General features: G+C 41.7%; 83 protein-coding genes, 4 tRNA genes, 3 pseudogenes and 1 riboswitch. Of the genes and pseudogenes, 30 read left to right on the plus strand and 60 right to left on the minus strand.

All coding sequences use genetic code 11. The annotated features are described in order from the left end of the window. Window positions 1-126 precede the first annotated feature (126 nt). The 3 genes from JOD17_RS16390 to JOD17_RS16400 form a co-directional block, all read right to left on the minus strand. On the minus strand, window positions 127-912 hold the full coding sequence (locus JOD17_RS16390) for a sulfite exporter TauE/SafE family protein (RefSeq protein ID WP_204699031.1): 786 nt from the start codon (window positions 910-912) through the stop codon (window positions 127-129). A 127-nt stretch (window positions 913-1,039) separates the two neighbouring features. Next, window positions 1,040-1,357 carry a DUF3221 domain-containing protein gene (locus JOD17_RS16395; protein ID WP_204699033.1) on the minus strand — a complete coding sequence of 106 codons (318 nt, stop codon included), beginning with the start codon at window positions 1,355-1,357 and terminating at the stop codon, window positions 1,040-1,042. A gap of 53 nt (window positions 1,358-1,410) precedes the next feature. Continuing rightward, window positions 1,411-1,947: an STM3941 family protein gene (locus JOD17_RS16400; protein WP_204699035.1), complete on the minus strand. Its 537-nt coding sequence runs from the start codon at window positions 1,945-1,947 to the stop codon at window positions 1,411-1,413. Window positions 1,948-2,122: 175 nt separating this feature from the next. On the opposite strand from JOD17_RS16400, the gene JOD17_RS16405 reads away from it, so the two are divergent. The 4 genes from JOD17_RS16405 (at window position 2,123) to JOD17_RS16420 (ending at window position 5,988) form a co-directional block, all read left to right on the plus strand. Continuing rightward, a complete protein-coding gene (locus JOD17_RS16405) occupies window positions 2,123-2,620 on the plus strand; it encodes a biotin transporter BioY (RefSeq protein ID WP_239575646.1) in 498 nt (165 codons plus the stop codon). Window positions 2,621-2,624: 4 nt separating this feature from the next. Beyond that, entirely contained in the window at window positions 2,625-4,109 is a 1,485-nt protein-coding gene (locus JOD17_RS16410; RefSeq protein WP_204699036.1) for an AMP-binding protein, read from the plus strand. 4 nt (window positions 4,110-4,113) lie between these two features. Next, window positions 4,114-5,274 carry an acetyl-CoA C-acyltransferase gene (locus JOD17_RS16415; RefSeq protein WP_204699037.1) on the plus strand — a complete coding sequence of 387 codons (1,161 nt, stop codon included), beginning with the start codon at window positions 4,114-4,116 and terminating at the stop codon, window positions 5,272-5,274. Window positions 5,275-5,763: 489 nt separating this feature from the next. Next, window positions 5,764-5,988, plus strand: a complete 225-nt coding sequence (locus tag JOD17_RS16420) for a hypothetical protein (protein WP_204699038.1) — start codon at window positions 5,764-5,766, stop codon at window positions 5,986-5,988. Between the two features lie 251 nt (window positions 5,989-6,239). Here JOD17_RS16420 and JOD17_RS16425 read toward each other — a convergent pair whose 3' ends face one another. The 3 genes from JOD17_RS16425 to JOD17_RS16435 form a co-directional block, all read right to left on the minus strand. Continuing rightward, window positions 6,240-7,166: a DUF4435 domain-containing protein gene (locus JOD17_RS16425; RefSeq protein ID WP_204699039.1), complete on the minus strand. Its 927-nt coding sequence runs from the start codon at window positions 7,164-7,166 to the stop codon at window positions 6,240-6,242. After that, window positions 7,167-8,501, minus strand: coding sequence for an AAA family ATPase (locus JOD17_RS16430; RefSeq protein WP_204699040.1), 1,335 nt, complete (start codon window positions 8,499-8,501; stop codon window positions 7,167-7,169). Between the two features lie 185 nt (window positions 8,502-8,686). Continuing rightward, window positions 8,687-8,860, minus strand: a complete 174-nt coding sequence (locus JOD17_RS16435) for a hypothetical protein (protein WP_204699041.1) — start codon at window positions 8,858-8,860, stop codon at window positions 8,687-8,689. A gap of 1,514 nt (window positions 8,861-10,374) precedes the next feature. Here JOD17_RS16435 and JOD17_RS16440 point away from each other — a divergent pair. Continuing rightward, the gene (locus JOD17_RS16440) at window positions 10,375-10,890 is read left to right on the plus strand and encodes a hypothetical protein (protein ID WP_204699043.1); all 516 of its coding nucleotides are present in this window, start codon (window positions 10,375-10,377) and stop codon (window positions 10,888-10,890) included. Window positions 10,891-10,925: 35 nt separating this feature from the next. Here the strand turns inward: JOD17_RS16440 and JOD17_RS16445 are convergent, their stop codons facing one another. Both JOD17_RS16445 and JOD17_RS16450 read right to left on the minus strand, forming a co-directional pair. Further along, window positions 10,926-11,645 (minus strand): hypothetical protein, encoded by a 720-nt coding sequence (locus tag JOD17_RS16445; RefSeq protein ID WP_204699044.1) that lies wholly within the window; start codon window positions 11,643-11,645, stop codon window positions 10,926-10,928. Between the two features lie 13 nt (window positions 11,646-11,658). Beyond that, window positions 11,659-12,171, minus strand: coding sequence for a hypothetical protein (locus tag JOD17_RS16450; protein ID WP_204699045.1), 513 nt, complete (start codon window positions 12,169-12,171; stop codon window positions 11,659-11,661). Window positions 12,172-12,443: 272 nt separating this feature from the next. On the opposite strand from JOD17_RS16450, the pseudogene JOD17_RS16455 reads away from it, so the two are divergent. After that, window positions 12,444-12,572 (plus strand): annotated as a pseudogene (locus tag JOD17_RS16455) (transposase); the annotation flags it as partial. A 177-nt stretch (window positions 12,573-12,749) separates the two neighbouring features. Here the strand turns inward: JOD17_RS16455 and JOD17_RS16460 are convergent. Continuing rightward, the gene (locus tag JOD17_RS16460) at window positions 12,750-13,340 is read right to left on the minus strand and encodes a TnsD family Tn7-like transposition protein (protein WP_239575656.1); all 591 of its coding nucleotides are present in this window, start codon (window positions 13,338-13,340) and stop codon (window positions 12,750-12,752) included. Window positions 13,341-13,378: 38 nt separating this feature from the next. Between JOD17_RS16460 and JOD17_RS21375 the strand changes: the two are divergent. Both JOD17_RS21375 and JOD17_RS16465 read left to right on the plus strand, forming a co-directional pair. Beyond that, window positions 13,379-13,552, plus strand: a pseudogene (locus tag JOD17_RS21375) (cysteine hydrolase); the annotation flags it as partial. 56 nt (window positions 13,553-13,608) lie between these two features. Next, entirely contained in the window at window positions 13,609-13,782 is a 174-nt protein-coding gene (locus tag JOD17_RS16465; RefSeq protein ID WP_204699048.1) for a DUF1272 domain-containing protein, read from the plus strand. Window positions 13,783-14,116: 334 nt separating this feature from the next. Here the strand turns inward: JOD17_RS16465 and JOD17_RS16470 are convergent, their stop codons facing one another. The 12 genes from JOD17_RS16470 to JOD17_RS16525 form a co-directional block, all read right to left on the minus strand. Next, window positions 14,117-14,686, minus strand: a complete 570-nt coding sequence (locus JOD17_RS16470) for an SLATT domain-containing protein (protein ID WP_204699049.1) — start codon at window positions 14,684-14,686, stop codon at window positions 14,117-14,119. Further along, on the minus strand, window positions 14,664-15,545 hold the full coding sequence (locus tag JOD17_RS16475; RefSeq protein ID WP_204699051.1) for an SMODS domain-containing nucleotidyltransferase: 882 nt from the start codon (window positions 15,543-15,545) through the stop codon (window positions 14,664-14,666). Before JOD17_RS16475 ends, JOD17_RS16470 begins: the two co-directional genes overlap by 23 nt. A gap of 783 nt (window positions 15,546-16,328) precedes the next feature. Further along, window positions 16,329-18,131, minus strand: coding sequence for a glutamine--fructose-6-phosphate transaminase (isomerizing) (gene glmS / locus JOD17_RS16480; RefSeq protein WP_204699053.1), 1,803 nt, complete (start codon window positions 18,129-18,131; stop codon window positions 16,329-16,331). Window positions 18,132-18,494: 363 nt separating this feature from the next. Continuing rightward, window positions 18,495-19,841, minus strand: coding sequence for a phosphoglucosamine mutase (glmM, locus tag JOD17_RS16485; RefSeq protein ID WP_204699055.1), 1,347 nt, complete (start codon window positions 19,839-19,841; stop codon window positions 18,495-18,497). Between the two features lie 34 nt (window positions 19,842-19,875). Next, entirely contained in the window at window positions 19,876-21,132 is a 1,257-nt protein-coding gene (locus tag JOD17_RS16490; RefSeq protein ID WP_204699057.1) for a CdaR family protein, read from the minus strand. After that, entirely contained in the window at window positions 21,125-21,946 is an 822-nt protein-coding gene (cdaA, locus tag JOD17_RS16495; protein ID WP_042359346.1) for a diadenylate cyclase CdaA, read from the minus strand. Before cdaA ends, JOD17_RS16490 begins: the two co-directional genes overlap by 8 nt. Before the next feature lie 335 nt (window positions 21,947-22,281). Then, a complete protein-coding gene (locus JOD17_RS16500; RefSeq protein ID WP_204699058.1) occupies window positions 22,282-22,911 on the minus strand; it encodes an anti-sigma factor family protein in 630 nt (209 codons plus the stop codon). 19 nt (window positions 22,912-22,930) lie between these two features. Next, window positions 22,931-23,494 carry an RNA polymerase sigma factor SigW gene (sigW, locus tag JOD17_RS16505; protein ID WP_204699059.1) on the minus strand — a complete coding sequence of 188 codons (564 nt, stop codon included), beginning with the start codon at window positions 23,492-23,494 and terminating at the stop codon, window positions 22,931-22,933. A gap of 199 nt (window positions 23,495-23,693) precedes the next feature. After that, window positions 23,694-23,767: transfer RNA gene (locus JOD17_RS16510), tRNA-Gly, on the minus strand. A 45-nt stretch (window positions 23,768-23,812) separates the two neighbouring features. Beyond that, window positions 23,813-23,887, minus strand: a tRNA-Gly gene (locus JOD17_RS16515). A 7-nt stretch (window positions 23,888-23,894) separates the two neighbouring features. Next, a tRNA-Tyr gene (locus tag JOD17_RS16520) sits at window positions 23,895-23,979 on the minus strand. Between the two features lie 90 nt (window positions 23,980-24,069). Then, window positions 24,070-24,144, minus strand: a tRNA-Glu gene (locus tag JOD17_RS16525). A gap of 280 nt (window positions 24,145-24,424) precedes the next feature. Between JOD17_RS16525 and JOD17_RS16530 the strand changes: the two genes are divergently transcribed. Next, window positions 24,425-25,471: a 3-hydroxyisobutyryl-CoA hydrolase gene (locus JOD17_RS16530; protein WP_239575648.1), complete on the plus strand. Its 1,047-nt coding sequence runs from the start codon at window positions 24,425-24,427 to the stop codon at window positions 25,469-25,471. A 53-nt stretch (window positions 25,472-25,524) separates the two neighbouring features. Here the strand turns inward: JOD17_RS16530 and JOD17_RS16535 are convergent, their stop codons facing one another. From JOD17_RS16535 to nagA, 9 genes are all read right to left on the minus strand, one after another. Then, window positions 25,525-26,973, minus strand: a complete 1,449-nt coding sequence (locus JOD17_RS16535; protein ID WP_204699061.1) for a CoA-acylating methylmalonate-semialdehyde dehydrogenase — start codon at window positions 26,971-26,973, stop codon at window positions 25,525-25,527. Then, window positions 26,970-27,878 carry an NAD(P)-dependent oxidoreductase gene (locus JOD17_RS16540; RefSeq protein ID WP_204699062.1) on the minus strand — a complete coding sequence of 303 codons (909 nt, stop codon included), beginning with the start codon at window positions 27,876-27,878 and terminating at the stop codon, window positions 26,970-26,972. The genes JOD17_RS16535 and JOD17_RS16540 overlap by 4 nt, the downstream gene beginning before the upstream one ends. Window positions 27,879-27,892: 14 nt before the next feature. After that, on the minus strand, window positions 27,893-29,509 hold the full coding sequence (locus JOD17_RS16545; protein ID WP_204699064.1) for an acyl-CoA dehydrogenase family protein: 1,617 nt from the start codon (window positions 29,507-29,509) through the stop codon (window positions 27,893-27,895). Window positions 29,510-29,628: 119 nt separating this feature from the next. Next, a complete protein-coding gene (locus JOD17_RS16550; RefSeq protein WP_204699065.1) occupies window positions 29,629-31,386 on the minus strand; it encodes a sigma 54-interacting transcriptional regulator in 1,758 nt (585 codons plus the stop codon). Window positions 31,387-31,493: 107 nt separating this feature from the next. Next, a complete protein-coding gene (locus tag JOD17_RS16555) occupies window positions 31,494-32,501 on the minus strand; it encodes an NADP-dependent oxidoreductase (RefSeq protein ID WP_204699066.1) in 1,008 nt (335 codons plus the stop codon). 108 nt (window positions 32,502-32,609) lie between these two features. Then, entirely contained in the window at window positions 32,610-33,839 is a 1,230-nt protein-coding gene (locus tag JOD17_RS21755) for an ATP-binding protein (protein ID WP_204699067.1), read from the minus strand. A 23-nt stretch (window positions 33,840-33,862) separates the two neighbouring features. Next, on the minus strand, window positions 33,863-35,461 hold the full coding sequence (locus JOD17_RS16565; RefSeq protein WP_204699068.1) for a UDP-N-acetylmuramoyl-tripeptide--D-alanyl-D-alanine ligase: 1,599 nt from the start codon (window positions 35,459-35,461) through the stop codon (window positions 33,863-33,865). A 4-nt stretch (window positions 35,462-35,465) separates the two neighbouring features. Further along, a complete protein-coding gene (locus tag JOD17_RS16570; protein WP_204699069.1) occupies window positions 35,466-36,236 on the minus strand; it encodes an alpha/beta fold hydrolase in 771 nt (256 codons plus the stop codon). 251 nt (window positions 36,237-36,487) lie between these two features. Further along, window positions 36,488-37,657: an N-acetylglucosamine-6-phosphate deacetylase gene (gene nagA, locus JOD17_RS16575; RefSeq protein ID WP_204699070.1), complete on the minus strand. Its 1,170-nt coding sequence runs from the start codon at window positions 37,655-37,657 to the stop codon at window positions 36,488-36,490. A gap of 106 nt (window positions 37,658-37,763) precedes the next feature. On the opposite strand from nagA, the gene JOD17_RS16580 reads away from it, so the two are divergent. Beyond that, window positions 37,764-38,042, plus strand: coding sequence for a hypothetical protein (locus JOD17_RS16580; RefSeq protein ID WP_042359340.1), 279 nt, complete (start codon window positions 37,764-37,766; stop codon window positions 38,040-38,042). A 111-nt stretch (window positions 38,043-38,153) separates the two neighbouring features. After that, a complete protein-coding gene (locus tag JOD17_RS16585) occupies window positions 38,154-39,506 on the plus strand; it encodes an MFS transporter (RefSeq protein WP_204699071.1) in 1,353 nt (450 codons plus the stop codon). A 23-nt stretch (window positions 39,507-39,529) separates the two neighbouring features. On the opposite strand, the gene JOD17_RS16590 is transcribed toward JOD17_RS16585, so the two are convergent. The 3 genes from JOD17_RS16590 to thiD form a co-directional block, all read right to left on the minus strand. Continuing rightward, window positions 39,530-39,667 (minus strand): hypothetical protein, encoded by a 138-nt coding sequence (locus JOD17_RS16590; protein WP_204699073.1) that lies wholly within the window; start codon window positions 39,665-39,667, stop codon window positions 39,530-39,532. Between the two features lie 167 nt (window positions 39,668-39,834). Beyond that, the gene (locus JOD17_RS16595) at window positions 39,835-40,971 is read right to left on the minus strand and encodes a DNA glycosylase AlkZ-like family protein (protein WP_204699075.1); all 1,137 of its coding nucleotides are present in this window, start codon (window positions 40,969-40,971) and stop codon (window positions 39,835-39,837) included. A 22-nt stretch (window positions 40,972-40,993) separates the two neighbouring features. After that, a complete protein-coding gene (thiD, locus tag JOD17_RS16600; RefSeq protein WP_204699132.1) occupies window positions 40,994-41,797 on the minus strand; it encodes a bifunctional hydroxymethylpyrimidine kinase/phosphomethylpyrimidine kinase in 804 nt (267 codons plus the stop codon). Window positions 41,798-41,867: 70 nt separating this feature from the next. Next, window positions 41,868-41,973, minus strand: a riboswitch (TPP riboswitch). Window positions 41,974-42,063: 90 nt separating this feature from the next. Between thiD and cls the strand changes: the two genes are divergently transcribed. Further along, complete coding sequence (cls, locus tag JOD17_RS16605; RefSeq protein WP_204699077.1) at window positions 42,064-43,512, plus strand: cardiolipin synthase; 1,449 nt, start codon at window positions 42,064-42,066, stop codon at window positions 43,510-43,512. A 50-nt stretch (window positions 43,513-43,562) separates the two neighbouring features. On the opposite strand, the gene spoIIP is transcribed toward cls, so the two are convergent. Beyond that, on the minus strand, window positions 43,563-44,702 hold the full coding sequence (gene spoIIP / locus JOD17_RS16610; RefSeq protein ID WP_204699078.1) for a stage II sporulation protein P: 1,140 nt from the start codon (window positions 44,700-44,702) through the stop codon (window positions 43,563-43,565). Window positions 44,703-44,866: 164 nt separating this feature from the next. Here spoIIP and JOD17_RS16615 point away from each other — a divergent pair, with 164 nt between their 5' ends. Next, on the plus strand, window positions 44,867-45,163 hold the full coding sequence (locus tag JOD17_RS16615) for a hypothetical protein (RefSeq protein WP_204699079.1): 297 nt from the start codon (window positions 44,867-44,869) through the stop codon (window positions 45,161-45,163). A gap of 2 nt (window positions 45,164-45,165) precedes the next feature. Here JOD17_RS16615 and JOD17_RS16620 read toward each other — a convergent pair whose 3' ends face one another. From JOD17_RS16620 to JOD17_RS16635, 4 genes are all read right to left on the minus strand, one after another. Beyond that, a complete protein-coding gene (locus JOD17_RS16620) occupies window positions 45,166-45,510 on the minus strand; it encodes a YolD-like family protein (protein WP_204699080.1) in 345 nt (114 codons plus the stop codon). Window positions 45,511-45,533: 23 nt separating this feature from the next. Beyond that, entirely contained in the window at window positions 45,534-46,775 is a 1,242-nt protein-coding gene (locus tag JOD17_RS16625) for a DNA polymerase IV (RefSeq protein WP_204699081.1), read from the minus strand. Between the two features lie 217 nt (window positions 46,776-46,992). After that, window positions 46,993-48,102 (minus strand): ABC transporter permease, encoded by a 1,110-nt coding sequence (locus JOD17_RS16630; protein ID WP_204699082.1) that lies wholly within the window; start codon window positions 48,100-48,102, stop codon window positions 46,993-46,995. Continuing rightward, window positions 48,099-48,848: an ABC transporter ATP-binding protein gene (locus tag JOD17_RS16635; RefSeq protein ID WP_042359335.1), complete on the minus strand. Its 750-nt coding sequence runs from the start codon at window positions 48,846-48,848 to the stop codon at window positions 48,099-48,101. Before JOD17_RS16635 ends, JOD17_RS16630 begins: the two co-directional genes overlap by 4 nt. Before the next feature lie 144 nt (window positions 48,849-48,992). Here JOD17_RS16635 and JOD17_RS16640 point away from each other — a divergent pair, with 144 nt between their 5' ends. Further along, window positions 48,993-49,700 carry a LytR/AlgR family response regulator transcription factor gene (locus JOD17_RS16640; RefSeq protein WP_042359334.1) on the plus strand — a complete coding sequence of 236 codons (708 nt, stop codon included), beginning with the start codon at window positions 48,993-48,995 and terminating at the stop codon, window positions 49,698-49,700. A 10-nt stretch (window positions 49,701-49,710) separates the two neighbouring features. After that, window positions 49,711-50,430 (plus strand): GHKL domain-containing protein, encoded by a 720-nt coding sequence (locus JOD17_RS16645; RefSeq protein WP_204699083.1) that lies wholly within the window; start codon window positions 49,711-49,713, stop codon window positions 50,428-50,430. A gap of 40 nt (window positions 50,431-50,470) precedes the next feature. On the opposite strand, the gene JOD17_RS16650 is transcribed toward JOD17_RS16645, so the two are convergent. From JOD17_RS16650 to helD, 4 genes are all read right to left on the minus strand, one after another. Further along, window positions 50,471-51,367 carry an ABC transporter substrate-binding protein gene (locus tag JOD17_RS16650; RefSeq protein ID WP_204699085.1) on the minus strand — a complete coding sequence of 299 codons (897 nt, stop codon included), beginning with the start codon at window positions 51,365-51,367 and terminating at the stop codon, window positions 50,471-50,473. A gap of 20 nt (window positions 51,368-51,387) precedes the next feature. Next, window positions 51,388-52,035: an ABC transporter permease gene (locus JOD17_RS16655; RefSeq protein WP_169966431.1), complete on the minus strand. Its 648-nt coding sequence runs from the start codon at window positions 52,033-52,035 to the stop codon at window positions 51,388-51,390. Further along, a complete protein-coding gene (locus JOD17_RS16660; protein ID WP_204699087.1) occupies window positions 52,035-53,171 on the minus strand; it encodes a betaine/proline/choline family ABC transporter ATP-binding protein in 1,137 nt (378 codons plus the stop codon). The genes JOD17_RS16655 and JOD17_RS16660 overlap by 1 nt, the downstream gene beginning before the upstream one ends. 368 nt (window positions 53,172-53,539) lie before the next feature. Beyond that, entirely contained in the window at window positions 53,540-55,762 is a 2,223-nt protein-coding gene (gene helD, locus JOD17_RS16665; RefSeq protein WP_204699089.1) for an RNA polymerase recycling motor HelD, read from the minus strand. Between the two features lie 315 nt (window positions 55,763-56,077). Here helD and JOD17_RS16670 point away from each other — a divergent pair, with 315 nt between their 5' ends. Next, a complete protein-coding gene (locus JOD17_RS16670) occupies window positions 56,078-57,508 on the plus strand; it encodes an amidohydrolase family protein (protein WP_204699090.1) in 1,431 nt (476 codons plus the stop codon). Between the two features lie 27 nt (window positions 57,509-57,535). On the opposite strand, the gene JOD17_RS16675 is transcribed toward JOD17_RS16670, so the two are convergent. The 5 genes and pseudogenes from JOD17_RS16675 to JOD17_RS16695 all read right to left on the minus strand — a co-directional run. Continuing rightward, entirely contained in the window at window positions 57,536-59,425 is a 1,890-nt protein-coding gene (locus JOD17_RS16675; RefSeq protein ID WP_204699091.1) for a terpene cyclase/mutase family protein, read from the minus strand. A 53-nt stretch (window positions 59,426-59,478) separates the two neighbouring features. Further along, window positions 59,479-59,958, minus strand: coding sequence for a VanZ family protein (locus JOD17_RS16680; RefSeq protein WP_204699092.1), 480 nt, complete (start codon window positions 59,956-59,958; stop codon window positions 59,479-59,481). Then, window positions 59,951-60,103 carry a hypothetical protein gene (locus JOD17_RS16685; RefSeq protein ID WP_204699093.1) on the minus strand — a complete coding sequence of 51 codons (153 nt, stop codon included), beginning with the start codon at window positions 60,101-60,103 and terminating at the stop codon, window positions 59,951-59,953. Before JOD17_RS16685 ends, JOD17_RS16680 begins: the two co-directional genes overlap by 8 nt. 83 nt (window positions 60,104-60,186) lie before the next feature. Next, a complete protein-coding gene (locus tag JOD17_RS16690; protein ID WP_204699094.1) occupies window positions 60,187-61,266 on the minus strand; it encodes an SDR family oxidoreductase in 1,080 nt (359 codons plus the stop codon). Between the two features lie 11 nt (window positions 61,267-61,277). Then, window positions 61,278-62,678, minus strand: a pseudogene (locus tag JOD17_RS16695) (aldehyde dehydrogenase); the annotation flags it as partial. Window positions 62,679-62,841: 163 nt separating this feature from the next. On the opposite strand from JOD17_RS16695, the gene JOD17_RS16700 reads away from it, so the two are divergent. Beyond that, window positions 62,842-64,317, plus strand: coding sequence for an SLC13 family permease (locus JOD17_RS16700; RefSeq protein WP_204699097.1), 1,476 nt, complete (start codon window positions 62,842-62,844; stop codon window positions 64,315-64,317). Between the two features lie 49 nt (window positions 64,318-64,366). On the opposite strand, the gene JOD17_RS16705 is transcribed toward JOD17_RS16700, so the two are convergent. Next, window positions 64,367-64,891: a hypothetical protein gene (locus JOD17_RS16705; protein ID WP_204699099.1), complete on the minus strand. Its 525-nt coding sequence runs from the start codon at window positions 64,889-64,891 to the stop codon at window positions 64,367-64,369. A 156-nt stretch (window positions 64,892-65,047) separates the two neighbouring features. Between JOD17_RS16705 and JOD17_RS16710 the strand changes: the two genes are divergently transcribed. From JOD17_RS16710 to JOD17_RS16740, 7 genes are all read left to right on the plus strand, one after another. Beyond that, a complete protein-coding gene (locus JOD17_RS16710; RefSeq protein WP_204699100.1) occupies window positions 65,048-65,737 on the plus strand; it encodes a response regulator transcription factor in 690 nt (229 codons plus the stop codon). A gap of 12 nt (window positions 65,738-65,749) precedes the next feature. Next, the gene (locus JOD17_RS16715) at window positions 65,750-66,802 is read left to right on the plus strand and encodes a sensor histidine kinase (protein ID WP_204699102.1); all 1,053 of its coding nucleotides are present in this window, start codon (window positions 65,750-65,752) and stop codon (window positions 66,800-66,802) included. Between the two features lie 91 nt (window positions 66,803-66,893). After that, on the plus strand, window positions 66,894-67,673 hold the full coding sequence (locus JOD17_RS16720; protein ID WP_204699104.1) for an ABC transporter ATP-binding protein: 780 nt from the start codon (window positions 66,894-66,896) through the stop codon (window positions 67,671-67,673). Beyond that, window positions 67,648-69,558, plus strand: coding sequence for an FtsX-like permease family protein (locus tag JOD17_RS16725; protein ID WP_204699105.1), 1,911 nt, complete (start codon window positions 67,648-67,650; stop codon window positions 69,556-69,558). The genes JOD17_RS16720 and JOD17_RS16725 overlap by 26 nt, the downstream gene beginning before the upstream one ends. A 176-nt stretch (window positions 69,559-69,734) precedes the next feature. Continuing rightward, window positions 69,735-70,538 carry a DUF1206 domain-containing protein gene (locus JOD17_RS16730; protein WP_204699106.1) on the plus strand — a complete coding sequence of 268 codons (804 nt, stop codon included), beginning with the start codon at window positions 69,735-69,737 and terminating at the stop codon, window positions 70,536-70,538. Window positions 70,539-70,648: 110 nt separating this feature from the next. Next, window positions 70,649-71,311, plus strand: a complete 663-nt coding sequence (locus JOD17_RS16735; RefSeq protein WP_204699107.1) for an adenine nucleotide alpha hydrolase family protein — start codon at window positions 70,649-70,651, stop codon at window positions 71,309-71,311. A gap of 14 nt (window positions 71,312-71,325) precedes the next feature. Further along, window positions 71,326-71,982: a universal stress protein gene (locus JOD17_RS16740; RefSeq protein WP_239575652.1), complete on the plus strand. Its 657-nt coding sequence runs from the start codon at window positions 71,326-71,328 to the stop codon at window positions 71,980-71,982. Between the two features lie 219 nt (window positions 71,983-72,201). On the opposite strand, the gene JOD17_RS16745 is transcribed toward JOD17_RS16740, so the two are convergent. Both JOD17_RS16745 and JOD17_RS16750 read right to left on the minus strand, forming a co-directional pair. Continuing rightward, window positions 72,202-72,954, minus strand: a complete 753-nt coding sequence (locus JOD17_RS16745) for an ABC transporter permease (RefSeq protein ID WP_204699109.1) — start codon at window positions 72,952-72,954, stop codon at window positions 72,202-72,204. Beyond that, the gene (locus JOD17_RS16750) at window positions 72,951-73,862 is read right to left on the minus strand and encodes an ABC transporter ATP-binding protein (RefSeq protein WP_204699110.1); all 912 of its coding nucleotides are present in this window, start codon (window positions 73,860-73,862) and stop codon (window positions 72,951-72,953) included. The genes JOD17_RS16745 and JOD17_RS16750 overlap by 4 nt, the downstream gene beginning before the upstream one ends. Window positions 73,863-73,949: 87 nt before the next feature. On the opposite strand from JOD17_RS16750, the gene JOD17_RS16755 reads away from it, so the two are divergent. Further along, window positions 73,950-74,642, plus strand: a complete 693-nt coding sequence (locus tag JOD17_RS16755; RefSeq protein WP_204699112.1) for a glycosyltransferase family protein — start codon at window positions 73,950-73,952, stop codon at window positions 74,640-74,642. On the opposite strand, the gene JOD17_RS16760 is transcribed toward JOD17_RS16755, so the two are convergent. Beyond that, window positions 74,606-75,796: an MFS transporter gene (locus tag JOD17_RS16760; protein WP_204699114.1), complete on the minus strand. Its 1,191-nt coding sequence runs from the start codon at window positions 75,794-75,796 to the stop codon at window positions 74,606-74,608. The two genes, JOD17_RS16755 and JOD17_RS16760, sit on opposite strands and share 37 nt — an antisense overlap. Before the next feature lie 114 nt (window positions 75,797-75,910). Here JOD17_RS16760 and JOD17_RS16765 point away from each other — a divergent pair, with 114 nt between their 5' ends. After that, complete coding sequence (locus JOD17_RS16765; protein WP_204699116.1) at window positions 75,911-76,315, plus strand: DoxX family protein; 405 nt, start codon at window positions 75,911-75,913, stop codon at window positions 76,313-76,315. A gap of 245 nt (window positions 76,316-76,560) precedes the next feature. Here JOD17_RS16765 and JOD17_RS16770 read toward each other — a convergent pair whose 3' ends face one another. From JOD17_RS16770 to JOD17_RS16780, 3 genes are all read right to left on the minus strand, one after another. Further along, entirely contained in the window at window positions 76,561-77,490 is a 930-nt protein-coding gene (locus JOD17_RS16770; RefSeq protein ID WP_204699133.1) for an aldo/keto reductase, read from the minus strand. A 46-nt stretch (window positions 77,491-77,536) separates the two neighbouring features. After that, the gene (locus JOD17_RS16775) at window positions 77,537-79,096 is read right to left on the minus strand and encodes a long-chain-fatty-acid--CoA ligase (protein WP_420827948.1); all 1,560 of its coding nucleotides are present in this window, start codon (window positions 79,094-79,096) and stop codon (window positions 77,537-77,539) included. A 113-nt stretch (window positions 79,097-79,209) separates the two neighbouring features. Continuing rightward, the gene (locus JOD17_RS16780; RefSeq protein ID WP_239575666.1) at window positions 79,210-80,106 is read right to left on the minus strand and encodes a LysR family transcriptional regulator; all 897 of its coding nucleotides are present in this window, start codon (window positions 80,104-80,106) and stop codon (window positions 79,210-79,212) included. Window positions 80,107-80,219: 113 nt separating this feature from the next. Here JOD17_RS16780 and JOD17_RS16785 point away from each other — a divergent pair, with 113 nt between their 5' ends. The 3 genes from JOD17_RS16785 to JOD17_RS16795 are packed head-to-tail and all read left to right on the plus strand — an operon-like array spanning window position 80,220 to window position 82,771. Further along, window positions 80,220-80,915: a CoA transferase subunit A gene (locus JOD17_RS16785; protein WP_042359316.1), complete on the plus strand. Its 696-nt coding sequence runs from the start codon at window positions 80,220-80,222 to the stop codon at window positions 80,913-80,915. Window positions 80,916-80,930: 15 nt separating this feature from the next. Continuing rightward, window positions 80,931-81,584, plus strand: a complete 654-nt coding sequence (locus JOD17_RS16790; RefSeq protein ID WP_204699121.1) for a 3-oxoacid CoA-transferase subunit B — start codon at window positions 80,931-80,933, stop codon at window positions 81,582-81,584. Window positions 81,585-81,586: 2 nt separating this feature from the next. Beyond that, complete coding sequence (locus JOD17_RS16795) at window positions 81,587-82,771, plus strand: acetyl-CoA C-acetyltransferase (protein WP_204699123.1); 1,185 nt, start codon at window positions 81,587-81,589, stop codon at window positions 82,769-82,771. 44 nt (window positions 82,772-82,815) lie between these two features. Here the strand turns inward: JOD17_RS16795 and JOD17_RS16800 are convergent, their stop codons facing one another. Beyond that, a complete protein-coding gene (locus tag JOD17_RS16800) occupies window positions 82,816-83,949 on the minus strand; it encodes a zinc-binding dehydrogenase (RefSeq protein WP_204699135.1) in 1,134 nt (377 codons plus the stop codon). Window positions 83,950-84,213: 264 nt separating this feature from the next. Here JOD17_RS16800 and JOD17_RS16805 point away from each other — a divergent pair, with 264 nt between their 5' ends. Further along, window positions 84,214-85,305 (plus strand): response regulator aspartate phosphatase, encoded by a 1,092-nt coding sequence (locus JOD17_RS16805; RefSeq protein WP_204699125.1) that lies wholly within the window; start codon window positions 84,214-84,216, stop codon window positions 85,303-85,305. Window positions 85,306-85,482: 177 nt separating this feature from the next. Here the strand turns inward: JOD17_RS16805 and JOD17_RS21380 are convergent, their stop codons facing one another. The 5 genes from JOD17_RS21380 to JOD17_RS16830 form a co-directional block, all read right to left on the minus strand. After that, window positions 85,483-86,904: a VWA domain-containing protein gene (locus tag JOD17_RS21380; RefSeq protein WP_204699127.1), complete on the minus strand. Its 1,422-nt coding sequence runs from the start codon at window positions 86,902-86,904 to the stop codon at window positions 85,483-85,485. A gap of 43 nt (window positions 86,905-86,947) precedes the next feature. Continuing rightward, complete coding sequence (locus JOD17_RS16815) at window positions 86,948-88,324, minus strand: hypothetical protein (RefSeq protein WP_204699128.1); 1,377 nt, start codon at window positions 88,322-88,324, stop codon at window positions 86,948-86,950. 39 nt (window positions 88,325-88,363) lie between these two features. Continuing rightward, entirely contained in the window at window positions 88,364-88,519 is a 156-nt protein-coding gene (locus tag JOD17_RS16820) for a hypothetical protein (protein ID WP_204699129.1), read from the minus strand. 62 nt (window positions 88,520-88,581) lie between these two features. Next, window positions 88,582-88,749: a Flp family type IVb pilin gene (locus JOD17_RS16825; protein WP_204699130.1), complete on the minus strand. Its 168-nt coding sequence runs from the start codon at window positions 88,747-88,749 to the stop codon at window positions 88,582-88,584. Between the two features lie 21 nt (window positions 88,750-88,770). Then, on the minus strand, window positions 88,771-89,922 hold a 1,152-nt coding region (locus JOD17_RS16830), incomplete at its 5' end, for a hypothetical protein (RefSeq protein ID WP_204699131.1).

Raw genomic sequence — 89,922 nt, forward strand, 5'->3', positions numbered from 1 at the left:
TTCCGTTCTTTTCTCTATTATAACAAAGCGTGGTTATGATTCGGCGTCTATAAATAAGAAAAAGCTGTTGAGAAATGACTTTCTCAACAGCCTGAGGAAGCGAAGTAACGATACTTCGCTTCCTTTTTATATGATAGAAATTAGATCAACAATAACGGTCATAATAATAATAAACAATAGCGTATTTAGACTAAGTTTTAAGATTGCATCCGGAATTTTTGCACTTAATGAAGGTGCAATTAAACCACCAATCAGCCCACCAACTCCTAGTAAAATAGCAAACTCCCAGTCCATTGAGCCCGAAGGTATTCTTGCAATGATTGCAAACAACGAGATGAAAACGCCAGTGAATGTCGTAATAGCAATCGTCGTCTTGAGTGAATAGTGAAGAACATACACCATATATGGAATGATTAAAATCATACCACCAACACCGATCACCCCTGTGACCACACCTAGAAAAAACATCAACCCCATCCCAAATATCATAGACAACCGCTGATTCGGGGCGATGTTCGGCTTTCTAAAGGGAATTAAATTAAACGTTAACGAAATGATAGCAATAAAAAGAAATAGGCTAAGGAACACCAATTGATTCACATGTTCAGCCAGAAACATGCTCGACAAAAAAGAACCAATCGACCCGAACAACACATAAAAAATGACTTTCTTATAAGGAATTCGCTTGGCAAAATGATGACGTACTGTTGCAGCACCCGTTGAAAATAACGTAAGAACAAGCGCCGCCGACGTGATCGTTTGAACCGTTAACGACTCTCCTACCAATGATGGATATACATATTCAAGCAACGGAACGACTAACATGGAGCTTCCCGCTCCTAGTATGCTTGCAATTAGACCACAGATCAATCCGATGATGATTAGAATCATGACGACCACTCGTTTCAGCAAGACTACAACCTAATTCAACCTTGTAATCGTATCATAATTCTCTTAAAGTAACTCGTTAATTTAGCTAAATAGGAAACTTATCAAGAGGAGGAGGCATTTCGGTTTGTACTTTATTTCTCACAACTCGCTACTCATTTATTCTCTCGATTGAGAGTGCATGAACTTGAGGAGGGTCACTTTCCATTATTGAGCCATCGAAACCAATGACCACTGTATCCCCAACTTTCGCCCTTGAAGGAATGTCACTATTTCTAGTGTTTACGACTAATTCATCAAACGATTCATGCTCTGGTGCGATAGAAAAGCTATTTGAAAGAAATCCCATACTAATTATTTTTCCTTCTATCGTATGGGTATCTTCATGATCAATTTGCTCATTCGTGCTTGTGGAACAACCCATAAGTAATAAACATAAAATTGGGATAATCATTAATTTATTCATCATAAGTAAAAATCCCCTTTAATTAATGCACGCAGTGTACTACTAATATTTCCAACCTAAGACACTTCCTTATGCTCACGATTCATCAAACGTCCTTTTTTGTCGTAAACAGGGATGCCTTTATCCATGAGCATTTGAAGCAATACTTTAGGTTCTGTCACTTGTTGATAACCCAAACTGAATACAGGGAATCCAGCCTTCGTTAAGGTATCGTAAATATAACCAGGAATTTGCCCAGAAAAGTGGTGTTCATACTTCGTATCATCATCCGTAATAAAGAAGATGACCGTATGCAAATTAAAATGAAGCAAGCGGACAGATTGTACATCTTCCCAAGTTACTAAACCAACCGTAAACATCATCCCTTCCTCATTCAAGGTGATGATCGGACCTGTCTGATGTAAGTTATAAAATATTTGAAAACCGCAGCCAAACAGGATAAATGCCAAGAATGAGAAAACTAATGTACCCTCACCATCCGGATTCAACCATGCTACAAATGCGAAAAATAACATGATTAATCCCGACACTACACTTAGCCATATCACCAAGTAACTTCTCTTTTTTGATAAGTAAAATGATTTTTCTATCATTGGTATACTCCGTTCCAGGTTGTTGATATGTAAATGGACTAATTTTCTACCTCTTTTTCTGTTTATATGTTAACCTATTTTTAAATGTGGTTAACAATCGAAAGGAGGGCTACACATTAAAACAAAAAATCTCATTTTCATTTCGATGTTCACTGCGTTCACAGCTGTTTTTGGGTTGTTACCACCGATTCCGATCCCTTTTATTCCTGTGCCCATTACGCTCCAAACATTCGGCGTCATGTTAACAGGAGCTTTGCTCGGTTCTAAGAAAGGGTTCCTTAGTATACTGCTACTCGTAGCACTTATTGCGATCGGCATCCCCCTGTTATCTGGTGGTCGAGGCGGTCTTGGTGTCTTGACTGCACCCGGAGGGGGCTACATACTGTCTTGGCCACTCGCTGCGTTTATGATTGGGTGGTTCACCGAACGACTCAACCACTACTCTATGCGTAACTTAATCTTCATCAATGTTGTTGGTGGTATTCTATTCATTTATCTATGTGGGAGTTTATGGTTCTCTTTTACAACCGACCTTCCCTTTCCACAAAGCTTCATCGCGAATCTCGCTTTTTTGCCTGGCGACGCTGTTAAAGTTGTGCTCACCGCTGCCTTAACGATCAAGCTTAAACAAACCGGTACGGTTCCAATTCTAAATGAAACGATGAAAAGGTGATCTTATGAATATTGTTGCACCAATCTTTGATTACGCTGAAAAGAATCCCGATCAACTAGCCATCGTTGATGAACGTTCAACGACCAGCTATCGCACACTCGCTTACACAATGGGGCAAGTCATGATTGGATTAAATAAGTACAATAAACCGCAAATGACGGTTGGTGTTCTCGCTCATACCCATCGTGAAGTCATTGAGACATTATGTGGAGCTGTTGCAGCTGGTCATATTATAGTTGTTCTTGATCCGAAGTGGTCACAGAAGCAATTGAAGGAAAGCCTTAAACACGTTGATATCCTTTTTATTGACGAACAATTTCGAGATCTCGTGCGTAATCACACGACTGTAGACGTTATTCCTTACAGAACTGGCGAAAGTATTAGTACATTCTATTATACAGATTGGCGCGATCTACATACAGGAACATTCCCAACTTTAGCAGTAGGGGATACAGAACCTTTTTACATTGGATTTACTTCTGGCACTACGAGTAATCCAAAATCATTCATCCGTCATCATCAATCTTGGATTGAGAGCTTTACCGCGTGTCATTCCGTTTTCAAGATTGACCAAAACAGCCATGTCGTTGCACCTGGTTCGATCGCTCATTCTTTATTTCTATTTGCTGTTTTTCATGCACTTTTCAATGGGGCAACGTTGTACGTATTGAATCAGTATTCTTCAACAAAGTCACTCAAACTCATTCAAAATCACCCTGTCTCACATATGTACCTTGTGCCTACAATGGCAGAATCACTTTTGGCATCACTTGAACCCTCTGAACAACACACACAACCTGTCTCACTGATCACATCTGGTGATAAATTAACGACTGAAACAAAAGGGCGATTGCAAAACGCTTGGCCAGACGTTCAGCTGTTTGAGTTTTACGGTGCTTCTGAATTAAGCTTCGTATCGGTATCTACGCCAAGTGATCATCTACGTAACCCTGAATCTGTCGGTAAACCATTTCCGAGCGTTCAATTGGAAATTCGAGATGATTCAGGAAACCCACTACCACCTGAGCAAATCGGTACACTACACGTAAAGAGCAACATGCTCTTTAGCGGGTACATAAACGATGACAATGAGACAGCAAACGTTCTCATCGACGACTGGGCGGTAACAGGCGACTTAGCCAAGCTCTCTCACGATGGCGATCTCTACCTCGTAGGCAGGAAAAAGAATCGAATCATCAGCGGTGGGTGGAATATCTTCCCTGAGAAAATCGAAACAATTGTTAAAACGTACTCAAGTTTACACGAAGTTGCTGTTATTGGTCTACAGAGTAGGTTTTGGGGGGAGATTCCAGTTCTTGTAATTACAGAACAATCAAATGATGACCAACAAAGCACTTTACGATCCATTTACAAAGAGCACCTGCCAAGACATGAATGGCCACGAAGAACATACACCATTGACGCTTTTCCTTATACATCTAGTGGCAAGATAGCTCGAGCGCGCTTAAAAGAACTCATTCAGAGGTGATTACGTGCACACTCCCGTTATTGTAAAAACCAAAAGAACAGCCATAGCAAAAGCCGGTGGCGCATTAAGTGACGTACGTCCCGAACATTTAGCCGCTCCTGTCTTGCAATCATTACTCACTGATACAGGGATTGAAGCGAAACAAATTGACGAAGTCGTACTTGGGAATGCTGTCGGACCCGGTGGAAATCTTGCTCGACTCGCTCTACTAACGGCAGGTTTTCCGCTTGAAATACCAGGTGTCACGATTGATCGTCAATGTGGTTCAGGTCTAGAAGCGATTGTTTATGCCGCTCGCTTTATTCAAAGCGGGGCTGGAAGCATCTACATTGCCGGCGGTGTCGAAAGCGAAAGCTTTGCACCTCTAAAAGTTGAAAAACCAACGAGTGATCACGCAGAGCCTCTTGAGTTTACAAGGGCACGTTTTGCTCCAGATGGCATTGGTGATCCAGACATGGGGATCGCGGCTGAAAACGTCGCAAGAACGTTTGGCATTACACGTGAAATGCAAGATGACTTTGCGTGGCGAAGCCATCAGCTCGCTTCTATTGCGCAAGCAAAAGGTCATTTTAGCAATGAAATCGTACCCGTGGAACGTACAAACGGTACGATTTTTCATCAAGACGAATGCATACGAGGAAACGACATGAAGAAGCTTCTCGCTCGCCTCAAGCCGGTGTTCGAGCAACAGGGGACCGTAACCGCGGGGAATTGTTGCCCAAAAAATGACGGTGCTGCCGCTACTTTAATCATGTCGAAAGAAGAAGCGCAATGCTATGGTCTAAAACCCGAAGCAATCTTCTTAGACGCAGTCACTGCAGGAGTTGACCCGAACCTTCTCGGCATCGGACCGGTTCCTGCCATCCGTAAGCTGCTTATAAAGAATAGGTTAACCATGAATGAGATCGACCTTGTTGAGTTCAATGAAGCCTTCGCTTCCCAAGTCATTGCTTCACTACATTTACTAGACATCCCTCTAGAAAAAGTAAATATAAGCGGTGGTGCCATCGCCTTCGGACACCCGTACGGTGCATCTGGCAGCATTGTCGTAACAAGACTTATTGAAAATATGAAACAAACAAATGCACAATACGGAATTGCTACGATGGGAATTGGGGGTGGGTTAGGAACCGCAGTGTTGTTACGAAGGGATCCAGAAGAGTAAGAAAAGCACATATCGTTCTAGGCCAGAACATGTTTATGTAACTTCACCATTTATGTTAGTCTAACAATCATAAAACTTCTTTAGGAGGTTATGATGGGGGAAACAGAAAATAGACTACTTTTAATAGCTGTGAAGATTTTAACTTATGTGACGGTGCCAATGATTATCATAAATACGTTTATTAATGGAGGCATCATATACTTATCGATACTATGGACGTGTACATTCCTAGCAGTTTCATACATTGTGATATTTGCGTTTAGAAACTACACATTCCTTAGAGCATTTGCCGTCTGTGTATTTGCCTCTCTCAGTATTTCGTCTTTATCTTTATTCTTTCTATTATAGGGTTGGGAACATTATTATGAACAAAAAGTCACTCACGTCTGAGTGACTTTTTGTTGTAATTCAGGAAACTAAACCAAGCTAAATGACAGTCTGGTTTAGTTCTTTCATAGAGTGGTAATGATTAAAAAGGAGTGCATAAATATGACTACATCTATTTTTAGTGCGACACTCATTTTAGCGAGCATCATTATTTATATGGGTACTTTCATTACTACCGCTGTAGTCTCAGGAGGAGGGGTAGACATTACCGAGATGATCTATTCATCAATGTGGGACGCCTTTCCTTTCCATGTTATTTTATCCGTTATAATGCTAGTTGGAGGTTTAACTTTATTGAGCTATGAAGTAATCCAAAACAAAAAGTAAGCTTTGGCGTTTCGTCCCCACTAACTAAAAACAGTATCCCTTTTAACCTTATAAGCCTTCGACAACTCATGAAGGCTTACTTCTTTTTATTTCATAAAAGTAAAATACTAGCGTTGCTTCATAACAATTGCACGGGTGTTTAATTCAACTTTTACTAAAAAGATTGATCAAAATGAATAAATTTTAATTAACCCTAATTTATTTTTAGGTGTTGCACTTGATTTTACAATTCGTCTTATAAAAAAGATTGATTAAACCTCAACAACATTCATTTTTTGATAAAGTTCTTTAATATCTTCTTTAAAAAGGTTTGCATCATTTGAACTTGACCATTTATATAGATTTTGGAATAATTCTGTTTCCATAAAATATCTTGCTTCGTATGACATAATAAATGAATCTTCAATAGCATTATAATCAGACAATGATTTCTTAGAACTTCTGAGAGATTTTTTTAATAATAAAAATAAAATATTTGATAAATCATGCCCATTTACTAATTGCAGTAAATCGTATTCTTTTTCTGACAGCTCTTCAATCTTCTGTTTCACTAATTCTTTATCAACCATTTGAATAGACCTATTAATTGAATAGTTAAAAACAGTATTTATTAATTGTTCTTTACCTTTAAACTGTAATGTCTTCTCATCTATAAAATCTTTGTATTTTAAATTTTTCCCATCTATTTTTTTAGGCTTAAATGCCAACCCTAAACTATGTAAATCATTTGCTAGTTTTAATAATCCTATTTCTTTAGCTATATTTAATAAACTTTCCTTTATTTCTCTTCCACTCATAAATTCATCTAATTTTTTCTTTGTAACATAGATATATAATACTGTCTCTAATGCTGGAGATTTGAACATCATAACTTCACTATCATGATAATCTGTAGAAAAAATATCTTGTACTAACTGATCCTCCTCTAAGATTTTTGAAAAATCAGCATCTATTATTCCTATTTTTTTATTAAACTTTCGTTCCTCTAAAATTTTTATAATATCTCTAACTTTTTCTTTGCCCCCGACTTGTTTAATTTCTACTGTATCATCAATATTAAAGAATTTACTATAAAGATTAAAATCTTTCGTCCCTTCCACAATTAAATATGTTCCATTAAATGTTGTATCTTGCATAATTGCATTTGCTGTTCTCTCAGGTGTCATATGCTCAAACACTTATTCCACCCCTTGTAATTCAACTTTTAAATCCCAATTATTTGATATTATATCTGGGGAATGTGTAGCTATCAGAATGTCTAACTTATTTAAATTGTGAATTTCCTTCAAATCTGAAATAAATTTATTTTGCCATGAAATATGTAACGAAATTTCAGGCTCATCTATCAATATTAAAGAATTAGGACTAGTATTGAATATCAAATGGTAAAATAATATCAATTCATTTTTTTCCCCAGAAGAAAGTTGTTCCAAAGGGATCTGTCTATAAATATCTCCCTCTTTAAGCACTGTAGATTTAAACGCAAATCCATCTTCTTTATTTACATATAACTTTTTATGTTTAAACCTTTCATTAATAATCTTTAATAGCAATCTAATCTTTTCTGCTATTTCATCAAATATACTTAACTTATCGAAGCTATCTTTAACATATAGCATAAGAACATTTTTCACTGTATCTTCTGGTTTATCTATTAAAAGAAGATCTGAATTTTTATCAGTTTCTACTAAACCAACTTCATCAAGCAAACTACGCTTATCTTCTAAAGCTTTAAGTTCATCATTCAAATCACTCTCTGATACACTGCGATTCCCTTCTTTTAATTCATTAACCAATCTATTAGGGTATGTTCTATCTAATTTAGAAGATAACTCTGTAGACTCTGTTAATTTTTGTTTTATCGATTCTGTTAGCTCTCTAGAGTATTTTCTTACAGTTTCAATAGGGGCTCTATCCGGATTTCCAAAATTGTAAACTCGCTGTGTTTCTATTAAAGAAACCTGTACTTTTTCGAATCTATCAATAAACCATTGAGGTGAGTCCGAATTTTTAATAGAATCATTATCAAATCTTCTTGGTTGATTTGCACTATATCTTTCAACAATTTCTAATGAATTATAGAGTTCCCCAGTATATCTGTGTTCCCATGTATTAGGGCCACTCCTTCTTAAAGTATTACTCCCCCTCGCTATGTGCATTGCTTCTCTTCTAATTGCTTCTGGATTATATACATCTAATTCTAGTAAAAAAACTTCTTCTTTTTTTCCTTTTCTTTTTTGACTAACAGAGAGTGAAACTTCTTTTTCTTGAGTTTCATTTTTAAAAATTTCCCAAGAAACATTATCTTCAAATTTAAAAATAAGACTTTCATATTCAATATTTGCAAGCTTGTAAAACTCACCTTTAAAAAATGCCTCTACCATTTCTAATATTTTCGTTTTCCCTAGGCCATTCTCACCAATTACAATAGTTATTCCTCTATCGATACTTAATTTAATTTCATGATTAAATATACCAAATAACTTTTTAATAGATATTTCTTTTAATTTCAAAGTACTTCACCCCCACTATTAATATATACAAATAAACCCAAATACTTAATAAATTATACCTTAAATATTAGTATTTTTTTATTTATTATTTTAGCTCTATACTCTTCAACCTTTTTATCATGTTTTAAAGTTGAAAATTGGTTTTGTAAAAATGAAGTTGTTCTTTATTCCACGTTCCACTGCTATCAATTAAACCATTTAAAATCATATGGTCTCTCAACTTCAATTACACTTACTGCTTCGCTTGCAAACAATAAGATTTCAGCAATCACATATTTCCTCTCAGTCACACCATCACTCAAATAAACAATTCGCTTCGTATCAGAAAATTCCTTTAAACCACCTTGAATCACATACATTTATTGACTGTACTTCGGGATAATTTTCTAAGGCTTTCAACATCTTAATAAACTTTTCTAGCTCCCTTTGCAAATTAATATCATAAAGTGATTTATGATATTAATTTGCAAAGGTACCCCCACCAACATCTAAAGACGACCTTCTACCTTGTATCATCAATAAAATGTTTCTTCGTATTTTCAATATAACGGAAACAGCGTCAGGTGAAAATAATTTCGAGCATATTTATGTTGAAAGAGATAAAGGAGATGAAGATACCATTTAATTCCACCCGAGATGGATGAAGACATTAAAGTTGGAGATTATCACCATCTACCATGACCAATATCCGGTAGAAATAAATCTCTGCCCCCAAAACAAGGCGGAGTTGAGAGGTTAGAGTTCAAAGACTATTGATGATCGGACAAAGACTGGATACTGATATATGTTCATCTGCGCTAACGAGACCCGCGGTTCCTGTACTTTATAGACGTAAATCACATGAAAGATCTGTCATTTTCTAACACTAAACTATAGACTAGTTCTTCAGTTACATGATGCAATGTGTAGAACATAGGAGGAGTTTTAAATAGACTTAGATATTGAACACATTCGTAAAGTAATAAAGATAACCGGTGAACGTGCGATGCTCGATGCAAAAATTAATAATACGTATTTCGTCTATCTAAAAGGCATGGTACTTGTTCGGGAATATCCAGATAGGTAATTCGAAAAATATTCAGATATCGATCTATCTATCATAAATTCAAAACCACTACTGTAAAATAACAATAAAGCTGTATACTCAAGGTCTATTGGTTGTAAGTATAAATCTAACGTTATAACCTTCCAGAATTGTATGTCATTAAAACAAGCCCCTTGTGAGTGATAACAACTATGCTCACATGGGGCTAACTTCTTTTCATTCAAGTGTTAGGAACTTTATAATGCTAATAAACCAGTCAACCTTCTAGACATTCTCACATAATCAGTTCCCACTTTAGTTGTCATTCTACAATTTGTAAATTGACAAAAAAGATGTATACTCAATGTCTATTGTTCGTATATCACGTTATCAATGTTAAATTTCTAGTTCATCGCAAAGATCTCCTCTCCTTGAACAATACCTAAAGCCAAAAGTGCCCAACCAGTACACCAAGAGTTAAGCTTGCAAAAACTGGATTCCTCAAATATTGATCTAATTGAATATTTTTTATAGCTTTCCATGTCTAAATTTCCAAACGTTAAGAGAGAAGCTAATAGCACCCTCTGTTTACTTGCAAGCACAGACATTCCGTAATGGTTAATCGCCAAAACATAATACAAATCGCTGGGTATAATGCACATTCACTCCTATGTGTATTTTAAAATTTGTACCGCTACCAGTTAAGAAACCCATTCTTATAGTTAATTAACACTTTTCTCATCTCGTTCTTAATATTTTCATAGAATAGAGCTTTTTTCATTCACACAAGGTATTTTACTATCTTGGATATGTATAAATTCATTTATCTTCAATATATATATTGTTACAATGAGATTAGCATTTAATGGAGGGGATAGCATTAAACAATTCATAATAATTATTGTGATGGGTATTATCTTATCAGCTTGTAGTCAAGAAGAGTTATCAACTAACGAGGAAGCTATCGGATCATACAAAGAAAGTTCTTTTAATGCAAAAATATCTGAAATAAAGAGTGTATCAGATGAAAATAATGAAGAAGCTATTAACCTCAACCCCCAATTTATAATATTGTATATAACTATGGATATTGAGGCAATAGACCCTCTACAAATTGATCAAGAATTTTATAATAGTTTTTCTTTAGAAGAGGAAAATGAACCTATTCCTGTTAAACCATTTATTGATCAGTTAAGCGACGTACCAAAAGATATGAGAATTGTTGAAGTTAAATATGAGAGACTGGAGCAGGGAGATAATGCAAGCATAGAGTTAGCCTACGTTATAGAAAAAGGCACTGAAGATTATTATCTAAACATCCAAGAAGATTCACAAATTTATTTTACTGCCAATGATATAGAATAAATCCCTACATTATAGAAATGTAGGGATTTATTCTACTAGATATTTTCTCTAGCTTCGTCAACCTCTTGTTTGTTTTCATTTATATAATTTTGAACTATTTCATCTTTCGTTGAATTCCATTCTTCATGTCTGTTCTCTAGCTCTTCAATATTTCTATTTACACTTTGTTCTTTGTTCAATTCAGTGTTAACCAATTCATTTTTTACTTTTTCTGATGTGTACGTAATCATGATAGCCTCTGGAACATACTCGTTCCAGTACTGATCTTCTGTCAATCCCATACCTTCAATCACTTCTTTTAATTCTTCATAAGCTTCTTCATGATTATTTACTTCATTTCCATCAGCGTTTACCCCACCTTCCATCATCGCTCGTTTACCTTTAACTAAATCATCAATCTCCTCGTCTGAGGGTAAAACATCTAATTTTTTAGCTTTATCTCTTAAAGCAATTGCTTCAAGTTGCATATTAAAAGCCATATCATTTATTGCTTCTTTGGATTGGTCTTCTTTATTTCTATATGAAACGACATCTACAAGGTAATGATGCATATCCTGATTAAACTCGTCTAGCTCAAATACACTACCTTCATCAGATGATGTAATCCTTGCGTTATTATCACTAAAAAGATTTTCCTGAACAGACTGACCTATCTTTAAATTAAAATTATTTTCTTCGCCTGAAGCAATATATGTCGTTGCACTTCCAAAGACTATAAGACCAATAATAGAAAATGCTACTAAAGTTTTTCTCATATTATACACAACCTTAATAATTAAAAGTGGACTGCTCACTAACGTTATCAGACCATCCCTCAGTACCAAAGAGAGTATGGGTATGCTGTACTTGTAAACCTGAAGAAACAGAAGAAGAATTATAAGTTAAAGAAGGAGTAGCTTCTCTAGCCCTCATCACTTCAAAACTTGGACCTATCCAATCACCCTGAACTGGTCCATAACGATCTTGTATTCTTGCCCTTTGATCTCCACCTGTCAGAACATTTGACCATAAAAGTTCTGATGCGTAAGTCATTGGTCCATCATACCCTAAATCACTAAAAAAGGTCTCTAGAGTAATTCCGCCACCAGAGTTATTAGTATAATATTGGCCAGCGGCGTAATAAATATCGTGGCTCCAAGGGACATTAAATGGATCAGATATTGTTTGATTGTATCGAGCAGTATCGTTTACCATTTCTAAAGCCTCTACTTCTTCACCATTAAAGTTCATTACTCCAAACAGTGCCACTGCACTCGTAACACTCATAATAAATTTCCTCATATTTCCTCCTTTTAAATATAAACAAAATAACTACTAATTTAGACATAAATACACAATAAGATTACCATTTACCCCCATTTATTATAATTTATACCATTCTCTGTATCTATTTACTCATATTTGTTTTAATATTTCAATACATATACCTAAAAAGATTTATTTATATATTTATTATCTAATAACTATTTGGTTTTCTCAGTTAGTATATGTTCCAAATGTATACTTTCAACGAGAACTCAGACTATCTTGTGCCCATGAATAAAAATATGAATATTGCGCTTTATACGCGACCAAATGATACGTTAGAATTATTTGTAATACATATATATCAAACAGGCTTAACCACAAGCAAAATCTCTGATCTCGTTGAGCGTATATATGGCATTGTGAATATGACAAAACAACGATTTTTGTAAGGTTCATTTTAGGATTTGTGATTATTGCAAACGTCTATAAACTAAGACTTCAAATGACTAAATCCTTTATTCTTTCATTACAAAAAGCTCACTTCATTTTTCAATTCCATGAGCTCCTCAATCTTTTATCTATATACTCCTCTAGCTCCGCAGTAAGCTTTTTTACCCCGTCAACTTAAGTACTTCCCATACTTTCAACACTCTGTCTTTAGACATTACGCCTAAAATATAGTCCATTCTTCTTCGCTGAAAACTCTCAGGATCTTCTGTAATTTCTTCAATAAATCCCCTAGTTAAAGACATTTTATTTAAATGCTGAGTAATAAGAGAAACTTGATTTAACTTTTTCCCTATAGCTGTCATAGTAATTCGGTGAAATTTATTAGCTTCATTATCCCAATCAATATAAATCTTAACTACTTTTGGTAATAAATTTTTATCGCGTTCAAGCCAACTAATTCTTTCTTTGGGCTTACGTGACAATATATTTGGTGTACTTCCCATTAACCAATCATAATTATTCCTATATAACCTTTGGTATAAATTTATGTTTCCATGCTTAATCATGGTTTTTGTGAAAGTGGGATTAGTGGCAACAAGCTCTAACCATTGTTCTTGATCTTTCGACAACTCTTTCTTAATAGATTTTTCCGCCTCGATGTTATCTGAGCTACATTTCCTTGTTAACTTAGCATATTTTACAATAGTAGATACATGTACATGCAAAACCTTACTTAAGGCTTGATAAGTCATTTTTTCATTCAATCCACTTTTCTTTTCAATTTTTCGCTTTGGTTGGCGACGCACATTCAACAACAGACAGTAATTTTTTAAGTGCAGAACAAATAATAAAACACCATAATGAAACTCTTCATGGTCATTACAATGTTGAACACTTTTCAATTGTTAGAAATTCAGAGGAAGACTTGTTCCGTCCAACTCATGATTCTTACAGGGATAACTAAAGGTAGCTCTATCTTGATGCTTATCTTGACAATCCGAAGACGAGGAGAATACCTATATGACATTAGAAATGAAAAGTAGATGTGAACGTTGCAATTCTTTTTTAAGCGAGAATTCATTTGCTTACATTTGTGTTCATGAATGTACATTTTGTAAAAAATGTACAGAAGATATGAAAGAAATATGTCCTAACTGCGACGGCGAACTTGTAAGAAGGCCAAGAAAACGATAAACACATGAAATATTGTTTCAACAAGCAGGGATTAACCCTGCTTGTTTTTTTATGTTTTATTTCATATGCAAATGTAATTCTCTTATTGAGCGAACCTCTCCCATGCCTTCTTTAAAAGTTGGACCCATAACAAATATAAGCGCAATCCTTATTACAGGATTGCGCCCGATTGTGGAATAGATGAGATCCTTTTTAATCGCGTTAATGCTTCCGTTAATTTATACGAATAAAGAGTTAGCACCCTTGTTTGGTTAAAAGTCTTTAACATTATCGAATTATAACTCAACATCTTTGAAAAATTAAAAGAAATACATATGAGAAAATATAAACGGTTTTATTTTTTTTGCCTCCGTATTGAATTAGGAAGCATTAAATCTAATTCCTTTTCGGAAAAAGTTTGCTCTTCCTCAGTCCTTAGTGACCGTTGAGCATCCTTATAACTCTTGGCATCAGTCCTGGGCGACTTAGAGTAAATTTCTGCTGTGCGTATTTGTAAATTGTCCCTACGCTTAACAATTTCCTGCTCCTCTAAAGATTCAAAATCAGTTAAAAGAGAAACATATTCTTCTCTTATAACCCATAACTCATCGGCTGCTTTTTGATGAGACTGTGCGATCTCAATTAAATCAAAGTTTTTCACATATGCATTTAATATTAATAAACTTATTGAAAATATAGCTCCTATTAAGCCAATAATAACTTCATTATTTAGTATTGTTGCTAAGAAGCTTCCTGTAGTCAATGCAGATAATACAATTTGCCATATCTTTATATTATTGTTCCTCTTAAGCATTCTATGCACTATTTTATTATGACAAGTAAATGTGTAAACTATTCTTCCATAGGCTTCTCTAATCTGTGATTCTAGTTTATACCCTTGACTATTTTGGGTATCTCGTTCCATATATGTCCCTCCATTTATTATTTGCAGAATGCCAGTATTCTTTAGTCTGATACTCTATTGCTTCTAAGGACAAATTATAGGCTGAAGAAGCCTTGAATTGAAAGTTGCCAGATTTATAAACTCTTCTATTACTACCAGGAGCCAACCAATAATTAATTTCTTTGTCTAATTCTTTAAGGTATTTAAAGAAATCTCTGCTGATAAAGTCATAATATAAAAAAGACTTATCTTTATACTGACATTCGTTAATGAACTTATACGCTAATGTATCAATAAGAATGCCACTAATAGGAACATTACAGTTGCTTTTCCATGCCCTTGCCATTCTGCATAATCTCTTAAGGTTTTTATTGGTTAATGAGTTGCGATTCTTCATTGCTTCCATTTCAGAACGTGGATTTGTGGTTCTCCAAATTCCGCCATTGTTTGTGTCAGGGTAAGTATAGCTTTGCTTGTCCTTATTTATAAATGCAGGAACGACCTCAAAGTTAATGTTATCTTCAAAATTAATTCCTATGACCTGTCCGTCGCCTTTTATGTGAGACGTAGCATAAGTTTTTTGTAGAGCTCTCTTTACATCCTGTAATAAAGCAGACTGACCATTACCTTTATAATTATTGTATTTATCATAAGTTTTGTACGGTAAATGAACAATAAGATCAATATCACTTGTCCATATTTCTGTTCCTCTTCCATATGAGCCCACGTATAAACTATAAGAAGTTTCGGAATCAAGGTTTCTGTACTCATAGTTTATTCTTTTAGTAATTCTTTTATAACGTCTTTGAATTTTATCAATTATGATATCTCTCATCTTTAAATTGTTGCATAAAGTAGAAAAGTTATTACTTACTGACACTTGTAGCACTCCTTTTATTTCCATTTAGGTTCGGTTTAGATGTTATTTTGATGATGATAATAATTCTTTGGATCTTCATTTTTTAAGATCTTGCAAATAGATTGTTCATTCGTCTTCTTAACCATCTGAGTGTTATTAATTAAGGACTATTGCTCACTTCCTAAGGACTATACTCTCATTATCTATGAATATAAGATACAAGACAAATCATCATGAGTTAAAGAACCCTAAACGCTAAATTTTTGCAAAGTTGATATTATCGATTCTTCAACAATCTGGCCCTTTAATTGAACTACAGTATTAATCCACGCAAAGAACATGAATTTAACACTTCATCATGATTATAATAAAATTCCTCCTAAAAGTTGAAACTAGGAATTCACATTAACTTCGACCTTGCAGTAACATAGTTCAATTTTTAACAACATATTTACTTTTACTCTTATGGCAGTAAGCTAATTAAAAGCTTTCAAACAGCAATCCTCTGCTTGTTTGTAGTGACTCCTTATTGTATAGCCAATTATATCAGATGTGCATTTCTGCAAACATTTTCAGACTAAAGCAACAAGCCCCTTGTGAGCATTCGTCACTCACAAGGGGCTTGCTTCATTTTACTTATTTAATCTATAGGAATAAGAACACTAATGGGCATTAACTTTCCATCCTAGCACATTGGTCATTTTTTTGACATTTCCACATATTATCACATAATCAGTTCCCGCTTTAGTTGTCCAGTTCCCACTTTAGTTGTCATTCTACAATTATGAAACCTAATTGCCAAATCTATTCAACCGTTACACTTTTTGCAAGGTTACGAGGCTTATCAACGTCACATCCGCGATGCAATGCTGCGTAGTACGAGATGAGTTGCAATGGAATTACTGACGCTAGTGGTGTCAAGTAGTCATGGACTTTCGGGATAACGACGTTGTCGCCTTTACGGTTCAAGCCGTCCATGCTGACGACACATGGGTTTGCGCCACGAGAAACAACTTCTTGTAAGTTTCCTCGAATGTTCAAGTTAACACTTTGTTGTGTGGCAAGTGCGATGACGGGTGTTCCGTCTTCGATGAGTGCAATCGTTCCGTGCTTTAGTTCTCCTCCTGCGAAGCCTTCCGCTTGAATGTAAGAGATCTCTTTAAGCTTCAATGCACCTTCTTGCACGACGTGGTAATCAAATCCGCGACCGATAAAGAACGCATTGCGTGTTTCGAGCAAGTAGTCTCGAGCGATTTGTTCCATTTCGTCTTTCGCATCTGTAAGAACTTCAATCGCATTGGCAACAATGCTTAATTCATGGATCGCGTCAAAGTCTGTATCGATGCCTTTCGCAATCGCTGCATCCATCGCTAAGATCGACAGAACAGCCATTTGAGCCGTATACGCCTTTGTCGATGCTACCGCAATTTCTGGACCTGCATACGTGTACAATGCAAAGTCGGCTTCACGATCAAGCGTTGAACCTGGTACGTTCGTAATTGTAACAGACGGCAGTCCAGCTTTCTTCACATTGACGAGAACGCCGCGGCTATCCGCTGTTTCTCCACTTTGTGAAATGAAGATGAACAATGGCTTCTCTGACAACAATGGTTGGTTGTAAAGAAACTCGCTTGCAATGTGAACTTCAACTGGAATACCAGCGACTTTCTCCAAAAGTTCTTTTCCAACAAGACCTGCATGGTAGCTCGTTCCTGCTGCAATTATATAGATGCGATCTGCATTTCCGACCGCTTTGCGGATGTCTTTGGAGAGCTTAATTTCGTTTTGTTCATCCTGATATTGCTGAATGATATTGCGGATAACGAACGGCTGCTCATCGATTTCTTTTAACATGTAGTGAGCATACGTGCCCTTTTCCGTATCACTTTCATCAAGCTCAGCTGTGAATGGCTCGCGGTCGACCGTTGTGCCATCAAGCTTCTTAATTTGTACGCCTTCACGACTCACGATGACGGTTTCTTCATCCATAAGTTCAACGAACGTCTTCGTAACGTGTAGCATTGCCATCGAATCCGATGCAACCACATTTGCATCATCAGCAAGACCAACGAGCAACGGGCTCTTGTTCTTACCAACGTAGATCGTATCAGAATCATTCGCATCAAGCATAGCAATCGCATAAGAACCTTCCAATTTAGAAAGAACCTGACGGAACGCTTCTTCCGGTGTTGCACCCGCGTCCGCAAACTTCTCGATCATTTGCACGATGATCTCTGTATCCGTGTCACTCGTTAACGTCACGTCACTTAAGAACTCCGTCTTAAGCTCTTCGTAGTTCTCAATAACACCGTTATGAACGAGTGTGAAACGCTTCTCATTTCCTTGATGAGGGTGAGCATTTGTAATGTTTGGTACACCGTGTGTTGCCCAGCGCGTATGACCAATTCCGATTGTACCATCCGCATCCGTTGCTTCTGCTTTCTCTCGAAGGGTCGCAATTCTTCCCTTTTCTTTAATCACATTCACATTCTCATCAATGACTGCGAGTCCAGCTGAGTCGTAGCCACGGTACTCGAGTTTCTCTAATCCTTTTAATAGGATATCTTTCACTGTTTGTGTTCCTACATAACCGACAATTCCACACATAACTGATTTCCTCCAATAAGGGGACAAGCACATTACGGGACAGTCTCTTGTCCCCACTCTATAGTCGTAGATTCACTGTCATGGTCATTGCTTTTGTACGAAGAGTCACCTCTTCGTTTTCAGTCAATGACTTTCGGTTGTGACAAAACAACCGGGAGGCATCCGCCGACGTTCGATGAACCCCCTCCTCGTCAACTGCATCGACTTGCAGTCCAGGCGCTTTATGAAACTAGTAAATCGTGTGACAAGGCTCCCTTCCATTCTAGAATGAATACCGCAATCGTACTATAATTTGTCAAAAAACGTCAATAAATGAAGATGAGCTGTCGAATAATGTTCATGAACGACAGCTCCTGTTTTATCTTATGCATCCGTTCCGAGTTGTTCTTGGACAACCGCAGAAATTTCATTCACATATTCAAAGCATAACTCATCAGTTTCCGCTTCGACCATCACGCGAACGAGAGATTCTGTTCCACTTGGTCGAACGAGTACACGGCCGTTACCAGCCATCTTCTCTTCAACTTGCTCAATCACAGCTTTTACAGCATCATTTTCTTCAACTGCATGCTTGTCGCTCACACGAATGTTCACAAGTTGTTGTGGGAATGTCTCTAATTCCTCAGCGAGTTCCGAAAGCTTCTTGTTCTTCACTTTCATTATATTCACGAGTTGCACTGCTGTTAACATTCCGTCTCCACTCGTTGTATGGTCAAGGAAAATAATATGACCTGATTGCTCTCCACCAAGGGTAAAGCCACCTTCACGCATTTTTTCCATTACATACTTATCTCCAACCGCCGTTTGTTGCGTTTGAATACCTGCCTTTTGCAACGCTTTATACAACCCGAGGTTACTCATCACTGTCGTAACCACTGTGTTGTGTGCAAGCATCGCTTCTTCCTTAAGAAACTTCCCGCAAATGTAGAGAATTTTATCTCCGTCTACGAGTTGCCCTTTTTCATCGACAGCGATTAGACGATCCGCGTCGCCATCAAAAGCAAGACCGATGTCTGCTTCTTTTTCACGAACGAGTTGTACGAGTTTCTCAGGGTGAGTTGACCCTACCCCGTCATTGATGTTCGTACCATCAGGGTTGTTGCCGATCGTCGAAATGTCTGCATCCAAATCTGCGAACATTCTCGGTGCAACTGAAGACGCAGCACCGTGCGCACAATCAATGGCAATGTGCAGTCCTGTAAATTCTTCGTCAACCGACTGTTTCAAATACTGAACATACTTTTGTACACCTTCATAATAATCACTAACGTTGCCAAGTGAAGCTCCTGTAGGTCTTGGGAGTGTATCTTCTTGGTCGATGATCGTTTCAATTTCTTCTTCTTGTTCCTTGGAAAGTTTAAATCCATCTCCACCAAAGAACTTAATGCCATTATCTTCGACCGGGTTGTGTGATGCAGAAATCATGATTCCTGCATCTGCATTGACAGCTTTTGTAAGAAAGGCGACTCCTGGTGTCGTTATGACGCCAAGTCTCATCACTTCTGCTCCAATAGATAACAACCCTGAAACTAATGCACCTTCTAGCATCGTCCCAGAAATTCGTGTATCACGGCCGATGAGAACTTTTGGCTGTTCGCTCTCTTTGGCTAACACATATCCTCCAGCACGCCCTAATTTAAACGCAAGCTCAGGCGTGAGTTCTGTGTTAGCTACACCCCTTACACCATCAGTGCCAAAATACTTACCCATTCAATATCTCTCCTTCATGCTTACCCTTAATAAGCTATTCACCTGCAACGGTTTCGGTTATTTCTACGGGCACTTCTTCAACTTCCAAGCGGTATTCTAAATCATTCGGACCCTCTACTTGAATTGGAACGACTTGCTCCCCTGTTTCTAGTTCCTCTTCGCTAAAGTCAATATAAAGTCGAATGTCTTCCTCGCTCAACTCGGAAAGTGCCTCTTCATCTCCGTGAACCGTGACACGATAGGCACGATCTCCATCTTGTTCTACAGGGATCGATGCGTTGTATGTCTCAGGCAGATTGTCCATTTCGATCTCTAAATCTAGAGACGTTGATTCTTCAAATTCATCAAGAAGAATATCAAGCTCAATCACTTCTGGCCTTACATAACTCACACCATCTGGAAGAGGGATTTCCACTTCCCGCGTCTCACTCTCTTCAATTGAACTCAAGTCAAGCGTCCCAATATGAATCGAATCAATGTCGTTAATGTCATCATATCGACCGTAGATCGTCACTGCTTCGTCTGACAAAGTCATTTCAAGGACTTCAAGTCCATCTTCCAATTCTCCGGTCGTATCATACTCTAATGGTACTTCTTTTGAAGGTAGTCGGATTGGTACAGTGATCTCTACCGCTTCTGGATCAATGTGAGCATCCAATTGCTCTCCATAAGGTCCGTAAGCGATGACCTCAACGACTTCTGTGAACGTTTCGTCTGCCCCTGCTACATCAACAAACGCTTGCAACGATGTAATGTTATCAAGCACCGAAGCACCTGCATGAACTTCTACTTCTCCTGTGTTCACTTCTGGGTCACCAATTGTATGACCTTCTGCAATTTGTTCTTCATTCATTAATTCAACGTCAACAGGTAGCGTAACCGCTTGACGTTCCTCTAAGACGACTCTGACTGTGCTCGGCTCAACACTAACATTTAGTCCACTTGGGAAATTCGCTGTTTGAACATCAACGGTATGAACCCCTGTCCCGTACTCAGACAAGTCTACATAGACTTCATACGAAGGGTTTGTGACTTGGAATAATGTCAGTGCACTCTGTGTGCCGGATACACGAACGTCAATGTCATCATCGATGCTTGCAATCGCATATTGTTCGTCATCGTAATAAATATCTAGCTCTGCTTCATCTAGTTGAATTTGTTCTGTACTCATAATCGGTGTTGCACCAGGATGATTCCCAAAGTCATCCATATTCACAAACAAAAACAACATTGTCGCGATGACTAATGAAATTAACTTTAAAAACCAATTGTTATTGAAGAGCCTATCCATCTTTACGCCCTCCCCAATTCCAAAACGACGTATTGGATGATTTGGATGCCTGTAGTAATTCTTTCTCAAGCATCTTGCGAATCGTTTCATCGTCTAAGTCTCGATGCAACTCACCATTCTTCGTTGCTGATATGGCGCCTGTTTCTTCTGAAACCGTTACGGTTAATGCATCCGTTACTTCACTCACACCAATTGCAGCTCGGTGCCTCGTACCGAGTTCTTTTGAAATAAACGGATTCTCCGAAAGCGGCAAATAACACGCCGCAGCAACGAGTTGATTGCTACGAAGAATGACTGCGCCATCATGCAAAGGCGCATTCGGCATAAAGATGTTCGTTAAAAGCTCTGAAGAAATCTGAGCGTTCACGGCGACTCCAGTTTCAATATAGTCGCTCATCCCCGTCTCTTTCTCAATTGAAATCAATGCACCAATTCTACGCTTTGCCATGTACTTTAATGAACTCATAATCGCATCAATCGTCTTCACTGAATCTTCTTCTTCTGTCGATTGTCCACGCCCGAATAAACGTCCACGGCCTAATTGTTCTAGTCCTCTACGCATTTCAGGTTGGAAAATAATGATGATCGCAAGCACACCATATGTAATGACAAGATTCATAATAAACGACATCGTATGCAAACCGAAGAAGTTACTCAAAAAGCCTGCTGCTAAGATGACGATAATTCCTTTTAATAACTGAACTGCTCTCGTTCCACGAACGATTGAAATCAATTTATAAACTACAAATGTAACGAGCAATATATCAATAATTCGGCGTAGCCACGTAAGTAATTCGAACTCCTCACCAAACATTCATTTGCCTCCCACTAGGATTTAAAAGCGAGAAACCTCGAGAGGTTAACACCATTAACAGTATAACATAGCTCTCGATTTAACTGGTAGCAACTCAGCGATCCTTAGAAATCATTCAGTATCTACACAGTATAACTCTTCTTCGTTTCTCTTAACCCTTATGCTTTGTGATCGTCTACTTATTACTACGTGTTCTTTACCCGCTTGTTACACCGGTTTCCTCAAAAACCCGTTTAAAAAAACCGCAATCCCCTCTAAATGAAATGTAAAATTCTCAACAACACCCTTTTCCTTCATAATACAGTAAAAACCTTGCTAGTACTTCTAGCAAGGTTTCAATCTTCTTGATCTGGAGAGAGGTTAGAGAACAATTCTTTCGTCTCGTACCATAACCAAGAAAGTACTTGATTTACTTCTTCAATGTTGCCTGCCACCTGACCAGCTGAAGCCATATATTGCTCACCGTTAATGACGGTTAAATCTCCATGAACTTCACCTTGAACGTCCACATCCCCATTGCGAACGGTTAAATCCCCTTCAATCACTTCACCTTCAGGGATGATGACCGTATTGTTTTCTTGGTCAACTTCAAAATTACCGACCCCAGAAATCGCCATCTCTCCACCACTCATCCCTGTCCAGTTAAGCCAAGTCATTGACGACATAAACAGAAGAAACACTGCTGCAGCAACAAGGACGGGATGGTTTTTTGACCATTTCTTCCAAGCGATCGTTCGCTTCTTCTTCTTTTGAGGTAATGCACTCATAACATTTTCCGTGAAATTCTTTGGTGCTTGAATATGTGAAGCGCTTTGAACAAGCGCAATCGATTTCTTAACTTCATCATAATGCTCTTGGCATTCAGAGCAACCCTCTAGATGTCGATAGAGCTGTTCACGCTCAATTTGAGTCATCTCACCATCAAAATAACGGTGAATCGAATCGCTGTGTTTCAAACAGCTCATAACCTTCTACGCCCCTTTGTTACCATTTTTTTAGCTTTTTACGTAGTGCTTCTCTGCCTCGATGAACGTGCGTTTTTACCGTAGCAACTGGAAGATCGAGAATTTCGCTCATCTCTTGTAACGACAAATCCTCCATATACTTCAGAATAATTGCAGCTCGGTACTTCGGTGGCAACGTGTCGATTTCTTTTTGAATGGAAGCTTGCCACTCAAGTGTTACGACTTGCTCATCTGGAAGTGCGTCTGTTGCAGCAAGTTGGGCGTAACCATCAAGCCCTTCTGCGCCATTCACTTCTGCGTCTAAAGAAAAGTCTGGCTTCTTCTTTCTAAGTCGATCGATGCTTAAATTCGTCGCAATGCGGAATAGCCACGTGGAGAATTTCCGATTCACATCGTAGCGCTCAATATTCGTATACGCACGGATGAATGCTTCTTGCGAAACGTCTTGAGCTTCTTGTGCGTTTCCGACCATTCGAAAAGCCACTTGGTACACTTTATCTTTGTACGCATCAACAATTTGGGCAAAAGCTTCCGTCTCCCCTGCCTTAACTTCTCGTATACATTGATTTAGCCAATCATCCATGCAAACCCCGCCTTGTGTCCGTTCTCTATGATTACGCTTTTCCAATCGTTATGGTTTCAACAAATTTGAAAAAAGCGCTAGAATTTTTTTCGTCCAATCGTTTTATTTTAGCATGAATTATTTTGCCCACTTTAATCTTAATAAAAATACAATAAAAAAAGAGCAAAACATTATGTTCTGCCCTTAGTAGTTATGTAATTGGAGCGGGTGATGGGAATCGAACCCACATCATCAGCTTGGAAGGCTGAGGTTTTACCACTAAACTACACCCGCATTTAAGATACTATGTATCCTATCATACTTAGAAGTAAAAATCAATGGAGCGGGAGACGGGATTCGAACCCGCGACCCCCACCTTGGCAAGGTGGTGTTCTACCACTGAACTACTCCCGCATGAAAATGGTGGAGGGGGACGGATTCGAACCGCCGAACCCTGAGGGAGCGGATTTACAGTCCGCCGCGTTTAGCCACTTCGCTACCCCTCCATCTTAAAAATGGAATGATCTTCCAGTATTCACAAATGATAAAACCAGCAAATGGCTTTGCTGGGAAGTCATCGATATAAGTTAAATTGTTGGTGACCCGTGCGGGATTCGAACCCGCGTTACCGCCGTGAAAGGGCGGTGTCTTAACCCCTTGACCAACGGGCCATTTCGTTGGTGTGTCTCTTGCTGACAAATAATATTATATGATCTTCCCAAAGAAAAAGCAATAGGTTTTTAAAAACTTTTTAAAGAAAATTTTTCAACCTCGGAAACCCTTATTAGTATAGGCTTTTTACGACGTTATAAGCAACTGTTTTGTTTTGGAAAACAGGTAAATCGATTGATTCTTTCGTATGATCCCCAATAATGAATGCAGGAATACGAGAAGCTTTTGTCGAAAATGCACAAATGCACATTTTCGAACACAAACTTGAGGAGGATTACTTTGACAACGACAACGACAGAAGTGACGTTCTCTACAACGACAACTGGCGTAGGGATCATTACGCTCAACCGACCTAAAGCATTAAATTCCCTGACACACACGATGGTTACGACCATGGTACAACAACTAAAACAATGGCAAACAGATCAAGCTATTTCTGTAATCGTTTTCAAGGGAAGCGGTGAAAAAGGGTTTTGTGCAGGAGGAGACATTAAAACTCTCGCCTCTGCAAAAGAAGGTGACGAACAATTTAATGATGCGAAGCAGTTTTTCGTCGATGAATACGAACTCGATCTTCTACTTGCTAATTACTCAAAACCAATCGTATCGCTTTTAAACGGTGTTGTGATGGGTGGCGGTGTTGGGCTTACTCAAGGAACGAGCCATCGCATCGTTACGAAGAACACAAAATGGGCGATGCCTGAAATGAACATTGCGTTCTTTCCGGACGTCGGAGGCGTCCATTTCTTAAATCAAGCACCTGGGTATACAGGCATGTATTTGGCGTTAACCGCAAAAACCATTCGATCTGCAGATATTCTCTACATTGGAGCGGCAGACTTTTACGTAGAAGACCTTCATGAGCTTGAACGAAAAATTGTCGATTACGACTGGACGACCGTTGAAGAAGCTGACCACAAACTGGACGAGCTAATCGGTTCACTTGCAGGAGAGCCACCTCAAGGAGAGCTAGAAGCATTGCAAAACGACATTGATGACACGTTCCACTTGTATTCTGTTGAAGATATTGTTGCCAAATTACGAGATCGTGGCGATGCATTCGGTGATGAGCATGCGAACATCCTTCTTTCCAAATCACCGGTTTCTTTAAAGGTTACTCATAAGTACATGCTCGACTATGCACACCGCTCACTTGAAGACACGTTGGTCATGGACGTTGTTGTTGCAATGAATTTCTTACGTAACAAAGATTTCTATGAAGGTGTTGATGCTGTGTTAATAAAAAAACATCAGTCACCGAATTATGACTACCCAACGCTTGAAGATGTAAACGATGAACTCGTTGATTCTTATTTTAAAGCGTAACGTTTAAAAAAGAAGCGTGACCTGGACGATGATGTCAGGTCACGCTTCTTTTTTTAAAACCAACGTTCCGTGACGACTTTTTTCCTTGTATAAAATTGAACCCCATCTTTGCCATTCGTTCCTAAATCACCGAAAAACGATGCTTTGTTTCCTGCAAATGCAAAAAACGCCATTGGTGCTGGAACATTTACATTCACTCCGACCATCCCTGCATCAATTCGATCACGGAATGTCTGAGCAGACTTTCCACTCGACGTATAAATGACCGCACCATTTGCAAATGGTGAAGCATTTGTAACTTCAATCGCTTCATCAAGATCTTTTACGCGAACGATACTTAACACCGGCGCAAAAATCTCATCTTGCCATATCTTCATTTCTTGAGTCACATGATCAAATAGTGTAGCACCGACAAAGTAACCCGCACCCACTTGATCACCTTTTTCTCTTCCATCAACGAGTAGCTTGCCACCTGAACGAACACCATCATCTATATAACCAAGCACCCGCTCTTTATGGGATTCGCGAATGAGAGGACCAACAAAGTTCTGATCATTGTGACCATCACCAACCGTTAAGACTTTTGTCCGTTTCGTTAACTCATCAATAAATTCATCCGCAATGTCCTCAGTGACAACAACAACAGAACAAGCCATACAACGTTCTCCACTACTTCCAAATGCAGAACCAATGACCCCTTCAATAGTTTTGTCTAACTGACAATCGGCAAGTACCGTCGCATGATTTTTTGCACCCGCAAGCGCCTGGACTCGTTTTCCATGCTTAGTACCTGTTTCGTAAACAATTCGAGCTACCGGCTCTGAACCAACAAACGAAATCGCTTCGATATCAGGGTGAGTGAGAATGCGGTTGACGACATCTTTCGCACCGTGCACAAGATTTAATACCCCTTTTGGAAATCCAGCTTCGTAAAACAATTCTACAAGTCGCTCGGCAAGAACCGGTGTTCTTTCAGATGTTTTCAGTACAAACGTATTGCCACACGCAATCGCGAGCGGAAACATCCACAGCGGAACCATCATCGGGAAATTAAATGGCGTGATCCCAGCAACAACGCCAAGGGGATAACGCCAGATTGAACCGTCAATCCCTCCAGCAATGCGCGGCAACGCGTCTCCCATCATTAAGTTCGGGGTCGAAGTCGCGAGTTCAACAACCTCAATCCCTCGTTGCACTTCACCGTGTGCGTCTTTTAACGTCTTACCATTTTCAAGCGTAATAATGTCTCCTAATTCTTGTTTGTTTTCATTTAACAAGTGCAAATACCGAAACATGAGTCTTGCTCGCTCAGGTACTGGTACGAGTGACCACGTTTTATACGCTTCTTTTGAAGCTTCAACCGCTAAGTTTACATCTTCTGCTGTTGAGATTGGCACTTTCGCAATTTCTTCACCTGTTGCAGGATTCGGCACAGATTCAAGGTGTCCACCTACGGATTCTTGCCACTGATCATTAATATAATTACGGATGGTTTTTGTCATGACGTTGACTCCTCTCGTTTTGCTTGAAATGTAATTTTTTGCTTGCCAACATGTTCATACAAGCTCGCCATATCTTTTTCCCCATAGCCTGCGTCTTCGGCTTCCTCGTACACATCTAGAAGCACATTCGTCACCGGCAGGTCGAGTCCCACTTGTTCCATCGTTTCTTTTACAAAACCTAAGTCTTTTCGAAGGAGACTAAGCGTGAAACCCGGGTTGTAATCGTTCGTTGCCATAAACGTTTTATAGTTGCGTTCATAAATTCGACTTTGACCGTAGCTCACATTCATCACATCAAATAATCCATCCAAGTTCATCCCTTGTTTCTTCGCAAGCGCAACAGCCTCGCTCACACCAGCCGTATAAAACCCGATGAGCAAATTGTTAATGAGCTTTGTCATCGTGCCACTACTGATTTTTTCGTCAATATGAAATACGTTTGCACCGAGTGTATCCATAATCGGTTTAGCATCCTGAAAGACTGAGGCTTTACCACCTGCCATAAACGTTAATGTCCGGTTTTCTGCACCGACAACCCCGCCGCTTACGGGCGCTTGCAAAAAGCGCACATTGTAGTCATTGGCTACCTTTTCTACATTTTCGTTGTTCTCTGGAGCAACCGTGCTCGTATCGATGAGAAGTACACCGGGCGCTGCGTGACGGATCAGACCATCTTCTGCTAAATACACATGTTCATACGCAACAACTGAAGGTAAACTTGTCATCACTACGTCACACGTCTTCGCTAACGATTCAACCGACTGTCCGACTTGACCACCGAGTGCTTCGAACCGTCGCTCCATTTCCGGATTTAAGTCTAATCCGTACACGTCGTATCCAGATTCGAGTAGATTCCTGCTCATCGGATAACCCATATTCCCAAGTCCAATAAATCCGATTTTCATTTTCAATTCCCCCTTCACGTTGTGTAGCGTTTACGATCAATAACGAGTTCTGCAATGTGTCGCTTCACCTTCATCACGTTGCTTGGAGTCGGTACATTCAGTTTCAATTCCTGCGCCGGTTGTTCAATGGCTTGATAGACACGTTGCACGATGCTTTGCACTTGTTGGAATCCTTCTTCAAGTACGACTAGCGTAATGTTCCTTTTCTGGTCACTTTCTTTTGTTCTGGATCGTAAATACGAAGACCTCATCATTAAAATTGTCCCGTACCCATCTGCGATCCACCTTAGAACTTCTTGCTCACGTTGCTCAGGCTTGTCAGTAAGCGCTTTCAACATTTGCGTATAAATCGTCTCAGCAGCAACAATCCATTGTCCAAGTTCATCTTGTACATGTGATACATTGACTTGTCGTTTCAATACTGCTTTTGCTGCAGCGAGACGATTGATCTCATTCGTCCCTTCAAAAATACGATTAATCCGCGCATCTCGGTATAAACGCTCAACTTCATATTCTTGCATATACCCATAACCACCATGGATTTGTACCGCTTCATCTGTTGCAAATGCCAACACTTCAGAAGCAATTGTTTTACACATGGCACAATCTGCAATAAACAATGCCAACACACTTGAGTGATCGTGATCCCCATCTGACTGAAGAGCTTCATCTAAACGACTTGCCGTTTGGTACGCATAACTCTCAATTGCATAGATCGCCGAAGTCACTTCTGCAAGTTTCTCTTGGATTAACGTAAACGACGCAATGGGAGTTTTAAATTGAACGCGCTCCGTCGTATACGTGGTTGCCAAATGTAACGCTCGCTTCGCTGCACCGATATTATTAAACGCCAATTTCAAACGAGCTAAGTTTAGCGTATTGAGTGCAATTTTGTGACCTTTTCCTAGCTCTCCTAAAATGTGCTTTTCTGTCACAACAACTTGATCAAGAAGAAGTGTCGCTGTCGATGAACCTTTGATCCCCATCTTCTTCTCTTCTGGTCCGATTGAAACGCCTTCCATCGTGCGTTCCACAATAAAAGCAGTCATCCCTTCTGAAGTCTGGGCAAATACAATGAATACGTCCGCTACATGAGCATTCGTAATCCATTGCTTTTCACCAGTGATCTGATACACATTCTTCTCTTTATCAAAGACCGCTTTTGTTTTCCCATTTAACGCATCTGATCCTGCTTCTGGCTCCGTTAATGCATAGGCGCCAATCCATTCTCCTGAAGCAAGTTTCGGTAAGTACATCGACTTTTGCCACTCTGTACCGTAATACATATATGGAGTCGTCCCTACCCCCACATGAATGTTAAACGATACACTAAACGATCCACCGCCGTTCCCAACTTGTTCTGCAACGACACCCGATAGCCGTTTACCAAGACCTAATCCCCCGTACGCCTCCGGTACCTCTACTGCTTGTAAACCAAGTTCACCAGCAGCCTGAAAGCACGTCTTTATCCAAGATTGGTCTTGTTGTTCCGTCTTCTCTGGGTTTTGTAAGGGATAACCCTCAACAAACTGCTCTGCTGTCTTTATGATCATTTGCTCTTCACTCGTACGTTCTTCCGGACTGAACGAAGAGTCATCAAGAGTTCCTCCAAAAAGCATGCTCGAATTCATCAAATGAATGGCCTCCTTTCCATACTTAATAAGCAAAGTCTGTGCCAACATTTAAATACGGCGAAACAAGGCATCGCACAGTTGAAAATGTCTAAATGTATAGACACTGTCGATCCTTATTAAACAGAAAGACCATACTTAGCCAACTTGTTGTATAACGTAGCTCTAGAAATCCCTAATTGCTTTGCTGCCTCAGATTTGTTGCCCTTCGCTTCCTTAAGCGCCTCATAAATGAGTTCTTGATCAGAGGTGGGTGGCGGCATCGATGACGCCGGAATGAACGTACGCTGCAGCAGCTCTTTCGGCAAATCTTGTTCATTAATAATGGGCCCCTCAGAAAGAACATACATCCGTTCAAGGTAATGAAACAATTCACGTACATTACCTGGCCAGCTATACGAAAACATGCGCTCCAGCACTGCTTTCGTGAGCGTTTTCTTCTGAAACCCTTCTTGTTCCCGGAGTTTCAAATGATGAGCAATCAATGATGGAATGTCTTGCTTCCGTTCTCTTAGCGGTGGAATTTCAATGTGAATTACGTTCAAACGATAATACAAATCTTCTCGAAATGTGCCTTTCAACATTTTCGCTTTAAGGTCTTGATTCGTCGCTGCAACTAAGCGAAAATCTACGTGAACAGGTGTCGAACCACCCACCCTTTCCACTTGCTTCGTCTCTAATACACGTAAGATTTTCGCCTGAGATTCAAAGGGCATGTCACCAATCTCATCGAGAAACAACGTCCCCCCGTTTGCAAGCTCTACTTTCCCCACTTTCCCTTCTGCACGCGTCCCTGTAAATGCCCCTTTTAAATAGCCGAACAACTCCGACTCAAACAAGCTTTCTGGAATGGCAGCACAATTCACTGCAACAAACGGACCTTTCTGATGATGACTCTTATGATGAATCGCATGAGCAAAAGGTTCCTTTCCAACCCCTGTTTCTCCTGTTAGCAATACAGGCACCTCGGTCACTGCCGCTTTTCTGCCTATTTTCTTCGCACTTGCAATTGCCGGACTTTCCCCAATAATATCTTCAAAGCGAACACTCACATTGCTTTCAGTATGTTTGTGCCAACGACTCTCTTCGATGGCTACTGCTTGCGGAATGCGCTCTAACCGTTGCAACGTTTCTTCTAGCTCAGTCTTCCCTTCAAACACGAGCATACCAACTGCTCCGATGATTTCTCCTTCTTGCCACATCGGCAATCGATGGACGACGAGTTCTTGACCTTGCAGACGGTGTGCTTGACTACGTTCAGGCACACCCGTCTTTAAGACAACGGGGATCCTTGTATTCTCAATCACTTCTTCGACTGGCCGACCAATCGCTTCTTCCTTCGTTACACCGACAAAGCGGCTATATGTTTCATTAAACACTTGAATGATGCCTTTGTGATCAACAATCACGACGCCCTCATACGCCGTATCCAGACTAAGCATTAACCATCGATTCATCTGCCTTTGTTTCTCTTCTTGTTCCTCTAGATAATGGGTAAATGCAAGCCGTTCTTCCATCCCAATCACTCCAGAAAGGATGCCGCTCTCGTGATGCACAACGTATAATAATGACTCTTTACACTCTCGTAGTGAGCAGTGTTCATCTACAATCGCATGTGGCCGTTCGATCACGTTCTCCACCGTTTGTTGGTCATCATCACTTCGTAAACAACGCCATATTCGAATGACCCCTAAAAAACGACCATTCTCGACTACGGCCATTTCTAATTGCTCTTGCATCGTCATCATTGACTTGGCTTCTCGTATTGTCATCGTTACGTCAATCGTAGTCGGTTGAATATTCATCCACTGACCACAATGATCTCGAGTATGAAGAAGCATACGCTCCCCTTCTTTCGTTAATAGTTGACGACTCATAAACTGTCAAAGTCATATGTATAGTTGTTTAGACACTGTACGATAAATTCCTTTATTCCACATAAAAAAGCCCAAAGGCAACTACCTTTGGGCGAAACAAATTCACACTATTTCTCGGATACTTTTACGAGCTGTTTGCCAATGTTCTCGCCTTTAAAAAGGCCAATAAACGCTTCCGGAACTCGTTCAATCCCCTCATGAATCGTTTCTTCGTATTGAAGCTCACCTGCTTCAATGTAACTTGCTAATGCTTTGTAGGCTTCTTGGAATTGATCTTCAAAATCACGAACGAGGAACCCTTGCATTTTCACACGGGCTTTTACGAGAAAACCTTGCACACGCACCCCGATGTCTCTCTCTCCTTTTTCGAGATTGTATGAGGAGATCGATCCACAAACCGGCACACGAGCAAATGTGTTTAAGTGGGGCAAAATATGATCGCTAATCTCTCCACCTACATTTTCAAAGTACACATCAATGCCATCGGGGCAGTGCTCTTTTAGAACTTCTTTCAGATTATCGGTTTTATAATTAATCGCTTCGTCAAACCCGAGGGATTTAATGTAATCGGCCTTTTCCTTTGATCCGACGATTCCGATCACACGGGCCCCCTTAATCTTAGCAAGTTGTCCCGCAACTGAACCGACCGCACCTGCAGCACCTGAAATGACGACCGTTTCTCCTTCTTTCGGTTCACCAATTTTATACATACCAAAGTACGCTGTGAGCCCAGGCATTCCAAGCACACCCAGTGCCGCAGAGCTTGAAACACCGTGTAAATCAAGCTTACGAACCGCATCCGCATCAACTGTATTGTATTCTTTCCATTCCAACATCCCCGTTACAACGTCACCTTCTTGAAGGCCATTTGAATGACTCTTTGTTACAACAGCGACGATCCCGCCGTTTAATGGCTCTCCAACTTGAAATGGAGCCGTATATGATTTCGCATCGTTCATTCTTCCTCGCATGTACGGATCGACTGAGAGGTACAACGTTTTGAGTTGGACTTCCCCTTCAGTCGGTTGAACAACATCTGTTTCTTCGTACTGAAACGTGCTGCGTGTTGGCATTCCGTTCGGTCGCTCTTTAAGTAGAATTTGTTGCTGTTTCATGATCTTCCTCCTTTTCTTCTTCTGTTCCTCGTTTTTGACATCATTAAACAACGTGTCACCTTGATCATTCGCCAAAAAGCACAAAAAACCTGTTGAATAATCAACAGGTTATCGTTTGCTTCCACCCTTGCTGCCGCCTTTTCCTCCGCCTTCACCTTGGAGAGAGAAAAGGTTCGAGTCAATTGAGAACGTCAGTCTCTCACGATCTCGTTGACGCTTAAGGGCTAATTGAATCAAGTCATTGGTTAGCGTTTGGAAATCTTTATCCGCCGCTTCCCATAAATAAAAAGACAATGATCCAGGAATTGTATTAATTTCATTCACATAAATGATATCGTTCGCTTCGTCTTTCATAAAATCAATTCGCGAAACGCCACCACATCCGAGTGCTTTAAACGTTGATACCGCAAGTGTTTGAATCTGCTCTGTTTCTTCATCTGGGATTGGGGCAGGAATAATACGATCTGTACTTTCCATTCCGCCACCCATCGATTTAGAACCACTGCCACCTTTACTTCCACCTCTTGAGCTACCTTGGTATTTATCCGCATAGCTCAAAATGTCTTCGGTCTTTAATACTTCTTCAATGACAGATGCTTCTGCTTCGTCAGTATCCCCTAACACGGAACAGTTCATTTCCTTAAGGTCCGTGATTAAAGGTTCAACGATTAGTTTCGATGCGTACTCAAGCGCCTCTTCAATGGCAATTTCCAAACTTTCTTGATTGCGGGCAACTCCAATTCCTACGCTCGACCCTAAATTTGCTGGTTTAACAATCGCAGGCAAACCAATCTCTTCTTCAATTTGCTTTACAATCGAAGCTGAATCCTCTTGCCATTCACGATTATAGAACCAGACATCGTTTAGTACAGGCAACTTTTCGTTACGAAGCACTTGCTTCATCGTCACTTTATCCATTCCAAGAGCGGATGCACCGACATCACAGCCAACATACGGAATGTTCATCAGTTCAAATAGCCCTTGAAGTCCTCCGTCTTCTCCAAACGTTCCGTGTAAGACAGGAAAAGCGACATCGATCTGACTGACTTCACGCTTTCCAAAACGAGGGGCTGGGTTCTTCTGTAAGACGATTCCACCATTGTCAGCCGCTACTGGGATAACTGGTGTTGCTTCACTTAAAAGAGCCTTCAAGTCTTTGTATGCTTCAATATCTGTTAACTTCTCACCTGTATACCACGTGCGATCCTTACTAATGTAAATCGGAATGGCTTCGTAGCGATCAGCATCCATCGCATGAATGGCTTGCAAACCGGAAATAACCGATACTTCATGCTCGACGGAGATGCCGCCAAAAAATACACCTACTCTAGTTCTCACGTTTTCTCATCTCCGTTCTTTATCTACTCTAAAAACGTATCTGGTAGGTCGTTTTCAAGTAAAACAACCGAAGGCTCTGACGCTGTAACTTTTCTCATCACGTCTAGTGCTTCTTGTAAGTTGGAAGCGACGTGATACTGCTCTTCTGGGTATCCAGCTTCTTTGAGACCATCTTGAAGGTGAACCGTTTGTTTCTTACCGACAAGAATAATGTAATCACAGACCTCAGCTGCATGCATACCGAGACGTTTGTTCAATTCGTACTCTTTATCACCAAGTTCAATCATCCCCGGTGTAATGAGCACCTTCTTCTCTGGCATATAACCGAGTACTTCAACTGCCATCTTTGAACCCGTCGGATTGGAGTTAAAGCTATCATCAATAATCGTTAACGTGTCACTTGTTTTCTTAAGCTCTAGGCGGTGTTTCACCGGTGCTACCCCTTTAATTGCACGCGCAATCGTTTCAAGAGAAATATTCTTCTCAGCACCAATGGCAATAGCCGCTAGGATGTTATAAATGTTGTGTCGTCCAAGAAGTTTCGTATGAATCTCGGCACTCGTTCCATCGTATTTGTGAACGGTAAATGTTGTACCTTTTCCAGAATAAGAAATGTCTGTTGCACGGTAATGCAAGTCTTCTGCATCAATACCGTAATACATCGTCCGAACATTGTTCATCTGTTGATACGATTGGATATTCTCATCGTCTTTATTTAAGAAAGCTGTCCCGTCATGAGGAAGCGTCTCAACGATCTCAAACTTCGTCTTCTTAATCGTATCTAGAGTCTTAAACGTCTCTAAATGCTGTTCTCCAATTGCAGTTACGATTCCGTATTTATGGTTTACAAGTGTGCAGATCTCTTCAATGTTATGCTCTTGTTTTGCACCCATCTCTGCAATGAACAACTCATGGTATGGCTTTAAATGTTCCCGAATCGTTCTAGTAACACCCATTTTTGTGTTGTAGCTTTCTGGTGTCATCAGAACATTATATTTACTAGATAGAACGTCTTTTAAAATATGTTTTGTACTCGTTTTCCCAAAACTACCCGTCACACCAATCACTTCAAGGTGCGGCATGCCTCTTACGATGCGCTCCGCATCATGGAAATAGTATTGATTGATCTGACTTTCAATTGGCAATGTAATCACATTCGCAATCATTACAAAGAAATACGCAATAAACGTAGCAATCGTAAGGAGAGCAATAAGTGCTGCCATTGAGAAGCTGTCTCCAGAACTTATCCAAACCGCGCAAATGGCAAACAAGACGTACAATATGGCGATCGCAGCTAAAAGACGCTTCACTCGAGGGGTATACACGAGCTTTTTCTTCTCTTCAAATTGTGGCCTCATGACCGTGAGTAACGCAAACAAAATGACAGCAATCGCAGACATCACATAAAACGACACGGCCTCAGAAAACGGCAGTGCAACGAGCGCGAGTACTGGCACTAAATCTACAAATCGAAAGGCCTTTAAAGGCGTGCCTTTCATCCATCGAAAATATCGTTCATTTCGATAAGAATTTAATTGAAGCATATGGACATTGCGTTTTACCCGAATGGCCGTATACAGCGCCCAAGCAATGAGTAGCAGTACAATGAGCAAAGTTTCCATACGTCTAGTGGGCCTCCTTGTCTTTTTCCAGGAAATTGTTGACGATAATCAAGAATTCTTGGAGGTTATCAAGGTATGCAAAATGCCCAGCGCCTTTCAAAACGACGAGCCCCGAATTAGGTATTAACTTTTCCATCGTTTGACCATGAGAGACTGGTGTATCATCATCCTTTTCTCCCCAAACGAGCAATGTTGGCACCTGAATCTTCGGCATAAGGTGTTGCAAGTCTTCATTGACAACCTTCACGAGTGTTTGTTGCATAATTCCTGATACGTTTTGATAATCTGTCGATCCTACTTTTTTCTTCATCTTTGTGAGGATCTCGTCTTTTTTAGATCGTAAACCTGGTAAGCTTAATATTTTTTTTGCAGTTTTAAATGAATATACTTTAACGTAATAATTGAATTTGCGTTTTGGTTTTACTCCAGCACTATCAACAAGTATAACTTTGTGTACCGGGTATTTTGTCGCGTATTGAATTGAAATTCGTCCACCATTTGAATGTCCGACAAGAATCGGCTCTTCAATATTATGATGTTCGATAAAGTTTCGGAGCCACTCTGAATAGTCGTATGATCCCCACGGCTCTGGCGGTTCATCACTTTCTCCAAATCCCGGTAAATCAATCGACCATACTTTAAAGTGTTTTTCTAAGTTTGAATGAACTGGTGAAAAAGCTTGAATATTAGCTCCCCAACCGTGCAAGAGCAGGACGTCCTTCCCTTCACCTGTACAATGGAAATGAACCTGCATTCCATGAATATCTGTAAACACGCATAAACGCCCCATTCTATAGTAGAAACATAGGTATTCGTTACTGTTGAACGCTCATTTCTTTATCATACCACATTTTTATTTTACACGATGCTCTCGATTTGCAAAAGGTGTGATCTCCTCATTTAAACCTATGTCACGAGATTGCCATCTGTGCTGAACGCCTCTATGACTTTAGCAAAAAATCTTCTCCATCAACAGATGCAGAAGCCTTATTTCTTTTCATCGTTTACGAGTGTTGGACGAATCTCTTAATGCCGTTTGTACACTCGATGACCTCCACACCACGTCTCGGTGAGTTGATCGTTTTGGTAAACCACAAAGTCCGCATCACAGTTTTTAGCAATGCGTCCCTTTTTCTTAGTGATTTGCAAAGACTTCGCTGCGTTATACGAAGTCATTCGTACAATCTCTTGCCACGTCGCCCCTGTAATTGAACGCATTTTATCGACTGCATCATTCATTTTGAGCACACTTCCGGCAAGCGTTCCGTCTTCTAATCGCGCCTGACCATTCGAGACGATTACTTGCTGTCCACCAAGTTCATAATTTCCATCACCCATCCCTTTTGCTCGCATCGCATCAGTAATTAAGATGAGTTGTTTTGCACCAATCGCCCGATACGCGCCGCGAATCGCTCCTTCATGAACATGATGACCATCGACAATTAACTCACTTATCAGACGATCATGGGATAATGCCACCCCAACGACACCAGGTTCACGGTGATGCAAACCACTCATTCCATTAAAAAGGTGGGTAACGTTTACGTCGCATTCTTCTTGTTCCAAAAATGTTAAGACCTCATCGTACGTGGCATTTGAATGACCGACCGACGTTCGTACATTCTCTTTTTGTAGTTGTTTGTGAAGTTCTGTAGCACCTGCAAGTTCAGGGGCGAGGGTGATGATTTTAATTTTCCCTTTAGCGAATCGTTGGAACGTTTCGTATTGAGTAACGCTTGGCAATTGAAGGTGGGCAGATGGCTGGGCGCCACGCTTTGATTCAGAAAGAAACGGACCTTCTAAATGAATTCCAAGCATTGTCGCCGCTCCGTTTTCTTCTTTATACGTCGCCGCCTTATGAAGCGCTCGACTTGTCTGTTCTACAGAACTTGTGATTGTCGTTGCTACGTAGGATGTGGTGCCTTCTTCTGGTAATCGCTTGCCTAATCTCGCATAAACTTTATCCGTACCATCCATCACATCCACCCCGTAACCCCCGTGAATATGAAGGTCAATAAAACCAGGTAAAAGAAACGATGACTCAGAAAGGTGATAACGTTTTACCCCTTTAAATTGCTTAGAGGTTAAGTCTTGGCCCACGTCCGCAATCTTTCCTTGTTTCACATAAATATACCCATTGCTCCAAGCTGAGCGATGATCAATGATTGTTGGTCCGTGTATGATAAACGACTCCATGCGCCACACCTCTTTCTTTCATTACGATATCATGCTTTGAATTTTTTAGGTTTGAGGACAACCTGTCCGGGGAACAATTTCACTAGATACAAAAGGAGGCTACACCATGAAGGTAGATGCACTATATGCTGATGGCGGCAAAGCGATTACGTTCCGTACTGGTGAATTAACCATACATGAAAATGATCAATGGAAAGGAACTTTCCACCAAGTTGAAGAGCAGAGCTTGATGTTTGATGCAGTGAGTACGAAGAAGCCGATGATGTTTAAGTTTGAAACGAGCGGTGGTACGTATGAAGGCCAAGGATTCGTTGCAGACATCGATAGTGAGAAGACTGAGAACATCATTCACATTGAAAGTAACGGCAACCTTACAAAGCAATAAGGATGTTTAAGGCTCCCAATTTCGGGAGCCTTTTTTGTTTAGGTTCTCGAAACTTTTCCGTGTTTCTCCACGAAGAAAGCGTTATGATAAAAAGTGGAGGAGGAGAAATTTATGGAAATGTCCCCCAGTCATAAAAAGAACCTCGTGCGTTTACTTGCAATTTTACTTACGTTTACAGTAATCAACGGTACGATGTTTAATGTTACGATTCCAGACATCGCCGAATCATTTAACTTAATGCCTTCACAAGTGAGCTGGGTAATGACCGGCTACATTCTCGTCTATGCGATCGGTTCAGTTATGTATGGAAAGCTTGCCGATGTGATTCCGTTAAAGCGCTTACTTACGATTGGTATCGTTCTATTTTCCTTCGGTTCCATCTTAGGATTTTTATCACCGAACTACACGACACTTTTAATTGCGAGAATCCTTCAAGCTTTAGGTGGAGCGGCTATTCCAGCTCTCGGGTTTATTATTCCATCACGCTATTTCACACATGATCGTGGTAAGGTTTTTGGTATCATTTCATCCACGGTTGCCTTTGCATCAGGAGTAGGACCAATTGCCGGCGGATTGATTGGTGGCTTTTTAGACTGGCGCTTTTTATTTCTCGTTCCAGCAAGCGCGGCACTTGCCATTCCATTATTCAGACGTTGGTTGCCTGATGAAGAAGTTCGCTCACAAAAAATTGATTATTTCGGGGCCATACTCGTTGCTATTTTCGTTGCCTCACTCTTGTTGTTCGTAACAATGCTCATTTGGAGCTTATTACTTATTTCAATTATAGCTTTTGCCTTACTCGTCTTTCACATTAACCGAGTGGACTCACCGTTTATTGATCCTGTACTCCTTAAAAACAGACGTTATACGATTACGATTTTTACAAGCTTTCTCGGAACGAGTGTCATGTTCGGTCTCATCTTCGTCTTACCGATCATGATGCGTGACTTGTATGACGCAACTACACTCGGAATTGGCTTATTGCTCTTTCCAGGTGCAATGGCAGCAGGAATCTTCGGGCGCTTTGGCGGAACACTAATCGATAAAAAAGGCAGCATTTATGTCCTACGGATCGCGCTTTTACTCGTTGCAATTGGTGTTTTCTTTATTAGCGTATTCACTAGCTCATCTTTATTTCTCTTAGGTAGCGCTGTGTTTATCGCCTACATCGGTTTTCCGCTACTGCAAAGCGCAACAGCCAACTTGTTGTCTCATATGTTAACTAAAGAAGAGACTGGCGTCGGCATGGGGCTTTTTAACTTGTGCAATTTCATTTCTGGCGCTTTTAGTTCGGCCATCTTTGGAAGCATTCTAGACCTTGAAGGCATGACGTTTTCAATCAACCCATTAAACGCTCATGGCGACCATGCGATTTATAGCAACTTGTATCTTGTACTTTCAATCATAGCTGTATTTGCTCTGTTCATGTTCTTTGCATTTTATAACCGATCAAAAAAAGCATAAGAATAGTCTTATGCTTTTTTATATTAATCGTACCTTTTACAGTCGCAATATTCACACACAATATAGCCTTGTCCATCATAAGCGAGTAACTCGTCCGCTGTTGCAACAAATTCTTTCTTATTGATGCTTTTATGCTGACATGCATCCTTTACATACCTCATGTTGTGGAGCACCTTCTGATCATGATCCAATAAATACACGCTGCGGCCCCTTTCATATTAATCCGAACGATTAGTTTTATCCTAGTTCTAATATATCATTAGTTACAACATTATTCAGTGCCCATTCAAATAAAGAAGTAACCCCCGTCCCTAAAACGAGGGTTACTTTAGCTTTCACGAACATGAATGTCTTGTGCACCGAGACGCTCAGCAAATGCGTGTAACGCTATCCTTACTCGCGGCTGCTGAGCCACACCTTCAAAACTCCGGACATGAAGCACCCGTTTCTCTCGGTCAAGCCACGGGTCAATACGACCGATCAGCTGATCGTCGACGAGCACTGGCATTGTATAAGGACCGTAACGACGCTTAGCTTTTGGTACGTAAATTTCCCATCGATACGTCATGCCAAACAAGTCTTCAACTCGAGAACGACTCCAAAGAAGTGGATCGAGGGGTGGCAAGAACATGACACGTTCATTTGTTAACTTTGTATGAACAAGTTCTTCTGCGTCTTCTTCTAGAACATAATAGTCCCTGGATGCTCCTTCAATCACCACCTTGACGAGCTCGTGGTTCTTCCATTTGTCATGTACAACTTGCTTCCGCTTGGCCGCACTGAATTTCTGCCAGCCAAACCTCGCATCTCTCGGGTCAATCAAGCGATAAGCCCGCATGTATTTTTCTAAGAGAAGGCGGTCAGCCTCATGACTAGATATACGCTCTGCCTCATGTTGTAACGCTGCTGGAATTTGCTCCTCCGTAAGTGCAAAGTGCCTCGTACTCCCTGTTCTCCCACTCACTTGGATCTCGCCACATTCGAATAAAATCCTCAGCGCGTGTGTCGTTTCCTTGGTCGTTGCTTTCGTTGGGTGATCCCAACCGCCAACAACTTTGCGATCACTAAAAAACGCTTGCGATGGCTTTGGTCCTTCATTAGCTAGAAGTGTGACAACCTCCCTCATGGCATCACTGTATTGCGCCTGTTCTTCTTGCCACCGTGTTCGTATGCGTTCACGTACCCCCTTTAAAAGAGGATAGTCTTCCATCGGCAAAAGGCATGCTGCATTCGCAAAATGTTCAAACGCGAGCTTTTGCTGGAGCAACTGTCCGTAATCATCAGTGTGATACGTTTCATTCCTGTTCATAAATACGAGGTGATGGTTACGCTCAACGACAGCGACCGGATCCAGTTGAACCGCTTCCAAAGTTGTTAATGTTTGAAGAGCATCGGAACAATGCGGAAGTAACTTCGTAATCAAAAATTGACGTGCAACCGTTGGTGTTACATGAAGCTCTTCCACCATCATTCCTCCTTATTAGTGGCTACTTAGTCGTTAATCGGTGTCCCCAATGATTTGTTGGACCTTGGCCTTTACCAATCTCTAGTGGATTACTAATGGCACTCGTAATAAACGACTTGCCGTGTTCAACGGCTTGATTCAATGAATCACCTTCAGCAAGACGTGCCGTAATGGCCGCTGCATACGTACAACCACTTCCGTGCGTATGCTTCGTATCAAAACGTTTCGCAGAAAACTTCAGAAACTCTGTCCCGTTGTACAAATAATCGTCTGCTTCACCTTTGTAGTGTCCACCTTTGATTAAAGCGGCTTTCACGCCGTATTCTTCTACGAGTATACGCCCTGCTTCCTTCATATCTTCAATCGTTTCAATCGTAAGCCCAGTTAACGCTTCCGCTTCAGGCAAGTTTGGTGTGACTAATGTGGCTAGCGGCAATAGTTCTTCTTTTACCGACTGACGAGCTTCTTGTGAAATCAACTCATGACCACTAGATGCAACCATTACAGGGTCAAGAACATACTGACTCACATTGTATTCCTTTAGTTTCTTTGCCACGATGGCAATCGCAGAAGGGTTGGAAAGCATGCCTGTCTTAACCGCATCTGGACGTATATCTTCAAACACTGCATCAATTTGACTTTCGATAAACTCTTCATGCATATCGACAAAAGACCGCACGCCAAGCGTATTCTGGCTCACAACCGATGTAATAACACTCATCCCAAATACACCGAGTTCTTGAAACGTCTTTAAGTCTGCTTGTATACCGGCTCCCCCTGTAGGGTCAGTGCCTGCAATGGTTAATGCTTTCGATACCATATCAATTCTCCTCCTCGTGATGCGCAAATAAAAACCTCCTGGTCAACACAGAAGGAGAAGGGCTTAGACACACAGATGTGCATACCATCCACTTTCCTCCGCCGCTGTACGGATCAGGTTCAAAGGGTTTTAAGCTTTCGCTGTCTCTCAGCGCTCCATTTCGCGCACCCCTAGTGGTCTATTTTCGTTCATTTTAGCATACATATTATAAGATGTATGCTAATTAACATGATACGATATGAACGTATACCTAAAAAGAAGGGGGGATACATATGGACATTATTTCAATTTTACTTAGCTTACTCGTCCTTCTGAACATCATGTTAGCTGCTGTGATCGTCTTTATGGAACGTAAAGACATTCATGCCACTTGGGCTTGGCTCTTGATCTTAATGTTTCTCCCATTTATCGGATTCATTCTTTATTTAATTCTTGGTCAGAACTTAAGCCGTAAACGCCTTTTCAATTGGGATGGCATCGAGAAGATCGGCCTTAAAGACAGCATCGACACACAACTCCGCCAAATTGAAGATGGCAGTTATCACTTTCACAGTGACACTGCCAAAAACAATGTAAACCTGATCACATTGCTCCTTCGAAGTGATGGTGCACTGCTCACTCAGGACAATGATATTGACGTTTTCACAGACGGGATTGATAAATTCTCAGAGCTAATTACAGATTTAGCCGCTGCGAACGATCACATTCATTTACAGTATTACATCTTTCGAAATGATAGCATCGGCAAGCGAATCATTGCTTTATTAACAGAAAAAGCGCTTGCAGGTGTACAAGTCCGCGTTCTATACGACGACATGGGTTCAAGGAAACTTTCAAGAAAGCACTTTCGCTCACTTATTCGAGCGGGTGGCGAAGTCGGCGTCTTCTTCCCGTCACGCATTCCTTATGTAAACTCACGATTAAACTATCGCAACCACCGTAAAATCGTCGTTATCGATGGTGAGATTGGTTATGTTGGCGGCTTTAACGTTGGGGATGAATACCTCGGTCGCACGAAGCGATTTGGCTATTGGCGCGATAGCCACCTTAGATTACGAGGCTCTTCTGTGAAGGCTTTACAAACCCGCTTTATTTTAGATTGGAATCAAGCGAGTAAAGACCAGCTCATTGAATACGAAGATCATTACTTCCCACCTGTTGAGACGAAAGGTGAGCTCGCTACGCAAATCGTATCCAGCGGACCGGATACTGAATACGAAGAAATCAAAAACGGGTATATTAAAATGATTACGTCAGCGAAAGACTCTGTCTACATTCAGACTCCCTATCTGATTCCAGATGCAAGCTTACTGGATGCTCTTCGTATCGCAGCGCTTGCTGGCAAAGATGTGCGCATTATGATCCCAAATAAGCCTGACCATATCTTTGTTTATTGGGCGACTTATTCATATATGGGTGAGTTACTGAAAGCAGGCGCCCGCTTCTTTATTTACGATGCTGGTTTTATCCACGCTAAAATGATCGTTGTTGATCGAAGCGTTGGTTCAATTGGCACTGCCAACATCGACGTTCGTAGCTTCCGTTTGAACTTTGAGGTCAACGCCTTCTTGTATCATGATGCGATCGGTAAAAAGCTTGCAGCGATTTTTGAACATGACCTTGAACAATGTTCTGAAATGACCGCACAACGGTACCGAGATCGAGGGGTGTGGATTCGGTTTAAAGAGTCGATCTCACGTTTGTTATCGCCAATCTTATAAACCGTACCCACTTCAAAAGAAGCAAAGGTTTGACCCTTTGCTTCTTCGTGCTATTCTTCTTCCTCAAGCTGTTCATAGATGTACTCTTGAATGACGTCAGCCATAACGTCGGCACTACGGTGTAGCTCTTCAAAATTATTGTCAACGCCACCAAACTCAATCAGTGTAGAATTCGGGGAAAGATCTTGATTGTAAATGCCATTTACACCCGCTCCCCCACTTGCAATAACCCCTCGGCTAAGTCCTGGGTAGCGATCTTCCAAGCGATGATGCAATTCAGTCGCCATCGCTAAATTACGTTCGTAATTCGGATGATCTTGACCAATTACAAACATCGTACGCGCATAACTTTCTCCGTTAATCGTTGCTGTAGTGATGTCTTTCGGTTGTGAATCTCGATGAATATCAAAGAAAAACTCTAAGCTCTCATTAGTGTCAATCGCTTCAGTTACGATCTCCCTCGAGACGTCGTAAGATTGACTGTAAGAAAGCCCACGCTCATGCAATCGACTCTCAATGGAATGCTCAGACACTTCAACTGGCAAATCGTAACTTCGGAATTGTTCACCTAGGTATTTCCCCAATTGAACGATGTTGATTTCGGAATGGTTCGCTACATCGCCTTCAATCTCAGGCAAAAACGACTCCGTATCATGAGTGTGTACGATATGGATGATCGGATCATCATCTGCATCGATGTCTACATTCGGCCCTTCCTCTTCTTCATCTTGAGGAGTCGCAGGATACGTTTCGTCATACCATCCAGGTGGTGGTGCTGACTCCATTGGCATCGTCGTATAATCTGTTCCTTCACCGGCAACGATAATCTCTGCATCAAACGCAGAAAAGCCTGGCACTTCTCGACCTAATAATGTTCTCGGTTCTTGCAAGTTAATGCTTGTCGTCAATTCAAATGCTAGTTGTGTTGCACTTGGCAATTCGGTATGTGTTTCGCCCATTTGGAAATAACGATTCTCTGTTCCAATAACGTGTACAAACCAATCAGCTTGTACATCGCTGACCCAACTATGAATTGTAGACGATGAAAAGTGCTTTTCTACTTCTGTTGTTGTCATAACGAATATCATCACAAAGGTAATGACAATCACCGCAATGATTGCAAGCATAACGAGTTGCAATTGTTTGAGCATTCTTGCGATCACTTTCGTCATCGTGGTAGATCCAATCACAGCCTGTCCTCCTGACTTGCAAAGACTATAACTGAGTCTATGTCTAGAATCCGTTCACTAGAACATGGCTCATCCTTTTCACCGTGATTGAGTCTTTTCGCTTATAAAAGGTACGACCTTATGCTTTTTTGAACGCAACATTTAGAAACCAAGAGGTGATAACATTGACTGAACATGATCACACACTTGAAAGACGCTTTCGAACCGAAGGGGTTCTCTGGGTCGCTCTTCTATGTGTAGCCATTCCAACATTCAGCCTTTGGAACCGTCCATTTATGACAATCCATCTCCACCTCGCACTGGAATCACTCATTTACATTCTCTTAGGTACGATCTTTCTCGTAAAAAGACACCAGAATCGCATACGAAAGCAAAGTACGAGAGCGTTTATCTTCTTAATACTTGCCATCGGTCTTTATTCACTCACAGCCATTGCGATCCTTTCTTTCTTCACCACTTAGTCTCATGAACAAAGCTCAACATGCACGAGAGAATGGAACTTCACGTAATGAACATCTTCTGTCGCACTAACGATATGAAACTGTTTTTGGGCATGATTCAAATAGTCGCAATGCCCTTCTACTTCATGAAATTCCCCTTCGTTATAATACGTAAAAACAACCGGTCGGTTGTACGTCATCGCTTCTGATAATATGAATTCAAACTCAAGCCACTGTTGTTCATCAAGCATGGGTTGTTCAACTTTCTTTCGTCCCTCTCGCTCTTGAAGCCAAGCCTCTCGGTATTCAGGCAAAATCATGCGAGACGACTCCCATCGCATGTTCGAATTCGGGGTCAACTTATTCATCATGGTCATCCTTTCACGTTTAATTATTTATAGTGGCCGCCAAGCTTCTTCGCTCGAATGCGCGCTTGCCCACCCGCAGTTAGCGACGTCGCATGGAGCACCGCTTCCGATCCGTATCGATATTTGAGACGGTCAACTGTCACGTTTAACTTCTCTCGGTCCACATCATCCCGGAACAAACTGAGCTGTCGGCACTCATCACTTACAAGACCATCTAGACTGATCCCAAGACTCCTCACCGCATCCCGGTTCCAATGCCTTAAAAACAAGTGTTTGACAGCTTCGTAGATCACTTTACCGTCATTTGTAACATCTGGTAATTTCATCTGACGATGAAATCCTGATGGCTGTTGAAAATGGTTATGGCCACGCGCTCCCGCCGTAACCGTCCCTCCGAGGTATCCATTCACTCGTACACGTCTGGCTACTTCTTCTGAAAGCTCCAATAATACCGTCTTAATCTCATCCCACGTCCGGTAATCTCTCGGCAACGTCATGTTATGGCCAATTGCTTTACGCCGAATGTGTGTATCCACAGTAACTGGGGCTTCGTCTTTCCCATGTGCTGTACGCCACAACACTTCTCCGTTAATCCCCCAACGCTTTTGTAGATCCGCTAGCTCCGACTTTGCTAACTGACCGATGGTGCGAATTCCAACATTCAAAAAATGTTGATTCATTCGCTTTCCAACCCCAAACAGCTTCCCGATTGGAAGGGGCCAAAGCTTCTCTTGTAGATTCACCAAGTTCAATGTGAAAATCCCATCGTCTTGCTTCTTCGAGAAATGATCACAAGCCATTTTAGCGAGCACCTTATTCGGACCAATGCCAACCCGGGCAATCATTCCTGATTCCCTGCGAATCTTCGTAATGATCTGCTCCGCCGCTTCTTCAGCAGTTATGCCCAGCCTCGGCAACGCGTACGTCATTTCTACGAAGATCTCATCAATGCTATACGGTTCAACAAGGTCGGTATACACTTCAAGTGAAGCCGCAATCGAAACCGAAACGTCCAAGTACAGTTGCATGCGCGGTCGAACGACAACGAGGTCGGAACACTTCATCTCCGCTTCCCAAAGTGCTTCTGCTGTCTTGACGCCTCGTTTCTTAGCAGTCGGGCATGCAGCGAGAATAATTCCACTACGTATCTTAGGATCCCCAGCAACTGCAACCGGTTTGTTCTTTAACTCTGGGTGTTCGATCTTTTCTATATTTGCGTAAAACGACTGCATATCAATGAGAAACACGACCCGCTCCATGACCATCACCTTCTTACAAACGTATGTTCTTGTTAGTAGTATACACGAACGAACGTTCTTATACTACTAGAAATTATTCCCCACACAAAAAAACTGAAACGCAAGTGCGTTTCAGTTTTCTTCAATAGGTTTGGGATATATGTGGGGATTTTAATACGTTTAGTTTCATTCCAAGAACCAAATCCCATCATAAACCGCTACAGCAGATAGATCTTCATTGTCGTTAACTATGCCCAAGGGCGTATTTATCTTTTTTGAACATGCGGTTTGTAATCATGTAGATCACAGATACAATAAGCATCGTTGAACTAATCGTAAGCACATAATCGCCTAACGTTAATACATTCGCACCGGCGAAATCAAACACCACAAGCGTAATGTTAATCGGTGGAATCAACAACATCCAAGAACTCCATGCCGTTGCAGGAACGATCATCGCGACGAACGGTCCAATCATCCACACGATCGATACAGGAGAAAATAAATTTTGCATATCTTTATACGAATCTGTCAGCAAACTAAACCAGACGAGAAGTGCTGAATTTAGCGCTGAAAAGGCAACAACTGCAAGGAACAAGAGAATATACTTACTTAGCGGAACAGCTGCTAAAATTTGTTCCACTTCGGTAAAGTAAATCATCATCAGAACGATAACCAACACGACCGACAGCAAACTACTTAAGATCGTATACAAGAAAACGACCATCGACTTCGCGAAAAAGATACGCGCGCGGGAAAGAGGTATCATTAAAAGCGGTTCCATCGTTCGTTTTTCTTTCTCACCGGCAAACATGTCTGCTGCTGCAGGGAGTCCACCCGCCGCAACTGTCAAAAGAAAGATAAATGCGAGCATGAATCCCATGCTTCCATCGCCACCCTCACCGAGAAAGTCACGATCCCATTCGTATATCGATGGTCCATTTTCTTCAATCCCTTGTGAGGTGACCCATGCATCTAGACTTTCACGTTCATAGTCAATCCACATTTCCATGAGTTGTTGCGCTGCTCTCATGCCACTATTGCCAAAGTCTCCACGAGCCGTTAACGTGTTTCCTTCTAAAACAATTGCAAAATCATACGCACCGTCTAGCAATTCTTCGTTGATCGTATCACTAACTGTGAGATGCCAATGTTCTTGTTGCTCCTCTTGAAAGGATTCAATTAGACCCGCATCAATGTTTTCATCAATGCCAATGTGAACATCCGAGGTATTAAAGAAGCTGAAGAAGAAAACAAGAGCGAAGACCGAAATCATTGGAATCGCCGTCGTAAAGAACACCGTTCTACGATCACGATACGTATCTTTCATTTCTTTAAGAATCATCGTCATCATGTCACACGACCTCCTCTAGCGAGCATCGCCATCAAGATCATGTTCATGTCGGTCGTTTCTTCTTCTTTATATAAGTTTTGAAGGCTTCCGTGATAAAGCACAGCACCTCGGTGCAAGATCACCACATCATCACAAAGCATATCCACTTCTTCCATTAAGTGTGTCGAAAATACAATTGTTTGTTGATCTCGTTTTAATTGCAAGATTTTCTCGCGAAACATATTCGCAGAAGTAATATCTAGCCCCGTTGACGGTTCATCAAGCAAGTAAATGGACGGGTTATGAATCATTGCCCGCGAGATGGCCACTTTTTGTCGCATCCCTTTAGAGAGCTTGCGAACCCGTTTGTTCAAAAAGTCACGCATCCCTAATTCATTGCTCAACTTCGTAATCCGCTGCTTCGTCTCTTGCTTTGGAATAGCATATAGCTTGGCGAAGTACTCCAAGTGCTCTCTTGCGGTTAGACGATCGTATAGACCTGTATCACTACCAAAGTGCACACCGATGGAGCTCCTTTGACGATGATTATTCAGGTCAAATGGCACACCATCTAATGCAACTTCGCCGCCAGTTGGTTCATACAAGCCAGACAATAAGCGAAGAAGCGTCGTTTTTCCCGCACCATTCTCCCCGAGCAACGCCGTCACTTTCCCTTGTTCGAAGGTGATGGAGATGTCACGGAGCACCCGGTGACTTTGATTGTGTTTTTCATAAAATGTCTTGTGAACATTCGTAAGCGTAATCATATAGAGGCTCCTTTTAGAGAAGTTCCTAGCCCCTAGTATATACGAGCACTACTGAAAACCTACAAATATGTCGCAAAGCGTTCGAATCATGTTATGACTTTGCTATAATGGGGAATATACTAAAAAAGTTAAAGTAGGGGTCGTATGATTCGAATCGGGATGTTAGATGACAATCCGAATGACTTAAATGCAATGGAACAATGGCTTCAAACTCAAGCAGATGTACATATTGAATGGCGTTGTCATACAGCGCTCGAAGCCTATCAGTTGCTAAAACACTCAACCATTGATCTATTAATTGCAGATATTGAGATGGAAGGGCTCACAGGGTATGAACTTGCAGAGCGATTACGTGCGCAAGGGATTAGCGTAGATATTATCTTCGTGACCGGGCATTCCGGCTTTGCGGTCCATGCGTTTGACCTCGACGTTGTCGATTACGTAATGAAGCCGATCTCACCTTCACGGATGGAGAAAGCATTGCAACGCTTTCGTTCCTTGAACGCTCAAACAGACGGACCAAAGCTCACGATCCAACAACAAGGAGATATGATCGTCGTCAGCGAAAACGACATTCTGTATATCGAACGTACAGGTCGCTCATCGACCATCCACACAGCAACTGAAGAGATTTCGACGTATCAATCGCTTCAAGAAATTGAACAAGAACTACAAAGCACGCAATTTTTCCGAACGCACCGTTCTTTTATTACAAACTTGAAGAAGATCACGCAGTTTGCACCATATACAAAGCATTCTCTTGAGATTAAATTCCAAGGAAGCGACAAGCGTGCACTCGTTACGAAGAAGAACTTAAAAACGATCCAAGATCAATTCCCAATTCTTTCTTGAGGTAAAGCCGATGATCATCTTAATCAGTCTACTTGTTATCGTGATAGTTAGCAGTGCGCTACTCATCATGAAATTGCATCGCGAACAACGACGCGCGTTTCTCGATGCACAGGCTTTCCAAGACCATGTACAGCACCTACACGAATCGCTAAAACAGGAAAAGCACGATCTCAGAACCCACTTAGAAGTGATGAAGAAACTGGCCAAAGAAGGAAACCATGAACAGTTTGAAGATTACGTCACATTGTTGCAACAAGACAGTGAACAGAACCCTAGTGCAGGGGCTGATCGAGCAGTAGGGGCCTCCATTGCTTACGTTAAAGCAAAGGGTGAGCAACACGGCATTGCTGTCACGACGTCGATCCATGCAAGCTTAAATCAAAGCATGCTCTCGCAAAGTAAAGAATTGCAACTCGTCGTCAACATTTTTAGCAATGCACTTGAAGCTGCTAGAAAAAGTAGCGAGTACGTAACATCACCATTTATCGATATCGAAATCAAAAAACAATACGGCATCATCATCGTTGATGTAAAAAACAGCACAGCACCAATCCCTAACAAGACGCTCGAGCGTATGTTTCCAAAGCAACACCCCGTCATTGAAAAAAGAGGTCTTGGTACGTACCTCATTCAACGCGCGGTAAACGATGCAGAAGGCTCGCTCGACTTTTATGTTGAAGAACATCTCTTTCACCTTGCTATTCGTTTACCGAGCATGGCTGCTCAATAAAAAAGAAACCTCAGAGAAATCTCTGAGGTTTCTTTTTGTATTATTCTTCAATTAACCCTTGCTCGACTAAGAAGTTACGTGCAACCACTTCTTCAAGCTCTGCGTTAATGTCAACTTCTGCGTTAAGCTCTGCCATCGTTTCTTCTGTTAACAACGGTCCAAGCTCAAGCAATAATTCTTCAATTTCAGGGTGTGCTTCGATCGTATCATTCATGACGATTGGTGCTGCATAATACGGCGGGAAGAAGTTAAGATCATCCGCAATCACTTCAAGGTCATACGCTGGAATTCGTCCGTCTGTCGTAAATGCCGCAATCACATCGACTTCTTCGTTACGAAGGGCATCATACATTAAGCCTTCATCCATTTGCGTTGTCGTACCCCAATCATAGCCGTAACGTTCATTCATTGGCATAAGGCCATCTGTACGCTCTCCGAAGTTTGCATTGTGGGCAAGCGTTAACTCTCCTGCAACGGATTCAAGGTCACTCATATCCGCAACGTCCGCTGCATCATCTGCACGCATGACGAGTGAATAACGATTTTCAAAGTCAAATTCGTCTAACCACGTAATGCCGTACTCTTCATCATACTCAGCCTTAACCGTATCATAGACTTCTTCAGCAGATGGCGGGTCTTCTGGGTCAATTTCATAATCTAAAACGGTAATATATGACGTACCTGTATATTCAACATACAAGTCGATGTCACCATCCATCATACCTTGTGTAAGAATCTCTGTATTACCGAGGTTGTCTTCGCGTTCAATCGTAAGATCTGTATTCGCTTCAAGCAATTCTGCAACCATATGTGTCAAAATGATTTGCTCTGTAAAGTCTTTTCCGCCGACAACAACCTTATCTTCATCACTGCCGCCGCCCCCACAAGCAGAAAGTACAAGTGCTGAACCTAATGCAACAGGTAAGAACTTTTTCATCATTCATTGCCCCTTTTATTCTATTTTTTTAACCCTTTTGGCGTTGCTAAAATTTCAATACGCTTCAAAATGAAGTCCGCAATAATCGCTAAAATAGCTGCTGGGATCGCCCCTAGCAACGTTAATGCACTGTTTTGCATAGCAAGTCCACGCATAATAATATCTCCAAGACCACCAGCCCCAACAAACGTTGCAAGTGTCGCTACCCCGATTACGATAACCGTTGATGTTCTAATCCCGGCCATAATGACTGGCAAGGCGAGGGGAAGTTGAATTTTCGTTAAGATTTGGCCACGCGTCATCCCAAGACCACGACCCGCGTCAACCGTCGCTTTGTCCACTTCCAAAATTCCCGTATACGTATTACGTAAAATTGGAAGTAGCGCATACACCGTTAAAGCAAAGATCGCATTATTTGTCCCAATCCCGAGTACAGGAAGCATAAACCCGAGTAACGCAAGACTCGGAATCGTTTGCGCAACCGATGCAATGCCGATAATCGGTTCAGATAAGCGCTTCATGCTCGTAAGCAACACGCCGAGCGGCACAGCAATAAGAACAGCTAGAGACATTGATACGAATACTAAGAAAAAGTGCTCTTGCAAAGCGTCCCATACATCACCTTGGCGAACTTGGAACAGTTGCCACATGTCTGTCAGAAGTTCCATTATGCGTCACCTCCTGCACCTTGATGTTCCCATTCCGCAATACCACGGATCATACTCGTCCTCGTAATCACACCGATGAGCTCACCGCGGTCAACAACAGGTAACGTGTACACATCTTCACCGTTAAATTTAGCAGCTACTTCTGCCAACGTAACGTCAGGAGAAACGATCTCTTTAATATCTGTCGTCATAACATCGAGTACCATCTTTGTATCATCTTCAAAGTGTTTGTCCACTTGTTCGAGGGTAATAAGCCCTTCAAGTTGACCTTCTTTGTTACGAACAAAGAGTTGATCAACATGACTTTTCTTCATATAATTAAACGCTTCAGCAAGCCCACGGTTCCCGCGAACCATCGCAACATCTTTCGTCATTAAGTTTCTTGCCACAGGTTGACCTGCGTTTTTGTTTAGTCGCTCTGCTCCAATAAAATCACGCACGAAATCATTTTTTGGATGACGCAAAATACGATCAGGTGTATCCACCTGAACAATTTCCCCATCACGCATAATGACAATCCGGTTTGCAATCTTGATTGCCTCGTCCATGTCATGCGTTACAAACACGATTGTCTTATTGATTTCATCTTGTAATTTCACGAGTTCGTCTTGCAATTGCTCTCGACTAATTGGATCAAGCGCACTAAACGGTTCATCCATTAGAATAATTGGCGGATCCGCTGCTAAGCCGCGAATAACACCAATCCGTTGCTGTTGCCCACCAGAAAGCTCAGATGGGTATCGCTTTCGGAACGTTTTCGGATCTAGTCCAACGAGATTGAGTAGCTCATCGACTCGTTTTGAGTAACGTTCTTTGTCCCATTTTTTAAGTTTAGGAACAATCGTAATGTTGTCTTCAATTGTCATATGAGGCAATAAACCAATTTGCTGAATCACATAACCACTATCTCTTCTTAACTGAACAGGGTTTTTTTTCTTAATGTTCTCACCGTTTACGAGAATTTCCCCTTCGCTCGGGTCAATTAAGCGATTAATCATTCGCATTGTAGTCGTCTTCCCGCATCCAGACGGTCCAATTAGTGCAACGAGTTCTCCTTCTTCAATACGAAGGTTTATATTCTTTAACGCCTTAAATCCATCATCATACGTTTTTGAGACGTTTTTAAATTCGATCATATTCTCACCTTCAATTCATTTAAAATATGTTAAAAACATGAACATCAAGGCACTAAAACTACATTACATGATTTTCGACATAAAATAAAGATTATCCTAGATTTATTCGTAATGTTCGACAATTCTAAGCATAAACATTTACATATAACCCTTATTTAAACAATTTACAACGATATGCTTACATTTCTCTCCTATATACTACCGATCAATCTTATTAAAGAAATTGAATTTGATATGAAAAATGTTTTCTAGAACGAAATAAAAATAAGAATCCGGACTTAAATGTTCGGATTTCTAGCAAAGCGACACCAGAAACGCACACATAAAAATACCCCGATCCATTAAAGGACGGGGCATTCTTCTATTTATCAACCATCAATCCACTTGTATAAATCAGCATCAATCGACTGCAACACTTGTTGCGGTTTGCCTACAACAAACCACTCCAACTGGTGCATCGCTCTCGTACAACCTGTATAGAGCAAATGATAGTCGTTTTTCGTTTGATACGTTTCATCGTCAACTCCATACATAATTACCTCATCGAACTCAATCCCTTTGGCTAGATATGACGGAGCGATGAGAACTTGTTTTTTGAAACGGTCGGTCGTTTCTGTAATTAACTGCGCATACTCATGACATGCATGCGCCAGAATATTCGCCTCGGCCATCGTTTTCGTTAGAATCGCAAGTTTGCCGTCTCCTTGCCATGCACTCGACTTTTCAAACATCGCCTGTTGCATCGCTTCATTAGAAGCAAAGCTACGAATGACTGGTAAGTCCCCTTCACGCTGGAATGGGATCATCTCTGGATCCTTTGGAAGCAACTCTTTCGCAAAGTTCATAATGCGAGCGGTTGAACGATAACTCTGTTTTAACGTAATTCGCTCTACATGACGATCTTCATCATCAGCCAGTGTCAAAATCGATTGGCCTTCTGCTGTATGTTGATGAACCGCTTGCTCAACGTCCCCAAGCAATGTAAACCGCGCTCTTGGAAACAGATTCTCTAAATAGCGAATGTGCATACTCGTATAATCCTGCGCTTCATCAATAAATAAGAAACGAATATCTGCTGTGTCCGGACGACCTTTCACTTGGTCATTCAAATAAAAGAACGGTGCAGCATCTTCAAAACGTAAATGCTGATTTACGATTCGATTTGTGAAGTTCTCGTATAATTGTTCCACATCGACGAATTCATGCTTTTCAATTTGTGCTTTTAACGGCTTAATTGTTTGTCGAACAACATATTTACGCACGAGTCGATCTTCTTGGACATGGCTATTGTACGTTTCTTTTTCATCTTGCTTTTGCATCACTTTTCGAGAAGCTAACGCATACAGTTCACGCGGTTGGTCTTCCATCGCATCCGTTACCCAGTCTTCATGTAACTGCTTTTTCTCTAATTGTTGTAGACCTGCGACCAACTCACCAGACATAATTTCAATACGATTATCAATACTAATCGTTTCATCAAAATCATAAAAACGTCGCGCCAGGTCTTCAGCAGATTTCCATACTTGATTACGGTACATGATGGAATAAAACGTCATACCGTCATCCTTCAAACGATCAATATAACGATCAAGGCGAACCGGTAAATCTTGAGCGGTCAACGAGAGATCTTCTTCTAGCTGCTCACTAGCTAACTGCCGTTCAATTTGTCCGTATGGGCTTTCAAGCGTCCACCCTTCTGGCAACCGCCGAGAAATGTGATGTTGAAACGTCGTCTGCTTTAAGTTCTCTTCACCAAGTTCAGGAAGCACTCCTGAAACGTATTGATTAAACAAAGGGTTCGGTGAAAGCAACAGCATGTTTCCACTATCAAACGTATTTCGATACGTATATAGAAGATAGGCAACTCGCTGCATCGCGGCGGATGTTTTTCCACTGCCGGCAGCCCCTTGTACGATTAGCATACGTGCCCGTTCGTTTCGAATAATGGCGTTTTGTTCTTTTTGGATCGTCGTTACGATGCTTTTCATTTCGTTACTCGACGCTTGGCTTAGTAAGTGTTGAAGCAATTGATCACCGATTGTGAGCCCGGTATCAAACATCCCTGATAACTCACCTTGGCGGATAATAAACTGGCGCTTACGTTTCATCTGACCCGTTACGACTTCATCATCCGTTTCATAACGAGCTTCTCCAGGAGCATAATCGTAATACATGCTTGAAATCGGTGCTCGCCAATCATAAACGAGGAAGTCGTCGTCATCACGATCTTGTAAAGAAGACAATCCAATATAAATCTCCTCTTCAGCACGTTCGCCGTCTTCAACGAAATTCAGCTTACCAAAGTACGGGGAGTCTTTCATGCGTTCGTATGTCGCTAGCTGTTTAGTTAGCACTTGATGAAAACGTTCTTGCTGACTAAGAAGTTCAGCTTGCTGGCGAATACTTGCTTCGGTCTCAATCACATCGTCTGGTTCATCTAGATTAATGGTTACGTCATCCCAAAACGTACGACGAAGTTCTATGACTTCCTCTTTGGTCATTCCCGCTCCTTCAATTCGTGCGGCAACCTTTTCGTCTATGGTCTGTAACACCTCTTGCAATCGCTGTTGTTCATAGGCTTTTTCGCTCATCTAGACACCCCTCAAATTCATTCTTGACAGCTCACTTGTAAAGTTGATATAATTATAGTAGATAAATATGATTTGTTTATCATCAACTTATGACATCACTTTTTATTGTACATATATAAGGTAGATAAGTAAAGGGCTAACCATGTGGTTAGCCCTTTTTTGTGTCCCGAGACATGAGCCAAAATGATGCAAGAGATTGGTCGATTTACAAAAAACTTCATTGCGTTATGTTGCACCTGACACAATTTAAATAGAAGGAATGTTATATTTTATCAGATATTTTTCCGTTATACTGAAACAAAAAAGGGTGATTACATGCGTACAATTGATGTGATGTTCGTCCACGCAACGATTTTTACGATGGAAGGTGAAGGGGTTGGTTCGATTTCTGACGGTGCCATTTGTGTGCACGACAATCTTATTGTCGCTGTTGGTAAGAGTTCTGAGCTAATGAACGATTACCGTGCACATCGCACCATTGATGCAGCGGGGAAAGTCATTTTACCTGGGCTTATTGACGCACACATGCATAGTGGTTTAGGAATCTTGCGTGGTGTTGCTCAAGATACGAACGACTGGATGGAAAAAGGTCTGTGGCCTTTTATGCACGTTCTTGATGAACCCGCACGAAAAGCAGGCTCACTCGTAAATTTAATCGAAGCTGTCAAAGCTGGGACGACAACGATTTGTGATTACGACTCTGGGATGCTTTCAATCGTAGAAAACCATCGTGCACTCGGCACGAGAGCACGGGTTTGTGAAATGATTAATGAGATGCCTGAACAATACGACGATGACCGGGAAGTTGGCGCACTCTACGACTTCGACCCCGCGGTTGGAGAAGAAACTTATCAAGCGAATCGAATGCTTTTTGAGACGTATCACGAACGTGACAACGGACGAATTACGTGTGTGCTCGGTCCTCAAGGTCCAGATATGATGTCTACGGAACTTTTATTAGATGTGAACGAATATGCGAGAAAGCACAATACACTCGTACATATGCATGTTGCACAAGGCGATCGGGAAATTACGCAAATGATCCAGCGTTACGGAAAGCGAAGCATTGATTATTTACAAGAACTCAATCTGTTAGATAAATCATTAATGGCCGTGCACTTGACCGAGGCGACTAAAGAGGAAGTTGCGATCGTTGCAAAAAGCGGTGCATCAATGATCCTTTGCTCTGGAAGCATCGGAATCATTGATGGCATTGTTCCACCAGCAAAAGAGTTTTTAGACGTTAGTCAACGTTTTGCTTTAGGAAGCGACCAAGCACCGGGCAACAATTGCAATAACATGTTTAATGAAATGAAACTCACATCGATTCTCAACAAATGCAAATATACCGATCCAACACTCTTCCCTGCATGGAAAATGCTACGAAGCGTTACGATCGATAGTGCCAAAGCCATTGGACTCGATCATGAAGTAGGATCATTGTCAGCAGGCAAGAAGGCCGACTTGATCATGATTGACCTAAAAACACCGGCCTTATTCCCGACCATCGAGTCGCCCATCCGCAACATCGTACCGAATCTCGTCTATTCAGCAAATGGTAGTGAAGTTGAGCTCGTAATGATTGATGGAAAGATCATTGTCGAAGATTCAAAGCTTCAATCCATTGACGAACAAGCAGCGATTAATGAAGGTCAACGCCATGCTGATCGCATTAGCGCAGACGTAAGTGAGCAGCCGAAACCAAACACACCCATCTTTCAAATGATGGCAAACGACCAACTTTAACTCTACCGGGGATAGTCCCCCATTGCTTTAAAGCGCCGGGGGACTGTCCCCGTACTTCTTGCGGTAGTGCGCGAGTGCGAGTAGCGGGTAAATGTATTCATAACTATGATAATGAAAATAAATCCGATCAGCTAAGCCCTTTCCTGCGGGGTAACTTCTTGGCCACTGACCGTCTCCCAAACGATCGAGAACATAATGAAGAGCATCATACATCGTTTTATTTGGTGTGTCATGCATGGCGACGAGGGCATCCAGCACCCAAGCGGTTTGTGTTAAATGGCTTGAATCAAGTGGCGTGTAACGCTTATAACGATCACTTAAACACGATTCCCCAAACCCGCCGTCTTTGTTTTGCTTTTCCTTTAACCAACCGATTGCTTTCTTTATTGTCTTATTCTCTCGCCCTACCCCGCTCGCTTGCATCCCTGTCAGAGCGGCCCACGTTCCATAAAGATAGTTCACACCCCACTGCCCTTTAAACGACCCATCCTTTTCTTGCTCACGCTCCAGCCACTTTACCGCTTTTCGAAGAATCATATCGTCGCCTTTCACGTCGGTATAATTCCCGAGTAGCTCCATCGTTCGTCCTGTCAGGTCAGGTGTGCTCGGATCAGTGAGGATCCCGCGACTTTCAGGAATGGGAAGCATGGCCAGTAGCCAACTATCGGTATTCTTCTCAAACGCTGACCAACCGTGGTCGTGGTTTTGCATGGAAATTGTCCACCTCACGCCACGATTCCAAGATTCAAAGATGTCTTGATTCTCCTTTGCGCTCCTAGCAAGTGCGCGTAGCGCAGCTGTCGTATCATCCACATCTGGTTGAAACGTATTAACGTCTGAAAACCCCCAGCCACCAGGCAACGCCTTCTTGTTATGCATTGCCCAGTCGCCATAACCTTCTTGCTGACGGTCAAGTAGATAGTCATTCGCCCGTTCAATCATTCTATCGTCCGTACGCACTCCCGCTTCTTGTAATGCATAACTAAGCAATGCCGTATTCCAAACCGTCGCAGTCGTGAATTGGAAATGAGGGTGACCATCAATCGTCGTCTGAAATCCGTACAACCCTTCTAACGCGTCTTCAATGAGCGGATCGTCTTTTGGATGTCCAAGTGCCAGCAAGCCAAAAATCATAAACATCGTTGACGTAAAGTAACTAAACAATGTACCGTCTTCTTCAATCCCATTTGTCATGTACAACTTCGCCCGACTTCGCGCAAGCAGATGCAGCTCCTGTGGCGTACGAATGAGACGTTTCACTCGTTGCACGATCGACGCATGCATTCGCTCCCACTCGTAAGCTTCTGGCCAATCTTCCTCTCCACGAGAAGCGAATAAATCCGACAAATCAGGACTTTGAGCCGTTTTCACTTGCAACTTTTGATCCGCAGCCAATATCAACGGAACAACATGCGCCCTTCCATACACACTCATGCTGTACAAATTAATCGGGAAAAAGTCCGGAACTAAAATTAATTCAATTGGAAACGGAAAAAAAGACGGCCACTTGTATTGCCCCGTCAACGTTAAGACGATCTTCGTTAAAAACGCCGTCTTTTGGATTCCCCCACTTTTCATAATGAATTGGCGAGCCCTCTTCATCCGCTCATCATCTTCACGATAATAGCCAGAATAAAGTAATGCATAATAAGCTTCGACCGTATTCGTCACATTCCCAGTATTATCATCAGCAAAGAGCTTCCAAGCTCCGTTCGGTTCCTGCTTCTTAATTAGACGATCTGTAAGCCCTCGAATTAATGCCTCGTCTTCTCGCTCAAGCGTTCTAAGCAAAATAATCATGTACGCATCAGTGAACGTACCTGATTCTAATGGATACCTCCAAGAGCCATCTTCCGATTGATCGGCACGTATCGCTTGAATTAACTGATCAATTCCTTCTGAAACATTCACAATCATCACTCTTTCAGAACAAATTTTCTTCCAGTTTATTCAAGGATAGGCTGACCCATTCATTCCTTGCGTTTATAAAACCATAAAGCAAAAACAATTCCTAACATTGCTCCAAAACTATCCAACACGACATCTTGCCACATCCCACTTCGATCTGGATGAAAAAACTGCCTCACTTCATCAATAACCGCAAAACCGACAACGAACAAAAAACTAAAAAGACTTGACCGAAACACATTTACGTTAAATCCATACAACAATCGAAATAGTAAAAAAGCGAGCAATCCAAATACGAAGACGTGCATTCCCTTTCTAATAAAGAACTCAATAAACGTGACGAGGCCGAGGTTGTCTACACTAATTAAGCGACCTCCATATGTAAATGCAACCGGCGAGAACAACGTCTCCAAAAATTCACTTCCTGGGAATTGCGAAAGTACCGATCGGATATCTTGTTGCTCGTACGACATCGTCGAACTCACAAAAATCAAAATGATTACACCAACTAAAGGCGCAACTAAACGAAATGTTCTAGACATTTGTTCCCTTTAATTCTGGCCACGCTTTTGTTAATTGATTCTGTATGTAAACGTGAGCCTCATCAAGGCTCATCGCCGGATCCTCCTCTGAACGTTGCACGAGATGGTTCATCAAAGCAATCAACTGTTCTTTTTTATCATCCATACGTTGACCTCCTTTTCCTGTCACTACTTAGACGTACAGATTACCAAGAACGTTACAAAAAGCAGGGCGTGAATCCGCCCTGCCTACGTGATGTATTTCAGTTGATCTTGACGATGATCCTTATAATAAGAAGCCATCGGTGCTAACGTTTCTTTAAAGTCTGGGCAAGTAATGCCACTGCCCGATAAATCTCGCACTGCTTGTGATGAGTCGCATGTTGCATCAATCTCGTGGTACGACAAGGCCTCACTTGATACTCGGAAGTATCGTTCGAGTACAGCATTTAACGAGCGCCCTGCAAAGCGCGAGAGCAATGTCTTCTTTGGTGTCTTATGAAGATAGGCTTCACTCAACATCGTGTAAACTTCCTCCATCGTATACGGATGAGGATCAGTAAGGTGATAGGTTTTACCAATACCCTTTTCGTGATGACTTAGATACACCGCAGCCTGCACAACATAGTCGACTGGAACAAAATTCCCGTTGACCGAGCCTTTTACGATCAAGGGGACGCTCCTAAGACGCAACTGCCGAAACCGTTCTAACATATTCAAGTAAAAATACACACCATCAAACTTCGTCGTTACACCGGTCTTAGAATGACCACGTACAATACCAGGCCGAATAATCGTCGTGGGTACGTTCTGCTTCGTCTCAAGGGCAAGCACTTCAGCTTCATATTTGGACCGTTCATAGTGATTTTTGAACTGTTGATCTCGAATCAACTCAGTTTCAAAAATCGCGCCTTCTCGATCACCTGATACGAATGCAGTACTAAAATACGTATATCGCTTAAGGGAGTGAACCCCTTCAACAAATCGATTCACATTGCGTGTACCCACAACATTTACCTGATGAGCTACTTTTTCTTTAACGGAAAGATCGTAAATTGCAGCAAGATGAAAGACGTGAGTAACAGACCGTTGTAAATTGTGTCGAAGCTCCTTGCTCAATCCGAGTCCTTCTTCTGTAATATCGCCAGGAATGAACTCCCATTGATTGTTAAACAACCCGTCAATCGCAAATTGTTGCTTCGCTTTTTGCAACATAGTCGGATGTACGAGCAAATAAAGCTTATGCACGTTGTTCGTTGCAACAATCTCATCTAGTAACTGCCCCGAAAGAAACCCTGAATAACCAGTAATGAAGTACGTGTTCTCCATCTAATGCACCTCTATTTCAAGAATTTCTTAACGAGGTTAATTTTGTTTTTAAATGGCGGATACATAAACGATACTTTCACTTTGGAACTACGATTTGTAACGCTCTTCTTATGAGAGAACGTCTCAAAGCTGTAGACACCATGATAACTCCCCATTCCAGAAGCACCTACCCCTCCAAAAGGCAAATGAGGATTCGCCACGTGCATAATCGTATCATTCACACATCCTCCCCCAAACGAGATGTCTTCCATTACTTGATCTTGAAGCTCAGTATCCTCAGAGAAGAAGTAAAACGCTAGAGGCTTCGGTTGCCTCTTAATATCTGAGATTGCGACATCTAAATCTTCAAACCTCAAAATCGGCAAGATCGGTCCGAAAATCTCTTCTTCCATCGACGCCGCATCACGATCTGGTAAATCGAGCAAAGTCGGTTCAATAAAACGATCCTCAACATCATGATGACCACCGTAAATAAGGTGATCTTGATCTTTTGCAATCATTTCTTGCAATCGTTTAAAGTGTCCCTCGTTAATCACCCTTCCGTAATCAGGGTTATGTTGAATGTCTTTCCCATAAAACTGTTCAATTTTCTTTTTCATCGCTTTAATCAATGAATCTTTCACGTCTGCATGGACAATAATATGATCTGGTGCGATACACGTTTGTCCATTGTTTAGGAATTTCCCCCAGACAATCCGCTCTGCAGCTCGCTTAATGTTCGCGTCTTTATGGACGAGCGTCGGGCTTTTACCACCAAGCTCAAGTGTGACTGGCACGAGGTTCGTTGAAGCGGCTTCCATGACAATCTTTCCGACTTTCGTACTTCCAGTAAAGAAAATGTAGTCAAAGGGCGCATGAATTAAAGCGGCATTCGTCTCGACTTCTCCTTCAATGACACGGATATATTCCTTGAAAAATATTTTTTCACAAAAGCTTTTAACGAGCTTACTCGTCTCTGGAGTATGCTCCGATGGTTTCAAAATAGCGCAGTTCCCAGCAGCAATGGCACCAATTAACGGTTCAATTAGTAATTGGAAGGGATAGTTAAATGGACCAATAATTAACACCGTTCCATACGGTTCATAGAGCGTGTAATTCTTCGAAGGTTGCATAAACGTTGGCGTCTTCACTTTCTCTGGCTTTGCCCACTTCGGAATCTGTTTAATCGCTTCATCAATGTTCGTTAAAACGATGCCAATTTCTGTCGTGTATGTCTCAAACTGGCTTTTCCCGAGATCGAGTTGTAATGCTTCGTAGATTTCTTGCTCTTGATTTTGAATCATCGTTTTCAATTTCTTGAGCTGCTCAATCCGAAAATCAATCGATTTTGTTGCACCGCTATAAAAAAATTGTCGATGCTCCAAAAGTAGCTCCTTCGCTTCTTCTACCGTGCTTACATCTGGTTTCATGACAACCTCCTCATTTAATTTTCAAAAATCTTGTTGCTTTACGTCGATTTTTGCCGTATTATACATTCATGCTCAAATTACTATCTGTTGAAAACGTTTTCAACAGTGTGTGCATACTTCAGTATAGCATGTGTTACAGATATGATCGAAAGAGGTGCATGAGGTAATGATTGAACCAGAAAAACAACCAGAATCTAGTTACAATCGCCGTAATAAAATCGGACTCATACTAGGTCCTGTGCTTTTTTTGCTTACGTATTTTCTCATACCCGATAGCGTAATGGGTCACGAACCGCGGGTCGTTCTTGCGGTAACACTACTCGTTGCAACATTTTGGGTTACTGAAGCCATTCCAATGGCTGCTGCATCACTCGTTCCAATTGTATTAATACCCGTCTTGCAAGGAGCAGAAATGGGAACCATTGCCTCTGCTTATGCAAACCCTGTCATCTTTATGTACGCAGGTGGTTTCGTTATTGCAATCGCCATTGAAAAATGGAATTTGCATCGTCGAATTGCATTAAATATTATTCAAATGATTGGCTCAGAAAGTCAACGTATTATTCTCGGTATTATTATTTCTACTGCTGCAATTTCGATGTTCGTATCAAATGCTGCTACAGCACTTATGATGCTACCTGTAGCCATTGCCTTAATTAAAGAAGTAAAAGAAAAGAACATATTAACGGGTGACAATTTACAGCACTTCTCAAAGAGTATCTTGTTATCTGTCGCTTATGCTGCAACCATCGGTGGTCTTGCAACGATCGTTGCTGCGGTTCCAAACGCCGTTCTTGCCGGTATTGCTTACGAACAACTCGGACGTACAGTAACATTCGTCGAGTGGTTCATGTTCGCAGGTCCTGTCGCTCTTCTCATGCTCGTCGTTTTATATTTCTATCTTACTCGTATGGCATTTAAAATTACGAATAATGGTGAAGAAGGCGACACAGGAAATTTAGACTTTATTAAAGAAGAAAAAGAAAAACTCGGAAAGTTCAACTACAACGAAGCAATGGTTTCAATTGCATTCGGTTTAACCGTAATACTATGGGTTTCAATTCCTTTCATTGGAAGCTTAGGAGATTTCATTCATGACGGTGCAATTGCTGTCTTTGGTGCTCTTCTCTTATTCTTCATCCCAAGCTCTAAGAAAGGTGAACGAATTCTAGAGTGGCAAGATATGACTCGCCTCCCATGGGGCGTCTTAATCCTCTTTGGTGGGGGTATGGCAATTGCTGCCGGATTCTCATCTTCAGGACTCAATGACCACATCGGGGAAATCCTCCAGATGCTTGAAGGATTACACTTCTTCTTCATCATCCTATTGCTCGTCGTTATTGTTCTTGCTATTACAGAGATTCTTTCAAACACAGCAGTCGCCAACCTCGTTATTCCACTTACACTTGGAATGGGGATTGCACTAGGAATTGATCCGTTACCACTCATGGCAGCTGCTGCACTCGCTGCTGGTTCTTGTTACATGCTTCCGGTGGCTACACCACCAAACACCGCGGTCTTCAGCGCAGGTTACTTGCGTATTGATGACATGGCGAAAGCCGGAGTATGGCTAAACTTAGCATCAATTATTATTATTACTGCTGCCGTCTACTGGTGGATGCCGATTGTATTCGGACTATAAGCGCTTAACAAAGACCCCCATACAACTTGTATGAGGGTCTTTTTCTCAGTTACGCCGTTCTAATAACGGTTACATTCACATCTGCGAGTGTCGACGCTTGTGAAGAGTTAAGCGTAATAACGGCAGGAGCATCAATCGTAACAGTTACTGCACCTGATAAGAATGAGGCACCAGTGCCAGTATCAGCGGACTCGACTAAATCAGTTGCTCCTTGTTGGAGAATTAATCCTACAGGACCACCTGCTGCCGTTGGTGTTACTTCTGCGTTATAAGAAATGGTATACGTTCCAGCTTCGACTAAGTTAATTGCTGCTTCACCAGGTGTATGAGTAATTGCAGTTCCAACAAGTTGTACGTTGGTAGCTAATGGGACAGCTAAAGGTACAGTTGTGCTATCGACAGTCGGACTATTAAAAATCCCGAAGTCCAAATCTCCTGGAAGTGTAGGAACAGTTGGTGGTAATGTCGGTACAACACCGCCACCAACGACTCCTGGACCGTTAATTAGGTTGTTGTTGATCTCAATGCCATTCTTGCAATAGCGACTATTTTGAAAAGGATTAGGTCTTACCATCCATTTTCACCTCCTGTTATTCCCTACAGTGTATACAGGCAGGAGCATGTTTGCCTTTGCGTTTGCCCTAGTAAAAATGCGGATTCTTTTCCAAGGAGACTATCGACAAACTAATTTCTTTTGTTATGATACGAACAAGCAAAGGGGAGACTACACATGTACTCAATCTATATCGTTGAAGATGATCAGCAAATCGCAACGTTACTCGGCCAACATCTCGGCCGTTACGGTTATGACGTGACGTATACAAACAAGTTTGATGAAGTTAAAACAGAAGTTATCGAACATAGCCCCGACCTCATTTTGTTAGACATTAACCTCCCGTATTTCGATGGCTTTCATTGGTGCAGACAAATCCGAACATTCTCGAATGTACCGGTCATCTTCATTTCCGCTCGCACGGATGAAATGAATCAAGTGCTCGCCATTGAACATGGCGGAGATGATTACATTACAAAGCCTTTCCATTTGGACGTTGTAACCGCCAAAATCAAAAGTGCGTTACGACGTACGTACGGAGAATACGCGAACAATACTGACTCCGAGCAAAAAGAAATCAACGGCCTGATCATCTATCCTAACAAAAACGAAGTTGAATTTAAGCAGTCACGTATTGAACTGTCCAAAAAAGAATTCCTCCTATTCGCAAAGCTCATTGCCCAACCTGACCAAATCGTTAGTAGAGATGATTTGTTGGAATCACTTTGGGATGAGGTTGATTTTGTGGATGACAACACGCTTTCTGTGAACGTCAATCGTGTACGAAAACGACTACACGAGATCGGCATTGTAGATGCCATTCATACGGTGCGAGGTCAAGGATACCGACTTCGAGTGAATTGGTAAGGAGGCAATGTTATGCTAAAAGATTTCCTGCACGACCGGTTACCGTTCATTGTACTTATTTACCTTAGTACGCTTATCACCATTTTAGTCGCTGTCCTTTTGATCAGCTTTTCAGGAGGAGAACAAAGCATACAAACCTATGTTTATATGCTCCTCCTTGCGACTCTTTTTCTTTGTGCTGCTTTATTCATTGATTACGCAAGGCACCGATCGTTTTTGAAGCAGCTGTATACTATTAATCCTCATTCGACCTCATTGGATGAGATCCGCAAACTTACACACCGCCAAGCGCCGACTCAAACGACAAAACGAATGCTTGACGTTATTCGCACAGTCGATGTTCATACCCACGATCAAATCATTCAATATGAAACCGATCGCAAACAACATGAAACGTTTATAAATCAATGGGTTCATCACATGAAAACACCGATGAGTGTCATTTCTCTTCTCTCCCAAGAAGGAAAACACCAGACGAGTGATGATGATGTACAAACGTTTTTCAACGATATTCAAGATGAAAATGACCGCTTTCGTCACGGCCTTGAACTCATGTTGCAACTCGCACGTTTGGATCACTTTTCGCTTGATTTTCATGCAGAACCTGTTGAACTCGCACAACTATTACGTGAAGTAATCAATGAGGAAAAACGTCAATTTATTCGACGTAATCTTTACCCTCAAATTGTAGAAGACACCAATCAAACGATGGTTTACAGTGATTCCAAATGGTTACGTACAGTAATTAAACAACTCATGATCAATGCGATTAATTACTCTCATCACGGACAAGGGAATAGAATTACTTGTACGATAAGACAAGAACGAGAAAGTGTGTCCCTTTTTATCCAAGACTCAGGAATCGGGATTCCAACACATGATCTCCCTCGTGTTTTTGAACCATTCTTTACCGGAGATAACGGTCGTAAAAAAACAGAATCAACCGGGATGGGGCTTTATCTCGCACGTACAATTGCCAATCAATTAGGTCATTCCTTAACGATCGATTCCGAATTGGAACGAGGAACGACGGTGTGTCTTACATTTACGAGCAAAACTTTATGACAAGTTTGTAAGGTTGTGAAAGAACAATCGATGGGAAGAGCGGGATCTCAATCGCTATACTAAACTCACAACAGTAAAGGAGAGATTCCGAATGACACTTCTACACGTCGATGCAATTAGTAAGACGTATTATCCAAAAAAAGAAGGGCTTTCTTATAAAGCTCTATCAAATTTCAACATGTCGGTAGAGCGCGGGGAATTTGTCGGGGTCATGGGACCTTCTGGTAGCGGGAAAACAACCTTATTAAACTTACTTGCAACGATTGATAAACCAACGTCAGGAACGTTCTTAATTGATGGAACAGACCCTGCTACGTTAAATGATAGCCAATTAGCTCAGTTTCGCCGTAGACAACTGGGTTTTGTCTTTCAAGATTTCAACCTACTCGACACGCTAACGGTTCGAGAGAACATTCTTTTGCCACTTGCACTCGATAAGACGTCACACAAGACGATGAACAATCGCCTTGATTTGCTTGCAGACCAGCTCGGTATTCAAGACATCCTAGACAAGAGAACGACTGAGATTTCAGGCGGACAACAACAGCGTACCGCTTGTGCTAGAGCTGTTATCCATGATCCAAAAATCGTACTTGCTGATGAACCGACGGGTAACCTCGATTCTAAGTCAGCACGACAAGTCATGGATACAATGACAACGATGAATAAAGATGAGGGCGCAACGATTCTAATGGTGACCCATGATGCGACAGCAGCGAGCTATTGCGATCGAATTGTTTTTATTAAAGACGGTCAATTTTTCTCTGAAATCCGTAAAGGTGAGCGTCAGCAAACTTTCTATCAAAAAGTCCTCGACACGCTCTCTGTACTCGGAGGTGACTTTAGTGACGATCACAAAACTCGCTCGTAAAAACCTCACAGGTCACGCGCAACGCTATGCTGCCTACTTTCTAAGCTGCGTGTTTGCCGTGTCAGTGTTTTTCATTTATGCACAATTTGTGTTTCACCCTGATGTTATAAACGGAGACATTCGTAGCGGAGATGCCGTACGTACGGGAATGATCATGGCTCAAGTCATTATAATCCTATTTTCAATTTTCTTCATCGCCTATTCAAATCGCGTTTTCTTAAGTACACGTTCAAAAGAGTTCGGTCTACTGTCGTTATTTGGAATGAGCAAACGACAATTGTGTCGCTTAGTTTATTTTGAGCAGACGCTCATTTCTGTGGCGGCGATTCTAGTTGGACTAGGAATTGGAACGTTATTCTCTAAACTGTTCTTGATGCTGATGTCATCGATGCTTGGAACCGAGTCACCCATTGAGTTTCAGTTCGTATTATTTGCGTATTCACTAACGGCTCTTGGATTTTTTGCCTTATTCCAAGTGCTCACGTTACTGTCATTTTGGCGCTTACGAAAAGCGAACATTCAAGACCTCCTAAAAGACGCACGTAAACCGAAACAAATGCCAAAGTTCTCTTGGATTCTAACGATACTAGGGTTACTTTTGCTCATCGCGGGCTATATGATTGCAGCCACCGCCTCAATCATGCTTGCCGTTTTCTTAATACCGCCGATCTTGTTTCTCGTCGTCACCGGTTCTTATTTATTGTTCCGCCAAGGAACGGTCGCTTTATATAAGAAACTTTATGATAAACCGTCGTTATACAACGGAACAAACCTCGTGACGCGTACGAATATTCTTTTCCGCCTAAAAGATTACGCGAACATGTTGTTTTTAACTTCGACGATTATCGCAGTCGTCCTAACTGCGGGTGGAACCGTCTACCTGCTCTTCGATTCGACGATTCGAATGGCCATGAATCAAATGCCAACAACGATTGCTTGGTATAACTTTGATGAAGACGAACCAACATTAGAGAAAGAAACTGCGGATGCGATTCTCGCTGAGCACGACACGGAGATTTTGTATACGATCGATACAGAAGTTACACCGATTGATTTTCAAACAGATCATCTTGAAACCGATGCGATCGCGCTTCCAGAATCAGCGTACAACGACATAGCAGTCGATATGGATCTTCCACAACTAAATTTACAATCAGACGAAGTCTTTGTGGCCGCACCTTTTATTCAAAATAGTCCTGAATACTCTCTCGATGAGGGAGATGTCATTCATGTTCATGACGAAGCGTACACCGTTTATGACCTCACTGAACGTCCGATTTTGTCCACAGCGAATAGTGGTTGGATACAATTCATTGTCCCTGACGATACCTATGCACAATGGGGCTCTGTCGTTGATGAACGTTATCACGCTTACGGATATGAATTGGATAATTGGAAAGAACAAGGCGAAGTTTCGAATGAAATTCGTGAAGCTGCTGACTCTGGACACCAGTCGTATTTCGTTCAGGCGAACGCCTCAGACTATCAAATGGTCATGCAAACATTTTCACTAACACTTTTCATCGGGATCTTTGTAAGCTTACTCTTCTTTATTGTTCAAGGAAGCATGCTTTACTTAAAGCTATTTACTGAACTTGAAGATACAAAAAAACAATTACTCTCGCTTAAACGAATTGGGTTAACTAAGAAAGAAGCGAAAAAGATTCTCGGATCGAAAATCCGCTTTCTCTTCTTCACCCCGTACCTCGTCGGTGCATTGCATGCAAGCTTTGCCTTTTTAATGCTAAACAGCATGCTCGAAGGCGCTGCCGGATCAATGTTATTTTGGAACGGTTTGCTTGTTATCGGGATTGGTGCACTTTTACAACTCATCTATTTCTTCATCACACGCTACTACTTCGTGCGTGCCGCATACAAATCATAAGGAAATAAACCTTAAAAAGACACCTCCCATTAACGTTGTGAATACGTTAATGGGAGGTTTTTTATATAGCTTGCAATTTTATTTATTCCACCTAAAGCCTAACAAGTGGACGACTAAGATTCTGATTCTAAATAAGCTCACTGATCGATACATATGTACAACGAGGAGGACGAGTAATGAAGCCAGCTCAAAAGACGATTCCTTGGTTGCAACGCTTTGCTCGATTCGGATATATGTGCCAAGGAACCGTATTTATCCTTATTGGCATTCTCGCGCTACTTGCCGCGTTTAACCTTGGCGGAGATACAGAGAACACAACTGGGGCACTTCGGTCACTTTCCCGCCTGCCTTTCGGTCAATTTTTGCTTTTCGCGATCGGTTTTGGATTGATTGGCTATATTATGTTAATGCTGTTAAAAACGTTTAAAGATGTAGATGATCATGGCACTGCACTTGGTGGCCTTTTTCAACGCGGGACGTATCTATTTAGCGCGCTTGTTTATAGTATAATTTGCATTCAGTCTTTCCGCTTCGCTCTCCATCAATTTAGCCAAGATACCTATAACGAAACGACCATTTCGTCTTATTTGTTGTCTAAGCCCTACGGTGCGATGGTCGTGTTTATTATCGGAATAGGAATCTTGCTTGCTGGTTTGATGCAATTCTACTTTGCAATGACGAACACGCATCGCGACGGCTTTAAATCATATGAAATGACACAAAAGGAAAAGCATTTTGCTACGATGACAGGCAAGGTAGGGTTCGGGGCACGCTCCATTCTGTTTATGATGATCGGTTACTTTTTTATGATCACCGCTCACCGATCTGATCCGAATGAAGCACGAGGATTTGATGATGCGCTTGCAACCCTGCAACAACAGCCGTTCGGAAATGTTTGGTTAGCCATTGTTGCTTTTGGTCTCGTCGCATATGGCGTGTATGCGTTTGTTCGGGCGTATTATGAGCAGATGCGTTTTTAACCTTCCGTTTGGAAGGTTTTTTAGTTTGGTCAAACTTTCCATCACTGCATAAAACGACGTCTGTTTGGGCAAACTGTGTCACAAATTGACTGTTAAAGGACGTGACACCGTTGCTAAGCTCTTCAAAGGAACATCATACACTCGTCTGTGTGCAACATGGCAAGAACGGACTTCGTTTTATTGAAAAGGCATTACAAACGATCGATCATGCATCCCACCACACGACCATTTTTTTATTCGATAATATGGCTTGTGAAGAAGACGAGGCGCATCGCATCGTCGGAATGTCTTTATTTCAAAAGCTCGCCCTAAAATACGAAGCAGATCTACTCATAAGCGAAGGAAAACCATTGACCAACCGGAAACTCATTGCAGAGACTGCGAAAGAAGTTCAAGCTACACATTTAATTGTTGGCCAATCAATTGAAAGTTTATGGCGCAAATGGATCGGGAAATCTACCATTGATCACCTCTCAAAAGACATTCCTTCTGTCAATGTGCACATGATTCCACGTGAACATGCCCATGAAGAAGAAGATTGGACATTTGATAAAGGAGTCGATGCTTACCTTTTCCCTATATACAATGGAACGTACTTAGTCGATTTCCACCCAACCGGCGACGAATCACATGAAGGAGTTTTCTTTAAACATCGTCATACAGACTTTAACAACGGTCGATTTGCCTTCTATGATGACGAACGCATTACCGAAGCACACGTTAGAAAAGGGATTATTCACGAACTAACGGACCACTTTGAACAACAAGCTTAAAAAGGATGATAATGATGGCTGAGAATATTCTTGTTTGCGTCAATTATGGACACCACGGAGCACGACTGATCAAACGAGGATCAGAGCTTGCCAAAACAACGGAAGCGAATCTCTACATTCTTGTCTTTGATTCCCTCCCACAAGACGATTACAAAAATGATCGTGAAGTTGATATGAGTATTTTCAAAGAAATGGCAGCTGACTATGGAGCTGAACTAATCGTAGAAGAAAGTCACGCCCACAACATTACGAAGGTTATTAAGCGAATCGCAAAAGAAATCGATGCGACTCAAATCGTCATTGGTCAACGTGTGGAAAACTTGTGGACAGCGTTAATTGGCGGTTCAATTATCGATATTCTCCTACATGATATTCCTTCAGCTGACTTGCATGTTGTGCCAAAGCCTCGTGCCGATGAAGAAGAAGATTGGAACTTCGAACGTGGGATTACCGCTTACTTGTATAAAAATGACGATCACACGTATACGCTTAATTTCGATCACAAGAAAAACTGTGATTACGAAGGTGTCTTCTTCAAATACTTGCAAACCGATTTCAACAATGGCTTGTTCGCATTCCAAAAAGACAACCGTGTGTTTGAAGTCCGAGTCAATGATGGCATCGTCGAGTCACTCGTAGATATTGATGAAGAAAAAGATAAGACAGTATAGAATGTAAAAAAAACGAGGAGAATTCTCCTCGTTTTTTTGCGTCTTTATAGAGCAAAGAAACGTGCGAAGTGTTTGGAACCACCACCTAAGTGTCTGTATGTTGGGATTTGGCTCCAAAATTGAAGTTAGATTACTAAAATCCCCACCATAAACCTCCACCAACATCTCTCTAAAAGAAATCCCTTATCCAAGATCTCTTCAACAATTCAAGACAGGACGCTATAAAACGTCCTGTCTTTTGTAAATCACGTGGGCGATTGCCAACATTAATGCGATATGAATAAGTAGAAATCCAATTGACGCCCACATCGATGGGAATGGAGGCGGAGCTAAGGAGACAGGGTTGTAGTTGTTAAACACATCAATATGAGCAAACACAATCCAAGAAGCCCAGTCATATTCAGCAGCAAGTAATACGAACAAATCTGCGAAAAAATACGGTAAGATTGTTAGTACAATCGTAACGGCGGTGTTTTTCGTAATGACCGCAATTAACGTTGCTAGCGCTACATAAAAGATAAGCGAAGGCGTCGTATACAATGCTGTTTCAAGTAAGTAAAAGAACGTTGACGAAAGTGGCACAACGTGCGGAAAGAACAACCCGAAAGCGAAAAGCAACGCTAACACAAAACTATAAAGCAAAAAGCTAATCACTAAGTTCGTCAACCACTTTGATAACAGAACTCGATGACGCGATACTGGTTTTATGAGTAATTGCTTGATCGTACCTGTAGATGCTTCACCTGATATTGCTCCGGTCACGAGCACAAAACTGTACAACATAATAAAGATATGGAGAACAGAACCGATCGTGACAAACTCCTCTGTTGTAAGCAATAACCCAAAGGATTGATCAATTGCAATCGCAACGATAAAGATAAACAGAATCAGAATAGACATCATCATCATCGCGAGTCCAATTCTCCGACCGTGCCATGCTTTTAACGTCTCATTAATGACTAATCCTTTCATCGTTCATCCCTCTCTGACTCTAATAACGAGAAGTAGCGCTCTTCCAACCCTTGTTCGTAACGTATCTCATATACATTGACGTTCTGCTGAACGAGCGCTTCAACGATCGCTGGAATCTGCTCATACGGTTGGTCGTAAATGACAAACTGATTCTCATTTTTTTCTACGTTCCCAAATTGCGCTAATTGGGTATGTGCGTCGGCTTCTGGTCTCGCTGTAACATGGATCGTATACGTACTTTCAGTCGCTGACGAGCGCAAATCAAATTCATCAACAGCTTGACCATCTTTAATGACGATCGCACGGTCACAAAGCACTTCAACTTCACGAAGTTGGTGACTCGAAACGAGCAACGTTACCCCGTCTTGCTTGGCTAAGCGGCGTAAGTAATAGCGCAGTTCTTTTATTCCATTTGGATCTAAACCGTTTGTCGGTTCGTCAAGAATTAATACGGACGGTTGATGAAGGATGGATACCGCAATACCAAGTCGTTGCTTCATGCCCAGAGAATACGTTTTTACTTTGTCATCGATTCGATTTGTGAGTTCAACTAGTTCAATGACTTGTTCAATTCGTTCTTCACTAATTGGCTTTTGACTCATCCTTGCAAAGTGTTCAAGATTTTGTCTGCCAGATAAGTACGTATACAAATCAGGATCTTCAACAATCGCACCAATGTGTTGCAGCGCTTCTTCACGGTTTTTGTTAAGGTCCTTTCCTTCAATAAAGACTTCCCCGCGGTCCATCTTTATTAAAGAGACGATTAAACGAATCGTCATCGTTTTCCCAGACCCATTCGGTCCTAGAAACCCATAAATTAAGCCCCGATCCAGTGAAAATGATAAATCGTTGATCACTTTATGACCTTTGAACGTTCGACTCAATTGTTTCACAACAAGAGGTTTCATCAGTTAGCACCTCCTTAAATTTCTTGTGGCTAATTCGTTTTGGTTGCATATAGATAGTTTCAGAACAGATAAAGTGGGGAGAAGTACATGGACGATAAAAAAATTGCATTTTTACTGTGTGTGAACGATGAACATTACTACACCAAGTGCTTACGACATATCTCGCTCTTATCCGTCCCCAAAGGATACACCATTGAAGTCATCGAAATTCGCGGTGCCGAAAGTATGACAGAGGGATACAATAAAGGCATGGAAAAAACCGATGCCAAATATAAAATTTACTTGCATCAAGATGTGATGATTATCCACCATATGATGCTTTATAACATGCTCGATATCTTCCTCAACTTTCCGAAGGTAGGGATGCTCGGTGTTGTAGGATGTGAACACCTAAACGACCAAGGTCTCTGGTGGGATAGCCCAAATCGGTTCGGTAAAATACTCGAAGATAAAGATTACTACGTCATGTCTGTACTTCAAGAACCAACAGATCACTATCAATCTGTTGAAGCGATTGACGGTTTAATCATGATGACGCAATACGATCTTGAATGGGAGTCATCCGTCTTTGACGATTGGCATTTCTATGATATTTCTCAATGTGAACAGTTCAAAGCTCACGGGTACGACATTGGCATTCCACAGCAAGGATACCCTTGGGTAATCCATGAGTGCGGTCCTATCATTAATATGGAACGTTATGAAGAATATCGCTTGAAGTTTCTTGATTGGAAAAAAAACGGCTATAGCTCTTCCGCTCGTTCTTTTTTTGCAAATTGAATGGCCGGTACAGCGAGAGCGAGCAACCCAAGCATAAAGACAACAACGCCAAGCCACGCAAACGAGGTATAGAAGAAGCCACCGATGGCTCCAGCAATACTTGAACCTGCGTAATAAGCAAACAAATAAAGCGAAGATGCTTGTGATCGATATTCCTTTGCACGTTGGCTAACCCATGCACTTGCGGTAGAGTGTGCGCCAAAGAAACCAAATGTAAAGACAACAACGCCAAGAATCGTAATCGGTAACACCGGCACTAATGTGAGCAATGCACCAACCGTCATTAAACCGATACCTAGAAGAATTACTGCAGGCTTTCCATGTCGATCCGCTTTCTTTCCCATATAAACCGAACTAAACGTCCCTGCTAGATACACGACGTAAATGAAACCGATAATCGCTTGAGATAAAGAAAACGGTGGTTCCATTAATAAGTAAGCAAAATAATTAAAGAGAACGATAAAAGAACCCATGAGGATAAACCCTAGTGAAATGACTGCCATTAACTGTGGCTGTTTCAACACAGATCCATATCGCCGCAACGCTTGATTAATTGAAGATTTCTTAGGGGTATAATGCTTTGAGTTCGGCAACATGAACATGAACAACACACTCATGACAAGGGACAATCCTCCAAGCGCAGTGAGTGCAACTTGCCAATTCCAAATGTCTGTCAAAACGCCTGTGATCAGTCGTCCACTCATTCCTCCGATGCTTGAACCTGCAATGTAGAGCCCCATTACTTTCCCGAGACTGTTTTGATCAAATTCTTCCACAACGTAGGTCATGGCAATCGCAGGAACACCTGCCACAGCTATGCCGAGGAACGTGCGAATCGATAATAGCGTTCCAAAATTCGGACTAAACGCTGTAAGAAGACCCATTACAGCCGTTAAAATCATCGATAAAACCATAACATTCTTCCGACCGAACCGGTCCGATAGCGGTGCTGCCACGAGTAACAAAATCGCAAGCATACCTGTTGTGACTGAAATGGTTAAACTCGCTGATTGAGCCGTAACACCAAATTCATCAGAAAAAATGGGAAGCAAAGGTTGAGTCGCGTAAATCGTTGCAAACGTTACAAACCCTGCAAAAAATAACGCGACCGCCGCAGAGTAGTATGTTTTCGTCCCACTTTGAATATAAGTCACACTAACGCCTTCTTTCTATTCTCTTAAGTCTAATACGCGAACTTGGAATCGTCCACAACCTCACGTTTGAGAAAGTCCAAATAATGGTATAGACAGCTAAAAAGGCGTGACGTGATGATTACAATGTTCCGCACATTCTATTCTATGATCTTATTCGTAGCAGGTGTTTTACACTTTACTCATGAGAAACTGTTTCGAAGCATTGTTCCGAAGTTCCTACCGTTCAGACGACTGATTGTCCTCGTAAGCGGCGTAATGGAACTCGCTTTCTCCGTTCTTCTTTGGGTCCAAAAGGGACAGAAACTCACTGGTAAACTTCTCGCACTGTTTATGATTATCGTCTTTCCAGCTAACATCTATATGGCAGCCAAGAATCGTACATACATTAATGGAAAGAAAATTCACCCCGTGTTTCTCTGGCTACGTCTCCCATTACAAATCCCACTTATCTTAGGCGCACTTTATGTAACCGGACATTCGAAAAAAGACGATGTGAAACCTAAAAAACCACTGGGTTAAGCGCTCAGTGGTTTGTTGGTTTTGACCCGTTCAGCGGGACGATTTTAAGCTCTGATCACAAAGATAAGAGCCCTACTCAGATTTCCGCGTTTTGATCCGCGCTACCCTAGTCTTGATCCACGCTACTTTGACTTCTCGCGGTCAAAGGCCAAAGGTTATTTCGGAATTTCAAACCCTCAGCACTTCCTCCTGCGCGTTAAAATATTCGCTAACGATCAAAAAAACGAGGAGTACACACTCCTCGTTCATGAAAAAATGTCATCAATAACAAGTATCTCTCGATCCGTTAACGCCATTTCCGCCGCTCGGATACTCGTTTTCACTTGGTCGGTCCGTTTTGCTCCTGGTATTAGCACATCGACAGAAGGTCTCGTTAAATACCATGCCAAAATTACGTGCGCAACTTCTTCTCCCTTTGCATCGGCAATTTCACGAACACGTTCGACTTTTGCGAGGTTTTCTTTAAACGCTTCTCCTTGAAACGATGGCTTTTTTGAACGAAAGTCAGTAAACGTACTATTCTCAGTATACTTTCCTGCGAGTAATCCTGACTCTAGCGGGAAATAAGGAATAAACGTAATGTCCTCTTTTGATGTGTAAGCGAAAAAGTCGGATTCTGCTTGACGGTTCAGTAAATTGTATTCTGATTGCAACACATCAACGTAACCGTCTTGATTCGCATCCTTTAGCTGTTCAGGTGAAAAGTTAGATACACCAATGGAACGGATCTTCCCAGCATCTTTAAGTTCTTTCAATGCCCCCACGGCTTCTGCTTTTGGTGTTGATTCATCTGGGAAATGAATGTAAAACAAATCGATATAATCCGTCTGCAATCGTTTGAGGGCATCATCGACAGATTGTTTCAAGAAGTTTGGAGAGTTATCAAACTCCATCGTATCGCCAACAGCTTTGTGTGCAGCTTTCGTTGCAATAACAAGATCTTCACGCTTATATTCTTTAACGACTTCGCCGACGAGTTCTTCCGAACGCTTCGGGCCGTAAATGAAAGCCGTATCAAGCATCGTAATTCCGTGGTTGATCGCAGTCCGAACAACATTACGTCCTTCTTCTTCATCAAGCATGTTCGGATAAATGTTATGGCCGCCAACCGCATTTGTGCCTAAACCGATTGGATGTACATGAACATCTGACTTTCCTAATTGTATGTGCTTCACCATCTTCCTCACTCCTTTCTATTGCTATTACACAAATCTATTGCCGTTAAACCAAGTCTCGCAAATAGACTTTCTGTATTTTACCACTCGCTGTTTTCGGTAGCTCATCCATAAATGTCACGTAACGAGGACATTTAAAGTGGGCCAACTTACTTCTTGCATAGTCAATCATTTCTTGCTCCGTCGCTTGATGCCCTTCCCGTAACACGAGAATGGCGTGAGGGGTTTCGCCCCACTTTTCATCCGGCTTTGCAACAATCGCTGCTTCTTTCACAGATGAGTGATCATAGAAAACGCTTTCAACTTCAATCGATGAGATGTTCTCTCCTCCACTAATGATGATGTCCTTTTTGCGATCAACAACTTGAACACGATGGCGATCGTCAACCGTCGCCATGTCACCTGTATAAAGCCAGCCGTCACGAATCGTTCGTGCTGTCTCCTCATCATTCTTCCAATACCCTTTCATCACTCCATGCCCTTTAACGACAAGCTCACCGACTGTTTTCCCGTCAGTTGGCACGCTTTTTCCCTCGTCATTAATGACCCGCACTTTAGAGCCGATCATTTCAAACCCTTGTTTCGCTTTTGCCTCGTAATAACGATCTCCGACTAAATCGTCGTCTTCTGAGGATAGATAACTAATGAGAGACAAAGGCGAACTCTCGGTCATCCCATACACTTGAATAAACGTAAACCCAATCTCTTCTTCTAACGTCTTCACAAATGCTTGAGGTGGTGCAGCACCCGCAATAACGACTCGCACATCTTGCGTGATGTTACGCTTTTCTGCTTTGTATTGATCAATTAAACTGCCAAGTACTGTTGGCGCCATGTGCATCACCGATACGTCATATCGTTCCATTCGCTCTAGAATTTCTGACGGGTCGGTTTTCTTTTGCATCACTTGGGTCGCACCATTTGCTGTGTAGTAAAACGGAGAACCCCAGCCATTGACATGAAACATCGGTAACACGTGAAGCAACGTGTCTTGGTCGGTGACTTGAAGATGATGCATCGTGCTCAGTGCATGTAAGTAATTGCTTCGATGCGTGAGCATAACTCCTTTTGGCTTCCCTGTCGTCCCGCTCGTGTAAAGAATTGAGCACAAATCATTTTCACTTAAATCTGCTCGTGAATAAGGAGCACTCTCTTGTGACTGTAACCAAGAATCATACGCAAAATATGAGCCTGATGAGCGTTCTGCTCCGTGTACAACAACAGACTGCACCGTTTCAAGTTTCGGTAAGATCGGTGCAATTAAGTCATACAATTCATGGTCTACAAACAGCGCTTTGCTTTCACTATGATTAAGAATGTACAAATAATCATCTGACTTTAAACGTGTATTTAATGAAACCATAATTGCTCCTACTTGAAACATTCCGTAAAACCCTTCGAACATTTCAAGCGTATTCGGTGCTAAATAGGCGACCCGATCACCCTTTTGAATTCCGAGTGCAGAGAGCCCGTGAGACAGTTGATTCACTCGATCATTAATTTCAGTATACGTATAGGCTTGATCGTTTTGGTCAATAATTGCCTTCTTTTCACCATATACTCGTACCGCACGATCCAAAAAATCGGTTAAAATCATCTCAGTCACAGTCATCCACTCCTTATATATCTGAATAATAAGAATTGTAGTTGCATCGTACACTAACTCTAATTTCAATTGCAACTGATTGCTCGCACACTATAAAAGAAACAGAACACTACCTAGTATTCTGTTTCTTCTTTGAAATAAGCTTTCACATAGTCAATCCAAGCTGTAGTAGCAGGAGATTGATAGCCGTTCTTCCGCGAAATGAGTGCAAGGTTCCAGTGAATTAACGGATGATCCACTTCAATAGCACGAATCCCTGTTTGATTCGAGTCTTCGACAATTGTCTCTGGTAAGAAGCTAACACCTAGATTCTCTTTCACCATCTTTAAAAGAAAGTCCCATTGCGTACTTTCATGAATAACATTCGGCTCAAACCCTGAATCGATCGACGCTTCCCGAACTCGGTCATACAACGAGAAACCTCGCTTAAATAAAAGAAAGTGCTCTCCCTTCAGTTCAGACATCTTAACCTTTTTCGCGTCCGCCAATGGGTGCTCATTCGAAACGACTAACAACAATTTTCTTTTGACGATTGGAATGACTTCGAGTTCTGTGTCTGGAATCGGCAGGATTCCAATGCCTACATCTAATTCCCCATGCAAGATGGATTGTTGGACAACACGCGCGCCTTCTTCTACGATGCCCATCTTCGCATCAGGATACTGCTTTTGAAACGCTGAGATCACTTTCGGAAAGAAGCTCGAACCAATGACTGGCGGTAAACCAAACCGGAAATGTCCTTTGTGCTTTGTACGAAGATCCACTGCCGCTTGCTTAAAGTCTTCGACTTCACGAATGACTTTTTGTGCGTATTCATACATCGCTTCCCCTTCAGCAGTGATTTGAAGTTGACGTGTTGAACGGTCAAACAATTGCAGTTCTAGCTCTTCTTCCAACTGAGCAATCACTTTACTTAACGCCGGCTGACTAATCCCAAGCTTTTCGCTCGCTCTTGAAAAGCTCACTTGTTGATAGACTTCTATAAAATAACGAAACTGTTTTATTTGCATCACTGAACAACTCATTCCTTTATGGAATACTATTATTATAATTATATATTTTACTTATGTAAGCGCTTATAGTAAAGTGAATACAAACTTAAAGAGAAAAAGGAGACTTGGCGATGACAAAAGTAGCTTCTTCTTTTACAGAAAGCATAAAGAATATTAAGGATGGCGACACGATTATTGTCGGAGGATTTGGACTTTGTGGAATTCCTGAGAATGCGATCGTTGAGCTAGCGAAACAAGGCACGAAAAACTTAACCGTCGTAAGTAACAACTGTGGCGTTGCAGACTGGGGACTTGGTCTGCTTTTGCAAAACAAGCAAATTGATAAGATGATTGCGTCATACGTCGGAGAAAATAAAGTGTTTGAAGAGCAATTTTTAAATGGCGAATTAGATGTTGAGCTAACCCCACAAGGCACTCTTGCTGAACGCATTCGTGCAGGTGGTGCAGGAATTGGCGGGTTCTATACACCAGCAGGTGTTGGAACACCAATTGCCGAAGGAAAAGAGCATAAAGAAATTGATGGCAAGACGTATATCTTTGAAAAGGCAATCAAAGGGGATGCTGCACTCGTTAAAGCATGGAAAGGCGACCCTTACGGCAACCTCGTGTACCGTAAAACGTCCCGCAACTTTAACCCACTTGCAGCAGCTGCAGGAACTCATACGATTGCTGAAGTGGAAGAACTCGTTCAAATTGGCGAAATAGATCCTGATCATGTTCATACACCGAGTATCTACGTGCAAGAACTATTACTTGGCAAAAACTATGAAAAACGAATCGAACGCCTTACGGTTCGTAAAGCCTAAAAGGAGCTGACAGTGATGAGCGACTCTAGAGAAATCATTATTAACCGTGCAGTAAAAGAAATTGAAGAAGGAATGGTTGTCAACTTGGGCATCGGAATGCCGACAATGATTGCTGACAAAATTCCAGCTGAAAAAAACATCTTCTTGCATTCTGAAAACGGCATGCTCGGCATCGGAAACTATCCTATTGAAGGAGAGGAAGATGCTGACCTGATTAACGCTGGTAAAGAGACAGTAACCGCAAAACCTGGCGCTGCTTTCTTTGACAATGCTGAGTCGTTTGCGATGATTCGTGGTGGACACGTTGATTTAACGATCCTCGGTGGTATGGAAGTCTCACAAACTGGTGATCTAGCAAACTGGATGATTCCAGGTAAGATGGTCAAAGGCATGGGCGGTGCGATGGACATCGTTCAAGGAGCGCGAAAAGTCGTTATTATTATGACGCATACGAACAAAGCTGGAGAAGCAAAAATCAAAAAACAATGCGACTTGCCTCTTACCGGTCAAGGTGTCGTCAACCGAGTCATTACAGATATGGCCGTTTTCGACTTCACTAATGAAGGCATGGTGTTGCGTGAAGCACTTAATGGTCACAGCATTGAATTGATCAAAGAAAACACAGATGCTGACTTTACCATTGATCCAAGCTTGTCAGGAGGTCAATAATCATGAGCCAAAATGTCGTGATCGTTGAAGCGACTCGTACCGCTATCGGTGGCTTCCAAGGCAGCCTATCCTCGGTGTCAGCTATTGATCTAGGAAAAACAGTCATTGAACAATTACTGAATAAATCGGGAGTTACACCAGATCAGATTGATGAAGTGATTTTAGGAAATGTGTTGCAAGCAGGTCTCGGACAAAATCCTGCAAGATTAGCCGCAATGAAAGCTGGTCTTCCAGAGTCCGTACCGAGCATGACGATTAACAAAGTGTGTGGATCTGGTTTAAAAGCTGTGCACTTAGCAACACAAGCGATTCAAAATGAGGATGCTGACATCGTAATTGCAGGCGGCATGGAGAACATGAGCCAGGCGCCTTACCTAACGATGAACGCCCGTCGTGGTTTTGGAATGGGCGACCAGAAGTTCGTCGACAGCATGGTTCATGATGGCTTAACGTGTGGACTCGAAAATTACCATATGGGCATCACAGCGGAGAACATTAATGATGAGTACGGTTTTACTCGTGAGCAACAGGATGAATTCGCTGCTTGGAGTCACCAAAAAGCAGAACAAGCACAAGCAAATGGTCATTTTGCTGACGAAATTGCACCTGTAGACATTCCTCAGCGTAAAGGCGATCCAATTCGCTTTGATCAAGATGAGCATATTCGACCTGGCACCACAGCAGATAAGCTCGGCAAACTACGCCCTGCCTTCAAAAAAGACGGCAGTGTATCTGCTGGAAACGCATCTGGCATTAACGACGCAGCGGCGGCCGTTCTCATCATGAGCGAAGCCAAAGCAGCAGAATTAGGCCTTACACCACTCGTCACAATCCGTTCCAATGCAAGTGCAGGTGTAAGTCCGAAATTGATGGGAATCGGTCCAGTACCGGCAACGAAGAAGGCCCTAGAAAAAGCCAACTTGTCCGTTTCAGATATCGACTTGTTCGAGATGAACGAAGCCTTCGCAGCTCAGTCCCTTGCCGTACAGCGAGACTTGGATTTACCGAAAGAGAAGATTAACGTAAACGGGGGCGCCATTAGCCTCGGCCATCCGATTGGCGCGAGCGGTGCTCGGGTACTCGTCACACTCATTCATGAAATGAAACGACGAGACGTAAAAACTGGCGTTGCTTCCCTTTGTATCGGTGGCGGTCAAGGCGTCGCAACAATTATTGAGCGTCCATAAAATGAACGAGGCAACGTGGATTCCACGTTGCCTCGTCTTTTTGGTTACTCTGGAAACTCAACCATAATCCGCTGACTCTTCCCTTCGTGCAACCGATCAAATCCTTCATTGATTTCTTCAAGCGTAATTCGTTCTCCGATTAGTTGATCAATCGGCAATTTCCCTTGTTTAAACAACGAGATGTAGCGTGGCACATCTCTCATCGGCACGCAACTACCTAAGTAAGATCCTTTGATTGTCCGTTCTTCTGCAGTGAGGCCGACTTGTGGAAATGAGAACTCTTCTTTCGGATCTGGCAAGCCACTCGTCACCGTCATACCACCTCGACGGGTAATCGTATACGCTGTTTTCATTGCTGGCACAACACCAGCCGTTTCAAATGCATAATGTACCCCACCATTCGTGTACTCCCGAATGCGCTCAACAACACCTTCCTCAGATGCATTAAATACAGCTGTTGCCCCAAGCTCCTTAGCATGCTCTAGCTTAGATTCGTTTACATCAACAGCGATGATTTCTCTCGCCCCAGCAAGTTGCGCCCCGAGTAAGGCGTTCATTCCAATACCACCGAGCCCCACGACAGCTACATCCGTTCCTGGTTTCATTTCTGCCGTATTAATAACAGCACCTAACCCTGTAATGACCGCGCAACCAAACAAAGCTGCGTGATGAAACGGAACGTCCCGGTCAATTTTGACCGCTGATTTTGTTGAGATGATGCTATACTCAGAAAAACCTGAGATTCCGATATGGGTGTACACATCACTTCCATCTGCATGTTCAATCCGTAAACCACCTGATAACATTGTTCCAGCATTGTTCGCCTCTGCTCCTGGTTCACAAAGGGCTGGTCTTCCTTCTTTACACGGTAAGCATTGACCGCAGTTTGGAATAAAACTAGTCACGATATGGTCACCCACTTCAAAGTCCGTCACGTGATCACCAATTGCTTTGACAACGCCAGACACTTCGTGCCCTAGAACCATTGGTGTTTGCCGTGGACGATTGCCATTTATCACCGATAAATCAGAGTGACAAAGTCCGACCGCGCGTACTTTTATAAGCAGCTCATCGCTTTCAGGGTCTCGTAAGTTCACTTCTTCAATCTTTAATGGCTTTGACTTGGCGTAAGGCATTGATAAACCACTCTCATACAGTACCGCCGCTTTTGTTTTGATCATGTTCATCATCCTTTAAAGTGATCTAATCTTATAATTTAAATTTTCCAACAATATGTTCATTGTATAACAATATTCCGACAATAGATAGATTTATACGACATGTAGTTAAAGGGATCTCTACTTTATTACTATATGTTAAATTCAGATAATGTCGAATTTAATTTTAATTTGCATAATAAGTTCAAAAAATGATGTTTTTTCCAATATTTTGTATTATACTCTTTTTTAAGAAACACAAAGTCAAGAAAGGATGACCCTAAGTTGACAATAGAGAATACGCTCATCTCGAAGATCGGAAGTTGGTTACGAGCGCTTTCCATGTACAACCTCGATGACGCTCAGCGCTATCAAAAAGAGATTAGTGAAATGATTCATCACATCCATGTATCAAAGCAAGCAGCTACTTATTATGACTTGGTACATTTCAAACACCAATTTGTTGCAGGACAGATGATGCATCAACCGATAGCCCAACATTCCATGAAATTGAAGGAAGCAACATTTGAGACGAACAACATCTTGAACTACTTGTATAACTTCAATGAAGGTATGATTGCGACGAGTATGGAGAATTACCTTTGTGCACTGAAGCATTTCAAAGAAGCAGAGAAACACATTATTCATGTGAACAATTATGAGCAAGCTGAGTTCTACATTCGAATTGCGAACGTGTTTTATCGTCTAGACCAGAACATCACCGCACTCTCCTACATTAATCAAGCGTACGATATTGTCAAAGGTTCAAAGGATCATATGCGACTCCAAATGAACTGCCTGATTATGAAAGCAGGGATTTACTCGGAGCTAGGCTACTATGAGAAATCGAACACGTACACAAGCTACGCTCAGCAACTTGCGAACAAAGAACCTTATCATCGATCTCTTGTCCATTATGCCAAAGCGAATAACGAATACCGGCACGGACACTTTGAGAAGGCATTAAAGTCTTACACGCGAGCCCATTCAGATAGCCACCAGAAGAAAACGATGATACGAATTAAATCCAAGTATCATATTGCTAACACCCACTTTAAACTCGGCATGAATGACCGCGGTCACGAACTGTTAGACGAAGTGGAGTCAAGTATTGCTAAAGAAGCGCTTCAGTTAAATGAATACAGTGCGAAATGCTTGATCAGTCGTGGTCTCCACGCTCAAATAAAGGTTGATCTAACTCTCATTGATCAAGGACTAGCGATTCTGCAAGAGAACAATCTCCACGGAGAGTTTTCAGAAGTATGCAACGATTTATCAAAGCATTTTAAAGATCGTGAAGATTTCGAGAACGCCTACCGCTATTTGCATCTATCAAATGAAGCAAGCGGTGGTAAACACGTTATTGGAGGTGATTAAGGTTATGAAAAGTTGGATGCTAGTAGCAGCAATCGCACTTACTGTATTAGTCGTTGGCGATGCAAGTGGCTCAGAACTCATCGGTACACAAACCAAAAATGAAATCTTGTAAAACTAGGGGCTGCCGTGCAGGGCAGCCTTTTGTTTTTCCTTTTGTTTTTCCTTATGTTTTACATCTTAATCGGTATGCTCTTCTCGCAATTGTCTAATCACATCTTGGATACGGTCCCTCGATTCCACAACCTCTGCTCGTTTTTCAGACGTCGTTTCATCACTCACTTCTTGAATGAGATTTGCTCGTTCTCTTATTAATTGCCTTAATTCATTAATTTCATCTGGTTCCAATTCATTGTTTTCAATGACAACTTCAACGGCTTCGGTCATTCGTGAGTTCTCTTGGTTTCTTAAGGTGGAGACATCATTTCGTAATTCTCGAAGCTCATTTTCAATGTCTAATTGATCTTCACTCGTTGCAATCAATCCATCTCTTGCCCACCAAATCCAAGCAAATTGACTAATCTGATCGAGCCAAGTACCAGTCACTTCTTCATCTAACTCTTGTGCTGTATACACAGAAGAATAGTTTCCACCGCTTACCTCTGCAACTTCTTGAAGCTGCTCATGCTCATCATCAGCAATATCAAACCCTAGAATATTAACTTCAAAGTCAATCCCTGCTTCTGGAATCGTTTCTGCGACGGCGACTGGATCACCACCACACGTTTCGATACCATCGCTAATCACATAGATGAAGTTGATTGAGTTTTCATCTGCTTCCTCAATTAAGTCTTCTTTGGCTTGCTCCATTGCATCAGCAAGTGGTGTCCATCCTGTCGGTTCAATTGGATCTACCGCTTCAACGAATTCACGATCATTGATTGGTGATAATGGATAGACATTTTCGATTGCTTCACATGACTCCGTCTTTCCATCGTTTGTGTTGTCACCTTCATGACCATACGCTTGCACTAAAACATTCGTTTCATCAGGAATATTTTGAACAAAAACTGCGATCGCATCTTTCGCTAGATCCATCTTCTGTCCACCGTCAACTTGCCCGGCCATACTTCCACTCGCATCAAGAAGAATGGCTACGTTCACTTCTTTTTCCATCTCTTCTTCAAGCTCTTCATCTTCTAATTCAACAATTGACCTGCCATCAGGTAACGTCAGTTCCGAAAACTCAACCTCATAATCCTCAACCCGTTGCAGCACTTCTTCATGGTTAGCTCCCAATTGATAAACGATAAAATCGAGCCACTCTTTCATCGTCCGTTCAGCGCCATCTTCTTGCACAATTGCCTCAAACTCTTGAAGCGCAGTTTGCTCGGCTTGATCGTACGAGTCTCCGATCGTCTCCTCTTCAGGAAGATGTTCTGTCGTTAATTCACCCGGACCAGAAGTTAACACACCTTCTTCCGTCAAATCGACCGACGGTACATCCGTCGAGGTTGCTTCCCCACCGTCTACTTCTTGAGCCTCTTCATTCTCTACGCTTTCCTCGGCTTCTTCAGTTCCTTCACTGTTATCATTACACGCCGTAAGTAACAACACGAAAAGCATCGCAACTATACTACTTTTCCACCTATAAATACGCACACTACCGAACCCCTTCCTAGCTGAAAAACAAATTGAATACGACCTATGAGACCTCACTTCTTAACTCTTCTAATTGTGCCACTTCTTCCTCAAGCTCTTCAATATCACTTTCATCCTCTTCTTCTTCAAGCTGATTCTCTAGGATTTCAATTTGTTCATCCAACGCACGCTTTTGATAGTTAGCATCTTCGACACGCTCCGCAAATGCATACGCTTCTTCAGGATCTAAAGCGAGATGTGCATAAAACGTTAGCTGAATCTCACGTTCGTTTAACGAGCGCTCTTCTTCAATTTGTTGACTATACGTGAGAAGTTCTTCACTTTCGTCAACTACATTGTGTTGCTCCATTCGTACGTATGGGTCATCGGTCTCAAGTTCTAGAATTTCTTCGCCACGCTCTTGCAAGTGGAGTTGATAAGCGACTTCAGCAACTTGATCTGGATACTCTAACAAATAATCTTCATAGCGATCACTAAGAACGGCAAGCTCAATATATAAAGAATCATCAATGGATCGATGAGGTTTGACAAGTTCAAGCAAAGAGAATGCTTCTTCATATTCTCCTTGATAATAATACTCTAACGCTTCCACATACTGATTAGCGACGTCTAATTGTTCGTTCACTTCTGCCTCGTGGTCCTCTTCAACCTCTTGAACTTGTGCTTCTTCAGTTGAACCTGCGAACCCGACTGCATAGACAATTGCACCGACTGCGATAACGGTCGTAGCGAGTAATCCTACACGCTTCCCTTGCTTTGGTTTCTTAACCGGTAGTGCTTGGTTTTCATAATACGTCGATTGCACGCTCGTAATCTCTTTACGAATCATGTCAAGAATTTGATCTAACGATGTCGCTTCTACAATCGTGGTCACGACATGCTTTTCATTCTGAGGGGCTTTCTTAATCAACTCTTCTTCTGACGCCTCATGGAAATCTTTATCTCTCACTGCAGAAAATAAATAAACAAGCTGCTTCTGTACGAACGACAATTCATTCTGTTCCTGTGCAACGTCAGACTGATTAGAGAAATGAATCGTCTTAATTGACCCTAACGCTTTTGTTTCATTGTATTCTTTAGAAAATACGAGATTATGAAGGTCAAACGATGTCTCAACCTCGGTTTGTTCTGAGAAATAGTTATAGGACTCTATCAATCCTTCCGCTGCACGCAAACGTACAAGCACATCTTCTTGGCGCAATGCAACATAGGGTACATGATCTTCTAATGCCCAAGTAAAGATCATCTGATTCCCTTCATGAACCATTGATTTGACCGGAAGTGTGTATGGACGCTTTTTCTTCATATACGATAAATCGTTCATTGTCGCACTTTGGACGAACGTATCTTCAACACGCCATTGCACATACTCAGTATTAAGTGTTAATTCACCATGATTAAATGGTACCGTCTTCTTCATCGTCATCTCTCCTAGGTTCATTCGACCGGATCGTATCAGCTACCCTGTTTTAAAGGCTCGTGTGTAAAACACAAAACATAAAATAATCATGAGAATAAATGAAATGTTAATCGATTGACGTTGCACCATGTCATAAATAAATAACGGAGTGAGTAAAATCAATGCACCTAAAAATATCCAGAAAAAAATCTTCATCTCCTACACCTTCTTTACTAACAAGTTGAAGCCCGACGGTTTTTACGCCGGGCCTGATCGTCTTATTGCGCAATCGAGTCTGCAATATTTTGGAACATTTCCATAATGTTTGTCCCAAGTACAGTCAACGTAGCAATAGCTACAACAGCAACCAGGGCGAGAATTAACCCGTACTCACTCATTGATTGTCCCTTTTCATCATTCCAGAAGTTTTTTAAGAACTTTAACATTTTGATTTTTCCTCCTTTGATTTAATTTCCAAACAATTTATTGAATCCATTACTAATGCCTTTACCGACACTCTTTGCTCCATCACTGATAGCATTACCGACACTCTTTGCTCCATCACTGATAGCATTACCGACACTCTTTACTCCATCAACTGTTGAATTCCAAGCTTTTGAAGCTTTGTCACCAACCCAACTAAGAGCTTTACCAATTGGCTCACGGTACCTAATTATTAATCCTCCAGCTGTAGCGACTAACCCCACGACCCCGGCTGTTACTGCAACTGGTGGGAAGAACATTGCTGCTGCAAATGCTGCTGAACCAACAGCATCTAAACCCGATCCGAATGAATCTAAATAATTTCCTTGAGTAGCATGTTGAATCGATTCACCAACACTCAGTACGGAACCTGCAACACCGAGCCATCCACCTGTTCTTCTTAGAATTGTATCCATAGTAGTTGTCATAACACCCGGGGCATTAGTAGCTTGACCAACTTGTGGACTCATACCTTGACCTGCTTTGAAATCTTTCCAATCTTGCGTAAACGCTAACGCATTTGATGCATAGTCGGTCACATCACCTACCGCTCTCATACCTTGGTGGTTAACGTGGTCCACACCAGGCATAGCAATTGCAAAAGCCATATTGATTGTACCTAAAGCGTTTCTTGAGCCAGGTAAAGCTCCCAAGTTGTTTCCAAGTTGATCCGCTGTATTAACAATTGTATGGAAGTTACCAACAAGATTGCCAGTTGAACTTACAAAGTTATTGACACCAGTTTGACTTTCACCCTCTGGGCGATGGCCGTACATAACAGCTCCAAAATTTTGTAAACCTTCACTTTGCGTCCACCTGGAGTAACCTTCCTGAACATCTTGTCTAATCGAAAGTGCGCTACCGTACATTTCAAGCAACTGCCGGTTAAAGTGGTGATTGGTCATTTGATTAGAGGTAGGAGCAAAATTAGGATACATAGGATCGCCATAATACTTTCCGCCTGGTCCCATTCCTGAATATCCTCCACCTGGACCTTGACCGCCTGGCCCCATTCCTGGATATCCTCCACCTGGACCTTGACCGCCTGGTCCCATTCCTGGATATCCTCCACCTGGACCTTGACCGCCTGGTCCCATTCCTGGATATCCTCCACCTGGACCTTGACCGCCTGGTCC

Origin of the sequence: Geomicrobium sediminis (genome assembly GCF_016908595.1) — a bacterium.
GTDB lineage: Bacteria > Bacillota > Bacilli > Bacillales > Marinococcaceae > Geomicrobium_A > Geomicrobium_A sediminis.

Coding starts and splice junctions, on each gene's coding strand:
- JOD17_RS16395 (WP_204699033.1), bottom strand. CDS start 1,357: ATGATGAATAAATTAATGATTATCCCAATTTTATGTTTATTACTTATG.
- JOD17_RS16400 (WP_204699035.1), bottom strand. CDS start 1,947: ATGATAGAAAAATCATTTTACTTATCAAAAAAGAGAAGTTACTTGGTG.
- JOD17_RS16410 (WP_204699036.1), top strand. CDS start 2,625: ATGAATATTGTTGCACCAATCTTTGATTACGCTGAAAAGAATCCCGAT.
- JOD17_RS16420 (WP_204699038.1), top strand. CDS start 5,764: ATGACTACATCTATTTTTAGTGCGACACTCATTTTAGCGAGCATCATT.
- JOD17_RS16435 (WP_204699041.1), bottom strand. CDS start 8,860: ATGTATGTGATTCAAGGTGGTTTAAAGGAATTTTCTGATACGAAGCGA.
- JOD17_RS16440 (WP_204699043.1), top strand. CDS start 10,375: ATGAGATTAGCATTTAATGGAGGGGATAGCATTAAACAATTCATAATA.
- JOD17_RS16445 (WP_204699044.1), bottom strand. CDS start 11,645: ATGAGAAAAACTTTAGTAGCATTTTCTATTATTGGTCTTATAGTCTTT.
- JOD17_RS16450 (WP_204699045.1), bottom strand. CDS start 12,171: ATGAGGAAATTTATTATGAGTGTTACGAGTGCAGTGGCACTGTTTGGA.
- JOD17_RS16460 (WP_239575656.1), bottom strand. CDS start 13,340: ATGACTTATCAAGCCTTAAGTAAGGTTTTGCATGTACATGTATCTACT.
- JOD17_RS16465 (WP_204699048.1), top strand. CDS start 13,609: ATGACATTAGAAATGAAAAGTAGATGTGAACGTTGCAATTCTTTTTTA.
- JOD17_RS16470 (WP_204699049.1), bottom strand. CDS start 14,686: ATGGAACGAGATACCCAAAATAGTCAAGGGTATAAACTAGAATCACAG.
- glmS (WP_204699053.1), bottom strand. CDS start 18,131: ATGTGTGGAATTGTCGGTTATGTAGGAACACAAACAGTGAAAGATATC.
- glmM (WP_204699055.1), bottom strand. CDS start 19,841: ATGGGTAAGTATTTTGGCACTGATGGTGTAAGGGGTGTAGCTAACACA.
- JOD17_RS16490 (WP_204699057.1), bottom strand. CDS start 21,132: ATGGATAGGCTCTTCAATAACAATTGGTTTTTAAAGTTAATTTCATTA.
- cdaA (WP_042359346.1), bottom strand. CDS start 21,946: ATGTTTGGTGAGGAGTTCGAATTACTTACGTGGCTACGCCGAATTATT.
- JOD17_RS16500 (WP_204699058.1), bottom strand. CDS start 22,911: ATGAGCTGTTTGAAACACAGCGATTCGATTCACCGTTATTTTGATGGT.
- sigW (WP_204699059.1), bottom strand. CDS start 23,494: ATGGATGATTGGCTAAATCAATGTATACGAGAAGTTAAGGCAGGGGAG.
- JOD17_RS16535 (WP_204699061.1), bottom strand. CDS start 26,973: ATGACAAAAACCATCCGTAATTATATTAATGATCAGTGGCAAGAATCC.
- JOD17_RS16540 (WP_204699062.1), bottom strand. CDS start 27,878: ATGAAAATCGGATTTATTGGACTTGGGAATATGGGTTATCCGATGAGC.
- JOD17_RS16545 (WP_204699064.1), bottom strand. CDS start 29,509: ATGAATTCGAGCATGCTTTTTGGAGGAACTCTTGATGACTCTTCGTTC.
- JOD17_RS16550 (WP_204699065.1), bottom strand. CDS start 31,386: ATGAGTCGTCAACTATTAACGAAAGAAGGGGAGCGTATGCTTCTTCAT.
- JOD17_RS16555 (WP_204699066.1), bottom strand. CDS start 32,501: ATGAAACAGCAACAAATTCTACTTAAAGAGCGACCGAACGGAATGCCA.
- JOD17_RS16565 (WP_204699068.1), bottom strand. CDS start 35,461: ATGGAAACTTTGCTCATTGTACTGCTACTCATTGCTTGGGCGCTGTAT.
- nagA (WP_204699070.1), bottom strand. CDS start 37,657: ATGGAGTCGTTTATCATACACGGACCAACAATCATTGATCATCGCTCA.
- JOD17_RS16580 (WP_042359340.1), top strand. CDS start 37,764: ATGAAGGTAGATGCACTATATGCTGATGGCGGCAAAGCGATTACGTTC.
- JOD17_RS16585 (WP_204699071.1), top strand. CDS start 38,154: ATGGAAATGTCCCCCAGTCATAAAAAGAACCTCGTGCGTTTACTTGCA.
- JOD17_RS16590 (WP_204699073.1), bottom strand. CDS start 39,667: ATGAGGTATGTAAAGGATGCATGTCAGCATAAAAGCATCAATAAGAAA.
- cls (WP_204699077.1), top strand. CDS start 42,064: ATGGACATTATTTCAATTTTACTTAGCTTACTCGTCCTTCTGAACATC.
- JOD17_RS16620 (WP_204699080.1), bottom strand. CDS start 45,510: ATGAATAAGTTGACCCCGAATTCGAACATGCGATGGGAGTCGTCTCGC.
- JOD17_RS16625 (WP_204699081.1), bottom strand. CDS start 46,775: ATGGTCATGGAGCGGGTCGTGTTTCTCATTGATATGCAGTCGTTTTAC.
- JOD17_RS16630 (WP_204699082.1), bottom strand. CDS start 48,102: ATGATGACGATGATTCTTAAAGAAATGAAAGATACGTATCGTGATCGT.
- JOD17_RS16635 (WP_042359335.1), bottom strand. CDS start 48,848: ATGATTACGCTTACGAATGTTCACAAGACATTTTATGAAAAACACAAT.
- JOD17_RS16640 (WP_042359334.1), top strand. CDS start 48,993: ATGATTCGAATCGGGATGTTAGATGACAATCCGAATGACTTAAATGCA.
- JOD17_RS16645 (WP_204699083.1), top strand. CDS start 49,711: ATGATCATCTTAATCAGTCTACTTGTTATCGTGATAGTTAGCAGTGCG.
- JOD17_RS16650 (WP_204699085.1), bottom strand. CDS start 51,367: ATGAAAAAGTTCTTACCTGTTGCATTAGGTTCAGCACTTGTACTTTCT.
- JOD17_RS16655 (WP_169966431.1), bottom strand. CDS start 52,035: ATGGAACTTCTGACAGACATGTGGCAACTGTTCCAAGTTCGCCAAGGT.
- JOD17_RS16660 (WP_204699087.1), bottom strand. CDS start 53,171: ATGATCGAATTTAAAAACGTCTCAAAAACGTATGATGATGGATTTAAG.
- helD (WP_204699089.1), bottom strand. CDS start 55,762: ATGAGCGAAAAAGCCTATGAACAACAGCGATTGCAAGAGGTGTTACAG.
- JOD17_RS16670 (WP_204699090.1), top strand. CDS start 56,078: ATGCGTACAATTGATGTGATGTTCGTCCACGCAACGATTTTTACGATG.
- JOD17_RS16675 (WP_204699091.1), bottom strand. CDS start 59,425: ATGATTGTGAATGTTTCAGAAGGAATTGATCAGTTAATTCAAGCGATA.
- JOD17_RS16680 (WP_204699092.1), bottom strand. CDS start 59,958: ATGTCTAGAACATTTCGTTTAGTTGCGCCTTTAGTTGGTGTAATCATT.
- JOD17_RS16685 (WP_204699093.1), bottom strand. CDS start 60,103: ATGGATGATAAAAAAGAACAGTTGATTGCTTTGATGAACCATCTCGTG.
- JOD17_RS16690 (WP_204699094.1), bottom strand. CDS start 61,266: ATGGAGAACACGTACTTCATTACTGGTTATTCAGGGTTTCTTTCGGGG.
- JOD17_RS16700 (WP_204699097.1), top strand. CDS start 62,842: ATGATTGAACCAGAAAAACAACCAGAATCTAGTTACAATCGCCGTAAT.
- JOD17_RS16705 (WP_204699099.1), bottom strand. CDS start 64,891: ATGGTAAGACCTAATCCTTTTCAAAATAGTCGCTATTGCAAGAATGGC.
- JOD17_RS16710 (WP_204699100.1), top strand. CDS start 65,048: ATGTACTCAATCTATATCGTTGAAGATGATCAGCAAATCGCAACGTTA.
- JOD17_RS16715 (WP_204699102.1), top strand. CDS start 65,750: ATGCTAAAAGATTTCCTGCACGACCGGTTACCGTTCATTGTACTTATT.
- JOD17_RS16720 (WP_204699104.1), top strand. CDS start 66,894: ATGACACTTCTACACGTCGATGCAATTAGTAAGACGTATTATCCAAAA.
- JOD17_RS16730 (WP_204699106.1), top strand. CDS start 69,735: ATGAAGCCAGCTCAAAAGACGATTCCTTGGTTGCAACGCTTTGCTCGA.
- JOD17_RS16740 (WP_239575652.1), top strand. CDS start 71,326: ATGGCTGAGAATATTCTTGTTTGCGTCAATTATGGACACCACGGAGCA.
- JOD17_RS16745 (WP_204699109.1), bottom strand. CDS start 72,954: ATGAAAGGATTAGTCATTAATGAGACGTTAAAAGCATGGCACGGTCGG.
- JOD17_RS16750 (WP_204699110.1), bottom strand. CDS start 73,862: ATGAAACCTCTTGTTGTGAAACAATTGAGTCGAACGTTCAAAGGTCAT.
- JOD17_RS16755 (WP_204699112.1), top strand. CDS start 73,950: ATGGACGATAAAAAAATTGCATTTTTACTGTGTGTGAACGATGAACAT.
- JOD17_RS16765 (WP_204699116.1), top strand. CDS start 75,911: ATGATTACAATGTTCCGCACATTCTATTCTATGATCTTATTCGTAGCA.
- JOD17_RS16780 (WP_239575666.1), bottom strand. CDS start 80,106: ATGCAAATAAAACAGTTTCGTTATTTTATAGAAGTCTATCAACAAGTG.
- JOD17_RS16785 (WP_042359316.1), top strand. CDS start 80,220: ATGACAAAAGTAGCTTCTTCTTTTACAGAAAGCATAAAGAATATTAAG.
- JOD17_RS16790 (WP_204699121.1), top strand. CDS start 80,931: ATGAGCGACTCTAGAGAAATCATTATTAACCGTGCAGTAAAAGAAATT.
- JOD17_RS16795 (WP_204699123.1), top strand. CDS start 81,587: ATGAGCCAAAATGTCGTGATCGTTGAAGCGACTCGTACCGCTATCGGT.
- JOD17_RS16815 (WP_204699128.1), bottom strand. CDS start 88,324: ATGAAGAAGACGGTACCATTTAATCATGGTGAATTAACACTTAATACT.
- JOD17_RS16820 (WP_204699129.1), bottom strand. CDS start 88,519: ATGAAGATTTTTTTCTGGATATTTTTAGGTGCATTGATTTTACTCACT.
- JOD17_RS16825 (WP_204699130.1), bottom strand. CDS start 88,749: ATGTTAAAGTTCTTAAAAAACTTCTGGAATGATGAAAAGGGACAATCA.